Origin of the sequence: Pseudomonas algeriensis (genome assembly GCF_048847255.1) — a bacterium.
Classification (GTDB): domain Bacteria; phylum Pseudomonadota; class Gammaproteobacteria; order Pseudomonadales; family Pseudomonadaceae; genus Aquipseudomonas.
On sequence record NZ_JBKKRK010000021.1, the window covers coordinates 1 to 103,249 of the forward strand.

At 60.1% G+C, this 103,249-nt stretch carries 107 protein-coding genes and 1 tRNA gene; 79 read left to right on the forward strand and 29 right to left on the reverse strand.

What is annotated here, in order from left to right; genetic code table 11:
• The 44 genes from tuf (ACLK1G_RS23150) to bfr form a co-directional block, all read left to right on the forward strand.
• Nucleotides 1-1,113: elongation factor Tu (tuf, locus tag ACLK1G_RS23150; protein ID WP_420767523.1), on the forward strand; the 1,113-nt coding region annotated here is incomplete at its 5' end.
• A 53-nt stretch (nt 1,114-1,166) separates the two neighbouring features.
• Nucleotides 1,167-1,242: transfer RNA gene (locus ACLK1G_RS23155), tRNA-Trp, on the forward strand.
• A 45-nt stretch (nt 1,243-1,287) separates the two neighbouring features.
• Complete coding sequence (gene secE / locus ACLK1G_RS23160) at nt 1,288-1,656, forward strand: preprotein translocase subunit SecE (RefSeq protein WP_024776457.1); 369 nt, start codon at nt 1,288-1,290, stop codon at nt 1,654-1,656.
• A gap of 9 nt (nt 1,657-1,665) precedes the next feature.
• Nucleotides 1,666-2,199, forward strand: a complete 534-nt coding sequence (gene nusG, locus ACLK1G_RS23165) for a transcription termination/antitermination protein NusG (protein ID WP_010443972.1) — start codon at nt 1,666-1,668, stop codon at nt 2,197-2,199.
• Nucleotides 2,200-2,316: 117 nt separating this feature from the next.
• Nucleotides 2,317-2,748 (forward strand): 50S ribosomal protein L11, encoded by a 432-nt coding sequence (rplK, locus tag ACLK1G_RS23170; RefSeq protein WP_003176435.1) that lies wholly within the window; start codon nt 2,317-2,319, stop codon nt 2,746-2,748.
• Complete coding sequence (rplA, locus tag ACLK1G_RS23175; protein WP_030138521.1) at nt 2,748-3,443, forward strand: 50S ribosomal protein L1; 696 nt, start codon at nt 2,748-2,750, stop codon at nt 3,441-3,443. Before rplK ends, rplA begins: the two co-directional genes overlap by 1 nt.
• A gap of 197 nt (nt 3,444-3,640) precedes the next feature.
• Nucleotides 3,641-4,141: a 50S ribosomal protein L10 gene (rplJ, locus tag ACLK1G_RS23180; RefSeq protein ID WP_003206099.1), complete on the forward strand. Its 501-nt coding sequence runs from the start codon at nt 3,641-3,643 to the stop codon at nt 4,139-4,141.
• 78 nt (nt 4,142-4,219) lie between these two features.
• Nucleotides 4,220-4,585 carry a 50S ribosomal protein L7/L12 gene (rplL, locus tag ACLK1G_RS23185; protein ID WP_007970414.1) on the forward strand — a complete coding sequence of 122 codons (366 nt, stop codon included), beginning with the start codon at nt 4,220-4,222 and terminating at the stop codon, nt 4,583-4,585.
• Between the two features lie 220 nt (nt 4,586-4,805).
• Nucleotides 4,806-8,879, forward strand: a complete 4,074-nt coding sequence (gene rpoB / locus ACLK1G_RS23190; protein ID WP_420767524.1) for a DNA-directed RNA polymerase subunit beta — start codon at nt 4,806-4,808, stop codon at nt 8,877-8,879.
• 64 nt (nt 8,880-8,943) lie between these two features.
• Entirely contained in the window at nt 8,944-13,143 is a 4,200-nt protein-coding gene (gene rpoC, locus ACLK1G_RS23195) for a DNA-directed RNA polymerase subunit beta' (RefSeq protein ID WP_420767525.1), read from the forward strand.
• A gap of 216 nt (nt 13,144-13,359) precedes the next feature.
• Nucleotides 13,360-13,731, forward strand: a complete 372-nt coding sequence (gene rpsL / locus ACLK1G_RS23200) for a 30S ribosomal protein S12 (protein ID WP_003186084.1) — start codon at nt 13,360-13,362, stop codon at nt 13,729-13,731.
• A gap of 102 nt (nt 13,732-13,833) precedes the next feature.
• Nucleotides 13,834-14,304 (forward strand): 30S ribosomal protein S7, encoded by a 471-nt coding sequence (rpsG, locus tag ACLK1G_RS23205; RefSeq protein WP_003186074.1) that lies wholly within the window; start codon nt 13,834-13,836, stop codon nt 14,302-14,304.
• A gap of 30 nt (nt 14,305-14,334) precedes the next feature.
• Entirely contained in the window at nt 14,335-16,440 is a 2,106-nt protein-coding gene (gene fusA / locus ACLK1G_RS23210) for an elongation factor G (RefSeq protein WP_264426328.1), read from the forward strand.
• 31 nt (nt 16,441-16,471) lie between these two features.
• On the forward strand, nt 16,472-17,665 hold the full coding sequence (tuf, locus tag ACLK1G_RS23215) for an elongation factor Tu (protein WP_339481469.1): 1,194 nt from the start codon (nt 16,472-16,474) through the stop codon (nt 17,663-17,665).
• A gap of 155 nt (nt 17,666-17,820) precedes the next feature.
• Nucleotides 17,821-18,132: a 30S ribosomal protein S10 gene (gene rpsJ, locus ACLK1G_RS23220; RefSeq protein ID WP_003186070.1), complete on the forward strand. Its 312-nt coding sequence runs from the start codon at nt 17,821-17,823 to the stop codon at nt 18,130-18,132.
• Nucleotides 18,133-18,212: 80 nt separating this feature from the next.
• Nucleotides 18,213-18,848 (forward strand): 50S ribosomal protein L3, encoded by a 636-nt coding sequence (gene rplC, locus ACLK1G_RS23225; protein WP_003186059.1) that lies wholly within the window; start codon nt 18,213-18,215, stop codon nt 18,846-18,848.
• A gap of 12 nt (nt 18,849-18,860) precedes the next feature.
• On the forward strand, nt 18,861-19,463 hold the full coding sequence (gene rplD, locus ACLK1G_RS23230; protein ID WP_003186057.1) for a 50S ribosomal protein L4: 603 nt from the start codon (nt 18,861-18,863) through the stop codon (nt 19,461-19,463).
• Nucleotides 19,460-19,759, forward strand: a complete 300-nt coding sequence (rplW, locus tag ACLK1G_RS23235; protein WP_002555488.1) for a 50S ribosomal protein L23 — start codon at nt 19,460-19,462, stop codon at nt 19,757-19,759. Before rplD ends, rplW begins: the two co-directional genes overlap by 4 nt.
• A gap of 14 nt (nt 19,760-19,773) precedes the next feature.
• Entirely contained in the window at nt 19,774-20,598 is an 825-nt protein-coding gene (gene rplB / locus ACLK1G_RS23240) for a 50S ribosomal protein L2 (RefSeq protein WP_007924198.1), read from the forward strand.
• Nucleotides 20,599-20,614: 16 nt separating this feature from the next.
• Nucleotides 20,615-20,890, forward strand: a complete 276-nt coding sequence (rpsS, locus tag ACLK1G_RS23245) for a 30S ribosomal protein S19 (RefSeq protein ID WP_002555486.1) — start codon at nt 20,615-20,617, stop codon at nt 20,888-20,890.
• 11 nt (nt 20,891-20,901) lie between these two features.
• Nucleotides 20,902-21,234, forward strand: coding sequence for a 50S ribosomal protein L22 (gene rplV / locus ACLK1G_RS23250; protein WP_003103908.1), 333 nt, complete (start codon nt 20,902-20,904; stop codon nt 21,232-21,234).
• A 13-nt stretch (nt 21,235-21,247) separates the two neighbouring features.
• Nucleotides 21,248-21,934, forward strand: coding sequence for a 30S ribosomal protein S3 (rpsC, locus tag ACLK1G_RS23255; protein ID WP_003176422.1), 687 nt, complete (start codon nt 21,248-21,250; stop codon nt 21,932-21,934).
• A 12-nt stretch (nt 21,935-21,946) separates the two neighbouring features.
• Entirely contained in the window at nt 21,947-22,360 is a 414-nt protein-coding gene (gene rplP / locus ACLK1G_RS23260; protein WP_003186052.1) for a 50S ribosomal protein L16, read from the forward strand.
• Nucleotides 22,360-22,551 (forward strand): 50S ribosomal protein L29, encoded by a 192-nt coding sequence (rpmC, locus tag ACLK1G_RS23265; protein WP_002555481.1) that lies wholly within the window; start codon nt 22,360-22,362, stop codon nt 22,549-22,551. Before rplP ends, rpmC begins: the two co-directional genes overlap by 1 nt.
• Nucleotides 22,552-22,553: 2 nt before the next feature.
• Nucleotides 22,554-22,820, forward strand: coding sequence for a 30S ribosomal protein S17 (gene rpsQ / locus ACLK1G_RS23270; RefSeq protein WP_003194644.1), 267 nt, complete (start codon nt 22,554-22,556; stop codon nt 22,818-22,820).
• A 23-nt stretch (nt 22,821-22,843) separates the two neighbouring features.
• On the forward strand, nt 22,844-23,212 hold the full coding sequence (gene rplN / locus ACLK1G_RS23275) for a 50S ribosomal protein L14 (protein ID WP_420767526.1): 369 nt from the start codon (nt 22,844-22,846) through the stop codon (nt 23,210-23,212).
• Between the two features lie 11 nt (nt 23,213-23,223).
• Nucleotides 23,224-23,538, forward strand: a complete 315-nt coding sequence (gene rplX, locus ACLK1G_RS23280) for a 50S ribosomal protein L24 (RefSeq protein WP_003186046.1) — start codon at nt 23,224-23,226, stop codon at nt 23,536-23,538.
• A gap of 20 nt (nt 23,539-23,558) precedes the next feature.
• Nucleotides 23,559-24,098: a 50S ribosomal protein L5 gene (gene rplE / locus ACLK1G_RS23285; RefSeq protein WP_030140492.1), complete on the forward strand. Its 540-nt coding sequence runs from the start codon at nt 23,559-23,561 to the stop codon at nt 24,096-24,098.
• 13 nt (nt 24,099-24,111) lie between these two features.
• Entirely contained in the window at nt 24,112-24,417 is a 306-nt protein-coding gene (gene rpsN / locus ACLK1G_RS23290) for a 30S ribosomal protein S14 (protein WP_003186042.1), read from the forward strand.
• Nucleotides 24,418-24,627: 210 nt separating this feature from the next.
• Entirely contained in the window at nt 24,628-25,020 is a 393-nt protein-coding gene (gene rpsH, locus ACLK1G_RS23295) for a 30S ribosomal protein S8 (RefSeq protein WP_017848802.1), read from the forward strand.
• Between the two features lie 12 nt (nt 25,021-25,032).
• Nucleotides 25,033-25,566: a 50S ribosomal protein L6 gene (rplF, locus tag ACLK1G_RS23300; RefSeq protein WP_003186039.1), complete on the forward strand. Its 534-nt coding sequence runs from the start codon at nt 25,033-25,035 to the stop codon at nt 25,564-25,566.
• A gap of 10 nt (nt 25,567-25,576) precedes the next feature.
• Nucleotides 25,577-25,927: a 50S ribosomal protein L18 gene (gene rplR / locus ACLK1G_RS23305; protein ID WP_003186037.1), complete on the forward strand. Its 351-nt coding sequence runs from the start codon at nt 25,577-25,579 to the stop codon at nt 25,925-25,927.
• Between the two features lie 3 nt (nt 25,928-25,930).
• Nucleotides 25,931-26,431, forward strand: a complete 501-nt coding sequence (rpsE, locus tag ACLK1G_RS23310; protein ID WP_003186035.1) for a 30S ribosomal protein S5 — start codon at nt 25,931-25,933, stop codon at nt 26,429-26,431.
• A 2-nt stretch (nt 26,432-26,433) separates the two neighbouring features.
• Nucleotides 26,434-26,610: a 50S ribosomal protein L30 gene (gene rpmD, locus ACLK1G_RS23315; RefSeq protein ID WP_003176408.1), complete on the forward strand. Its 177-nt coding sequence runs from the start codon at nt 26,434-26,436 to the stop codon at nt 26,608-26,610.
• A 3-nt stretch (nt 26,611-26,613) separates the two neighbouring features.
• On the forward strand, nt 26,614-27,051 hold the full coding sequence (gene rplO / locus ACLK1G_RS23320; protein WP_003186032.1) for a 50S ribosomal protein L15: 438 nt from the start codon (nt 26,614-26,616) through the stop codon (nt 27,049-27,051).
• Entirely contained in the window at nt 27,052-28,380 is a 1,329-nt protein-coding gene (gene secY, locus ACLK1G_RS23325; protein ID WP_018612224.1) for a preprotein translocase subunit SecY, read from the forward strand.
• Nucleotides 28,381-28,410: 30 nt separating this feature from the next.
• Entirely contained in the window at nt 28,411-28,527 is a 117-nt protein-coding gene (rpmJ, locus tag ACLK1G_RS23330; protein WP_002555468.1) for a 50S ribosomal protein L36, read from the forward strand.
• A 130-nt stretch (nt 28,528-28,657) separates the two neighbouring features.
• Entirely contained in the window at nt 28,658-29,014 is a 357-nt protein-coding gene (gene rpsM, locus ACLK1G_RS23335) for a 30S ribosomal protein S13 (protein ID WP_009045849.1), read from the forward strand.
• 30 nt (nt 29,015-29,044) lie between these two features.
• Nucleotides 29,045-29,434, forward strand: a complete 390-nt coding sequence (gene rpsK, locus ACLK1G_RS23340; RefSeq protein WP_002555466.1) for a 30S ribosomal protein S11 — start codon at nt 29,045-29,047, stop codon at nt 29,432-29,434.
• Nucleotides 29,435-29,452: 18 nt separating this feature from the next.
• Nucleotides 29,453-30,073, forward strand: a complete 621-nt coding sequence (gene rpsD, locus ACLK1G_RS23345) for a 30S ribosomal protein S4 (RefSeq protein WP_003176404.1) — start codon at nt 29,453-29,455, stop codon at nt 30,071-30,073.
• 22 nt (nt 30,074-30,095) lie between these two features.
• The gene (locus ACLK1G_RS23350) at nt 30,096-31,097 is read left to right on the forward strand and encodes a DNA-directed RNA polymerase subunit alpha (protein WP_420767527.1); all 1,002 of its coding nucleotides are present in this window, start codon (nt 30,096-30,098) and stop codon (nt 31,095-31,097) included.
• A 42-nt stretch (nt 31,098-31,139) separates the two neighbouring features.
• Nucleotides 31,140-31,526: a 50S ribosomal protein L17 gene (gene rplQ / locus ACLK1G_RS23355; RefSeq protein WP_003176402.1), complete on the forward strand. Its 387-nt coding sequence runs from the start codon at nt 31,140-31,142 to the stop codon at nt 31,524-31,526.
• Between the two features lie 240 nt (nt 31,527-31,766).
• Nucleotides 31,767-33,215 carry a catalase gene (locus tag ACLK1G_RS23360; RefSeq protein WP_420767528.1) on the forward strand — a complete coding sequence of 483 codons (1,449 nt, stop codon included), beginning with the start codon at nt 31,767-31,769 and terminating at the stop codon, nt 33,213-33,215.
• A gap of 158 nt (nt 33,216-33,373) precedes the next feature.
• Nucleotides 33,374-33,838 carry a bacterioferritin gene (gene bfr, locus ACLK1G_RS23365; protein WP_420767529.1) on the forward strand — a complete coding sequence of 155 codons (465 nt, stop codon included), beginning with the start codon at nt 33,374-33,376 and terminating at the stop codon, nt 33,836-33,838.
• Between the two features lie 79 nt (nt 33,839-33,917).
• Here the strand turns inward: bfr and uvrA are convergent, their stop codons facing one another.
• Complete coding sequence (uvrA, locus tag ACLK1G_RS23370; RefSeq protein WP_420767530.1) at nt 33,918-36,752, reverse strand: excinuclease ABC subunit UvrA; 2,835 nt, start codon at nt 36,750-36,752, stop codon at nt 33,918-33,920.
• A 168-nt stretch (nt 36,753-36,920) separates the two neighbouring features.
• Here uvrA and ACLK1G_RS23375 point away from each other — a divergent pair, with 168 nt between their 5' ends.
• Together ACLK1G_RS23375 and ACLK1G_RS23380 are read left to right on the forward strand one after the other, a co-directional pair.
• Nucleotides 36,921-38,318: an MFS transporter gene (locus ACLK1G_RS23375; RefSeq protein WP_420767531.1), complete on the forward strand. Its 1,398-nt coding sequence runs from the start codon at nt 36,921-36,923 to the stop codon at nt 38,316-38,318.
• A 9-nt stretch (nt 38,319-38,327) separates the two neighbouring features.
• Nucleotides 38,328-38,843, forward strand: a complete 516-nt coding sequence (locus tag ACLK1G_RS23380; protein ID WP_024778338.1) for a single-stranded DNA-binding protein — start codon at nt 38,328-38,330, stop codon at nt 38,841-38,843.
• Nucleotides 38,844-38,942: 99 nt separating this feature from the next.
• Here the strand turns inward: ACLK1G_RS23380 and ACLK1G_RS23385 are convergent, their stop codons facing one another.
• Nucleotides 38,943-39,500 (reverse strand): cysteine hydrolase family protein, encoded by a 558-nt coding sequence (locus tag ACLK1G_RS23385; protein WP_420767532.1) that lies wholly within the window; start codon nt 39,498-39,500, stop codon nt 38,943-38,945.
• 98 nt (nt 39,501-39,598) lie between these two features.
• Between ACLK1G_RS23385 and ACLK1G_RS23390 the strand changes: the two genes are divergently transcribed.
• The 3 genes from ACLK1G_RS23390 (at nt 39,599) to ACLK1G_RS23400 (ending at nt 42,642) form a co-directional block, all read left to right on the forward strand.
• A complete protein-coding gene (locus ACLK1G_RS23390) occupies nt 39,599-40,594 on the forward strand; it encodes a GlxA family transcriptional regulator (RefSeq protein WP_420767533.1) in 996 nt (331 codons plus the stop codon).
• A gap of 190 nt (nt 40,595-40,784) precedes the next feature.
• Complete coding sequence (locus ACLK1G_RS23395; RefSeq protein WP_420767534.1) at nt 40,785-41,894, forward strand: DUF3182 family protein; 1,110 nt, start codon at nt 40,785-40,787, stop codon at nt 41,892-41,894.
• On the forward strand, nt 41,884-42,642 hold the full coding sequence (locus ACLK1G_RS23400; RefSeq protein ID WP_305498458.1) for an alpha/beta hydrolase family protein: 759 nt from the start codon (nt 41,884-41,886) through the stop codon (nt 42,640-42,642). Before ACLK1G_RS23395 ends, ACLK1G_RS23400 begins: the two co-directional genes overlap by 11 nt.
• Nucleotides 42,643-42,686: 44 nt before the next feature.
• Here ACLK1G_RS23400 and ACLK1G_RS23405 read toward each other — a convergent pair whose 3' ends face one another.
• The 4 genes from ACLK1G_RS23405 to ACLK1G_RS23420 are packed head-to-tail and all read right to left on the reverse strand — an operon-like array spanning nt 42,687 to nt 46,711.
• On the reverse strand, nt 42,687-43,688 hold the full coding sequence (locus ACLK1G_RS23405) for a lysylphosphatidylglycerol synthase domain-containing protein (protein ID WP_420767535.1): 1,002 nt from the start codon (nt 43,686-43,688) through the stop codon (nt 42,687-42,689).
• Nucleotides 43,675-44,973, reverse strand: a complete 1,299-nt coding sequence (clsB, locus tag ACLK1G_RS23410; protein ID WP_420767536.1) for a cardiolipin synthase ClsB — start codon at nt 44,971-44,973, stop codon at nt 43,675-43,677. Before clsB ends, ACLK1G_RS23405 begins: the two co-directional genes overlap by 14 nt.
• Complete coding sequence (locus ACLK1G_RS23415) at nt 44,970-45,788, reverse strand: endonuclease/exonuclease/phosphatase family protein (RefSeq protein ID WP_420767537.1); 819 nt, start codon at nt 45,786-45,788, stop codon at nt 44,970-44,972. Before ACLK1G_RS23415 ends, clsB begins: the two co-directional genes overlap by 4 nt.
• Entirely contained in the window at nt 45,785-46,711 is a 927-nt protein-coding gene (locus ACLK1G_RS23420; protein WP_420767538.1) for a DUF72 domain-containing protein, read from the reverse strand. The genes ACLK1G_RS23415 and ACLK1G_RS23420 overlap by 4 nt, the downstream gene beginning before the upstream one ends.
• 362 nt (nt 46,712-47,073) lie before the next feature.
• On the opposite strand from ACLK1G_RS23420, the gene ACLK1G_RS23425 reads away from it, so the two are divergent.
• Nucleotides 47,074-49,119 carry a mechanosensitive ion channel family protein gene (locus ACLK1G_RS23425; RefSeq protein ID WP_420767583.1) on the forward strand — a complete coding sequence of 682 codons (2,046 nt, stop codon included), beginning with the start codon at nt 47,074-47,076 and terminating at the stop codon, nt 49,117-49,119.
• A gap of 126 nt (nt 49,120-49,245) precedes the next feature.
• On the opposite strand, the gene ACLK1G_RS23430 is transcribed toward ACLK1G_RS23425, so the two are convergent.
• Complete coding sequence (locus ACLK1G_RS23430) at nt 49,246-53,559, reverse strand: Lhr family helicase (protein WP_420767539.1); 4,314 nt, start codon at nt 53,557-53,559, stop codon at nt 49,246-49,248.
• Nucleotides 53,560-53,898: 339 nt separating this feature from the next.
• Between ACLK1G_RS23430 and ACLK1G_RS23435 the strand changes: the two genes are divergently transcribed.
• Both ACLK1G_RS23435 and ACLK1G_RS23440 read left to right on the forward strand, forming a co-directional pair.
• Entirely contained in the window at nt 53,899-54,783 is an 885-nt protein-coding gene (locus ACLK1G_RS23435) for a sugar nucleotide-binding protein (protein WP_420767540.1), read from the forward strand.
• Nucleotides 54,776-55,705, forward strand: coding sequence for an NAD-dependent epimerase/dehydratase family protein (locus tag ACLK1G_RS23440; protein WP_420767541.1), 930 nt, complete (start codon nt 54,776-54,778; stop codon nt 55,703-55,705). Before ACLK1G_RS23435 ends, ACLK1G_RS23440 begins: the two co-directional genes overlap by 8 nt.
• A 204-nt stretch (nt 55,706-55,909) precedes the next feature.
• On the opposite strand, the gene ACLK1G_RS23445 is transcribed toward ACLK1G_RS23440, so the two are convergent.
• The 5 genes from ACLK1G_RS23445 to ACLK1G_RS23465 form a co-directional block, all read right to left on the reverse strand.
• Nucleotides 55,910-56,608: an OmpW/AlkL family protein gene (locus ACLK1G_RS23445; RefSeq protein ID WP_420767542.1), complete on the reverse strand. Its 699-nt coding sequence runs from the start codon at nt 56,606-56,608 to the stop codon at nt 55,910-55,912.
• Between the two features lie 138 nt (nt 56,609-56,746).
• A complete protein-coding gene (locus ACLK1G_RS23450; protein ID WP_420767543.1) occupies nt 56,747-57,265 on the reverse strand; it encodes a DUF3299 domain-containing protein in 519 nt (172 codons plus the stop codon).
• 11 nt (nt 57,266-57,276) lie between these two features.
• Complete coding sequence (locus ACLK1G_RS23455; protein ID WP_420767544.1) at nt 57,277-58,542, reverse strand: ABC transporter permease; 1,266 nt, start codon at nt 58,540-58,542, stop codon at nt 57,277-57,279.
• A 1-nt stretch (nt 58,543) separates the two neighbouring features.
• Complete coding sequence (locus ACLK1G_RS23460) at nt 58,544-59,254, reverse strand: ABC transporter ATP-binding protein (protein ID WP_420767545.1); 711 nt, start codon at nt 59,252-59,254, stop codon at nt 58,544-58,546.
• A gap of 136 nt (nt 59,255-59,390) precedes the next feature.
• Nucleotides 59,391-59,987 (reverse strand): DUF2796 domain-containing protein, encoded by a 597-nt coding sequence (locus tag ACLK1G_RS23465; RefSeq protein ID WP_420767546.1) that lies wholly within the window; start codon nt 59,985-59,987, stop codon nt 59,391-59,393.
• A gap of 120 nt (nt 59,988-60,107) precedes the next feature.
• Between ACLK1G_RS23465 and ACLK1G_RS23470 the strand changes: the two genes are divergently transcribed.
• Nucleotides 60,108-60,455, forward strand: coding sequence for a hypothetical protein (locus ACLK1G_RS23470; protein ID WP_420767547.1), 348 nt, complete (start codon nt 60,108-60,110; stop codon nt 60,453-60,455).
• Here the strand turns inward: ACLK1G_RS23470 and trxA are convergent.
• From trxA to ACLK1G_RS23485, 3 genes are all read right to left on the reverse strand, one after another.
• Complete coding sequence (gene trxA / locus ACLK1G_RS23475; protein ID WP_420767548.1) at nt 60,449-61,321, reverse strand: thioredoxin; 873 nt, start codon at nt 61,319-61,321, stop codon at nt 60,449-60,451. The two genes, ACLK1G_RS23470 and trxA, sit on opposite strands and share 7 nt — an antisense overlap.
• Nucleotides 61,322-61,508: 187 nt before the next feature.
• A complete protein-coding gene (locus tag ACLK1G_RS23480) occupies nt 61,509-62,168 on the reverse strand; it encodes a class I SAM-dependent methyltransferase (RefSeq protein ID WP_420767549.1) in 660 nt (219 codons plus the stop codon).
• Nucleotides 62,165-62,629: a YbaY family lipoprotein gene (locus tag ACLK1G_RS23485; protein ID WP_420767550.1), complete on the reverse strand. Its 465-nt coding sequence runs from the start codon at nt 62,627-62,629 to the stop codon at nt 62,165-62,167. Before ACLK1G_RS23485 ends, ACLK1G_RS23480 begins: the two co-directional genes overlap by 4 nt.
• Before the next feature lie 128 nt (nt 62,630-62,757).
• Between ACLK1G_RS23485 and nrdR the strand changes: the two genes are divergently transcribed.
• From nrdR to ACLK1G_RS23545, 12 genes are all read left to right on the forward strand, one after another.
• On the forward strand, nt 62,758-63,222 hold the full coding sequence (gene nrdR, locus ACLK1G_RS23490; protein ID WP_013694316.1) for a transcriptional regulator NrdR: 465 nt from the start codon (nt 62,758-62,760) through the stop codon (nt 63,220-63,222).
• Nucleotides 63,219-64,352, forward strand: coding sequence for a bifunctional diaminohydroxyphosphoribosylaminopyrimidine deaminase/5-amino-6-(5-phosphoribosylamino)uracil reductase RibD (ribD, locus tag ACLK1G_RS23495; protein ID WP_420767551.1), 1,134 nt, complete (start codon nt 63,219-63,221; stop codon nt 64,350-64,352). The genes nrdR and ribD overlap by 4 nt, the downstream gene beginning before the upstream one ends.
• 46 nt (nt 64,353-64,398) lie before the next feature.
• Complete coding sequence (locus ACLK1G_RS23500) at nt 64,399-65,061, forward strand: riboflavin synthase (RefSeq protein WP_420767552.1); 663 nt, start codon at nt 64,399-64,401, stop codon at nt 65,059-65,061.
• A gap of 16 nt (nt 65,062-65,077) precedes the next feature.
• Nucleotides 65,078-66,169, forward strand: a complete 1,092-nt coding sequence (gene ribBA, locus ACLK1G_RS23505) for a bifunctional 3,4-dihydroxy-2-butanone-4-phosphate synthase/GTP cyclohydrolase II (RefSeq protein WP_420767553.1) — start codon at nt 65,078-65,080, stop codon at nt 66,167-66,169.
• An 89-nt stretch (nt 66,170-66,258) separates the two neighbouring features.
• Nucleotides 66,259-66,735, forward strand: coding sequence for a 6,7-dimethyl-8-ribityllumazine synthase (gene ribH / locus ACLK1G_RS23510; RefSeq protein ID WP_039594266.1), 477 nt, complete (start codon nt 66,259-66,261; stop codon nt 66,733-66,735).
• Nucleotides 66,732-67,232, forward strand: coding sequence for a transcription antitermination factor NusB (gene nusB, locus ACLK1G_RS23515; protein ID WP_039594265.1), 501 nt, complete (start codon nt 66,732-66,734; stop codon nt 67,230-67,232). The genes ribH and nusB overlap by 4 nt, the downstream gene beginning before the upstream one ends.
• 22 nt (nt 67,233-67,254) lie before the next feature.
• Complete coding sequence (gene thiL, locus ACLK1G_RS23520; protein WP_420767554.1) at nt 67,255-68,220, forward strand: thiamine-phosphate kinase; 966 nt, start codon at nt 67,255-67,257, stop codon at nt 68,218-68,220.
• Complete coding sequence (locus ACLK1G_RS23525) at nt 68,217-68,720, forward strand: phosphatidylglycerophosphatase A family protein (RefSeq protein ID WP_420767555.1); 504 nt, start codon at nt 68,217-68,219, stop codon at nt 68,718-68,720. Before thiL ends, ACLK1G_RS23525 begins: the two co-directional genes overlap by 4 nt.
• Nucleotides 68,721-68,731: 11 nt before the next feature.
• Nucleotides 68,732-69,490: a substrate-binding periplasmic protein gene (locus ACLK1G_RS23530; protein WP_420767556.1), complete on the forward strand. Its 759-nt coding sequence runs from the start codon at nt 68,732-68,734 to the stop codon at nt 69,488-69,490.
• 109 nt (nt 69,491-69,599) lie between these two features.
• Nucleotides 69,600-70,217: a GTP cyclohydrolase II gene (ribA, locus tag ACLK1G_RS23535; protein ID WP_420767557.1), complete on the forward strand. Its 618-nt coding sequence runs from the start codon at nt 69,600-69,602 to the stop codon at nt 70,215-70,217.
• The gene (locus ACLK1G_RS23540; RefSeq protein ID WP_420767558.1) at nt 70,214-70,633 is read left to right on the forward strand and encodes an MFS transporter; all 420 of its coding nucleotides are present in this window, start codon (nt 70,214-70,216) and stop codon (nt 70,631-70,633) included. Before ribA ends, ACLK1G_RS23540 begins: the two co-directional genes overlap by 4 nt.
• Nucleotides 70,633-71,418, forward strand: a complete 786-nt coding sequence (locus ACLK1G_RS23545) for a cobalamin-binding protein (RefSeq protein WP_420767559.1) — start codon at nt 70,633-70,635, stop codon at nt 71,416-71,418. Before ACLK1G_RS23540 ends, ACLK1G_RS23545 begins: the two co-directional genes overlap by 1 nt.
• Nucleotides 71,419-71,556: 138 nt before the next feature.
• Here ACLK1G_RS23545 and ACLK1G_RS23550 read toward each other — a convergent pair whose 3' ends face one another.
• The 4 genes from ACLK1G_RS23550 to ACLK1G_RS23565 form a co-directional block, all read right to left on the reverse strand.
• Complete coding sequence (locus tag ACLK1G_RS23550; RefSeq protein ID WP_420767560.1) at nt 71,557-73,437, reverse strand: TonB-dependent receptor domain-containing protein; 1,881 nt, start codon at nt 73,435-73,437, stop codon at nt 71,557-71,559.
• Between the two features lie 149 nt (nt 73,438-73,586).
• Nucleotides 73,587-75,485: a 1-deoxy-D-xylulose-5-phosphate synthase gene (gene dxs / locus ACLK1G_RS23555; protein ID WP_420767561.1), complete on the reverse strand. Its 1,899-nt coding sequence runs from the start codon at nt 75,483-75,485 to the stop codon at nt 73,587-73,589.
• Nucleotides 75,486-75,598: 113 nt separating this feature from the next.
• Nucleotides 75,599-76,486, reverse strand: coding sequence for a (2E,6E)-farnesyl diphosphate synthase (gene ispA, locus ACLK1G_RS23560; protein ID WP_420767562.1), 888 nt, complete (start codon nt 76,484-76,486; stop codon nt 75,599-75,601).
• Entirely contained in the window at nt 76,483-76,725 is a 243-nt protein-coding gene (locus tag ACLK1G_RS23565) for an exodeoxyribonuclease VII small subunit (protein ID WP_003185917.1), read from the reverse strand. Before ACLK1G_RS23565 ends, ispA begins: the two co-directional genes overlap by 4 nt.
• 469 nt (nt 76,726-77,194) lie before the next feature.
• On the opposite strand from ACLK1G_RS23565, the gene ACLK1G_RS23570 reads away from it, so the two are divergent.
• From ACLK1G_RS23570 to cyoD, 12 genes are all read left to right on the forward strand, one after another.
• Entirely contained in the window at nt 77,195-77,986 is a 792-nt protein-coding gene (locus ACLK1G_RS23570; protein ID WP_420767584.1) for a YfaP family protein, read from the forward strand.
• 36 nt (nt 77,987-78,022) lie between these two features.
• Complete coding sequence (locus tag ACLK1G_RS23575) at nt 78,023-79,732, forward strand: DUF2138 domain-containing protein (protein ID WP_420767563.1); 1,710 nt, start codon at nt 78,023-78,025, stop codon at nt 79,730-79,732.
• Nucleotides 79,717-80,376, forward strand: coding sequence for a DUF1175 domain-containing protein (locus ACLK1G_RS23580; protein ID WP_420767564.1), 660 nt, complete (start codon nt 79,717-79,719; stop codon nt 80,374-80,376). Before ACLK1G_RS23575 ends, ACLK1G_RS23580 begins: the two co-directional genes overlap by 16 nt.
• A complete protein-coding gene (locus tag ACLK1G_RS23585) occupies nt 80,373-84,941 on the forward strand; it encodes an alpha-2-macroglobulin family protein (protein ID WP_420767585.1) in 4,569 nt (1,522 codons plus the stop codon). The genes ACLK1G_RS23580 and ACLK1G_RS23585 overlap by 4 nt, the downstream gene beginning before the upstream one ends.
• A gap of 1 nt (nt 84,942) precedes the next feature.
• A complete protein-coding gene (locus ACLK1G_RS23590; protein ID WP_420767565.1) occupies nt 84,943-86,562 on the forward strand; it encodes a DUF2300 domain-containing protein in 1,620 nt (539 codons plus the stop codon).
• Nucleotides 86,563-86,565: 3 nt separating this feature from the next.
• Nucleotides 86,566-87,396 carry a YfaP family protein gene (locus ACLK1G_RS23595; protein ID WP_420767566.1) on the forward strand — a complete coding sequence of 277 codons (831 nt, stop codon included), beginning with the start codon at nt 86,566-86,568 and terminating at the stop codon, nt 87,394-87,396.
• Between the two features lie 272 nt (nt 87,397-87,668).
• The gene (locus ACLK1G_RS23600) at nt 87,669-88,553 is read left to right on the forward strand and encodes an MBL fold metallo-hydrolase (RefSeq protein ID WP_420767567.1); all 885 of its coding nucleotides are present in this window, start codon (nt 87,669-87,671) and stop codon (nt 88,551-88,553) included.
• 163 nt (nt 88,554-88,716) lie between these two features.
• Nucleotides 88,717-88,959: an HP1242/YdcH family protein gene (locus ACLK1G_RS23605; protein ID WP_420767568.1), complete on the forward strand. Its 243-nt coding sequence runs from the start codon at nt 88,717-88,719 to the stop codon at nt 88,957-88,959.
• Between the two features lie 14 nt (nt 88,960-88,973).
• The gene (cyoA, locus tag ACLK1G_RS23610; RefSeq protein WP_420767569.1) at nt 88,974-89,900 is read left to right on the forward strand and encodes a ubiquinol oxidase subunit II; all 927 of its coding nucleotides are present in this window, start codon (nt 88,974-88,976) and stop codon (nt 89,898-89,900) included.
• Nucleotides 89,901-89,922: 22 nt separating this feature from the next.
• A complete protein-coding gene (gene cyoB, locus ACLK1G_RS23615) occupies nt 89,923-91,896 on the forward strand; it encodes a cytochrome o ubiquinol oxidase subunit I (RefSeq protein ID WP_420767570.1) in 1,974 nt (657 codons plus the stop codon).
• A 2-nt stretch (nt 91,897-91,898) separates the two neighbouring features.
• Nucleotides 91,899-92,513 (forward strand): cytochrome o ubiquinol oxidase subunit III, encoded by a 615-nt coding sequence (cyoC, locus tag ACLK1G_RS23620; RefSeq protein WP_420767571.1) that lies wholly within the window; start codon nt 91,899-91,901, stop codon nt 92,511-92,513.
• Nucleotides 92,513-92,842, forward strand: coding sequence for a cytochrome o ubiquinol oxidase subunit IV (cyoD, locus tag ACLK1G_RS23625; RefSeq protein WP_420767572.1), 330 nt, complete (start codon nt 92,513-92,515; stop codon nt 92,840-92,842). The genes cyoC and cyoD overlap by 1 nt, the downstream gene beginning before the upstream one ends.
• Before the next feature lie 144 nt (nt 92,843-92,986).
• Here the strand turns inward: cyoD and ACLK1G_RS23630 are convergent, their stop codons facing one another.
• The 6 genes from ACLK1G_RS23630 to ACLK1G_RS23655 form a co-directional block, all read right to left on the reverse strand.
• Entirely contained in the window at nt 92,987-93,919 is a 933-nt protein-coding gene (locus ACLK1G_RS23630) for a phosphatidate cytidylyltransferase (RefSeq protein ID WP_039594237.1), read from the reverse strand.
• 1 nt (nt 93,920) lies between these two features.
• On the reverse strand, nt 93,921-94,541 hold the full coding sequence (locus tag ACLK1G_RS23635; protein ID WP_420767573.1) for a lysophospholipid acyltransferase family protein: 621 nt from the start codon (nt 94,539-94,541) through the stop codon (nt 93,921-93,923).
• A 192-nt stretch (nt 94,542-94,733) separates the two neighbouring features.
• Complete coding sequence (locus ACLK1G_RS23640) at nt 94,734-95,198, reverse strand: hypothetical protein (protein ID WP_420767574.1); 465 nt, start codon at nt 95,196-95,198, stop codon at nt 94,734-94,736.
• Nucleotides 95,195-96,532 (reverse strand): phosphatase PAP2/dual specificity phosphatase family protein, encoded by a 1,338-nt coding sequence (locus tag ACLK1G_RS23645; protein ID WP_420767575.1) that lies wholly within the window; start codon nt 96,530-96,532, stop codon nt 95,195-95,197. The genes ACLK1G_RS23640 and ACLK1G_RS23645 overlap by 4 nt, the downstream gene beginning before the upstream one ends.
• Nucleotides 96,532-98,289, reverse strand: a complete 1,758-nt coding sequence (locus ACLK1G_RS23650) for a bifunctional alpha/beta hydrolase/class I SAM-dependent methyltransferase (protein WP_030140425.1) — start codon at nt 98,287-98,289, stop codon at nt 96,532-96,534. Before ACLK1G_RS23650 ends, ACLK1G_RS23645 begins: the two co-directional genes overlap by 1 nt.
• Nucleotides 98,290-98,299: 10 nt before the next feature.
• Nucleotides 98,300-98,923 carry a CDP-alcohol phosphatidyltransferase family protein gene (locus tag ACLK1G_RS23655; protein ID WP_420767576.1) on the reverse strand — a complete coding sequence of 208 codons (624 nt, stop codon included), beginning with the start codon at nt 98,921-98,923 and terminating at the stop codon, nt 98,300-98,302.
• Between the two features lie 156 nt (nt 98,924-99,079).
• Here ACLK1G_RS23655 and ACLK1G_RS23660 point away from each other — a divergent pair, with 156 nt between their 5' ends.
• On the forward strand, nt 99,080-99,538 hold the full coding sequence (locus ACLK1G_RS23660) for a GNAT family N-acetyltransferase (RefSeq protein ID WP_420767577.1): 459 nt from the start codon (nt 99,080-99,082) through the stop codon (nt 99,536-99,538).
• Nucleotides 99,539-99,551: 13 nt separating this feature from the next.
• Here ACLK1G_RS23660 and ACLK1G_RS23665 read toward each other — a convergent pair whose 3' ends face one another.
• Nucleotides 99,552-99,788 carry a hypothetical protein gene (locus ACLK1G_RS23665; protein ID WP_420767578.1) on the reverse strand — a complete coding sequence of 79 codons (237 nt, stop codon included), beginning with the start codon at nt 99,786-99,788 and terminating at the stop codon, nt 99,552-99,554.
• A gap of 529 nt (nt 99,789-100,317) precedes the next feature.
• Between ACLK1G_RS23665 and ACLK1G_RS23670 the strand changes: the two genes are divergently transcribed.
• Nucleotides 100,318-100,677 carry a DUF6124 family protein gene (locus tag ACLK1G_RS23670; RefSeq protein WP_420767579.1) on the forward strand — a complete coding sequence of 120 codons (360 nt, stop codon included), beginning with the start codon at nt 100,318-100,320 and terminating at the stop codon, nt 100,675-100,677.
• A gap of 129 nt (nt 100,678-100,806) precedes the next feature.
• Here the strand turns inward: ACLK1G_RS23670 and ACLK1G_RS23675 are convergent, their stop codons facing one another.
• The 3 genes from ACLK1G_RS23675 to ACLK1G_RS23685 all read right to left on the reverse strand — a co-directional run.
• A complete protein-coding gene (locus ACLK1G_RS23675) occupies nt 100,807-101,430 on the reverse strand; it encodes a hypothetical protein (protein WP_420767580.1) in 624 nt (207 codons plus the stop codon).
• Nucleotides 101,431-101,604: 174 nt separating this feature from the next.
• Complete coding sequence (locus tag ACLK1G_RS23680) at nt 101,605-102,138, reverse strand: CPCC family cysteine-rich protein (protein ID WP_420767581.1); 534 nt, start codon at nt 102,136-102,138, stop codon at nt 101,605-101,607.
• Nucleotides 102,135-103,249 (reverse strand): RHS repeat domain-containing protein (locus ACLK1G_RS23685; RefSeq protein WP_420767582.1); only part of this gene is annotated, 1,115 nt, incomplete at its 5' end. The genes ACLK1G_RS23680 and ACLK1G_RS23685, both read right to left, overlap by 4 nt.

A 103,249-nucleotide genomic window follows, 5' to 3' on the forward strand; every position in this document is an offset into this window, starting at 1 on the left:
CTGACCGCTGCTCTGACCCGTGTCTGCTCCGAAGTTTTCGGTTCGGCCAAGGTTGACTTCGACAAGATCGACAGCGCCCCGGAAGAGAAAGCTCGCGGTATCACCATCAACACCGCTCACGTTGAATACGATTCGTCCGTGCGTCACTACGCACACGTTGACTGCCCAGGTCACGCCGACTACGTAAAAAACATGATCACCGGTGCTGCCCAGATGGACGGCGCGATCCTGGTTTGCTCGGCCGCTGATGGTCCGATGCCACAAACCCGTGAGCATATCCTGCTGTCCCGTCAGGTAGGCGTTCCGTACATCGTTGTCTTCCTGAACAAGGCTGACATGGTTGACGACGCTGAGCTGCTGGAACTGGTTGAGATGGAAGTGCGCGACCTGCTGAGCACTTACGACTTCCCAGGTGATGACACTCCAATCATCATCGGTTCGGCTCTGATGGCTCTGAACGGCCAAGACGACAACGAAATGGGCACCACTGCTGTCAAGAAGCTGGTGGAAACTCTGGACAGCTACATCCCAGAGCCAGAGCGTGCTATCGACAAGCCGTTCCTGATGCCAATCGAAGACGTATTCTCGATCTCCGGTCGCGGTACTGTTGTGACTGGTCGTGTTGAGCGTGGCATCGTCCGTATCCAGGAAGAAGTTGAGATCGTCGGTCTGCGCGACACTCAGAAAACGACCTGCACCGGCGTTGAAATGTTCCGCAAGCTGCTCGACGAAGGTCGTGCTGGCGAGAACTGCGGCGTACTGCTGCGCGGCACCAAGCGTGACGACGTTGAGCGTGGCCAGGTTCTGGTCAAGCCAGGCACCGTCAAGCCGCACACCAAGTTCACCGCAGAAGTCTACGTTCTGAGCAAGGAAGAAGGCGGTCGTCACACTCCGTTCTTCAAAGGCTACCGTCCACAGTTCTACTTCCGTACAACTGACGTGACTGGTAACTGCGAGCTGCCAGAAGGCGTTGAAATGGTAATGCCAGGTGACAACATTCAGATGACTGTCACTCTGATCAAGACCATCGCGATGGAAGACGGCCTGCGTTTCGCTATCCGTGAAGGCGGTCGTACCGTCGGCGCCGGCGTCGTAGCCAAAGTCATCGAGTAAATAGTTGTAATGTCTTTTTCGGGCCGGCATAATGGTCGGCCTGATTTTGTTTTAGGTCAGTAGCTCAATTGGCAGAGCGACGGTCTCCAAAACCGTAGGTTGGGGGTTCGATTCCCTCCTGACCTGCCAGATTCACTCGGTGTGTCTGGCTTTCTTTTCACAGGATCTTCATAGATGACTCCTAAAGCTGAAGCTCAAGGCTCTCGCTTCGATCTGCTCAAGTGGCTAGTGGTAGTCGCTTTGGTGGTTGTTGGCGTTGTTGGCAATCAGTATTTTTCTGCTTCGCCGATCCTGTACCGTGTACTTGCATTGCTTGCCATTGCTGCTGTAGCTGCCTTTGTAGGCCTGCAGACAGCCAAGGGCAAGTCTTTCTTTGTACTCGCTAAGGAAGCTCGCACCGAGATTCGTAAAGTCGTATGGCCGACTCGCCAGGAAACCACGCAGACCACGTTGATCGTTGTGGCTGTTGTTTTGGTGATGGCGTTGCTGCTGTGGGGGCTCGATTCCCTGCTCGGTTGGCTTGTTTCCTTGATTGTTGGCTAAGGGTGTCCCGTGGCTAAGCGTTGGTACGTTGTGCATGCTTACTCGGGTTACGAGAAGCATGTTATGCGCTCGTTGATAGAGCGTGTGAAGCTGGCAGGCATGGAAGATGGCTTTGGCGAGATTCTGGTTCCCACTGAAGAAGTGGTTGAAATGCGTAATGGCCAGAAGCGCAAAAGTGAACGTAAGTTCTTTCCAGGCTATGTGCTGGTACAGATGGATATGAACGAAGGGACTTGGCACTTGGTCAAGGATACCCCTCGGGTGATGGGCTTTATTGGCGGTACCGCCGACAAGCCGGCGCCGATCACAGATAAAGAGGCGGAAGCGATTCTGCGTCGTGTCGCTGATGGTAGCGACAAGCCGAAGCCGAAGACATTGTTTGAGCCAGGTGAGGTTGTACGCGTCACCGACGGTCCATTCGCTGACTTCAATGGCACGGTTGAAGAGGTTAATTACGAAAAGAGCCGGATTCAGGTCGCGGTGCTCATTTTCGGTCGCTCTACTCCGGTAGAGTTGGAGTTCAGTCAGGTCGAAAAGGTCTGATTGGACAGGCATCCCAACCCCGCAGCCCAAGGCTGTGGGGTTTTGTCGTCACTGGGATAAACGCGCAAGCAACCGGGGAGCCTTTCGAGGCGTTCGAACCCGTAATTGGAGTGCCTCATGGCCAAGAAAATTACCGCTTACATCAAGCTGCAAGTGAAGGCCGCTCAGGCTAACCCAAGCCCACCTGTTGGTCCTGCATTGGGTCAGCACGGCGTGAACATCATGGAATTCTGCAAGGCTTTCAACGCCCGTACTCAGGGTCTTGAGCCAGGTCTGCCGACTCCAGTGATCATCACTGTCTACAGCGACCGCAGCTTCACTTTCGAAACAAAAAGCACCCCTGCTTCGGTTCTGCTGAAGAAGGCTGCAGGTTTGACCAGCGGTTCCGCTCGTCCAAACACCGTTAAGGTTGGCACCGTTACCCGTGCTCAGCTGGAAGAAATCGCGAAAACCAAAAACGCGGATCTGACTGCAGCTGATATGGATGCAGCCGTGCGTACTATCGCCGGTTCTGCTCGTAGCATGGGCCTTAACGTGGAGGGTGTGTAATGGCTAAGCTGACCAAGCGTCAAAAGGCTATCGCCGGCAAAATCGAAGCAGGCAAGGCCTACAACTTTGTAGACGCCGCCGCTCTGCTGGCCGAGCTGTCGACTGTCAAGTTCAGCGAGTCGTTCGACGTTGCTGTTAACCTGGGCGTTGACCCACGTAAATCCGACCAGGTCGTACGTAGCGCTACCGTGCTGCCACACGGCACTGGCAAGACTGTTCGTGTTGCCGTGTTCACCCAGGGCCCAGCAGCTGAAGCTGCTCTGGCCGCTGGTGCTGATCGCGTAGGCATGGACGATCTGGCTGCTGAAATGAAAGGCGGCGACCTGAACTATGACGTCGTGATCGCATCCCCGGATGCCATGCGCGTTGTAGGCCAGTTGGGTCAGATCCTCGGTCCACGTGGTCTGATGCCTAACCCTAAAGTCGGCACCGTAACCCCAGACGTAGCCACCGCGGTTAAAAACGCCAAGGCCGGTCAGGTTCGTTATCGCACCGACAAGAACGGCATCATTCACACTTCCGTTGGCAAAATCGGCTTCGACGCCGTCAAGCTGAAGGAAAACGTTGAAGCTCTGATCGCTGATCTGAAGCGCATCAAGCCAGCTTCTTCGAAAGGTATCTACGTCAAGCGCGTTACCCTGAGCACCACTATGGGCCCAGGTCTGATCATCGATCAGAGCTCGCTCGACGCGTAAGACAAAGGTTGGCGCAAGCGATTGCGCCAATCAAATATTGGGGTCCCTGCCTGGCGGGGGCTGTCCAAGACCGTAGGCGACGAAAGTCTTAAACCACAAGCCTACGCAGATGGTGCTCCCGGTTCCTTACCGAATCAGACACCAAAACGACATTCGGTTTCGATCGGATGAAACGGTAACAAGCAGGAGTTAAACCCGTGGCAATTAAACTCGAAGACAAGAAGGCCATCGTCGCTGAAGTCAACGAGGCTGCCAAAGCTGCTCTGTCCGCTGTCGTGGCTGATGCCCGTGGCGTAACAGTAGGCGCTATGACCGGACTCCGTAAAGAGGCTCGTGAAGCTGGCGTTTACGTACGTGTAGTACGTAACACCCTGCTCAAGCGCGCTGTTGCTGACACTGAATACAGTGTCCTCAATGACGTGTTCACCGGCCCGACCTTGATCGCGTTCTCCACCCAACATCCCGGCGCTGCTGCCCGTTTGTTCAAGGAATTCGCCAAAGGTCAGGACAAGTTCGAGATTAAGGCAGCTGCGTTCGAGGGCAAGTTCCTCGCAGCTAACCAGATCGACGTACTGGCAACTCTGCCGACCCGTGACGAAGCAATCTCCCAGCTGATGAGCGTGATTCAAGGCGCTACCAGCAAGTTGGCTCGTACTCTGGCGGCACTGCGCGACCAGAAAGAAGCTGCCGCAGCCTAAGGCTCGACACTCCTTTTCGCGTTTTTTGTTTATTTCGATGGTCGCGTAGGCCGTCCCCCAATCCAGGAATTTAGAGTCATGTCTATCTCTCAAAACGATATCCTCGAAGCCGTTGGCAACATGTCCGTAATGGAAGTTGTTGAGCTGATCAAAGCTTTCGAAGAAAAATTCGGTGTTACCGCTGCCGCTGCTTCCGCTGGTCCAGCTGTTGCCGCTGCCGTTGCTGAAGAGCAAACCGAATTCAACGTCATGCTGACCGAAGCTGGCGAGAAGAAAGTAAACGTGATCAAGGCAGTACGTGAACTGACCGGTCTGGGCCTGAAAGAAGCCAAGGCTGTAGTTGACGGCGCTCCTGCCATGGTTCTGGAAGCTGTTGCCAAAGACGCAGCTGACAAAGCCAAAGCAGCACTGGAAGAAGCAGGCGCTAAAGTCGAGCTGAAGTAAGCATCGACTTTGCGTCTCCAGCCCGAGCGTTAAGCGACAGGCTGATGGCTGGTGGCTCTTGCCACCGGCCTTTTTCCGTTATTGGCAGCCGACTGGGTCGGTGCTGATCGCGAGCTGTAACCACCCGATGTGGTGGCGCAAACCATGGGGTTTGCACGATTTTCTGGCTGCTCCCGTCGGGAGGGGCCAAACAAGCAGGTGACCAAGCTGGGGAACGCTGATGGCTTACTCATATACTGAGAAAAAACGTATCCGCAAGGACTTTAGCAAGTTGCCGGACGTCATGGATGTGCCGTACCTCCTGGCCATCCAGCTGGATTCGTATCGTGAATTCTTGCAAGCGGGAGCGACTAAAGATCAGTTCCGCGACGTGGGCCTGCATGCGGCCTTCAAATCCGTTTTCCCGATCATCAGCTACTCCGGCAATGCTGCGCTGGAGTACGTCGGTTATCGCCTGGGCGAACCGGCATTTGATGTCAAAGAATGCGTATTGCGCGGTGTTACTTACGCCGTACCTTTGCGGGTAAAAGTGCGCCTGATCATTTTCGACAAAGAATCGTCGAATAAAGCGATCAAGGACATCAAAGAGCAAGAAGTCTACATGGGTGAAATCCCCCTGATGACTGAGAACGGTACCTTCGTAATCAATGGTACCGAGCGTGTAATCGTTTCCCAGCTGCACCGTTCCCCGGGCGTGTTCTTCGACCACGACCGTGGTAAGACGCACAGTTCCGGCAAACTGCTCTACTCCGCGCGCATCATTCCTTACCGCGGTTCGTGGCTGGACTTCGAGTTCGACCCGAAAGACTGCGTATTCGTGCGTATTGACCGTCGTCGCAAGCTGCCTGCATCGGTACTGCTGCGCGCGCTCGGCTATACCACCGAAGAAGTGCTGGACGCGTTCTACACCACCAACGTCTTCCATGTGCAAGGTGAGAACCTGAGCCTGGAGTTGGTGCCTCAGCGCCTGCGCGGTGAAATCGCGGTCCTGGATATCCAGGACGACAAGGGCAAGGTTATTGTCGAGCAAGGCCGTCGTATTACTGCTCGCCACATCAACCAGCTGGAAAAAGCCGGTATCAAAGAGCTGCAGGTGCCGATGGACTACGTCCTGGGTCGCACCACCGCCAAGGTCATCGTGCACCCAGCCACCGGCGAGATCATCGCTGAGTGCAATACCGAGCTCACCGTCGAGATCCTGGCGAAGATCGTCAAGGCTCAGGTCGTTCGTATCGAGACCCTGTACACCAACGACATCGACTGCGGTCCGTTCATCTCCGACACGCTGAAGATCGACTCCACTGGCAACCAGCTGGAAGCCTTGGTCGAGATCTATCGCATGATGCGTCCTGGCGAGCCGCCAACCAAGGATGCTGCCGAGACCCTGTTCAACAACCTGTTCTTCAGCCCTGAGCGCTATGACCTCTCCGCGGTCGGCCGGATGAAGTTCAACCGTCGTATCGGTCGTACCGAGATCGAAGGTTCGGGCGTGCTGAACAAGGATGACATCGTTGCGGTGCTCAAGACCCTGGTCGACATCCGTAACGGCAAAGGCATCGTCGATGACATCGACCACCTGGGTAACCGTCGCGTTCGCTGCGTAGGCGAAATGGCCGAAAACCAGTTCCGTGTTGGCCTGGTGCGCGTAGAGCGCGCGGTCAAGGAACGCCTGTCGATGGCTGAAAGCGAAGGCCTGATGCCGCAAGACCTGATCAACGCCAAGCCAGTGGCCGCGGCGGTGAAGGAATTCTTCGGCTCGAGCCAGCTGTCCCAGTTCATGGACCAGAACAACCCGCTGTCCGAGATCACCCACAAGCGTCGTGTTTCCGCACTCGGCCCAGGCGGTCTGACCCGTGAGCGTGCAGGCTTCGAAGTTCGTGACGTACACCCGACTCACTACGGTCGTGTATGCCCGATCGAAACGCCGGAAGGTCCGAACATCGGTCTGATCAACTCTTTGGCCGCCTATGCGCGCACCAACCAGTATGGCTTCCTCGAAAGCCCGTACCGTGTGGTGAAAGACGCCCTGGTCACCGACGAGATCGTGTTCCTGTCTGCCATCGAAGAGGCTGATCACGTGATCGCCCAGGCTTCGGCCACGATGAACGACAAGAAAGTCCTGACCGACGAGCTGGTAGCTGTTCGTCACTTGAACGAGTTCACCGTCAAGGCGCCGGAAGACGTCACCTTGATGGACGTATCGCCGAAGCAGGTAGTGTCGGTTGCAGCGTCGCTGATCCCGTTCCTCGAGCACGACGACGCCAACCGTGCGTTGATGGGTTCGAACATGCAGCGTCAGGCTGTACCGACCCTGCGTGCCGATAAGCCGCTGGTAGGTACTGGCATGGAGCGCAACGTTGCGCGCGACTCCGGCGTTTGCGTCGTGGCTCGTCGTGGCGGTGTGATCGATTCCGTCGACGCCAGCCGTATCGTGGTTCGTGTTGCCGATGACGAAGTAGAGCCGGGCGAAGCCGGTGTCGACATCTACAACCTGACCAAGTACACCCGCTCCAACCAGAACACCTGCATCAACCAGCGTCCGCTGGTAAGCAAAGGTGATCGGGTTCAGCGCAGCGACATCATGGCCGACGGCCCGTCCACCGACATGGGTGAACTGGCGCTGGGTCAGAACATGCGCATCGCGTTCATGGCATGGAACGGCTTCAACTTCGAAGACTCCATCTGCCTGTCCGAGCGTGTGGTCCAGGAAGACCGCTTCACCACGATCCACATCCAGGAACTGACCTGTGTGGCTCGTGACACCAAGCTTGGCCCAGAGGAAATCACTGCGGACATCCCGAACGTGGGTGAAGCTGCACTGAACAAGCTGGACGAAGCCGGTATCGTTTATGTAGGTGCTGAAGTTGGCGCGGGCGACATCCTGGTCGGCAAGGTCACTCCGAAAGGCGAGACCCAACTGACTCCGGAAGAGAAGCTGCTGCGTGCAATCTTCGGTGAAAAAGCCAGCGACGTGAAAGACACCTCCCTGCGCGTGCCTACCGGCACCAAGGGTACCGTCATCGACGTACAGGTCTTCACCCGCGACGGCGTTGAGCGTGACGCTCGCGCACTGTCGATCGAGAAGACTCAGCTCGACGAGATCCGCAAGGACCTGAACGAAGAGTTCCGTATCGTCGAAGGCGCGACTTTCGAACGTCTGCGCTCCGCCCTGGTCGGCCACAAAGCCGAAGGCGGCGCCGGCCTGAAGAAAGGTCAGGAGATTACCGACGAAGTCCTCGACGGTCTTGAGCATGGCCAGTGGTTCAAGCTGCGCATGGCTGAAGATGCTCTGAACGAGCAGCTCGAGAAGGCCCAGGCCTATATCGTTGATCGCCGTCGTCTGCTGGACGACAAGTTCGAAGACAAGAAGCGCAAACTGCAGCAGGGCGATGACCTGGCTCCAGGCGTGCTGAAAATCGTCAAGGTTTACCTGGCAATCCGTCGTCGCATCCAGCCGGGCGACAAGATGGCCGGTCGTCACGGTAACAAGGGTGTGGTCTCCGTGATCATGCCGGTTGAAGACATGCCGCACGATGCCAATGGCACCCCGGTCGATGTGGTTCTCAACCCGTTGGGCGTACCTTCGCGTATGAACGTTGGTCAGATTCTCGAAACTCACCTGGGCCTCGCGGCCAAAGGGTTGGGCGAGAAGATCAACCGCATGATCGAAGAGCAGCGCAAGGTCGCTGACCTGCGTAAGTTCCTGCACGAGATCTACAACGAGATCGGCGGGCGCAACGAAGAGCTGGACACCTTCTCCGACCAGGAAATCCTGGACTTGGCGAAGAACCTGCGCGGCGGCGTTCCAATGGCTACCCCGGTGTTCGACGGTGCCAAGGAAAGCGAAATCAAGGCCATGCTGAAACTGGCGGACCTGCCAGAAAGCGGCCAGATGCAGCTGTTCGATGGTCGTACCGGCAACAAGTTCGAGCGTCCGGTTACCGTTGGCTACATGTACATGCTGAAGCTGAACCACTTGGTAGACGACAAGATGCACGCTCGTTCTACCGGTTCTTACAGCCTGGTTACCCAGCAGCCGCTGGGTGGTAAGGCGCAGTTCGGTGGTCAGCGTTTCGGGGAGATGGAGGTCTGGGCACTGGAAGCATACGGTGCTGCATACACTCTGCAAGAAATGCTCACAGTGAAGTCGGACGATGTGAACGGCCGGACCAAGATGTACAAAAACATCGTGGACGGCGATCACCGTATGGAACCGGGCATGCCCGAGTCCTTCAACGTGTTGATCAAGGAAATTCGTTCCCTCGGCATCGATATCGATCTGGAAACCGAATAACACGTGACGCGAATCGAGAGCGGGGCTGTTTTGCCCGCTCTCTGCTCCGCCAGGAGGAAAGGCCTTGAAAGACCTACTGAATTTGCTGAAAAACCAGGGTCAAGTCGAAGAGTTCGACGCCATCCGTATTGGATTGGCCTCGCCTGAGATGATCCGTTCGTGGTCGTTCGGTGAAGTAAAAAAACCGGAAACCATCAACTACCGTACGTTCAAACCCGAGCGTGATGGTCTGTTCTGCGCCAAGATCTTTGGCCCGGTAAAGGATTACGAGTGCCTGTGCGGTAAGTACAAGCGCTTGAAGCATCGCGGCGTGATCTGCGAGAAGTGCGGCGTTGAAGTCGCGCTGGCAAAAGTTCGTCGTGAGCGCATGGCGCACATCGAACTGGCCTCGCCGGTTGCCCACATCTGGTTCCTGAAATCGCTGCCGTCCCGTATCGGCCTGCTGATGGACATGACCCTGCGTGATATCGAACGCGTTCTCTACTTCGAGAGCTATGTCGTTATCGATCCAGGCATGACCACTCTTGAAAAAGGTCAGCTGCTCAACGACGAACAGTACTTCGAAGCGCTGGAAGAGTTCGGCGACGATTTCGATGCCCGCATGGGTGCCGAAGCTGTCCGCGAACTGCTGCACGCTATCGACCTGGAGCACGAGATTGGTCGTCTGCGTGAAGAGATTCCGCAAACCAACTCCGAAACCAAGATCAAGAAGCTGTCCAAGCGTCTGAAGTTGATGGAAGCCTTCCAGGGTTCCGGCAACCTGCCAGAGTGGATGGTGCTGACCGTTCTGCCGGTACTGCCGCCAGACCTGCGTCCGCTGGTTCCGCTCGATGGCGGTCGTTTCGCGACTTCCGACCTCAACGATCTGTATCGTCGGGTGATCAACCGTAACAACCGCTTGAAGCGCCTGCTCGATCTGTCCGCTCCGGACATCATCGTGCGCAACGAAAAGCGTATGTTGCAGGAAGCGGTGGACGCATTGCTCGACAACGGTCGTCGTGGCCGCGCTATCACCGGTTCGAACAAGCGTCCTCTGAAATCCCTGGCTGACATGATCAAGGGTAAGCAGGGTCGTTTCCGTCAGAACTTGCTCGGTAAGCGTGTTGACTACTCCGGTCGTTCGGTAATTACCGTAGGCCCGACCCTGCGTCTGCACCAGTGCGGCCTGCCAAAGAAAATGGCCCTGGAACTGTTCAAACCGTTCATCTTCGGCAAGCTGGAAATGCGTGGTCTTGCAACCACCATCAAGGCGGCCAAGAAGATGGTCGAGCGCGAGCTGCCAGAGGTCTGGGACGTTCTCGCCGAAGTGATTCGCGAACACCCAGTGCTGCTCAACCGTGCACCGACCCTTCACCGTCTGGGTATCCAGGCGTTTGAACCGGTACTGATCGAAGGTAAGGCTATCCAGCTGCACCCGCTGGTCTGTGCTGCGTACAACGCCGACTTCGACGGCGACCAAATGGCCGTGCACGTACCGCTGACGCTGGAAGCCCAGCTCGAAGCGCGTGCGTTGATGATGTCGACCAACAACATCCTGTCGCCAGCCAACGGTGAGCCAATCATCGTTCCGTCCCAGGACGTTGTATTGGGTCTGTACTACATGACTCGTGAAGCGATCAACGCCAAGGGCGAAGGTCGTGTGTTCGCGGACCTGCAGGAAGTTGACCGTGTGTTCCGTGCCGGCGAAGCCGCACTGCACGCCAAGGTCAAGGTGCGGATCAACGAAACCGTAAACGATCGTGATGGCAACAGCGTGACCAACACTCGTATCGTCGACACCACCGTCGGCCGTGCGCTGCTGTTCCAGGTCGTGCCGAAAGGCTTGTCCTTCGATGTCGTCAACCTGCCGATGAAGAAAAAGGCGATCTCCAAGCTGATCAACCAGTGCTACCGCGTGGTTGGTCTGAAAGAGACCGTGATCTTCGCTGACCAGTTGATGTACACCGGTTTTGCCTATTCGACCATCTCCGGCGTTTCCATCGGTGTTAACGACTTCGTTATCCCTGATGAAAAAGCCCGCATCATCGGTGCAGCCACCGAAGAAGTGAAAGAGATCGAAAGCCAGTACGCGTCCGGCCTGGTAACCCAGGGCGAGAAGTACAACAAGGTGATCGACCTCTGGTCCAAGGCGAACGACGAAGTATCCAAGGCCATGATGGCCAACCTCTCGAAAGAGAAGGTCATCGACCGCCATGGCAAGGAAGTCGACCAGGAATCCTTCAACTCGATGTACATGATGGCCGACTCGGGTGCGCGGGGTTCTGCTGCGCAGATCCGTCAGCTCGCCGGTATGCGTGGCCTGATGGCCAAGCCGGACGGCTCCATCATCGAGACCCCGATTACTGCGAACTTCCGTGAAGGTTTGAGCGTACTCCAGTACTTCATCTCCACTCACGGTGCTCGTAAGGGTCTTGCGGATACCGCGTTGAAAACGGCGAACTCCGGTTACCTGACTCGTCGTCTGGTAGACGTTGCCCAGGATCTGGTCGTGACCGAGATCGATTGCGGCACCGAGCATGGCCTGGTAATGACTCCGCACATTGAAGGCGGTGACGTTGTTGAGCCGCTGGGTGAGCGCGTATTGGGTCGTGTCATCGCCCGTGACGTATTCAAGCCGGGTACCGAGGACGTCATCGTTCCTGCTGGCACCCTGGTTGACGAGAAGTGGGTCGAATTCATCGAGCTCAACAGCATCGACGAAGTGATCGTGCGCTCGCCGATCAGCTGTGAAACCCGCTACGGCATCTGCGCCAAGTGCTACGGTCGCGACCTGGCACGTGGTCACCAGGTGAACATCGGTGAAGCGGTCGGCGTTATTGCTGCCCAGTCCATCGGTGAGCCGGGTACCCAGCTGACCATGCGTACGTTCCACATCGGTGGTGCGGCAAGCCGGACCTCCGCGGCCGACAGCGTTCAGGTGAAGAATGGCGGTACTGTCCGCCTGCACAACCTGAAGCATGTTGAGCGTGTCGACGGTCACCTGGTCGCCGTGTCCCGTTCCGGTGAGTTGGCGATTGCCGACGACTTCGGTCGTGAGCGCGAGCGCTACAAGCTGCCGTACGGTGCCGTGATTTCGGTGAAGGAAGGCGACAAGGTCGACGCTGGTGCCATCGTGGCCAAGTGGGATCCGCACACTCACCCAATCGTCACCGAGATGAAAGGTACCGTGACCTACGTGGGCATGGAAGAAGGCATCACGATCAAGCGTCAGACTGACGAATTGACCGGTATGACCAACATCGAGGTGCTCGACGCAAAAGATCGTCCAGCTGCAGGCAAGGACATCCGTCCGGCCGTGAAGATGGTCGACGACAACGGCAAGGATCTGTTGCTGCCAGGTACTGACGTAATCGCTCAGTACTTCCTGCCGGCCAACGCCCTGGTCGGTGTTGCGGACGGTGCGCGGATCGCGATCGGTGATGTTATCGCTCGTATCCCGCAAGAAACTTCGAAGACCCGCGACATCACCGGTGGTCTGCCGCGTGTTGCCGACTTGTTCGAAGCTCGTCGTCCGAAAGAAGCCTCGATTCTGGCTGAAGTCAGCGGCACCATCGCGTTCGGTAAAGAGACCAAGGGCAAGCGCCGCCTGGTTATCACCCCGAACGACGGTAGCGATCCGTACGAAGAGCTGATTCCTAAGTGGCGTCACCTGAACGTCTTCGAAGGCGAACAGGTAAACCGCGGCGAAGTTATCTCCGACGGTCCGAGCGATCCACACGACATCCTGCGTCTGCTGGGTGTGAGTGCGCTGGCCAAGTACATCGTGAACGAGATCCAGGACGTTTATCGTCTGCAGGGCGTGAAGATCAACGACAAGCACATCGAGACCATCCTGCGTCAGATGCTGCGTAAAGTTGAGATCTCCGAGTCCGGTGATTCCAGCTTCATCAAGGGCGACCAGATGGAACTGACTCACGTACTGGTAGAAAACGAGCGCCTGGCGAACGAGGACAAGTTCCTTGCCAAGTTCACTCGCGTACTGCTGGGTATCACCAAGGCGTCGTTGTCCACCGAATCGTTCATCTCGGCGGCTTCCTTCCAGGAAACCACCCGCGTACTGACCGAAGCGGCGGTAACCGGCAAGCGCGATTACCTGCGCGGCCTGAAAGAAAACGTGGTCGTGGGTCGTCTGATCCCGGCCGGTACCGGTTTGGCCTATCACAGCGAGCGCAAGCGTCGCCGTGATGCAGACAAGCCGTTGCGCGTAAGCGCCAGTGAAGTGGAAGCTGCACTGACCGAAGCACTGAACTCGAGCGGTAACTGAGTTCGGCGTTGATTGAGTGCCTGGCCCTGGTCATCCCGTTCGGCGGATCGAGACAAATTGTCGAGATCTGGCGGGCGGGGAGGTCGGGGCCTTGCCTTGACTGGGGACAAGATCCTCTTTAGACTCTTGATCCCCTAAATTTGGCGGGAATTCGTTCCTGCCATTTTGCTTTTCTTGCAAGACAATAGCGTCGCAAGACAACAGTGGAGCTAGTAGATGGCAACTATCAACCAGCTGGTACGTCAGCCGCGTAAGCGTATCGTCGAGAAATCCGACGTGCCTGCGCTGCAGAACTGCCCGCAACGTCGTGGCGTATGCACCCGTGTGTATACCACCACGCCGAAAAAACCTAACTCGGCACTGCGTAAAGTATGCCGTGTGCGTCTGACCAACGGTTTCGAGGTTTCCTCGTACATCGGTGGTGAAGGCCACAACCTGCAAGAGCACAGCGTGGTACTGATCCGCGGCGGTCGTGTAAAAGACTTGCCAGGTGTTCGTTACCACACCGTTCGCGGTTCTTTGGATACTTCCGGCGTTAAAGGTCGTAACCAGGGTCGTTCGAAGTACGGTACCAAGCGTCCGAAGTAATCGGCCGTTTTGCAGTTTTTCATTTTTATTGAGTCGATAAGAGTAAGGTCGGGCACGCATCTGCTGTCCCGGGCTAACCTGAAGACCGCTTGAGGGCTTATCATGCCAAGACGTCGCGTAGCAGCCAAACGTGAGATTCTGGACGATCCGAAATACGGAAGCCAGATTCTCGCCAAGTTCATGAACCACGTTATGGAAAGCGGCAAGAAAGCCGTTGCCGAGCGTATCGTTTATGGCGCACTGGACAAAGTTAAGGAACGCAAGAACAGCGATCCCCTGGAAATCTTCGAGAAAGCTCTCGACGCCATCGCTCCGCTGGTCGAAGTGAAGTCGCGCCGTGTAGGCGGTGCTACTTACCAGGTTCCGGTCGAAGTTCGTCCTTCCCGTCGTAACGCCCTGGCAATGCGCTGGCTGGTAGACTTCGCCCGCAAGCGCGGCGAGAAGTCCATGGCCCTGCGTTTGGCTGGTGAACTGTTGGACGCTGCTGAAGGTAAAGGTGCTGCAGTTAAGAAGCGTGAAGACGTGCACCGTATGGCTGAAGCCAACAAGGCTTTCTCGCACTACCGCTTCTAATTTTAGCGTCACTCAATTTGCGAGGGCTTTATGGCTCGTACTACACCGATTAACCGCTACCGTAACATCGGTATCGTTGCTCACGTGGATGCTGGTAAAACCACCACCACCGAGCGCGTCCTTTTTTACACCGGCAAAAGTCACAAAATGGGCGAGGTGCATGACGGCGCCGCGACCACAGACTGGATGGTTCAGGAGCAGGAGCGTGGTATTACCATTACTTCTGCTGCTATCACCGCCTTCTGGAAAGGTTCTGAGAAGCAGTACCCGCACGAGCATCGTTTCAACGTTATCGATACCCCGGGCCACGTAGACTTCACCATTGAAGTTGAGCGTTCCCTGCGTGTACTCGACGGCGCGGTCGTTGTGTTCTGTGGCACTTCGGGTGTTGAGCCTCAGTCGGAAACCGTATGGCGTCAGGCCAACAAATACGGCGTTCCACGTCTTGTTTATGTAAACAAGATGGACCGTGCTGGCGCCAACTTCCTGCGCGTGATCGGTCAGATCAAGCAGCGTCTGGGTCACACTCCGGTGCCTATCCAGCTCGCTATCGGTTCGGAAGACAACTTCCAGGGCCAGATCGACCTGATCAACATGCAGGCCGTGTACTGGAATGACTCCGACAAGGGTATGGTCCCTGTTCGCAAGGACATTCCTGCCGAGCTGTTGGAAGAAGCCGAGCAATGGCGCAGCAACATGGTTGAGGCAGCAGCCGAAGCCAGCGAAGAGCTGATGAACAAGTACCTCGAAGGTGAAGAGCTCACCAACGACGAAATCAAGGCCGCTCTGCGTCAGCGTACTATCGCTGGTGAGATCGTTCTGGCTGTTTGCGGTTCTTCCTTCAAGAACAAGGGTGTTCCCCTGGTTCTCGACGCCGTGATCGACTTCCTGCCTGCTCCAACCGACATTCCTGCTATCAAGGGTTCCAACCCTGATAACGAGGAAGAGGAAATGGAGCGTCACGCAAGTGATGACGAGCCGTTCGCGGCCTTGGCATTCAAGATCGCTACCGACCCATTCGTGGGTACCTTGACCTTTGTTCGAGTTTACTCGGGCGTGTTGGCATCCGGCGACGGCGTGATCAACTCGGTGAAAGGCAAGAAAGAGCGCGTGGGTCGTATGGTGCAGATGCACGCAAACGCCCGTGAAGAAATCAAGGAAGTGCGCGCTGGCGACATCGCGGCCTTGATCGGCATGAAGGACGTCACCACTGGCGAGACCTTGTGCAACGCTGACAAGCCAATCATCCTGGTTCGCATGGACTTCCCGGAGCCGGTTATTTCGGTTGCCGTTGAGCCTAAGACCAAGGATGACCAGGAAAAAATGGGTATCGCTCTGGGCAAGCTTGCTCAGGAAGACCCGTCTTTCCGCGTCAAGACTGATGAAGAGACTGGTCAGACGATCATCTCCGGCATGGGCGAGCTGCACCTGGACATCCTGGTTGACCGGATGCGCCGTGAGTTCAACGTCGAAGCCAACATCGGTAAGCCTCAGGTTTCCTATCGTGAGCGCATCACGAAGAGCTGTGAAATCGAAGGCAAGTTCGTTCGCCAGTCCGGCGGTCGTGGCCAGTTCGGTCACTGCTGGATCCGTTTTGCTCCTGCTGACGAAGGTCAGGAAGGTCTGCAATTCCTGAACGAAGTCGTTGGTGGTGTGGTTCCTAAGGAATACATCCCGGCGATCCAGAAAGGTATCGAAGAGCAGATGAAGAACGGCGTTGTTGCCGGCTATCCGCTGATCGGCCTGAAGGCGACTGTGTTCGACGGTTCTTACCACGACGTCGACTCCAACGAGATGGCGTTTAAGGTGGCTGCTTCCATGGCTACCAAGCAACTGGCCCAGAAGGGCGGTGGTGAGTTGCTTGAACCTATCATGGCGGTAGAAGTCGTTACGCCTGAAGACTACATGGGTGATGTCATGGGCGACCTTAACCGTCGTCGTGGCATGATTCTGGGTATGGAAGATACGGTTTCCGGCAAGGTTATCCGCGCCGAGGTTCCGTTGGGTGAGATGTTCGGTTACGCAACCGACGTTCGCTCCATGTCTCAGGGTCGCGCAAGCTACTCTATGGAATTCAAAAAATACAATACAGCTCCGTCGCATATCGTCGAGACTGTTACCAAAAAGCAAGGCTGATCCAGCCCCTTTAAGCTAGGAGTTAATTGTCGTGGCTAAAGAAAAATTTGAACGGAACAAACCGCACGTCAACGTTGGCACCATCGGCCACGTTGACCACGGTAAAACTACCCTGACCGCTGCTCTGACCCGTGTCTGCTCCGAAGTTTTCGGTTCGGCCAAGGTTGACTTCGACAAGATCGACAGCGCCCCGGAAGAGAAAGCTCGCGGTATCACCATCAACACCGCTCACGTTGAATACGATTCGTCCGTGCGTCACTACGCACACGTTGACTGCCCAGGTCACGCCGACTACGTAAAAAACATGATCACCGGTGCTGCCCAGATGGACGGCGCGATCCTGGTTTGCTCGGCCGCTGATGGTCCGATGCCACAAACCCGTGAGCATATCCTGCTGTCCCGTCAGGTAGGCGTTCCGTACATCGTTGTCTTCCTGAACAAGGCTGACATGGTTGACGACGCTGAGCTGCTGGAACTGGTTGAGATGGAAGTGCGCGACCTGCTGAGCACTTACGACTTCCCAGGTGATGACACTCCAATCATCATCGGTTCGGCTCTGATGGCTCTGAACGGCCAAGACGACAACGAAATGGGCACCACTGCTGTCAAGAAGCTGGTGGAAACTCTGGACAGCTACATCCCAGAGCCAGAGCGTGCTATCGACAAGCCGTTCCTGATGCCAATCGAAGACGTATTCTCGATCTCCGGTCGCGGTACTGTTGTGACTGGTCGTGTTGAGCGTGGCATCGTCCGTATCCAGGAAGAAGTTGAGATCGTCGGTCTGCGCGACACTCAGAAAACGACCTGCACCGGCGTTGAAATGTTCCGCAAGCTGCTCGACGAAGGTCGTGCTGGCGAGAACTGCGGCGTACTGCTGCGCGGCACCAAGCGTGACGACGTTGAGCGTGGCCAGGTTCTGGTCAAGCCAGGCACCGTCAAGCCGCACACCAAGTTCACCGCAGAAGTCTACGTTCTGAGCAAGGAAGAAGGCGGTCGTCACACTCCGTTCTTCAAAGGCTACCGTCCACAGTTCTACTTCCGTACAACTGACGTGACTGGTAACTGCGAGCTGCCAGAAGGCGTTGAAATGGTAATGCCGGGTGACAACATTCAGATGACTGTCACTCTGATCAAGACCATCGCGATGGAAGACGGCCTGCGTTTCGCTATCCGTGAAGGCGGTCGTACCGTCGGCGCCGGCGTCGTAGCCAAAGTCATCGAATAAGACTCTTTCAGAGTCGACTCGATGAACAGGAAAGCCCCCGCTTAGCGGGGGCTTTTTTATTAGGTTGACACCTATCAGGGGCGTCTATAGAATTGCGCCTCCTTTTAACGGGCGTATTGCGCCCGGTGGGAATAGCAGCCGGAGTCTGAAATCCAATGCAAAATCAGCAAATCCGTATCAGGTTGAAGGCTTTTGACCATCGCCTGATCGACCAATCCACCCAGGAAATCGTGGAAACCGCGAAACGTACTGGTGCTCAAGTGCGTGGTCCAATTCCACTGCCTACCCGTAAAGAGCGGTTCACCGTTCTGGTCTCCCCGCACGTCAACAAAGACGCGCGTGACCAGTACGAGATCCGTACTCATAAGCGCGTTCTGGACATCGTCCAGCCAACGGATAAAACCGTTGATGCTCTTATGAAGCTTGATCTTGCGGCCGGTGTGGAAGTGCAGATCAGCCTCGGCTAAGACTCGGTCTTAGTCGTGTAACGCTCTGAAATGGGCGGCCATAGCGGGTGAAAGCCCCGTACACTCATGAGGTTTACAACATGACTATTGGTGTAGTCGGTCGTAAATGCGGTATGACCCGTATTTTCACCGAAGAAGGTGTCTCCATTCCGGTCACGGTCATTGAGATCGAGCCGAATCGCGTCACCCAGTTCAAAACTGAAGAGACCGATGGCTATCGTGCAGTGCAAGTCACTGTCGGCGAGCGTCGCGCTTCGCGTGTAACAGCTGCTCAAGCTGGCCACTTCGCCAAGGCGAACGTAGCCGCTGGTCGTACCGTAATGGAATTCCGCCTTGAAGAAGGCGAGTACCAGGCCGGCGATCTGATCAACGCTGAAATCTTCGCTGCTGGTCAACTGGTTGATGTAACCGGTCAGTCCAAAGGTAAAGGCTTCCAGGGTACGATCAAGCGTTGGAACTTCCGCGGGCAAGATAACACCCACGGTAACTCCGTATCCCACCGCGTTCCAGGCTCTATCGGCCAGTGCCAGACTCCTGGTCGTGTATTCAAGGGCAAAAAAATGTCCGGTCATATGGGCGCTGAGCGCGTGACCGTGCAGTCCCTCGAAGTAGTGCGCGTGGACGCTGAACGCAATCTGTTGTTGGTCAAGGGCGCTGTTCCTGGCGCTACTGGCGGCAACTTGGTTGTACGTCCAGCAGCCAAGGCTCGCGGTTAAGGGGAAGCTGACATGCAATTAAATGTAAATGACGCTCAAGCGATCGAAGTTTCCGAACTGACATTTGGCGGCGAATTCAACGAGACGCTGGTTCACCAAGCAGTCGTGGCCTACATGGCCGGCGGCCGTCAAGGTAGCAAGCAGCAAAAGACCCGTTCCGACGTTTCTGGTGGCGGTAAGCGCCCATGGCGTCAGAAAGGTACTGGCCGTGCTCGTGCCGGTACAATCCGTAGCCCAATCTGGCGTGGCGGCGGTACCACTTTCGCAGCTCGTCCTCAGGATCACTCCCAGAAGCTGAACAAGAAGATGTATCGCGCAGCAATGCGTTCCATCCTTGCTGAGCTGGTGCGTACTGATCGTCTGGTCGTGGTTCAGGACTTCGCTGTTGAAGCACCGAAAACCAAAGATCTGCTGAACAAGCTGAATGGCATGGGTCTGACTGACGTCCTGATCGTGTCTGACGCTGTTGATCAGAACCTGTACCTGGCTGCTCGCAACCTGCCACACGTCGACGTTCGTGACGTGCAGGGTTCCGATCCGGTCAGTCTGATCGCATACGACAAGGTGTTGATCACCGTGTCGGCCGTGAAGAAATTCGAGGAGCTGCTGGGATGAACCAGGAACGCGTATTTAAAGTTCTGCTTGGCCCGCACGTTTCCGAGAAGGCTACGGTTCTGGCAGACAAGAAAGGCCAGTTCGTTTTCAAGGTTGCAACCGATGCAACCAAGCTGGAAATCAAGAAGGCCGTCGAAAGCCTGTTCAGCGTCAAAGTAGAGCGCGTTACTACCCTGAATGTTCTGGGTAAGAGCAAGCGCACTGCTCGCGGTCTGGGCAAGCGTAATGACTGGAAGAAGGCAGTTATCTCCCTTCAGCCAGGCCAAGATCTCGATTTCAGCAGCAGTGCTGAGTAAGGAAGGGGTGCATCATGGCAATCGTTAAATGCAAACCGACTTCCCCTGGCCGCCGTTTTGTGGTCAAGGTGGTCAACCAGGAGCTGCATAAAGGCGCTCCTCACGCACCGCTGCTCGAGAAAAAATCGAAGTCTGGTGGTCGTAACAACAATGGCCGTATTACCACTCGTCACGTTGGTGGTGGTCATAAGCAGCATTATCGTCTGGTCGACTTCCGTCGCAACGACAAGGATGGCATCGCTGCCACCGTCGAGCGTATCGAATACGATCCAAACCGTACTGCTCACATCGCTCTGCTGCTGTACGCAGATGGCGAGCGTCGCTACATCATCGCCCCTAAAGGCGTGAGCGCTGGCGACCAGCTGATCGCAGGTGCCTTGGCGCCGATCAAGCCGGGCAACGCTCTGCAACTGCGTAACATTCCAGTTGGTAGCACCGTACACGGCATCGAATTGAAGCCAGGTAAAGGCGCGCAAATCGCTCGTTCCGCTGGTGCTTCGGCTCAGCTGATCGCTCGTGAAGGTGTCTACGTGACCCTGCGTCTGCGTTCTGGTGAGATGCGTAAAGTACTGGCTGAATGCCGTGCGACCTTGGGCGAAGTCTCGAACTCCGAGCACAGCCTGCGTTCGTTGGGTAAAGCTGGTGCCAAGCGCTGGCGTGGCGTTCGCCCAACCGTTCGTGGTGTTGCCATGAACCCGGTTGACCACCCACATGGTGGTGGTGAAGGTCGTACCTCTGGTGGTCGTCATCCGGTATCGCCATGGGGCTTCCCGACTAAGGGCGCGAAGACTCGTGGTAATAAGCGTACCGACAAAATGATCGTCCGTCGTCGCAAGTAAATAGAGGGATACGACAGTGCCACGTTCTCTGAAAAAAGGTCCTTTTATTGATCTTCACCTACTGAAGAAGATCGAAGTGGCGGCGGAAAAGAACGATCGCAAACCAGTTAAGACCTGGTCGCGCCGTTCGATGATCCTGCCACAAATGGTCGGTCTGACCATCGCTGTACACAACGGTCGCCAGCACGTCCCAGTTCTCGTGAACGAAGACATGGTCGGCCACAAACTGGGCGAGTTCGCCGGTACCCGCACATACCGTGGGCACGTGGCTGACAAGAAAGCCAAGCGTTAAGGGGTAAGGAAATGGAAGTAGCCGCTAAGTTGTCGGGCGCTCGAATCTCCGCCCAGAAAGCCCGCTTGGTCGCCGACCAGATCCGCGGGAAGAAGGTGGGCGAAGCGCTCAACCTGTTGGCTTTCAGCAGTAAGAAAGCCGCCGAGATCATGAAAAAAGTGCTGGAGTCGGCCGTAGCCAACGCCGAGCATAACGAAGGCGCAGACGTTGATGACCTGAAGGTCAGCACCGTTTTCGTCAACGAAGGGCGTTCGCTGAAGCGCATCATGCCACGTGCCAAAGGCCGTGCTGATCGCATCGTCAAGCGGTCTTGCCATATCACTGTCAAGGTTGCTGACAAGTAACGGAGTCGAAGAGATGGGTCAGAAAGTACATCCCATTGGCATTCGCCTGGGAATCGTCAAGGAGCACACCTCCGTCTGGTACGCAGACGGTCGGACTTATGCGGACTACTTGTTCGCTGATCTGAAGGTGCGTGAGTATCTCCAAGACAAACTAAAAAGCGCGTCCGTCAGCCGTATCGATATCCATCGTCCGGCTCAGACTGCACGTATCACCATCCACACCGCTCGCCCAGGTATCGTTATCGGGAAGAAAGGTGAAGATGTTGAGAAACTGCGTCAGGACCTGACCAAGCAAATGGGTGTGCCTGTGCACATCAATATCGAAGAGATCCGCAAGCCGGAACTCGACGGTATGCTGGTTGCGCAGAGCGTAGCTCAGCAGCTGGAGCGCCGTGTAATGTTCCGTCGCGCTATGAAGCGCGCTGTACAGAACGCAATGCGCATTGGTGCCAAAGGCATCAAAATCCAAGTGAGCGGTCGTCTCGGCGGTGCTGAAATCGCACGTACTGAATGGTATCGCGAAGGTCGTGTGCCACTGCACACCCTGCGTGCCGACATCGACTATGCCAACTACGAAGCTCACACCACCTACGGTGTGATCGGTGTAAAGGTTTGGATCTTCAAAGGCGAAGTAATTGGTGGTCGCCAAGAAGAACTGAAGCCACAAGCACCAGCGCCTCGTAAAAAAGCTGCTAAGTAAGGGGTACGCCAAATGTTGCAACCAAAGCGTACGAAGTTCCGCAAGCAGATGACCGGTCACAACCGTGGCCTGGCATTGCGCGGTAGCAAAGTCAGCTTCGGCGAGTTCGCGCTGAAGTCTGTTGCTCGTGGTCGTCTCACCGCTCGTCAGATCGAGTCAGCGCGTCGTGCTCTGACCCGTCACGTAAAACGTGGCGGCAAGATCTGGATCCGTGTATTCCCGGACAAGCCTGTCACCAAGAAGCCACTCGAAGTTCGGATGGGTAAAGGTAAGGGTAACGTGGAGTACTGGGTTGCCCAGATTCAGCCAGGCAAAGTCCTGTACGAAATCGAGGGTGTTTCTGAAGAGCTGGCGCGTGAGGCTTTCGCCCTGGCTGCTGCAAAGCTGCCGCTCGCCACCTCCTTTGTTAAACGGACGGTGATGTGATGAAAGCGAATGAACTTCGTGAAAAATCAGCACAGCAGCTGAACGAGCAACTGCTCGGCCTGCTGCGCGACCAGTTCAATCTGCGTATGCAGAAAGCAACTGGCCAGTTGGGGCAGTCTCATCTGCTCTCGCAAGTTAAGCGTGACATCGCTCGCGTGAAAACTGTGCTCAACCAGCAGGCAGGTAAGTAATCATGGCTGAAGCCGAAAAAACTGTCCGTACGCTGACTGGCCGTGTTGTCAGCGACAAGATGGACAAAACCATCACCGTTCTGATCGAGCGTCGCGTTAAGCACCCGATCTACGGTAAATACGTTAAGCGTTCGACTAAGCTGCACGCGCACGACGAAACCAATCAGTGCCACATCGGCGACAAGGTCACTATTCGTGAGACTCGTCCGATGGCCAAGACCAAGTCTTGGGCACTGGTTGATGTTCTCGAACGCGCTGTGGAAGTCTAAGGGCTAGGGGTCGGAGAAATTATATGATTCAGACTCAATCCATGCTCGATGTGGCCGATAACAGCGGCGCTCGCCGTGTTATGTGCATCAAGGTGCTGGGTGGCTCCCATCGTCGTTACGCTGGTATCGGTGACATCATCAAAGTTACCGTCAAGGAAGCAATTCCTCGCGGTAAGGTGAAAAAAGGCCAAGTGATGACTGCTATCGTAGTCCGCACTCGCCACGGTGTTCGTCGTGCTGACGGCTCCATCATCCGCTTTGATGGCAACGCTGCTGTTCTGTTGAACAACAAGCAAGAGCCAATCGGCACCCGTATCTTTGGGCCAGTGACCCGTGAACTTCGTACTGAGAAGTTCATGAAGATCGTCTCGCTCGCCCCAGAAGTGCTGTAAGGAGATCCGACATGCAAAAGATTCGTCGTGACGACGAGATCATCGTGATCGCCGGCAAAGACAAGGGTAAGCGCGGTAAGGTGCTGAAGGTTCTTGCTGACAACCGTCTGGTTGTTGGTGGTCTGAACCTGGTCAAGCGTCATACCAAGCCTAACCCGATGTCGGGCGTACAAGGCGGTATCGTCGAGAAAGAAGCGCCACTGCACGCTTCCAACGTCGCCATCTTCAACGGCGAAACCAACAAGGCTGACCGCGTTGGTTTCAAAGTAGAAGACGGTAAGAAAATTCGTGTCTTCAAGTCGACCCAAAAAGCGGTTGATGCTTGAACACTGCTAGGTAGAAGACCATGGCACGACTAAAAGAGATTTACCGGAAGGAAATCGCACCGAAACTTAAGGAAGAACTTAAGCTTTCGAACGTGATGGAAGTTCCGCGCGTTACCAAAATCACCCTGAACATGGGTCTGGGCGAAGCGATCGGCGACAAAAAAGTCATCGAGCATGCCGTTGCCGACCTGGAAAAGATCACCGGTCAGAAAGTCGTTGTGACTTACGCTCGGAAATCCATCGCTGGCTTTAAAGTCCGTGAAGGTTGGCCGATCGGCGTCAAAGTGACCCTGCGCCGTGAGCGTATGTACGAGTTCCTGGATCGTCTGCTGTCGATCTCCCTGCCTCGGGTTCGCGACTTCCGCGGCCTGAATGCCAAGTCCTTCGATGGTCGTGGCAACTACAGCATGGGCGTGAAAGAGCAGATCATTTTCCCGGAAATCGATTACGACAAGATCGACGCTCTCCGCGGTCTGGACATTACCCTGACCACCACTGCTCGGACGGATGAAGAAGGTCGCGCGCTGCTGCGTGCTTTCAAATTCCCGTTCCGCAACTGATTGGAGTAGGACAATGGCCAAGAAGAGCATGAAGAACCGTGAGCTGAAGCGTCAGCTCACCGTTGCCAAGTACGCCACCAAGCGTGCAGCGCTGAAAGCTATCATCGTTGATCTGAACGCAAGTCCAGAAGCGCGTTGGGAAGCTACCGTAGCACTGCAGAAGCAGCCACGTGACGCCAGCGCCTCGCGCATGCGTAACCGCTGCCGCCTGACTGGTCGTCCGCACGGCGTGTACCGCAAGTTCGGCCTCGGCCGTAACATGCTGCGTCAAGCCGCTATGCGTGGTGACGTTCCAGGTCTGGTCAAAGCCAGCTGGTAAGCACTGTCAATGTCCTGGTGTTCGGGGTCGCGAGATCCTGACCGCCGGTGACCTTGAACTTGAATCAAGCCCCTTTTGGGGCTTGATTCATTTCTGGGGTGTGTCTAGAATACCCGGCTCGCCTGAGCCCGTGTTTTTATTGCGCGGATGCGCTCGGCGACACGTACTAGCCGAAAGGCTAATTTTTTGTGTATTAGGAGCGTCTAGCCCATGAGTATGCAGGACCCGTTAGCGGACATGCTAACTCGTATCCGTAATGCCCAGATGGCTGAAAAGTCCGTCGTAAGCATGCCATCTTCCACGTTGAAGGTAGCTGTTGCCAAAGTCCTGAAGGACGAAGGTTACATTGCGGGTTATCAGATCAGCAGCGAAATCAAGCCTCTGCTGTCCATCGAGCTGAAGTACTTCGAAGGCCGTCCGGTCATCGAGGAAGTGAAGCGCGTTAGCCGTCCTGGCCTGCGTCAGTACAAGTCCGTTGAGGATCTGCCGAAAGTTCGTGGCGGCCTGGGCGTGTCTATCGTCTCCACCAACAAAGGTGTGATGACGGATCGTGCTGCGCGCGCTGCCGGTGTCGGCGGCGAAGTTCTTTGCACTGTGTTCTAAGGGGGGATAAGCATGTCACGCGTCGCTAAGAACCCCGTTAAGCTGCCAGCCGGTGTCGAAGTCAAATTCGCAGGCCAACAGCTTTCGGTGAAGGGTGCCAAGGGCACTCTGCAACTGAACATCCATTCGTCCGTTGAGATCGTTGAAGAAGCTGGTGAGCTGCGTTTCGCTGCTCGCAATGGCGATCAACAGACTCGCGCAATGGCTGGTACCACTCGTGCGTTGGTTAACAACATGGTCCAAGGCGTAAGCCAAGGCTTCGAGCGCAAGCTCCAGCTGGTCGGTGTTGGTTACAAAGCGCAAGCAAAAGGCACAGTGCTGAACCTGGCTCTTGGCTTCTCGCACCCAGTGGATTATGAACTGCCGGAAGGCATCACCGCTGAGACTCCTAGCCAGACCGATATCCTGATCAAGGGCATCGACAAGCAGCTGGTAGGTCAAGTGGCCGCCGAGATCCGCGACTTCCGTCCACCAGAGCCGTACAAAGGCAAAGGTGTGCGCTACGCGGACGAAGTCGTCCGTCGTAAAGAAGCCAAGAAGAAGTAGGGCATAGCAAATGACCGACAAAAAAGTTACTCGACTGCGTCGCGCTCGCAAAGCACGCCTGAAAATGCACGAACTCGAAGTCGTGCGTCTCTGCGTGTTCCGCTCGTCGCAGCACATCTACGCCCAGGTCATTTCGGCCGACGGCAACAAAGTCCTGGCAAGTGCCTCGACTTTGGATAAAGAACTGCGTGATGGCGCCACTGGCAACATCGACGCGGCCACTAAGGTTGGCCAGCTGGTCGCTACGCGTGCTAAAGCCGCTGGCGTCTCGCAGGTGGCTTTCGACCGCTCTGGCTTCAAGTACCACGGCCGCGTCAAGGCGCTGGCTGATGCTGCTCGTGAAGCTGGGCTGGAGTTCTAAGTTATGTCAAATAACGACCAAAAGCGCGACGAAGGCTACATTGAGAAGCTGGTTCAAGTTAACCGCGTAGCCAAAACCGTTAAAGGCGGCCGTATCTTCACTTTCACCGCGTTGACCGTGGTAGGTGATGGTAAGGGCCGTGTTGGCTTCGGCCGTGGCAAGTCGCGTGAAGTGCCTGCTGCGATCCAGAAGGCAATGGAAGCTGCTCGCCGCAACATGATCCAGGTTGATCTGAACGGCACCACCCTGCAGTACGCAATGAAGTCTGCCCATGGCGCTTCGAAGGTGTACATGCAGCCTGCTTCTGAAGGTACCGGTATCATCGCTGGTGGCGCTATGCGTGCTGTCCTCGAAGTTGCTGGCGTTCAGAACGTTCTGGCCAAGTGCTACGGCTCGACTAACCCAGTAAACGTGGTTCACGCCACTTTCAAGGGTTTGAAAGCAATGCAGTCTCCTGAATCCATTGCCGCCAAGCGTGGCAAAAGCGTCAAGGAGATCTTCTGATCATGGCTACCGTAAAAGTTACGCTGATCAAAAGCATGACCGGCCGCATCCCTAACCACAAACTGTGCGTTAAGGGTCTGGGTCTGCGTCGCATCGGTCACACTGTAGAAGTCCAGGATACTCCCGAGAATCGCGGGATGATCAACAAGGCTTACTACATGCTGCGTGTCGAGGGTTAATCGATGAAACTCAATGATCTGAGTCCAGCGCCGGGTTCCCGTCGCGAAAAGCATCGTCCGGGCCGTGGTATCGGTAGTGGTTTGGGCAAGACCGGTGGCCGTGGCCACAAAGGTCAGACCTCCCGCTCCGGTGGCACCATCGCTCCAGGCTTTGAAGGCGGTCAACAGCCGCTGCATCGTCGCCTGCCGAAGTTCGGTTTCGTTTCCCTGAAAGCCATGGACCGCGCTGAAGTGCGTCTGTCCGAGCTGGCCAAAGTGGACGGCGACATCGTCACCGTGCAGTCCCTGAAGGATGCCAACGTGATCAACCAGAACGTACAGCGTGTGAAAATCATGCTGTCGGGCGAAGTTGCTCGTGCTGTCACCATCGGAAAGGGAATCGGCGCCACCAAAGGTGCGCGTGCGGCTATCGAAGCAGCTGGCGGCAAGTTCGAGGAATAAATGGCTAAGCAAGGTGCTCTCTCTGCGCTCGGCAAAGGCGGTATGTCTGAACTCTGGGCTCGTCTGCGTTTTCTGTTCCTGGCGATTATCGTCTACCGAATAGGCGCACACATCCCGGTTCCAGGTATCAACCCGGACCGACTCGCGGACCTGTTTCGACAGAATGAGGGGACCATTCTTAGCTTGTTCAACATGTTTTCCGGCGGCGCGCTGGAGCGGATGAGCATCTTTGCACTGGGGATCATGCCGTACATTTCGGCATCGATCATCATGCAGCTGATGTCCGCTGTCAGTCCGCAGTTGGAGCAGTTGAAGAAGGAAGGTGAAGCTGGCCGTCGCAAGATCAGCCAGTACACCCGCTACCTCACTGTCGTCCTCGCTCTCGTCCAGGCCGTTGGCATGTCCATCGGTCTGGCGGGGCAGGGCGTAGCGTTCACTGGTGACTTTGGCTTCCATTTCGTCGCGGTAACCACTTTTGTGGCGGGCGCGATGTTCATGATGTGGCTGGGTGAGCAGATTACTGAGCGTGGTGTTGGCAACGGTATCTCGATGTTGATCTTCGCAGGTATCGTCGCCGGTCTTCCGAGAGCGATCGGGCAGTCTTTCGAGTCTGCGCGTCAGGGCGATATCAACATCTTTGCTCTGGTTGCCATCGGTTTGCTGGCAGTAGCGATTATCGGTTTCGTGGTGTTCATCGAGCGTGGTCAGCGTCGTATTGCTGTTCACTACGCCAAGCGTCAGCAGGGCCGTAAGGTTTTTGCTGCGCAGACCAGCCACTTGCCGTTGAAGGTGAACATGGCCGGTGTTATCCCGGCCATTTTCGCGAGCAGCATCTTGCTGTTCCCGGCTTCGTTGGGTGCCTGGTTCGGCCAGTCTGAAGGTATGGGCTGGTTGCAGGACATCTCGCAGTCGATCGCTCCTGGTCAGCCGTTGAATATTCTGCTGTTTAGTGCAGGGATTATTTTCTTCTGCTTCTTCTATACGGCGTTGATGTTCAATCCGAAAGACGTAGCGGAAAACCTGAAGAAGTCCGGTGCCTTTATTCCGGGTATCCGTCCTGGTGAGCAGTCTGCGCGCTACATTGATGGCGTTCTGACTCGTTTGACCTTGTTCGGTGCTCTTTACATGACGGCCGTCTGCTTGCTTCCCCAGTTCCTGGTGGTTGCGGCAAACGTTCCGTTCTACCTTGGCGGGACCTCGTTGCTGATCGTGGTCGTGGTTGTGATGGACTTCATGTCCCAAGTACAATCGCACCTCGTTTCGCACCAGTACGAATCCCTGATGAAGAAAGCCAACCTGAAGGGCTACGGCAGCGGCATGTTGCGCTGAGTAGCGTCCATAAGGTTCGAGGAGTTGGTGATGAAAGTTCGTGCATCGGTGAAAAAGCTGTGCCGCAACTGCAAGATTATTCGCCGCGAAGGTGTTGTTCGGGTAATTTGCAGCGCGGAACCGCGTCACAAACAGCGCCAAGGCTGAGTGTGATTGTGCTTTAAGCCCGGCAGCTAGTGCGCTGCCGGGTTGATTATTTGTTATTACAGCGATATTATCTCGCGCCCTATTTCTTGGCTTCCGGGGCGTAGGTAGCTGTCAATTGGAGTCCCACTGAATGGCCCGTATTGCAGGCGTTAACATTCCAGATAACAAGCATACTGTTATCTCGCTGACCTACATCTATGGTGTTGGTCGCACTACTGCACAGAAAATTTGTGCAGAGACTGGGGTCAACCCAGCCGCAAAGATCAAGGATCTGAGCGACGAGCAAATTGAACAGCTGCGTGGCGAAGTGGCGAAGTTCACCACTGAAGGTGACCTGCGTCGCGAAATCAACATGAAAATCAAGCGCTTGATGGACCTCGGTTGCTATCGCGGTCTGCGTCATCGTCGTGGTCTGCCAGTACGCGGTCAGCGTACCAAGACCAACGCGCGTACCCGTAAAGGTCCGCGTAAGCCGATCCGCAAGTAATCGCCCCAGCGAATCGACAGGAATTTAATCATGGCAAAACCTGCTGCTCGTCCTCGTAAAAAAGTTAAAAAGACAGTGGTTGATGGCATCGCCCACATCCATGCTTCTTTTAACAACACCATCGTGACCATTACCGACCGTCAAGGTAACGCTCTTTCCTGGGCTACCTCCGGTGGTTCGGGTTTCCGCGGTTCCCGCAAGTCCACCCCGTTCGCTGCTCAAGTAGCTGCTGAGCGTGCTGGTCAAGCTGCGCTGGAATACGGCCTGAAAAACCTCGACGTCAACGTCAAAGGTCCAGGTCCAGGTCGTGAATCCGCAGTCCGCGCTTTGAACGGCTGTGGCTACAAGATCGCCAGCATCACCGACGTGACGCCAATCCCGCACAACGGGTGCCGTCCGCCGAAGAAGCGCCGCGTGTAATCCAGGAGATTGTAAAGAATGGCTCGTTACATTGGTCCAAAATGCAAACTCGCTCGTCGCGAAGGCACCGATCTCTTCCTGAAGAGCGGCGTGCGCGCGATCGAATCGAAGTGCAACATCGAAGCAGCACCTGGTATCCACGGCCAACGCCGCGGTCGCCAGTCCGACTACGGCACCCAACTGCGTGAAAAGCAGAAGGTCCGTCGTATCTACGGCGTTCTCGAGCGTCAATTCAGCGGCTACTACAAAGAAGCTGCTGGCAAGAAAGGCGCAACCGGCGAAAACCTGTTGCAGCTGCTCGAATGCCGCCTGGACAACGTTGTATACCGTATGGGTTTCGGTTCTACTCGTGCCGAATCCCGTCAGCTGGTATCGCACAAGTCGATCAGCGTTAACGGCCAGACCGTGAACGTTCCGTCCTACCAGGTTCGTGCTGGTGACGTGGTTGCTGTTCGCGAGAAAGCAAAGAACCAACTTCGCATTGTCCAAGCTCTCGATCTGTGTGCCCAACGTGGCCGCGTAGAATGGGTAGAAGTAGACACTGAGAAGAAGTCGGGCGTTTTCAAGAACGTTCCTGCTCGCAGTGATCTGTCCGCCGACATCAACGAAAGCCTGATTGTCGAGCTCTACTCCAAGTAAGGGCTAGAAAATAGGTGCATCCATGCAGATTTCGGTAAATGAGTTCCTGACACCTCGCCATATTGATGTGCAGGTTGTCAGTCCAACCCGCGCCAAGATCACACTCGAGCCTCTCGAGCGTGGTTTCGGCCACACCCTGGGCAACGCGCTGCGCCGCATCCTGTTGTCCTCAATGCCCGGCTGTGCAGTAGTCGAGGCCGAGATTGACGGTGTGCTCCATGAGTACAGCGCCATCGAAGGTGTACAGGAAGACGTGATTGAAATCCTGTTGAACCTTAAAGGTCTGGCTATCAAGCTGCACGGTCGTGACGAAGTTACGCTGACCTTGTCGAAGAAGGGTTCGGGGGTGGTTACCGCTGCCGATATTCAGCTGGATCATGATGTCGAGATCGTTAACCCCGATCACGTAATCGCTAACCTGGCGTCTAACGGCGCCCTGAACATGAAGCTCACCGTAGCTCGTGGTCGTGGTTATGAACCGGCAGACTCGCGTCAGAGCGATGAAGACGAAAGCCGCAGCATTGGTCGCTTGCAGCTTGACTCTTCGTTCAGCCCGGTTCGCCGTATCGCATACGTGGTGGAAAACGCCCGTGTCGAACAGCGTACCAACCTGGACAAGCTGGTTATTGATCTGGAAACCAACGGTACCCTGGATCCTGAAGAGGCAATCCGCCGCGCTGCAACCATTCTGCAACAGCAGTTGGCTGCGTTCGTCGACCTCAAGGGTGACATCGTGCCTGAGGCTATCGAGCAGGAAGACGAGATCGATCCGATCCTGCTTCGCCCGGTTGACGATCTGGAACTGACTGTACGTTCGGCTAACTGCCTTAAGGCGGAAAACATCTACTACATCGGCGACCTGATTCAGCGTACCGAAGTAGAGCTGTTGAAGACTCCGAACCTTGGCAAGAAATCCTTGACTGAAATCAAGGACGTTCTGGCCTCCCGCGGTCTGTCCCTCGGCATGCGCCTCGACAACTGGCCGCCTGCAAGTCTTAAGAAGGACGACAAGGCGACTGCCTGATCGTCGTAATCACCGAACGTTGTGTTTGGTAAGGAATGAACCATGCGTCATCGTAAAAGTGGTCGTCACCTGAGCCGCACCAGCTCGCACCGCAAGGCCATGTTCCAGAACATGGCGGTGTCGCTGTTCGAGCACGAGCTGATCAAAACTACACTGCCGAAAGCCAAAGAACTGCGCCGCGTTGCCGAGCCGCTGATCACTCTGGCCAAGACAGACAGCCTGGCTAACCGCCGCCTGGCCTTCGACCGTACTCGTTCGAAAGCCATCGTTGGTAAGCTCTTCAACGACCTGGGCAAGCGTTACGCTACCCGTGAGGGTGGCTACCTGCGCATCCTCAAGTGCGGTTTCCGCGCTGGCGACAACGCGCCTATGGCGTACGTCGAGTTGGTTGATCGTGCTACTGCTGGCGAAGCTGTAAGCGCCGAGTAAGACGACAGTCTGCAACGAAGAACCGGGCCCAGTGCCCGGTTTTTTGTGCTCGCAAGAAAACAGCTTATTCATACAAGCTTGCTTGGGTCGCAAACGCCACTATATGGCGTTGGGGTTGTTGTTAGATAATTTCTATTGAAGCGCACAATTTAATGAATTTGTGGCGCTCATCTTGTTGATCAATACTCCTCACCAGCCGATTAGCCGGCAGTCCGAAGACCGACCTAGGAAGAATTGAGCATGAGCCAGATCAAAACGCTTACGACCGCTAGCGGCGCCCCCGTCGCCGATAACCAGAACTCTCGCTCCGCAGGTCCTCGTGGCCCGCTGCTGCTCGATGATTTCCACCTGATCGAGAAGCTTGCTCATTTCAACCGCGAAAATATTCCCGAGCGTCGCGTGCACGCTAAAGGGTCGGGCGCATACGGTACGTTTACCGTAACGCGTGACATTACCCAATACACCAGCGCCAAGCTGTTCGAATCGGTCGGTAAGCAGACGCCTACGTTCCTTCGCTTCTCTACCGTGGGCGGCGAGCGCGGTTCTGCGGATACCGAGCGCGATCCTCGAGGCTTCGCCCTTAAGTTCTACACAGAAGAAGGTAACTGGGACATCGTTGGCAACAACACCCCGGTGTTCTTCATCCGCGACCCGCTGAAATTCCCAGACTTCATCCACACCCAGAAACGCTTGCCGCAAAGCAACCTCAAGAGTGCCCAGATGATGTGGGATTTCTGGTCGCATTCCCCAGAGGCGCTGCACCAGGTCACCATTCTGTTTTCCGATCGGGGTATTCCTGACGGCTACCGTCATATGCACGGCTTCGGCAGTCACACCTACAGCCTGATCAATGGCCAAGGCGAACGTCACTGGGTTAAATGGCACTACAAGACCAAGCAAGGCATCAAGAATCTCGCGCCGGCAGAAGCCGCGCGCCTGGCGGGCACCGATCCGGATTACGCCCAGCGTGACCTGTTCAATGCGATTGAGCGCGGTGACTTTCCAAAATGGAGCGTCTGCATCCAAATCATGAGCGAAGCCCAGGCTACAGCCCATTACGAGAATCCGTTCGACGTGACCAAGACCTGGTCGCAGAAGGAATTCCCGCTGATCGAAGTCGGCGAACTCGAGCTGAATCGTAATCCCTTGAACTACTTTGCTGAAGTGGAGCAAGCGGCGTTCGGGCCGAGCAACATGGTGCCGGGCGTGGGTCTTTCGCCTGATCGCATGTTGCAGGGCCGTGTATTCGCCTACGCCGATGCTCACCGCTACCGCGTAGGTACCAACCACCAGCAACTGCCGGTGAATGCTCCGCGCAGCCCGGTCAATACCTACCAGCGCGACGGTTCCATGGCTTTTGGCAGTAACGGCGGCGCAGCGCCAAACTATGAGCCCAACAGTTACGTGGAGGCGCCGAAGCAAGCCCCGCGTTATGCGGAACCGGCACTGGCCCTCAGCGGTGCAGCGGATCGTTATGATCATCGCGAGGACACCGACTACTACAGCCATGCAGGTGCGCTGTTCCGCTTGATGAACGAGGAACAGAAGGCGCTGTTGATCAGCAATATCGCCGGTGCAATGGCAGGCGTGTCGGCTGACGTGATTGATCGCCAACTGCAGCATTTCTTCAAGGCAGACCCTGCTTACGGAGAGGGTATCGCGAAGGCGTTGGGCGTACAGCTTAACTAAGTCTAAACGAGAAGCAGAACCGCCCTCATTTGGGCGGTTTTTGCGTTATTTAGCGCTCTTTTCTTAGATTTTCTTCGCTTTTGTTGCGCTGGGCGAGTGACCTTGCAGTCAGCTTGGTTCAAACTAGAGCCTTTCAAAGCTTGTGGAGATGTAGGGCGATGCAAGGTCACCCAGACGTAATCGATTACCTCAACACGTTGCTGACCGGCGAACTGGCGGCCCGTGATCAATATTTCATCCATTCGCGGATGTACGAGGATTGGGGTTTTACCGAGCTCTACGAACGTATCAACCATGAGATGGAAGAAGAGGCTCAGCACGCCGATGCGCTGATGCGCCGGATCCTGATGCTTGAAGGCACGCCACGCATGCGTCCGGACGACCTGGACATCGGCACTACCGTGCCTGACATGCTCGCTGCCGACTTGCGTTTGGAGTACAAGGTTCGCGCTGCTTTGTGTAAAGGTATCGAGCTGTGCGAGCAGCACAACGACTACGTAACGCGCGAGATCTTACGTGTGCAGCTCAACGACACCGAAGAAGATCACACTTACTGGCTGGAGAAACAGCTGGGCCTGATCAAGCTGATCGGGTTGGAGAATTACCTGCAATCGCAATATTGATCGTAGGCAGGCTCTCTCTGGAAAACGAAAAGCCCCTGGCATCGATGGGATGCCAGGGGCTTTTTCGTGTCCGGGCCAATCAATCCCGGTCACGCTCCAGCAATGGCTTGAGGTAGTGCCCAGTGTGGGACTGCTTCATTTCCGCCACTTGTTCCGGCGTACCCACCGCGATGATCTGTCCGCCCTTGGATCCGCCCTCCGGCCCCAGGTCCACCAGCCAGTCAGCGGTCTTGATCACGTCCAGGTTGTGCTCGATAACCACCACGGTGTTGCCGTGATCGCGAAGGCGGTGGAGCACGTCGAGCAACTGCTGGATATCGGCGAAATGCAGACCGGTGGTCGGCTCGTCGAGGATATACAGGGTCTTGCCGGTATCGCGCTTGGACAGCTCGCGGGATAGCTTCACCCGTTGGGCCTCCCCACCGGACAAGGTCGTCGCCGACTGCCCGAGCTTGATGTACGAAAGGCCTACATCCATCAATGTCTGGAGCTTGCGCGCCAATGCCGGCACCGCGTCGAAGAAGACCCGGGCCTCTTCGATGGTCATCTCCAGGGTTTCGTGGATGTTCTTGCCCTTGTACTTGATCTCCAGTGTTTCCCGGTTGTAGCGCTTGCTCTTGCATACGTCGCACGGCACGTAGATATCGGGCAGGAAGTGCATTTCCACCTTGATCAAGCCATCGCCCTGGCAGGCTTCGCAGCGTCCGCCCTTGACGTTGAACGAGAACCGGCCTGGCCCGTAGCCCCGTGAGCGCGATTCCGGTACGCCGGCGAACAGCTCACGGATCGGTGTGAACAATCCGGTGTATGTCGCGGGGTTGGAACGTGGCGTCCGGCCAATCGGGCTCTGGTCGATGTCAACGACTTTATCGAGATGCTCGAGGCCCTTGATGCTGTCGTGGGCGGCGGCTTCCAGGGTCGTGGCACCGTTCAAGGCCGTGGCGCTCAGCGGGAACAGCGTGTTGTTGATCAACGTCGACTTGCCGGAGCCGGATACGCCGGTGACGCAGGTCAGCAGACCAATGGGAATTTCCAGGTCGACATTGCGCAAGTTGTTGCCGCGGGCGCCCTTGAGGGTCAGCGACAACTTCTTGTTACGCGGCGTACGTTTGGCCGGCACCTTGATCTTCACTCGGCCAGACAGGTACTTGCCGGTCAACGAGTCAGGGTGCGCCATGACCTCGGCCGCCGTCCCTTGGGCGACAATGTGGCCGCCGTGTACGCCCGCGCCGGGACCGATGTCCACTACATAATCGGCCAGGCGGATAGCGTCCTCATCGTGCTCGACCACGATGACTGTGTTGCCAATGTCCCGCAGGTGTTTCAGCGTTCCGAGCAAGCGGTCGTTGTCCCGCTGATGCAGGCCAATGGACGGTTCGTCGAGGATGTACATGACGCCCACCAGGCCGGCGCCGATCTGGCTGGCGAGGCGGATACGCTGGGCCTCGCCACCAGACAGCGTGTCAGCGCTGCGGTCGAGGGTCAGGTAGTCCAGACCTACGTTCACGAGGAACTGCAAGCGCTCGCGGATTTCCTTGAGGATCTTGTCGGCGATTTCGCCCCGACGGCCTGTCAGCTTGAGCCCACCGAAATAATCGGTCGCATCGCCGATCGGCAGGCTGGTCACCGCCGGCAAGGTTTTCTCGCCGACCCACACGTGCCGCGCCTCCCGGCGCAAACGGGTGCCGCGGCAGTCCGGGCAGGGCTGGGTGCTGAGGAACTTGGCCAGTTCCTCACGCACGCTGGCCGACTCGGTCTCGCGGTAGCGCCGCTCCAGGTTGGGCACGATGCCTTCGAACGGGTGGGAGCGCTTGACGATATCGCCACGGTCGTTCAGGTATTTGAAGTCGACGTTTTGCGAGCCGCTGCCTTGCAGGATGAACTTCTGCTGTTCGGCGGGCAGTTCGTTGAAGGGTTTGTCCAGGCTGAACTTATAGTGAGCCGCCAGCGACCCGAGCATCTGGAAGTAGTAGACGTTACGCCTGTCCCAGCCGCGAATCGCGCCCTCGGCCAGGGTCAGTTCGCCATTGACCAAACGCTTGGTGTCGAAGAACTGCTTGACCCCCAGACCGTCGCAGGTCGGGCAAGCGCCGGCCGGGTTGTTGAACGAGAACAGCTTGGGCTCCAGCTCGCTGATGGCGTGGCCGCAGATCGGGCAGGCAAAGCGCGCGGAAAAGATGATCTCTTCGCCGGGTTCGTCGTCCATCGGCGCAACCAACGCTATGCCGTCCGCCAGTTTCAGGGCCGTCTCGAAGGATTCGGCGAGGCGCTGTTGCAGGTCGCCCCGGACCTTGAAACGGTCCACTACCACGTCGATCGAGTGCTTCTTCTGTTTATCCAGCTTCGGCAGTTCGTCCAGCTCGCACAGCTTGCCGTTGACCCGGGCACGTACGAAGCCTTGAGCGCGCAGTTCTTCGAACACCATAAGGTGTTCGCCCTTACGCTCGCGTATGACCGGCGCCAGGAGCATCAACTTGCTGCCTTCGGGTTGGGCCAGCACCAGGTCGACCATCTGGCTGACGGTCTGGGCTTCCAGCGGGATGTCGTGATCGGGGCAGCGGGGCATGCCGACACGCGCATACAGCAGGCGCAGGTAGTCGTAGATCTCGGTAATGGTGCCTACCGTCGACCTCGGGTTGTGGGAGGTCGATTTCTGCTCGATGGAGATCGCCGGCGACAGGCCTTCGATGGTGTCGACGTCGGGTTTTTCCATCATCGACAAGAACTGCCGGGCATACGCCGACAGCGATTCGACATAGCGTCGCTGGCCTTCGGCGTACAAGGTATCGAAGGCCAGGGATGATTTACCGGATCCGGACAGGCCGGTGATGACGATCAGCTTGTCCCGGGGCAGGGTCAGGTCGATGTTCTTCAGGTTGTGGGTACGGGCCCCACGAATCAGGATCTTGTCCAAAGTGGCCTCGCTCGGCGGGCGTCGAAAACGTAGGAGTATACGGGTAAACACTGGATGGATACACACTATCAAGTGTCATACATGAAGACTGCGCGGCAAACGGTCGCCATATACCCCCTCAATCGATGGGACTGGTAGAATCCCCGCCGGTTCACACGAGGTTTTTCCATGCACGATCCCCACAGCGAACGCATGAGTAGCGGCGAGACCCGCGCGGCAAGCGGTCTGGCCCTGGTGTTCGCCTTCCGCATGCTGGGCATGTTCATGGTGTTGCCGGTACTGGCGACCTATGGCATGGACCTGGCGGGCGCGACCCCGGCCCTCATCGGGTTGGCGATCGGCGCCTATGGCCTGACCCAGGCCATTTTCCAGATTCCCTTCGGTATTATTTCCGACCGTATCGGGCGACGTCCCGTCATTTACCTGGGGCTCATCGTGTTTGCCCTCGGCAGTGTGCTGGCGGCGAACGCGGATTCGATCTGGGGCGTGATCGCCGGACGGATCCTGCAAGGGGCGGGGGCGATCTCCGCCGCCGTCATGGCCTTGCTGTCAGACCTGACTCGCGAACAGCATCGGACAAAAGCCATGGCCATGATCGGCATGACGATTGGTCTGTCGTTCGCGGTCGCCATGGTTGTAGGACCGTTGGTGACGCGTGCCTTTGGCTTATCGGGCCTGTTTCTGGCAACCGGTGCCATGGCATTGGTCGGTATCCTCATCGTCGCGGTCTTCGTGCCGCGCTCTACCGGGCCCTTGCAGCACCGCGAATCCGGCGTGGCCCGCCAGGCGCTGGTGCCGACACTCAAACATCCCGACCTGCTGCGCCTGGACCTGGGCATCTTCGTCCTCCACGCCATGCTGATGTCCAGCTTCGTGGCCCTGCCGCTGGCACTTGTGCAAAAGGCCGGCCTGCCCAAGGAGCAGCATTGGTGGGTATACCTGACGGCACTGGTTATTTCGTTCTTCGCCATGGTCCCGTTCATCATCTATGGCGAGAAGCGACGCAAAATGAAACGAGTTTTACTCGGCGCCGTCGTGACCCTCATGCTCACTGAGCTATTCTTCTGGCAGTTCGGCGACAGCCTGCGGGCCCTGGTGATCGGCACCGTGGTTTTCTTTACCGCGTTCAATCTGCTGGAGGCGTCGTTGCCGTCGCTGATCAGCAAGGTTTCACCGGCGGGCGGCAAGGGCACGGCGATGGGGGTGTATTCCACCAGCCAATTCCTCGGTTCGGCGTTGGGCGGGATTCTCGGCGGCTGGCTGTTCCAGCATGGCGGTTTGTCGGTTGTGTTCCTGGGTTGCGCCGCGCTGGCTGCACTTTGGTTGGCCTTTGCTGTTACCATGCGCGAACCTCCGTATGTGACGAGCCTGCGCTTGCCGTTGTCGCCCGAAGCCATTCGCGAAGCAGGCCTGGCCGAGCGCCTCAGGGCCGTCGTTGGAGTAACCGATGCAGTGGTGGTCGCCGACGAGGCGGCCGTATACATCAAACTGGACACCGAATTATTGGATCGTGCGACGCTCGAGCGCCTGGTGAACAACCCGGCCCCGGCAGCGTGCGAAGCCTAGGAGAACGTTATGGCCCGTGGGGTTAACAAAGTCATATTGGTCGGTACTTGCGGCCAGGATCCAGAAGTTCGCTACCTGCCTAACGGCAACGCCGTGACCAACCTGAGCCTGGCGACCAGCGAACAATGGACCGACAAGCAGACCGGCCAGAAGGTCGAGAAGACCGAATGGCACCGCGTGTCGATGTTCGGCAAAGTGGCCGAGATCGCCGGCGAATACCTGCGCAAGGGTTCGCAGGTGTACATCGAAGGCAAGCTGCAGACCCGCGAGTGGGAAAAGGACGGCATCAAGCGCTACACCACTGAAATCGTGGTCGACATGCAAGGCACCATGCAATTGCTTGGTGGCCGTCCGCAAGGCGACCAGCAGCAGGGTGGCAACAACTACCAGCAGTCCGCCCCGCGCCAGCAAGCCCCTCGTCCGCAGTCAGCGCCACAGCCACAACGCGAGCGCCCGGCCCCACAACAGGCCGCGCCGCAGCCGGCACCGGATTTCGACAGCTTCGATGACGATATTCCGTTCTGAGGCAGCTCTGAGCACTCAAGCCCCAAGCTCCAAGCTCCAAGCTGAAACAAAACCGCGCTTCGGTTCCCGAGGCGCGGTTTTTTTCTGCCTGAGAGTTGGTTAGGGCTTTTCGACAGCCAGTAGTTGTTCCGTACTCACCACCTTCGCATAGGCAAACCCCAGCGCCGACATGAACGCGGCATGGACATGGGCAGCAGGGACGACAAGCCCATTGAATTCCAGGTCGCGGCTGGCGCAGGCGTCGTGGACCACCGTCACCTCATAACCCATGTCAGCGGCCGCCCGCGTAATGCCGTCGATGCACATGTGGCTCATGCTACCCACGACCACCAGCCGTTCGATACCGTGATGCTCGAGTGTCGCTTGCAGCTCGGTTTCGCGAAACGCATTGACGAAGTGTTTGAGCACCACGGGTTCGTCGGCGCGGTTGGTTACCTTGGGGTGCAACTGCGCGCCTTCGGAGCCTGGCGTGAAGAAAGGGGCCTGGTCGGAAGTGAATTCGTGGCGGATGTGAATCACCTGGTTTGCGGCCTGGCGAAACGCCTCGATCAACCTGGCGGCGTTATCGGCGGCTGCTTCGGCGCCGGCCAGGGGCCATTTCCCTTGGGGGAAGTAGTCATTCTGGATATCGACTACGATGAGCGCTTGCTTGGACATGGGGTCTTCCTCGTTTAATCAGGATGTGGCGCCAGTATTGGCGTTTGTCCGGGATTCGACGATTGGCCGCAACGACAATAAGCGAGGGAAAACTGACAATGGCGCAGGAAAGGGCATTCGTCGAACTCGGCGTGCTGATCTACCCCGGCGCGCAAATGGCGGCGGTGCACGGTTTGACCGACTTGTTTGCGGTGGCGGATGCCATCGCGGCGGAGCAGGCCAGTGTACAATTGCCACGGCTGCGCGTAAGTCACTGGCAAACGGCGAACGGCGAAGTGCCGTCGCGGGTGTTTGCCAGCGATGCCGGTCCGCACGCGCCCTTGATCGCCTTGTTGATACCGCCCTCTATTGCAGGCTTCAATGAAACTATCGCGACGCCGACACTGATGGATTGGCTACGGACGCAGCACGCAGGCGGCACCGTTTTGGGCGGGGTTTGCGTCGGCTCGATCCTGCTGGCCGAAAGCGGTTTGCTGAATGGGCGCAGCGCGACCACCCATTGGACTTCAGCCACGACCTTCGCGGCGCGTTATCCCAAGATCAAGCTGGACGCCGATAAACCCATTGTGGACGACGGCGATCTGATCACCACCGCCGGGCTCATGGCCTGGGCGGAGCTTGGGCTGCGGCTGGTGGATCGTCTGCTCGGGCCAAGCATCGCCACACGCACCGCGCAGTTCCTGGTGATCGAGCACAGCGACAGCGCGAGCCAGTGCGGCAGCAATTTCGCGCCAATCCTGGGGCATGGCGACGGTGCGATCCTGAAGGTGCAACACTGGCTGCAACGCAGCGGCGCGGTGGATGTTTCCCTTGGCGCGATGGCCGAACAGGCGGGACTGGAAGAGCGCACCTTCCTGCGCAGGTTCCGTGCGGCCACGGGCCTCAAGCCCACCGAATACTGCCAGCACCTGCGAGTTGGCAAGGCTCGGGAAATGCTGGAATTCACCAACGGCACCATCGATCACATCGCCTGGACCGTCGGCTATCAGGACCCTTCTGCCTTTCGAGCGACTTTCAAAAAAATTACCGGCTTAGCGCCGAGTGACTACCGGGCGAAATTTGGCGTGACTCCTCAGAACGCACCCAGAGGCTGACGGGGTTGTGCGCAGCGGTCGTGCAAATTGCCGGACCGCCGCTTGCAGTCGTGCAGAATGAAACAGGCCCCGTGCCACATTATTCGCCCATCCCCCCGTTTCCTCGACCGTTCGTCCCCCGCCGAGCCGTTGGCCTGATCTCTGCAATCCTTATAGCTACGGCTATTGAGCGCAGTTAAAAGGACAACGCATGACGTCGATCCCTCGTGACAAATTAGTGGTGGCGCACTCGGTCAATCCCCAGGCACCCCTGCATGAAGTCGAAACCAATAGGGCTCTGGCCCGCTGGTTGGCGAATATCCTTGGCTTGGAATACGGCGGCAGTTACGACAGCCAGCAACACGCCGAGCGGGATTTGTATCTGTTGCCTACGCAAACTCTGATCGGTCCAGAGGCCGCGTTGCGTCTGGGCGTCAAAGGACCGGACGATCTCTGGGGCGGGTATGTCGATCACGATTTCATCTGCACCAAGGCGATTGCCCATGGTCTGTTGAATAAGGACGCGGTCGCGCCGAAGGGCTGGTCACCGCTGTTCGGCAAGTTGACCCGTGGCGTCGTGCTTGATGGTGTCAGCGTCTTCTCGCTCAAGGATGCGCGCCAGGCCGCCGAGCATTTGCTCTACGCCGGGCCGATTCGCTTCAAGCCAATCCATGCTTGTGCCGGACGGGGTCAGCGGGTTATCCGCAGCATCGCGCAATTCGATGAAATCGTCGCGGCTCCAGACGCTCAGGCGTTATTCAGCGAGGGGATCGTGCTGGAGCAGAACCTCAATGAGGTCAAGACCCAGAGCGTGGGCCAGAGCTTTATCAACGGCAAGGTCCTGAGCTATTGCGGCGTCCAGCACCTGACCCGCGACAACCAAGGCGAAGAGGTCTACGGCGGCTCTGACCTGCTGGTGGCCCAGGGTGGCTACATCGAGTTGCTCGGCCTGGAATTGCCGGACGATGTGCGCGAAGCGGTGCGGCTGGCGCAGGTGTTCGATGACGCTGCCAACCAGGCGTATCCCACGTTCTTTGCTTCGCGGCGCAACTACGACATTGCCCAAGGGACCGACACCGGTGGCCAATTTCGCGGCGGCGTGCTGGAGCAGTCGTGGCGAATGGGCGGCGCCAGCAGCGCGGAGCTCGCGGCATTGCAGGTGTTTGTCGAGGATCCCGCGACCCGCGCGGTTCGGGTGTCCTCGGTTGAGACCTACACCGACCAACCACTGCCGGCCGGCGCTACGGAGGTTTATCGCGGCGCGGCAGAGAATGGTGATTTCCTACTCAAATACGTAACGGTCCAATCCTATGACGGCTAGAAGCGAAACCATCCAGATTGCCATTGACGATGAGCATATGAACGGGACCTTCCTCAGCCCCAAGTCGAAGGTCCCCGGCGTGTTGTTCGTACACGGTTGGGGCGGCAGCCAGGAGCGCGACCTGGAGCGGGCCAAGGGCATCGCCGGCCTGGGCTGTGTCTGCCTAACGTTCGACTTGCGCGGGCATACGGGGGGCGCCGGGATCCCGCTGTCACGGGTCACGCGGGAGGACAATCTGCGGGACCTGCTGGCGGCCTACGACCGATTGCTCGCCCATCCCGCCCTCGATACCTCGGCGATAGCCGTGGTTGGCACCAGCTACGGTGGCTACCTGGCCTCGATCCTGACCTCGCTGCGTCCGGTGCGTTGGCTGGCCTTGCGCGTGCCGGCACTTTATCGCGACGAGCAATGGCACACGCCCAAGCGCGACCTGGATAAAGCCGACCTGCTCGATTATCGCAGCACGCTCGTCCATGCCGACACCAATCGCGCCTTGCACGCGTGCTCGCAGTTCACAGGCGATGTGCTGCTGGTGGAGTCCGAGACCGACGATCATGTGCCCCATGCCACCATCATGAGCTACCGCGCCGCCTGTCAGCAGACCCATTCGCTGACCCACCGGATCATCGACGGCGCCGACCATTCCCTGAGCGACCCCGTGTCACAACAGGCCTACACCTCGATCCTGGTGAGCTGGATCACGGAGATGGTGGTGGGCGAGCGGTTGAGCATCATTCAGGAGCGGTAGACATAAGTGTCCAGGCGGGCCTGTTCGTCGGATCAGGCACCGCATCACTTGACCCCAGGCTTGACCCGCAACGCCTTGGCCTTCGCCTCGATCACCAGGTACATCACCACCGTGATCAACAACGGCAGGATGAAATAGATCGCCCGATAGGCAATCAGCCCCGCAATCAAGCTGCCCCGCGACACCTCATGCTGCAGCAGCGCGACGAACACCGCTTCCAGCACGCCGAGCCCAGCGGGAATGTGAGTGATCACCCCGGCGATACTGCTGATCAGCAACACCCCGAGCACAACCGGGTAATCCAGTTTGCTCGGTAGCAACGTAAAGATCACCGCCGCCATCAGCGACCAGTTCAACGCCCCGAGGGCCAGTTGCAGCACGGCCATGCGCAGGGAAGGCAGGTTGATCTCCATCCCCCGAACCGTCCAGGCGCGGCGTTTTGAAAAGCGGCAGGCCAGCAGGTAGCCGGCGCTTGCCAGCAACAACAGCGCCCCGACGCCTTGCAGTGCATTGCTGCTCAGCTTCCAGCCTGGAGGCATGGTCACCAGGCCGCTGCTGAACACCACGCCGGCCAGGGTCATATAACCGAACCAGTTGGTTGCCAGGCTCAAGCCCAGGATCTTGGCGATGTTGCCTGTGCTCACCCCCAGCCGCGAATAAAGTCGGTAGCGCATGGCGATGCCACCTACCCAGGCGCTGAGGTTGAGATTGAACGCATAACTGATCACCCCCACCGGCAGGATCTGCCGCCACCCAAGTTTCTGCCGGATGTAGGTACGGCCGATCAGATCGAAGCAGGCGTAGGTGACGAAACTGGTGATGGTCAGGGCGGCGGCAATGAAAAGCGTGCGCAGCTTGAAGTCCGCCAGGGTGGTGAAAACCTCGGACCAGTCGATGCGCCGGGCCAATGCGGTGAACAGCACAATCAACAGCAGGAAAAAAGCCAGGGTCAGCGGGCGTTTCCAGCGGCTCCAGCGGGACTTGGGCTTGGCCTGTTCCGGCGCATGGGCATCTCTCGGCGCGGTGTGCGCGTCAGAGTGGTTCATGGGGTTCGCTCCGGACCGCCGTCGGCGGTGAAAAAGGTTTCAGACGTGGTTTATGGGCCGGCAGCCATCCGGCCCAGGCCGGAAAATGACGCAGGAAGTGGAACACCATGAAACCGATAGTCATGCGCCAGAGCAGCCCGCGCGGGGCGTGGTTTTCTGGCATGACGGTGCAGTGATTGCGGCTCAGGTGTTCGAGACGCTCGAACAGCTCGCGGTTGAAGCCGCGGTCGCGGATCAGCACGTTGGCTTCCAGGTTCAGCGACAGGCTCAGCGGGTCGAGGTTGCTCGAACCCACGGTGGCCCAGTCCTCGTCCACCAGGGCGACCTTGCCATGCAGCGGGCGCTCGCAATATTCGTAGATCGTCACGCCGGCCTTGATCAAATGGTCATAAAGCATCCGCGCCGCGAGCTTGGCGATCATCATGTCCGGTTGCCCTTGCAGGATCAGCCGCACCTCGACGCCGCGTCGCGCGGCGTTGCGCAGCTCACGCAGCAACCGATAACCGGGGAAGAAATAGGCGTTGGCGATCACTACCCGGCGCTGGGCGCTGCGCAGCACTTGCAGGTAGACCTCCTCGATGTCGGTCTGATGCTCGTGGTTATCGCGATAAACCAGGCGCACCTGACCGTCATGATCATTGAATGCCAGCTCGGTACGGCGGCTGCGGCGACGTTGCCACCAATACTTGGCCCGGGCCGGACGCCCGGTTTGCAGCAGCGCGAAGTGATGGATATCCACCACCGCCGGGCCTTTGATCTCCACCGAATAATCCTGCTTGGCCTCGGGGCCGAAATCGCCCAGGTGGTCAGCGGAAAAGTTGATCCCGCCGATGAATGCGATCACGCCATCCACTACCACGATCTTGCGGTGCAGGCGGCGGAACCAGTTGGTGCGGATGCCCAGGTGCCGTGGGGCAGGGTCGAACATTTGCAGGCGTACTCCGGCATCGCTCAACGACGCGAGAAACGCAGTGCTCAGCTCACCGCAACCAAAACCGTCGAGGTTGACGGTGATGCGTACGCCGCGCTTGGCCGCGTCCACCAATATGTCCCGCAGTTCGAAGCCGACCTTGTCCTCGAACAGAATGAAAGTCTCCAGGAGAACTTCTTCCTGGGCACGGCGAATCGCCTCGAAGACACGTGGGAAATACTCCTCTCCGTTTTCCAGGAGCGTGACGCGGTTGTTGCCATGCCAGCCATATTCGACGTCGGCCAGCGCCGGGTTGCGCTCTGTGGGCGGTACCTCGACCTTTTCCACCGTCGCCTTGTTCATCGTCGCGCTCATAATTCAATCTCCACCGACAGCGGTGCGTGGTCGGAAAGGTGCGACCAGGGTCGTACATTCAGTACCTGGGCGTGATGGGCCTTGAGGTTGCGCACATAGATCCGGTCCAGGCGCAAAATCGGCAGGCGTGCCGGAAAGCTTCGGGCCGGTTTGCCCCACTGTTCAGCGAACACCTCCCGCAAACCGCAGGGTTCGAGCAGGTCAGTGGCCTTGCCGCGCCAATCGTTGAAATCCCCCGCGACGATCACCGGGGCCTCGGGCGGCAGCTCGCCCAGGCGTTGGCAAAGCAACTTCAATTGTTCTACGCGATGGCCTTCACGCAGCCCCAGGTGGACGCAAATGGCGTGCACGTCCCGTCCACCCTCAGCGTTCGGCAGGCGCAATACGCTGTGCAGCATGCCGCGGCTTTCATGGCCGCTGATGGACACGTCGAGGTTGTCGTGGCGGATGATCTGGAATTTCGACAGCAACGCGTTGCCATGGTCGCCCGCCGGATACACCGCGTTGCGCCCGTAGGCGAACTGCGGCCAGAGGGTGTCGGCGAGGAATTCGTATTGGGGGATGCTCGGCCAGTTGCTGTAGCGCTGGGGATGGTGCTCGTGCGTGCCATGCACTTCTTGCAGGAACACCACGTCGGCGGAAACGCTGCGCACGGCTTCGCGCAGTTCCGGCAGGATGAAACGCCGGTTCAACGCGGTGAAGCCCTTGTGCGTATTGACCGTCAGCACCGTGAATCGATTGACCTGGTCGAGCAAGCGCTGCGCGGCGTCCTGCAACGGCTCGCGGGTGGCTTCGCTGGATTCTGGCGTGCTCATGGCAATACTCCTTCTGCCGGGCGCTCACCGGGAGCGGTGGCGAGGTGCTTGTCCAGGTCGAAGCGCTCCAGCAGGTGGCGCGCGTCGTAGGGCGCGCGGACCTTGATGTCGTTGTCGAAATAGCAGAACACCTCTCGGCTCTTGCGTGCCCGAGGCTTTTTTTTCGGATCGATCAACTGGGCGTCGCTCGGCTGCGTGCCGTGGCTCCAGGCCTCGATCCGGTCGCCCCAACGCTTGAGCGCCTCGTCGGTATAGCCGCTGGCGTACAGCTCTTCGGCACCGTGCAGGCGCAGGTAGACGAAGTCACTGGTCACGTCCTCGCGATAGGGCCATTTTCCGGCGGTATCGGCGACCACCAGGGCGACGTCGTAGCGTTTGAGCAGGGCGACGAAGCGTGGGTCGACGAAGCTTTCATGTCGGATCTCCACCGCGTGGCGCAATGGTCGCTTTTTATCGGTCTCGGTGCTGGCGTGGCCGTCCAGGCGCGACTCGTGCTCGCGTGCCAGCGCGGCGGCGGCGTGGGTGTCGTGGGGCAGCTGCTTGAGGAAGTCCTCGAACAGCTCCGGGTCGAATTTGAAGTTGGGCGGAAACTGCCAGAGGATGGCGCCGAGTTTTTCCTTGAGCTCCAGCACCCCGGAAGCGAAGAAATTCGCCAACGGCTTGTGGATATCCCGCAGGCGTTTGACATGGGTGATGAAGCGCGGCGCCTTGACGCTAAACACAAAGCCTGGCGGCGTCTCGGCGTACCACTGGGCATACCGCTCGGGACGTTGCAGGGCGTAGAACGATCCATTGATTTCGATGCTGTTGACCGCTCGAGAGGCGAATTGCAGTTCCCGTTTCTGCGCCAGCCCCTTGGGGTAGAAGTCGCCCCGCCAAGGCGTGTAGCGCCAACCGGAAATGCCAATGTGGATCGCCGTCATGTATCCCTCCCGTGCCAATGACCTCGTACCGCCTGTGTCTTTTGATGACCGCTGGGCGGGCTGGAAAGTTTCGATGGCCTTACCGACGGAAGGGGCTGAGCAGTTGTGGCGAGGGGATTTATCCCCGCTGGCCTGCGCAGCAGGCCCAATAAGGTCGGGCATGATCAGCCTGAGACACCGAGGGGCTGCTTTTGGGGCCGCTGCGCAGCCCAGCGGGGATAAATCCCCTCGCCACCAGGGTTGTATTGGCCTTCCGAGCGAACTTGCCGGCCCGTTGTTGATCAGTTCCTTACCGATCCTGCGTGAAGGAGCCCTGCGTCTTGTCCCGATTGAGCACTGTGTTGCTGCTTTTCCTGCTGGCCATGACCGGCACCAGCGCCTACGGGACCGCTGCGATCCCCGGCACCTCCAAGCCCGCCGAAGCCCCGGCCGAACCCGAGCCGCTGGTACAGGGGGGCCTTTTGGGGGCCATCAGCTCGAGCATCGACGACGTCCAGGACAAGCTCGACCTTGACCGCAGCCTGGTGGGCGCGTGGCGTCTGCGGGCGGATCGTGCGGCGGACGAGGTGGATCGCCTGGTGGATCAGACGTCCCGCTCGTCGTGGCGTGTGGCGGGGGATTTCCTGTTGCTTTCGGGCGTGTGGCTGGGGACGTTTGCGCTGATATGGAGCAGCGCGCGATTGCTGATGCGCCGTTTGAGTCGGCGCCGCTGGCTGCGCACTCGCCAACGGATGCTGGACCTGCTCGGCTACCTGCTGCCTTACACGTTACCGGCCGTGGCCTGTCTGCCGCTGACCCTCTATGTCAGCCATTTCCTGCAGGTGTCGGTCGGCCGGGCGTTGGCGTTGTGTTTTGCCTACGCCACCAGCAGCGGCATTGTCTCCACATCGGTGCTGCTCTGCGTCATCGTCATGTTCAATGGCGGCCACAAGCGGCGAGCAGTGGCGATCCTTCGTCGTTTCAGCCCGCGGCCGTTGTTCCTGATCGGCTTCCTGGCCGCGCTGAGCGATGCCTTGACCAGCCCGCAGATCGCTCGACAGCTGGGTGGCAACATCACCAGCAGCGTCGCGGTGTTCACCGGCCTGTCGGCTTCGATGATCTTCGGTTGGCTGGTGATCCACATGCGTCGGCCGGTGGCCCATCTGATCCGCAACCGGTCGCTGACCCAGCGCTTGAAGCAACCCGCATTGCAGGAGTCGCTGCGGATCTTTTCCGGCCTTTGGTACTGGCCGATCCTGCTGATGGTGCTGGTGTCGGCGGTGAGCCTGGTCGGTGTCGGCGAGGACAACCAGAAGGCCCTGCGTTGCGCCTTGTTCACCACCATTTTGCTGATCGCGACGGTGTTCCTCAGCACCGTGTTCCAGCACATCTTCAAATCACCCAAAGCCGAGGCCATCCAGCGCCACAGCGCCTACAAAGGGCGACTGTTGAGCCTGTTGCATGGGTTGTTGCGCATCGTCATGGCCGTGGCATTCATTGAGATCCTCGGGCGGATCTGGGGCGTGTCGCTGTTCGAGTTCGCCTCGCGCAATGCCGTGGGGCGGGCGATCAGTGATTCCCTGAGCCGCATTGGCTTGATCTTCCTGGTGACGTGGTTGACGTGGGTAGTGCTCGACACGGCGATTCAGGAAGCACTGAAACCACCGCTCAACAAGCGCGGCGCTCGCCAGCCCAGCACGCGGGTCAAGACCATCCTGCCGCTGTTGCGCAACGCGTCGAAAATAATCCTGGTGGTGATTTGCGCGATCACCACCATGGCCAATCTCGGCATCAACGTCGCGCCATTGCTCGCGGGGGCCGGCGTGGTGGGGCTGGCGATTGGTTTTGGATCGCAACAATTGGTACAGGACGTGATCACCGGGCTGTTCATCATCATCGAGGACACGCTGTCCATTGGCGACTGGGTGGTGCTCAGCTCCGGCCATGCCGGCACCGTCGAAGGCCTGACCATTCGCACCCTGCGCCTGCGCGACGGCAAGGGCTTCGTGCATTCGGTGCCGTTCGGGCAGATCAAGGCCGTGACCAACCAATCCCGGCAATTCGCCTTTGCGTTTTTCTCGGTGCAGTTCACCTACGACACCGACGTGGACCGCGCCATCGAGCTGATCCGCGAAGCCGGCGATTCGATCTCCGAGGACCCATTTCTCAAGTTCAACCTGCAAGGGCCGCTGGATGTATTCGGCGTGGACAAGATGGACCTCAACGGCGTGGTCCTCACCGCACAGTTCCGCACGGTCTCGGGCGGACAATATGCCGTGAGCCGGGCGTTCAACCAGCGGTTGAAAAAGCTTGTGGATAACGAGCCGTCGGTGCACTTCGCGCAGACTTATCCACAGCAGGTGGTGTTGCCGAAGCGCTTGGTTGAGGAGCCGAAGGAGGAAGGTGCTGCCCCTGAGCAAACTCAGTAAGTTGCTCAGTTTTATAGTGATGCTAGTGGCCCCTTCGCGAGCAGGCTCGCTCCCACAGGGTTGGCCATTCACCGTAGATCCAATGTGGGAGCGAGCTTGCTCGCGAAGGGGTCCGGTCAGACACCCTCAACTTTTCTGAATAAGCTTGTTCCTGACCCCAGCCATCCCTTCTGCATCCAACTCCACAAACAGATGCTGCTTGCCCGCAACCACCGCAGCCACCGGCAGCCCGTCCCGATAAACCAGCCGATTACTCGCCAGCGCCGGTACTTTCGCCCCCGGCAGCAACGTGCCAGCGAGGTTCAACGGATCGACCCCGCACACCGCCACCAGGCTGCCATCGGCGGGTCGACGTCTTGCGTCGCGTAGCAGCGCAATGGCTTCAGGCAGGGCGAACTGTTCGCCGGCCAGCCCGCTGACGAAACGCCCGCCCCGAATCTCGCCTCGCGCCTCCAGGCGATGAAACGTGCGCAGCAACTCACGCCAGCTCGGCAGCCAGTCGGCTTCGCGTTCCAGCAAACGCCAGAACACCACGCCATAACGGCGCAGCAGGGTCATGGCGATGTGTTCCAGGGTGTCGGGCGGTGTGGGCGCGGGCCGGTTGCCGGGTTCTGGCGCTGGCGAGCTGCGGCGCAGCAAGGCCCAGCGCCCGGCATCGTCCATGCCACCGACAAACGCCCCGCGCCCGCGCCGGCTGCTGCGGGCCTGGCGTTTGCTGGCGGGGGTGATCAGGGCACGCAGCCCGGCGAAGCTGTCGGCATTCACCAGCCCGGCACCGACCAGTTCCTGCAAGGCGGTTTCCAGTTCGCTGCGCAGCAGGTGGGCCTCGTGCAGCAATTCATCGAAAAACAACGCGCCGTGTTCACTGAGGGCTTGATGGACTTTTTGCGTCTTGAGCGACAGTTCGCTGATCGGTGTCTGCTCGGCGAGGCTGCTCCACAGCGCGACCTTGGCGCGCGGCAGCAACACGATTGGCGTGCTGCGCAGGGCGCTGGCGGACAGTTTCTGGCGGGCGCTCAGGCGCGTCCAGACGAACTTGCCGCTGCGGCACAGCTCGTCAAGCCAGGTCGGCGAATAATCCTTGATCCGCGCCGGCAAAAGGTCGCTGTCCCAGGCCGAGGCGGCGGCCGGGTAGCCTTCGAACTGGCTGATGATCGATGGCAGCACGGCGCTGCCCCGGCCCTGGCTGGACGGCGACAGGTGCTGCCAGTCGAACAGGAACCGCATGAAGTCTTGCAACATTACCGGCTCGATTTCCCGGCGCAAACGCTTGACCGTGTAGCGGTGGATCCGCGCCAGCAGATGCCGTTCGCACCATTCCTCTTGCCCGGTGCCCGGGGTAAAGCGACCGCGCAGCACATAGCCTTGCTGTTCCAGCTGGGCCAGGGCCTGGGTCGCTTGCGCCGGCGACAGCCCGAGCGGGTAGGCGATCGCGGTCAATGGCTGCGGGCCAAAGGCGCTGAGACGCGCGCGCAGCACTTCCACCACGGCCTCGTCGCTGTCCCACGGCGCATCAAACCCCGGCAGCGGTGCCAGCGGCGGCTGCCATTGGGCTTGTGGATAAATTGCTTGCAAGCACGTCAGCCGCTCCAACGGCACCCACAGGCCGCGTTCATCGCTGATTCGCACATGGCTGGCGCGGCCGCGCTCGGCCAGGGTTTGCAGCCCCTCCCGCCACGACGGCTCGGCGCTGGCTTCGCTGTCGGCGATGCAGGCCAGGCTCATCAGCGCTTCGTGGATTTCATCGATACTGGTCGGCGTCGGCCAGGCCTCTTCCCGCACGGCCTGGATGGCATCGGCGTCCAACGCGCCCAGGTCATCGGTGGACTGCGGATCGCTCCAGCGTCGATTGATCACCGCTTGGGTGCGGCGTTCTTCCAGCGGCGCGTCGTCGAGAAAGGTATAGGGCCGGGCGCTGAGGATTTCTGCCGCCAGGGGCGAGGGCGCAGGCAGGTCGCGGCTGACCAGGTGTATCTCGCCCGCCTCCATCCGTCGCAGCAGGGCCAGCCAGCCTTCGCTGTCCATGGCTTCATGGAGGCAATCGTCGAGGGTCTGTTCCACCAGCGGGTGGTCGGGAATCTCACGCTCGCCGGCGAGGTTTTCCAGGCACGCGATCTGGTCAGGAAATACGCTGGCGATCAAATCTTCACTTTTCATGCGCTGGATCTGCGGCGCGACTTTGCGCCCGCCCGCGTAGCGCGGCAACGCCAGGGCCACGCCGGCGTTCCAGCGCCAGCGCACGCCGAACAACGGCGCGTCCAGCACCGCCTGGACCAGGATCTGCTCGGCGCTCTGGCTGTTGAGGTAGCGCCAGACTTCGTCGAGTTCGAAGCTGTGGCTGGTGGACAGCGACAGCACGATGGCGTCCTCGCTGGCGGCGGCCTGCAATTCGAAGTTGAAGGTGCGGCAGAAACGCTTGCGCAGGGCCAGGCCCCAGGCGCGGTTGATGCGACTGCCGAAGGGCGTGTGGATGATCAGTTGGGTTCCGCCGGATTCGTCGAAAAACCGTTCCATCACCAAGGTGTCCTGGGAGGGCAGGGCGCCGAAGGCCAGGCGCGCCGGGGCCAGGTAATCGAGGATCTGTTCGGCGCTGGCGAGGTTCAGGTGCAAGGTGCCGGTCAGCCAGTCGAGGGCCGGTTGCAGGTTGCCCGGCGTGGCGCCGAGCAACTGATCCAGCTGGGCTTGCAGGCGGGCCACGGCCAGGGACAGTTCGGCGCTGCGCCCTGGGGCTTCGCCGAGCCAGAACGGAATGGTGGGCGGTTGGCCCTGGGCGTCCTCGACCCGCACGCGGCCGGTCTCGACGCGAATGATCCGGTACGAGGTATTGCCGAGTTGGAAGACGTCGCCGGCGATGCTCTCGACAGCGAAGTCTTCGTTGACGCTGCCGATGTTCAAGCCCTGCGGTTCGAGCAGCACGCTGTAGTCAGCGTTGTCCGGGATGGTGCCGCCGCTGGTCACGGCCGTCAGCTTGCTACCCCGCCGTCCACGCAAGGTCCGGGTCACGGCATCGCGGTGCAGGTAGGCACTGCGTACGCCTTGCCGGCCATTGAGGCCTTCGGCGAGCATTTGCAACAGGGCCTGGTAATGATCTTTGTCGAGCCCGGCATAGGGCGAGGCGCGGCGGAACATCTCCAGCAACGCCTGCTCATGCCATTCCTGGCAACTGACCTCGGCGACGATCTGCTGGGCCAGGACGTCCAGCGGCGCCTTGGGGATGTGCAGGATGTCCAGCTCGCCACGGCGCACACAATCGAGCAGGGCGGCGCATTCGATCAAGTCGTCGCGCGTGGTAGCGAACAGGCGCCCCTTGGGCGTGCCGCCGACCTGGTGACCGGAGCGGCCGACCCTTTGCAGGAACGCCGAGATCGAACGGGGCGAGGCGATCTGGCAGACCAGGTCGACGTCGCCGATATCGATGCCCAACTCCAGCGACGCCGTGGCGATCAGTACTTGCAGCTCGCCGCGCTTGAGGCGTTGCTCGGCGTCGAGGCGAAACTCCTTCGCCAGGCTGCCGTGGTGGGCCGCCACCGAGTCTTTGCCCAGGCGCTCGCTCAAGTGACGACTCAGGCGTTCGGCCAGCCGCCGGGTGTTGACGAATACCAGTGTGGTTCGGTGCGCCCGGGCCAGCTCGGCGAGGCGGTTGTAGACCAGTTCCCAGACGTCATTGGCCATCACCGCAGAAAGCGGCACCGGCGGCACCTCGATGTCCAGGTCGCGAGGGCGGGCGTGGCCGATGTCGACAATTTCACAGGCGCGTCCTTCACCGACGAGAAACCGTGATACCGCCTCGATGGGCTTTTGCGTGGCGGACAAGCCGATGCGCACCAACGGTTCGGCGCACAGCGCTTGCAGCCGTTCCAGGCTCAAGGCCAGATGGCTGCCGCGCTTGCTGGCGGCGATGGCGTGGATTTCATCGACGATCACCGTGCGGGTGCTGGCAAGCATCTGCCGGCCGGAATCGGAGCCGAGCAGCACATAGAGCGATTCGGGCGTGGTCACGAGGATGTGCGGCGCGGTCTTGCGCATCGCCGAGCGTTCTTTTTGCGGCGTGTCGCCGGTGCGCACGGCGGTGGTGATGGGCAAGGGCGGCAGCCCCATTCGCTGCAATTGCTCGGTGATGCCGGCCAGGGGATTCTGCAGGTTGATCTGGATGTCGTTGCTCAAGGCCTTGAGCGGCGAGACGTAGACCACGAGTGTCTCGTCCGGCAGCCCGCCTTGCTCCAGGCCACGATGTACCAAGTCATCCAGGACCGCGAGAAATGCAGTAAGGGTCTTGCCCGAACCCGTGGGCGCGGCGACCAGCACCGAGCGGCGCTGGCCGATCAACGGCCACGCCCGGGCCTGGGCGGCCGTGACGGCCGGGAATGTCTGGCTGAACCAGGCGCGAACGGCGGGATGAAAGCCTGCCATGGCGTGGTCGGCTGCAAGGGGCAGATTCATGGGGGCAGTTTAGGCGGGTGGGGTGGGGAGGATGCAAGTGGCGAGGGGATTTATCCCCGCTGGACTGCGCAGCAGTCCCTTTAATTAACACCTGGGTGGGTCAGGCTCGCCTCATTTGCTTGGTTGGGGCTGCTGCGCAGCCCAGCGGGGCGGTGCGACGTTTCGCTAAATCCCCTCGCCACAAGAGCTCGGCAACCGCCTTGGAAGACGGCAAACCCGGCGATCTACACATTACGGATGACGGTTGCGCACTAAACCCGCAAAATGCAACGATTCCGGCGACGCCCTCGGGCGTTGTCGACCAAATTCTTGTGCCAACAGACTGGGCCTGCTGACTTTATGCGAATGCGCCTTATGTTACTGGGCGGCGGAAATGCCCTTGGGCAGGCGCTGATTCGCCTCGGTGCGGAAGAAGACATCGGTTTTCTCGCCCCCCGCCCCCCCGAAGACGGCTGGGATGCCGCGAGCCTCACGCAGTTGCTCGACGACACCCGGCCGGACGCCTTGATCAACCTGGCGTACTACTTCGACTGGTTCCAGGCCGAAACCGTCAGCGAGCAACGCCTGGCCAGCCAAGAGCGGGCGGTCGAGCGCCTGGCCGAACTGTGCCAGCATCACAACATTGTCTTGCTGCAACCGTCGAGCTATCGCGTGTTCGACGGCTCCCGCGCCACCGCCTACAGCGAAAAGGATGAACCGGTGCCCCTGGGCCTGCGTGGCCAGGCGTTGTGGCGCATCGAGCAAAGCGTGCGCGCCACTTGCCCGCAACATGTTCTGCTGCGTTTTGGCTGGCTGCTGGACGACAGCGCCGACGGCATCCTCGGCCGTTTCCTGGCCCGGGCCGAGCAGCCTGAAGAGCTGTTGCTGGCCGACGACCGTCGGGGTAACCCCACGCCGGTGGACGATGCCGCGCGGGTGATCATCTCGGTGCTCAAGCAACTCGATTGCGCGGCGCCGCTGTGGGGCACCTATCATTACGCCGGGCATGAGGCGACCACGCCGCTGGCTTTGGGCCAGGCGATCCTCACCGAAGCCCGCGCCCTGCACCCGCTGGCCATCGAGTCGCCGACGCCCCAGGCCCACGCCGCAAGGCCGGACGCGGCGGAAGAACCGCAGCACGCGGTATTGGCCTGCAAGAAAATTCTGCACACCTTCGGGATCAAGCCCCGCGCCTGGCGCGCCGCACTCCCGGCCCTACTGGATAGGTTCTATCGCCATGGCTGAAGGCCCAGTTCTCATCACCGGCGGCGCGGGTTTCATTGGTTCGCACCTGACCGACGCCTTGCTTGCCAAAGGGCATTCGGTGCGCATTCTCGATGACCTGTCCACTGGCAAGCGCAGCAACCTGCCGCTGGATAACCCGGCTCTGGAGCTGATCGAGGGTGATGTCGCCGACGCCGCGCTGGTCGCCCGGGCCGTGGCCGGTTGCAGCGCCGTGGCGCATCTGGCCGCCGTGGCCTCGGTGCAAGCCTCGGTGGACGACCCGGTGCGCACGCACCAGAGCAATTTCATCGGCACCCTGAACGTCTGCGAAGCCATGCGCCAGGCCGGAGTGAAGCGGGTGCTGTTCGCCTCCAGCGCCGCGGTCTACGGCAACAATGGCGAAGGCCAGTCCATCGACGAAGAGACGCCCAAGGCGCCGTTGACGCCTTATGCGGCAGACAAACTGGCCAGCGAATTCTATTTCGACTTCTATCGTCGCCAGCATGAACTGGAGCCGGTGGTGTTCCGCTTCTTCAACATCTATGGTCCGCGCCAGGATCCATCCTCGCCGTATTCAGGCGTCATCAGTATCTTCAGCGAACGGGCGCAGAAAGGCCTGCCGATCACCGTGTTCGGCGACGGCGAGCAGACTCGGGATTTCGTCTATGTTGAGGATCTGGTGGACGTGCTGGTCCAGGCCATCGAAAAACCTGAGGTGGAGGTCGGCGCGGTGAATGTCGGCTGGAACCAGGCCACGACCTTGAAGCAGATGCTCCAGGCCCTGGCCGTGGTGGTGGGCGATTTACCTACGATTAGCCATGGCCCGGCGCGCTCCGGCGATATCCGCCATTCGCGGGCAAACAATGCTCGTTTACTGGAGCGTTTCAACGTCCCGAAGCAGACGCCGATGAGCGTGGGGCTGGCGCGGTTGTTGGGGCGCTGAGTTTCGCAGCCGAAAAAAAGGCGCCTTTCGGGGCGCCTTTTTTGTGAGTCATGCATCGCTTTTGTGGCAAATGAAACCTGTGGCGAGGGAGCTTGCTCCCGCTCGAGCGCGAAGCGGTCGCAAATTCGTCGGGCCTGCTTCGCAGTCCAGCGGGAGCAAGCTCCCTCGCCACGGGGTGTGTAGGCATGTCAATGTCGTGTGGGGTCAGAACTTGTAACCCAACCCAACCATGTAGACGAACGGGTCCACATCGACGTCCACTTTGGCCCGGGTACCGCCGGCCACGGCGTTGTTGTCGACATAGGCCGTGGTGTCGATGTCGATGTAGCGGATCTGGCCGTTGATCATGATGTTGTCTGTCAGCATGTAGTCGGCACCGACTTGCCACGCCATGCCCCAGCTGTTTTTCGCGCGAAAGTTGCTGAATCCATTGGCGCTGGCTTCGCTGCCGACGTGTTCGTCATAGATCCAGGTGTAGTTGATGCCGGCGCCGACATAGGGTTGGAATGCCGACTTGGCGTCGAGCGGGTAGTAGACCAGGCTCAGGGTCGGCGGCAGGTGCTTGAGGGTGCCGAGCTTGTTGTTGGCGGCGCCGAGTGCGGTGCCCTTGAGTTTCACGTCGTGCTCGAATGGCGAGGCCGCCAGCAATTCGATTCCCCAGTTGTTGGTGAGCATGTAGGCGAAGTTCAGGCCCAACTGTGTGTCGCTGCTCAGGGTCGCCTTACCGCCCAGGTCGGCGCCGGCCAGCGGGCCACGGTCGACCTTGACGCTGGAGCTGTCGGCGTCCGGGTTGACCGTGATCGCGCCGGCGCGAACGATGATGTCGCCGGCGGTATGGGCTTGGGCAAACGGCGCAGCGAGGGCTAGCGCGATGAGGGAGGCGCTGAGCAGAGACTTGTGCATGGGGGCTCCAGAAGGCATCGAAAATTGATGTCCCATGGTACGGAGCCGTCTGGTCCGGTCTTTTGACTCAGCTCAATGAAAATGTGATGAAGCCCATCGCGAGCAAGCTATCGCAAAAACAACGCATCACTGCGGGGCTCACTCCGGCAGTTCATAGACATAAATCTTCTGCGCCTCCATCTGATACCCGGCATCGGCCAGTTCACTGGTGGACGGTTTGACCTGCATCGGCCCTTCGACCCAGTACGGCTGGTACAGCTCGTCGAGCTTGACCCCGACTTCGCTTTTCACATGCACGATCTGGTTCGACGGCGGGGGCGGCACGTGGATGCAGGCGCCGAAATACGGCACCAGCAGGAAATCGGTGGTGCGGCCTTCCTCGCTGACTTCCAGCGGCACGATATAACCGGGCAAGCGGATCTGCTGGCCATCGAGGGCCTTGACCACCGGGGCATTGGGCAGGTCCTGCTTGGCCGCCGGGGCGGATTCGGCGGCCAAGGCATCGCTCATCTTCGACAGGTCGTGCAGGGGCGTCATGTTCGGCACTTCCGGCGGCGCATCCGGTGGGATCATCTCCGACCAGGCCAGGTCCCTCGGCTCGGCCGCCCACAGCGGCAGGGAAACCATCATCAACAGCGCAAGCAGGGCGCGGGGCATTTTCAACGTCCTCATAAACGGATCGACAGGCCATCGGCCAACGATTGGCGATAGGCGCGCCAGGCCGGCACGCTGCCCATCAGCAGGGCGGCGACCAGAATGCCAGCCAGCAACGTCCATTCATACTCGCTCGGCCAGCCCAATGGCAGGTACAAACCGTAGGCCGACTGCACATAACCCTGGGCGGCGGCGATGCCGATGTACAACAAGGCCAGCCCGGCGGTGACCCCGGCCAATGCCAGGGCGAAGGCTTCGAGTACCAGCAGGCTCGCGATATGCCAGGGCCGCGCGCCGACCGAACGCAGGATCGCCATCTCCCGGCGCCGCTCGTTGAGGCTGGTGAGAATCGCCGTGAGCATGCCGATCAAGCCAGTCAGCACGACGAACAGCGAGATCACGAACAAGGCTTTTTCCGCCGTGCCCATCAGGCTCCACAGTTCTTGCAGCGCCACGCCCGGCAGGATCGCCAGCAGCGGTTCGCCACGAAACTCATTGATCTCGCGTTGCAAGGCGAAGGTGGAAATCTTGCTGTTGAGGCCAAGCATGAACGCGGTAATCGCTTTCGGCGTGAGGTCCATGTTGCGGGCCTGGTCGGCGCTGATGCGCCCATTGCCCTGGGCCGGCACGCCATTTTTCCAATCGATATGGATGGCCTCCATGCCGCCGAGGCTGATGTGCAGCGTGCGATCCACCGGCGTGCCAGTGCGCTTGAGAATCCCCACCACGGTAAAGGGTTTGTCGTCGTGCTTGACCAGGCTGATCGCCGCCACGCCGTGGGCCAGCACCAGCTTTTCCCCGAGTTTGTAATGCAGCGCCTCGGCCACTTCCGCGCCGAGCACCACTTCGAATGGGTCGGTGGCGAACGCGCGGCCATCGGCCAACGCCAGGTGTTGCCGGCGGCCGTACTGGTAATGCTCGAAGTAGGCCTCGGTGGTGCCCATCACCCGGTAACCGCGATGGGAGTCGCCAAGGGACATGGGGATCGCCCACTTCACTTTCGGGTTGTTGGCGAACTGCTCGAAGCTGTCCCAGCGGATGTTGTTGGTGGCGTTGCCGATGCGAAACACCGAGTACAGCAACAGATTCACGGAGCCGGAGCGGGCACCGACGATCAGGTCGGTGCCGCTGATGGTGCTGGCGAAGCTGGCCCGCGCCTCGGTGCGGACTCGCTCCACCGCGAGCAACAGGCACACCGAGAGGGCAATGGTAAAAGCGGTAAGGATCGCGGTGAAGCGACGGTTCGCCAGGCTGGCCATGGCTAGACGGAGCAAATACATCTCAGACCTCGAGTGGCTTGGCGGCGCGATTCAGATCGGCCAGCGAGAGGTGACGGTCGAACAGCGGCGCCAGGCTCTGGTCGTGACTGACGAACAACAGGCTCGACCCGGCTTCGCGGCATTCGGCGAACAGCAGACGCAGGAAGTTTTCCCGGGCGTCGTAGTCCAGGGCTGAGGTCGGTTCGTCGGCGATCACCAGTTCCGGTTGACCGATCAGGGCCCGAGCGGCGGCGACCCGTTGTTGTTGGCCGATGGACAGCGAGTCGGCCCGGCGCTCCAGCAGGTTCGTATCGTTCAGCCCCAGGTGGGCCAACAATGTGGCGGCGGCTTGATCGACACTCCCGTGGCGCTGGATGGCCCGTTGCGCGCGCAATTTCGAGAAATGGCAAGGCAGTTCGACGTTCTCGCGCACCGAGAGAAACGGCAGCAGGTTGAACTGCTGGAAGATGTAGCCGGTGTGGTCCACGCGAAAGCGGTCGCGGCTGCCCGCGCCCAATTCGGTGAGCTCCTGGCCAAGCAGGCGGATGCTGCCGCGATCCGGCGTTTGCACACCGCCCAACAGCCCCAGCAAGGTGGTCTTGCCGCTGCCGCTCGGCCCCTTGAGGAACAAGGTTTCGCCGGCATCCAGGCGAAACGCCGGGATGTCCAGCAGTAGCGGATGCCCGGGCCAGCTGAAGCCCAGGTCGGACAGTTCGATGAGTGCTTGGGTCATATCGCCGGTTTTTCAGGTTAACAGGACTTCCTGTGGGAGCGAGCCTGCTCGCGAATGCGGTGAGTCAGTCAACATCGTTTTGGATGTGCCGGCGCCTTCGCGAGCAGGCTCGCTCCCACATGGTTTTTGTGGTGAATCAGAATTTCAGGGCTGGCGCCTTGGCCGTCACTTCCACGCCTTGCTGGCCGCTCGGGCTGATCAGTTGTACCTGAATTTTCTGCGTGGCCGGAAAGGTTTTGAACAGTGTCGCCAGATCCAGGTTCTTCAAGGCGCCAGGGGCCGTGCAAGTGAATTGATAGTCGGCATGGATCTCGCTGTGTTCGCCATGGTGCCCGTCGCCATCTGCCTCTTCGTCGTGGTCTTCGTGGTCCGGCTCATCACCGAACAACGGGCTTTCCAATTCCTGCTGGGCCACGGTGCACTTGGCGGCGGCCGGCAGGTTGAACAACGCCAGGGGTTTATCCAGCTGCGCCCGCACGGCGGCGACCTTGGCTTTGTCGGCATCGCTGCTGGCGGCGTGTTCGAAGCCCACCAGGTTCATCGCCGGGCTTTCCAATTCCAATTCCAGGGTCTGGCCATCCAGGGCCGCATTCAACCGGGCGACGCCGTGCTCATGGGCGCCCAGGCTGCCGTGCTCGTGATCATGCTCATGATCGTGGTCATGCTCCACCGCCGCGTGAGCGACAGCCAATGGCAGCAGGGCGAATGGCAGGGCAAGAAGCAAACGACGCATGACGAATCTCCAGAAAGGTTATGTAATCTTATAACGATAGTGCGAGGAGTTTGACCATCTGCTTGGCGTCGCGCAAGGCCCATGGGAGCATGGGCAGATGAAATCTTCAGGAGCACGCTGATGTTGCGGATACGCGGGACGGTCGGTGATTGGCCGGTGGACTTGACGATAGAGATGGATGAAGGCGACTGGGCGCAGCTCGGCGCGCGGTTGCAAGTGGCCAAGTCCGAAGGCGCGGCGGCGGCGCCCGCCAAATCGACAAGCCAAGACGACACCCAGTGGCAGATCGCCCGGGAGTTGTTGCGCAAGGCCGGGCAACTGAGCGGCCCGGACTTGCTCGAACAGCTTGAGGGCCTGACCGGCAGCGCCTCGTCAGGCAAGCGCTTGCTGGTGCGCCTGCGCCACAGCGCCGAGGTCAAGGTGCTGAGCGGCGGGGATACGCCGCTCTATAGCTGGATCGGTCAGTAAAGCGCGGCGAACAGCTTGCGACGGTAGGTCGTCACCAGCGGGTGATCGTTGCCCAGCAGTTCGAACACTTGCAGCAAGGTTTTATGGGGCAGGCCTTCGCTGTAGCTGCGATTGCGGATGAACAACTTGAGCAGCGCCTCGAGCGCTGGCTCGTACTGCTGGCGCGCCAGTTGCTGGATCGCCAGTTGATACACCGCCTCGTCGTCCTGGGGGTCTTTCGCCAGCCGCGCCTTGAGGTCGGCGGCGTCCGGCAGATCCTTGGCCAGGCCGAGAAACTGGATCTGCGCCTTGGCGCCGGCCAGTGCGGCCTTGTGTTCATCGCTTTTCACTGCGTCGAGCACTGTTTGCGCCTCGCCCAGCTCGCCGCGCTCGGTCAGGCAACGTGCGTAAAGGATCAGCGCCTTGGCGTTGGTGTTGTCTTCGCCCAGCAACACGGTGAGCACGGCTTCGGCATCGGCGAAGCGGCCCTCATCGAACAGCGCCTGGGCCTGTTCGAAAGGGTCGGCTGCGGCTGGAGGCGGCATCTGCACATGGGGTTCGAGCATCGCCCGCACCGCCGATTCCGGTTGAGCCCCGGCAAAGCCGTCCACCGGCTGGCCGTCCTTGAACAGCACCACGGTCGGCAGGCTGCGAATGCCGAAGCGGGCGACGATGTCTTGCTCGACGTCGCAGTTGACCTTGGCCAGCAGCAGTTCGCCCCGATAGCTCTCGGCGATACCTTGCAACATGGGCATCAGTGCCTTGCAGGGCGCACACCACTCGGCCCAGAAATCCACCAGCACCGGTTTGTGAAAAGAGTTGGCGATCACCGACTGGTCGAAATCGGCCGTGGTGGCGTCGAAGATGTAAGACGTGTCCTGGGTCATGGGGAATCTCGTAGAACGCTTGAATGGGGCAACTATACGGCTTGGTGGGGGGTGGCTGAAAGCGGGGGCTTGCGGCGCCTGATAGACCGCTATCGCGAGCAGGCTCGCTCCCACCGTGTTTTATGCTGCCTGCATTTTTCATGAACTGAACAAAGTTCTATGTGGGAGCGAGCCTGCTCGCGATGCTTTAAGACAAGCGCCGCGCGTGGTACAGGCTCACATGCCGAAACTCCTCCGGCTCAGCCAGGTCCGGCAAGGTCATGGCCTCGAGCATTTCGATGCGTCGGTACAGCGGATGCTGGAAGTCCCGCACCCGGGAATCCGCCACCAGTGCCTCGCGGCCACGGCTGAGGAACTGGTCCAGCAGCGGCAGGTTCGCCCGGTCGTAGAGCACGTCGGCGACGAGGATCAGATCGAAGCGATCGGCCTCGGCGAAAAAATCCGTCGAATAACCCAACGTCACGCCGTTAAGCACTGCATTGGCCTGGCACGCGGCAAGCGCCAGCGGATCCAGGTCGCAGGCCACCACTTCCAGCGCCCCGGCCTTGACCGCCGCAATGCCCGCCACGCCGGAGCCGGCACCGAAATCCAGCACTCGCTTGCCCTCGACCCATTGTGGCTGTTCGGCCAGATAGCGCGCCATCGCCAGGCCGCTGGCCCAGCAGAAGCTCCAATACGGCGGCTCGTGGAGGATGCGCCGGGTTTCTTCCGGGCTGAAGGCTCGGTCCATGTTGTCGCCGTCGATCAACCACAGCTTCAAGTCTGTGTCCGGCAGCGCACAGGCCACCAAACGTGCATCGCCAAGTAACTCGTCCAGCGCTTGTTGCAGGTCCTGCGGTGGCCTCATGGCGCTTTGACGAATTGCAGGACGCCCAGCGCCTGGGTGGTCGGTTGGCTGATGCGTTGCTCCGGCAGGTGCAGGATCAACTGGCCCGACTGGCTGGCCCGGCCGCGCAGTTCCACGCGGGCGCCAACGGGGAAGGCTTCGGGGTTGAAGCGCAGGCGGAAGGGCAGTGCCTGGTTGGTGCCGATCAGGCTGGAACTGGCGAGCAGTTGCTGCGGGCGATCCTTGTCATCGATCACCAGCAGCGCCAGTTCCACCTCGGCCCCTGCCGGCACGCCTTGCAAGGTACCGCTCAGTTCTCGCTGATGCGCCGGCAGCGGCCCAAGCTCGGTGGCTTGGCGGGCCTTTTCCTGAGCCTGTTTAGGCGCGGGCGCCGGGGCTGGCGCGGCGGGTTTCGGGGCGTCGCTGCTGCACGCCATCAGCAGGCTGAAGAGACTGAGCAGAACAATGGATCGTAGCGGCATGGGTGGCTCCAGCAAGGTGAATTCGATGGATCTGGCGTTAAGCCCGTCTGTATACCGTAAACCCTATGGCTTGTCTTGCCAGTGGGATGCGCTACCATGGCCCTCCCTTTTTTTGTTGCCTGCCCACCATGCACTGTCCCTTCTGCGGTGCCAACGACACCAAAGTCATCGACTCGCGACTGGTCGCCGAGGGCGAACAGGTCCGCCGCCGCCGCGAATGCCTGGCCTGCGGCGAACGTTTCACGACGTTCGAGACCGCTGAACTGGTGTTGCCGCGCCTGATCAAGACCGACGGCAGTCGCCAGCCGTTCGATGAAGAAAAACTGCGCGCCGGCATGCAGCGCGCCCTGGAAAAACGCCCGGTAAGCGTCGAACGCCTGGAAGCCGCGCTGGTGCACATCAAGCACAAGCTGCGGGCGACCGGCGAGCGCGAGGTCAAATCCCTGGTGGTCGGCGAGCTGGTGATGGCCGAGCTGCAGAAGCTCGATGAAGTGGCCTACATCCGTTTCGCCTCGGTGTACCGGCGTTTCCAGGACCTCAATGAGTTCCGCGAGGAAATCGACCGCCTGGCCCGCGAGCCGGTGAAAGAATGACCAGCCCGGCGCAACAAGCCGTCCTCGACGCCCATTACATGGCCCGCGCCCTGGAATTGGCGCGACGCGGTCACTACACGACCCATCCCAACCCTCGGGTGGGTTGCGTGATCGTGCGGGACGGCGAAGTCGTCGGCGAAGGCTGGCACATCCGCGCTGGCGAACCCCATGCCGAAGTCCATGCCCTGCGCGCCGCCGGTGAAAATGCCCGGGGCGCCACGGCCTACGTGACCCTCGAACCGTGCAGCCACCATGGGCGCACACCGCCCTGTGCCGATGCGTTGGTCACCGCCGGGGTGGCGCGGGTGGTGGCCGCGATGCAAGACCCGAACCCGGAAGTCGCCGGCCGCGGCCTGCAGCGGCTGGCCCAGGCCGGCATCGCCACAGAAAGCGGCGTGCTGGAAGGCGAAGCGCGCAAGCTCAATGAAGGTTTCCTCAAGCGCATGGAATATGGCCTGCCGTTCGTGCGGGTCAAGCTCGCCATGAGCCTTGATGGGCGCACCGCCATGGAGAGTGGCGAGAGCCAGTGGATCACCGGCCCCGCCGCGCGCTCGGCGGTACAACGCCTGCGGGCCCAGGCCAGCGTGGTGCTGACCGGCGCCGATACGGTGCTGGCGGACAACGCCCGGCTGACCGTGCGTGCCGACGAGCTCGGGCTGGACGCCGAGCAGACCGCGCTGGCCATGAGCCGTCCGCCGCTGCGGGTGCTGGTGGACGGCCGCTTGCGAGTGCCGCTGGATGCGCCGTTTTTCAGGGCGGGCCCGGCGCTCGTCGCTACCTGCATGGCGGTGGAAGAACAGTACGCCAACGGCCCCGAATGCATGATCGTGGCGGGTGACGACGGTCAGGTCGATCTGCGCCGCCTGTTGGCGGAGTTGGCGGCCCGAGGCGTCAACGAAGTGTTGGTGGAAGCCGGCCCGCGCCTGGCGGGAGCCTTTGCCCGTCAGGGCCTGGTGGACGAGTTCCAGATTTTCATCGCCGGCAAGTTTCTGGGCTCCTCGGCGCGACCGCTGCTGGACTGGCCGCTGGCGCAGATGAAGGACGCCGCGCCGCTGAAAATCACCGAAATCCGCGCCGTGGGCGATGACTGGCGAGTCATCGCCGTTCCCGTTTCATCGGCCAGCGTATAATTCCCGGCTTTCGCTCAAGCGGCGGCCCGTTCTCGAGGAGGACTCCATGTTTACCGGCATCATCGAATCCATCGGCAGTATCCGCGCACTCACCCCCAAGGGCGGAGATGTGCGGGTGCATGTCGAAACCGGCAAGCTCGACCTGAGCGACGTCAAGTTGGGCGACAGCATCGCCGTGAACGGCGTCTGCCTGACTGCCGTCGAGCTGCCCGGCAATGGCTTCCTGGCTGACGTCAGCCGCGAAACCCTCGACTGTACCGCGATGAACGATCTCAAGAGTGGCAGCCCGGTCAACCTGGAAAAAGCCCTGACGCCGACCACGCGCCTCGGCGGGCACCTGGTCAGCGGCCACGTCGACGGTGTCGGCGAAGTGGTCTCGCGTACCGATAACGCCCGGGCCGTGGAGTTTCGTATCCGGGCCCCGAAAGAGCTGGCCAAGTACATCGCCCATAAAGGCTCGATCACCGTCGATGGCACCAGCCTGACGGTCAACGCGGTGGACGGCGCTGAGTTCATGCTGACGATCATCCCCCATACCCTGAGCGAAACCATCATGGCCTCGTACCGGCCTGGTCGTCGGGTCAACCTGGAGGTCGACCTGCTGGCCCGCTATCTGGAGCGTCTGCTGCTGGGCGACAAGGCCGCGGAGCCAGCAGCCGGCAATATCACTGAAAGCTTTCTGGCCGCTAACGGCTACCTCAAATCCTGACCCAAGGGGGTGCCGCGTGGCGCTCAATAGCATCGAAGAACTGGTTGAAGACATCCGCCAAGGCAAGATGGTCATCCTCATGGATGACGAAGACCGCGAGAACGAAGGCGACCTGATCATGGCCGCCGAATGCTGCAAGGCCGAACACATCAACTTCATGGCCAAGCACGCCCGTGGCCTGATCTGCATGCCGATGACCCGCGAACGCTGCGAGCTGCTGAAGTTGCCGCTGATGGCGCCGCGCAATGGCTCGGGCTTCGGCACCAAGTTCACCGTGTCCATCGAGGCCGCCGAGGGCGTGACCACCGGTATCTCCGCCGCTGACCGCGCGCGCACCGTACAAGCCGCCGCGGCCGCCGACGCCAAGGCCGAAGACATCGTCAGCCCCGGCCACATCTTCCCGTTGATGGCCCAGGCCGGCGGCACCCTGGCTCGCGCCGGCCATACCGAGGCGGCGTGCGACCTGGCGCGCATGGCCGGCTTCGAGCCCGCCGGCGTCATCTGCGAAGTGATGAACGACGACGGCACCATGTCCCGTCGCGCCGAGCTGGAAGCGTTCGCCGCCGAGCACAACATCAAGATCGGCACCATCGCCGACCTGATTCACTACCGTATGATCCACGAGCGTACCGTTCAGCGGATTTCCGAGCAGCCGCTGGACAGCGAACTGGGCCAGTTCAACCTGGTGACCTACCGCGACTCGGTGGAAGGCGACGTGCACATGGCGCTGACCCTGGGCACTGTTTGTGCTGAAGAGCCGACCCTGGTCCGCGTGCATAACATGGACCCTCTGCGCGACCTGCTGATGGTCAAGCAACCGGGCCGCTGGAGCCTGCGCGCGGCCATGGCCGCCGTGGCCGAGGCGGGCAGCGGCGTGGTGCTGTTGCTGGGACATCCACTCGATGGTGACGTGCTGTTGGCCCACATCCGTGAGACCACCGAGCAGCAACCGGTGAAAAAACCGACCACCTACAGCATTGTCGGTGCCGGTTCGCAGATCCTGCGCGACCTGGGCGTGCGCAAGATGCGTCTGATGAGCGCGCCGATGAAATTTAATGCGATATCCGGTTTCGACCTGGAAGTTGTAGAATACGTGCCCTCCGAATAATGGCCCGGGATTTCCCGCCCTGTATTCGTGGCTAATATCACTGAGGAGCGCGTATCGAACGTGCTCCGGCTCTTTAAGAGATCTGACGAATGACCCTGAAGACCATCGAAGGTACCTTCATCGCCCCCAAGGGCCGCTACGCGCTGGTAGTCGGCCGTTTCAACAGCTTTGTGGTTGAAAGCCTGGTCGACGGCGCGGTGGATGCGCTGGTTCGCCATGGCGTGAGCGAAGGCGACATCACCATCATCCGTGCGCCTGGCGCCTTCGAAATCCCGCTGGTTGCGCAGAAAGTCGCCCAAAAGGGCGAATTTGCGGCAATCATCGCCCTCGGTGCGGTCATTCGTGGCGGTACTCCGCACTTCGAATACGTGGCCGGCGAATGCACCAAGGGCCTGGCCCAGGTGTCCATGGAGTTCGGCGTGCCGGTCGCTTTCGGCGTGCTGACCGTTGATTCCATCGAGCAAGCCATCGAACGTTCCGGCACCAAGGCCGGTAACAAAGGTGCCGAAGCTGCCTTATCCGCCCTGGAAATGGTCAGCCTGCTGGCGCAGTTGGAGGCCAAGTGATTAGCGACGAGAGCGATCGTTTCAACCCGCGCGATCCAAAGCCTGCGGACGCCGGCAAGCCTTCGAAAAGCGTCAAGCGCCGCGAAGCCCGTCAGCTCGCGACCCAGGCCCTGTATCAGTGGCACATGGCCAAGCAATCGCTGAACGAGATCGAAGCGCAGTTTCGCGTCGATAACGATTTCAGTGATGTCGATGGTGCGTACTTCCGCGAGATCCTGCACGGCGTCCCCGCCCACAAGACTGAAATCGACAACGCCCTGGCACCTTGCCTGGACCTGACCATCGATGAGCTGGACCCAGTCGAGCTCGCGGTGTTGCGCTTGTCCACCTGGGAACTGATGCAGCGCGTCGACGTGCCGTACCGCGTGGTGATCAACGAAGGGATCGAGCTGGCGAAAGTCTTCGGTTCCACCGACGGCCACAAGTTCGTCAACGGTGTGCTCGACAAGCTCGCCCCGCGCCTGCGTGAAGCCGAAGTGAAGGCGTTCAAGCGCTGATTGGCGTTTGTGACGACTGACTATGGGTGAATTCGAGCTGATCCGTAACTACTTCGCCGCTGCGCCATGCGCGCAGGGCGGCGAGGGCGTTGCGCTGGGGATCGGCGACGACTGCGCCTTGCTGGCCGTCCCTCCCGGCGAACAGCTGGCGGTTTCCACCGACACGCTGGTCGCCGGTGTGCATTTCCCGGATCCTTGCGATCCGTTCCTGCTCGGCCAGCGCTCGCTGGCCGTGGCGGTCAGTGACTTGGCCGCCATGGGCGCGAGCCCTTTCGCCTTTACCCTTGCCCTGACCTTGCCGATGGTTGCCGCCGATTGGCTGCAAGCCTATGCCCAGGGTTTGAGTCAGATGGCCCGGGCATGCGGCGTGGCGTTGGTGGGCGGCGATACCACGCGGGGGCCCCTGAGCCTGACCCTGACCGTGTTCGGCCGCGTCCCGTCCAGCCAGGCCTTGACCCGCGGCGGCGCGCAGCCCGGCGATCTGCTGTGTGTCGGCGGTGAGCTGGGCAATGCCGCCGGCGCGTTGCCGCTGGTCCTCGGCCAGCGCAGCGCTGAGCCTGCAGTCGCCGAGCCATTGCTGGGCCATTACTGGGCGCCGCGACCGCAGATCGACCTCGGCCTGGCACTGCGGGGCAAAGCCAGCGCGGCGATGGACATTTCCGACGGCCTGTTGGCCGACTGTGGGCATATCGCGCTGGCGTCCGGCGTGGCGTTGACGGTTGAACGTGACCGGCTTCCGCTGTCCAATGCACTTCTGGCGCTGCTCGGCCCGTCAGGCGCGCAACACGCCGCCCTGAGTGGTGGGGACGACTATGTATTGCTGTTCACCCTGCCGTCGGTCCGATTGTCGGCACTTCTGGCCGAAGGCTGGCCGATCCATGTGGTCGGCAGTGTCACGCAGGGGCAGGGCGTCATGCTGGTTGACGACCTTGGGCGCGACATCACCCCGCAAACACGGGGCTATCAACATTTTGGGGAGACACCGTGACAGATCATCCCAACCAGGTACCGGCCGAATTCGTTCCGCCTTCGGTCTGGCGCAATCCCTGGCATTTCCTGGCGTTCGGCTTCGGTTCGGGTACCTTGCCCAAGGCGCCGGGCACCTGGGGCTCGCTGGTTGCGCTACCCTTTATACCGTTGTGGCAGATGTTGCCGGATTGGGGCTACTGGCTGATGCTGGGCATCACCATGCTGTTCGGCTTCTGGCTGTGCGGCAAAGTGGCGGATGACCTGCGGGTACACGACCACGAAGGCATCGTCTGGGACGAAATGGTCGGCATGTGGATCACCTTGTGGCTGGTGCCTGAAGGTTGGCAATGGCTGTTGGCCGGTTTCCTGGTGTTCCGCTTCTTCGATATCCTCAAGCCATGGCCGATCCGCTGGATCGACCGGAAGGTACACGGGGGTGTCGGCATCATGCTCGACGACGTGTTGGCCGGCGTTTTTGCCTGGCTTGCAATGCAAGGGTTGGTGTGGTGTTTCACCTGAGGGAACGAGGCATGGGCGTAAGCCGCGCACTTTTGCTGTTGCTGTGTATCGGAGCGTTGTTCGGCGTTCGGGTGGCCGAGTCGGCGCCGCTGCCCGGCAAGATTCGCGCCGCCAGTGAAGAGTGGGCCGATTACACACAGGCCGATGGGCAGGGCATGGGGTGGGAGCTTTTGCGCGCGGTATTCGAGCCCGAAGGCGTCAAGCTGGAAACCCGTAGCGTGCCCTACACGCGCTCGATCGGGTTGGTGCAGCGCGGCGAGGTCGATGTGCAGGTCGGCGCCTATCGGAATGAGTCCGCAGGAGTGCTTTACCCAAAGTGGCACTACGATGTTGATCATATCTATGCCCTCGGACTGGCCTCCAAGCCGTCCCCAACGTTAGCCACCATCGGCAACTATCGACTGGTGTGGATGCGCGGCTACGAGTACGACAACTACCTGCCCAACGTACGACGTTTCAACGAAATTCATCGCGCCGTGGGAATCCTGCCGATGCTGGCCCATGACCGTGCCGATTTCTATATCGATGCTTCCATGGAGATCGAGGAGGTGCTCGCCAAGGCCGACGATCCCCAGCAATTCAAAATGTCGCCGCTGATCAATCTACCGCTGTACCTGGGCTTCGCCGACAACGAAAACGGTCGCGTGCTGCGTGCGCTGTTCGACCGACGCATGGAAGTGTTAGTGAAGAGCGGTGAGCTGAAACCGATTTTCGAGCGTTGGAATCAACCCTATCCCTTCGACGAGCACGGCAAACCACCGAAGTTGTGATCAAACTTTTCGATGGTTATGCGTGATAATTCAGCCTAAGCGCCCATCGGATCGTGCTGTTACAATGCCCGCCTCTGCGAATCTCCAGTACTAGATCAGGAGCACACCGGTGCCTGTCGTTTTTGTTGCCGCTTCCAAGCTGCCAACGCCTTTTGCTCAATTCACCATGCATGGTTTTCTCGATGAAGCCACCGGTCGCGAGCACGTCGTGCTGAGCCTGGGTGATTTCGCCGACGGCGCTCCGGTACTCGGTCGCCTGCACTCCGAATGCCTGACGGGCGATGCGTTGTTCAGCCAGCGCTGTGATTGCGGCTCGCAGCTTGAAGCCGCGCTGCAAGCCATCGCCCGTGAAGGTCGCGGCGTGCTGCTGTATTTGCGCCAGGAAGGGCGCGGCATTGGCCTGTTGAACAAGATCCGTGCCTATGAATTGCAAGACGGCGGGGCCGACACCGTGGAAGCCAACGAGCGCCTCGGCTTCGCCGCCGATTTGCGCGATTACAGCATCTGCCTGCCGATGCTGGAACACCTGGGCGTCAAGGCCTTGCGGTTGATGACCAACAACCCGCGCAAGGTCAAGGCACTGACCGACATGGGTATCGCGGTGGCTGAACGCGTGCCGCTGCACACCGGCCACAACCCTCACAACAAGCTCTACCTGGCGACCAAAGCCAGCAAACTCGACCACATGATGGGCAACGAGCACCAGGGCGAGGTCGACCGGGCGTGACGCGCGGCCAGGTTCGGCGGCGGCTGGCCGTCAGTTGGTGGCAGTACCTGGCGCTGGCCTTGCTGCCATTATTTGTGATCAACACGGTATTTGGTCAGGGCGAGGCGATCCTGCCGGTGCTGGCGATGCCGCTGTTCATCGCGGGCGTGGCGTCGATGTTTGTCAGCCTGCGGTTTTTCGGCGGCTATAAAAACGCATTGATCGCCACGCAAAAATCCCTCGATACGCCTGAAGAACCCGAGGCCTGGATCACCCTGGCAGCCCGGCGTCGCGCAGCTTTCCTGGTGGCAGGCCTGCCGGCCTGGATTGGCGCGTTGGCGGTATTCGTCGGCCTCGAAGCGGTGCCGCTGATGCTGTTGGCGTTATCCACCGCCGTGCTGTTCTACCTGTATCGCATCCCGCGTCAGCTCGGTTGATGCGTCTCTGGCTGGCGGTCCTCCTGCTGGCCGCCAGCGCCTCGACGATGGCGGCTTCGCGCGTTGTCAGCCTGGCGCCCTCGCTTTCTGAAATAGTCGTTGAGTTGGACTCCGCTGACCTGCTGGTGGGTGTGTTGGACGGTGGTGAACGTCCGCCGGCCCTCAAAGAGCTGCCTTCCGTTGGGCGTTACGGCCAACTGGATATGGAGCGGCTGCTCAGCCTCAAGCCTGATCTGCTCCTGCTTTGGCCAGGCAGCGTGGGCCCGGCCCAGCGCCAGCAGCTCAAGGCGTTGGGCATCCCGATCTACGTCGCCGAGCCCCACGATCTCGATCAACTCATTACGCAAATTCAAGATATAGCCACCCAACTCGGCCGCCCGGAGCGGGGCGTGCAGCGAGCGGCGCAACTGCGCCAGCGCCTGGAGGCGCTACGCCAACGCTACCGACGGGAGAGGCCTGTGCCGGTGTTCTATCAGGTCTGGGACCGGCCGCTGTATACCGTCGGCGGTGGGCAGATCATCAGTGACGCCTTGGCGATATGCGGCGCGCGCAATGTGTTCGCCGACCTGAGCGTACCGGCGCCGCAAGTGAGTGTGGAATCGGTACTCCAGCGCCAGCCGCAGATGATCCTCGCCACGGATCAGGCACAGCTCGATGCCTGGAAAGCCTGGCCGGTGGCGCAGGGGCGACTTTTGCTGGTGGATGACAAAGGGCTGGAGCGGCCCAGCGGGCAGATGATCGAGGCGACAGCGCGGCTGTGCGGGTTGATTGCGCCCGACCGGTAGACCGCGGTGCCTTCAATAGCGAGCAAGCTCGCTCCCACAAGGATTCGTAGCGCCGCTGATTTTGGATTCACATCGAATCAATTTGTGGGGAGCGAGCCTGCTCGCGATGGGGGCGGACCAGGCACAACAGATTCTGGATCAAAATTCCGGGGTCCAGGTCACCCCAAACAACCACGCCCGACCCTCCTCCCGATACCCGTGCTGCAACCCCTCATGGCTATACAGCGCCCGGCTGTAACCTTTGTCCAACAGGTTATCCACCTTCATCTCCAACTTCACTTCCCGGCTCAGCGCCCAACTGCCGCGCAACCCGAGCAGGGCATAGCCGCTCAGGGCATTGCGGTTGTTTTCGTCGTCATAGCTGCTGCTCACCGCTTGCCAGGTGGCGCCGAAACCCAGGCGATCGAATTGTCGGTCCAGGTCCAGGCTCAACGTGCGACGAGCGCGGCGGGCCAGGGTGTGGCCGCTGTCACGGTCCCGTGGGTCGATGAAGGCCAGGCCCAGGTTGCCCTGCCAACCGAACAATTCCTGCCGCAAGGCCGCTTCGAAACCATTGATCCGCGCCGACGCAACGTTCTGCGGGCGTGAGCCGCTGCCGAAGATGATCGCGTCCTCCAGGTCCGTGCGGTACAGCGAAGCCTCCAGGCGGGCGCTGTCGCTCAGTTGGCTGCGCCATTGCGCTTCGTAGCTCTTGGCCGTTTCGGGTTTCAGGTCTGGGTTGCTGAAGTCCGGGTAATACAAGTCGTTGAATGTGGGGGCGCGAAAGCTTTCGCTGTAGGTCAGCAATACGTCGTTGTCTGAGTTCACTGGCAAGGTGAAGGTGCCGCTCCAACTGTTCTGGCCACCAAATTGCTGGTTCTGGTCGCGGCGCAGGCCCAACTCTGTCGAGAAGGTTTCGGCCTGGTAGCGATGCTGGATAAACGCCGCGCGGTTCCAGCGGCTGTCTTCCTCGAACGGCGTGCTGCTGTTGACCCGGTCCTGATACCAGTCGCCGCCCACGATCAGGCTGTTGCGCTCGTCCAGTGTCACGTCGTTCTGCCAATTCACCGAATCGCGGTAGGTGTTGAAGACTTCGCGAACATCACTGAGCTTGTCGAACGTTTTCTCACGGTTCTCGCTGTGGCTCAGTTCGAGGCGGGACGTCCAGGCGTCGTTGATCCGAGCGTCCGCGTAACTGCTGAAACTGCTTACCGCAAACTCGCTGTACGGCTGCTGGGGCAAGGACTCGAAGGTGCTGGGGTCGAGGCGGCCGAACGGGTTGTCGTATTCACTTTTTCCACGGTTATCCAGCAGGTTCAGGCCGAGCTCCAGATCGTCGCTGGCGGCATGGCTCAAGCTCAGGCTGAAGGACCGGTTGCGGTTGGCGTCGGCGTCTCGGTCGCTGGCGTAGGACTCGTGGGTCCGATTGCTTCCTGCGGTTTCGTCCAGGCTGGCGCCGAGGTTGAAACGCGTCTGCTCGTCGCCTCCGGACATGCCCACGCTGCGCTCCCAGGTCTGGTGGCTGCCAATACCCAGGTGCAGGCGTGGTCGCAGCCCTTGATCGTTGCCGCGCCGTGTGAAGATCTGGATCACCCCGCCCACCGCATCGGCGCCGTAGATCACCGAGCGCGAGCCACGCAACACTTCTACCCGCTCGATCTGGTTGATATTCAGGCGTTGCAGGTTGCTGTCGCCAGAGGTGGCGTTGCCGATGCGCTGGCCGTCCACCAACACCAGGCTCTGGGCCGACTTGGTGCCGCGGATGTAAATCCCCGGCAGGCTGCCGCGCCCGCCCAATGGCGCCACTTGCACGCCCGGCACGCGGCTGAGCAAGTCGGTGACACTGGCCGGTTGAAGGCGGTCGATGTCGTCACGGGTGAATACCGTGTTGGCGGCGCTGCTGTCGTTGCGGGCCTCTACCTGGCGGTTGGCGCTGATGAGGATGTCGGGCAGCTTGAGGGCTTGGTCGCGTTCGAAGGTATTGGCCAGCAGGTCGGGGGTGGGGAGCAGGGCGAGGGCGAGGGCGAGGCGGCGTTTCATCGGTGTTCCATGATTTCGTGGTCCACACAGAAACCAATGTGGGAGCGAGCCTGCTCGCGATAGCGGTAGGTCAGTCAGCACGGCATCGACTGGTCTACCGCTATCGCGAGCAGGCTCGCTCCCACAGGGGGGCCGTGTGGTCTGAAGAGTTACAGGCCCAACAGCTGCAACCGCAGTCGCACCGCCGCTTCGATCCCCGCCTCGTCCAGCCCGCATTCGGCCAGCATTTGCGCAGGCTTGGCGTGTTCGACGTAGAGATCCGGCAGCCCAAGGTGCAGTACCGACTTGAGGATGTTTTCCCGCGCCAGGAATTCGCTGACCGCCGCGCCGGCACCACCCATGATGGCGTTTTCCTCGATGGTCACGAGCAGTTCGTGGCTGTCGGCCATCTCGCGCACCAGGTCTCCGTCGAGGGGTTTGACAAAGCGCATGTCCACCAGGGTGGCATCAAGCTTTTCGGCGACTTTCAAAGCTTCGGCCAACTGCACGCCAAACACCAACAGGGCCGCTTGCTTGCCTCGACGGCGGATCACGCCCTTGCCGATCTCGATGGGCTCAAGGTCAGCCTCGATCGTCGCGTTCGGGCCGGTGCCGCGAGGGTAGCGCACTGCCGCCGGGCCATTGAACAAGTGGCCGGTGGTGAGCATCTTGCGCAGTTCGTTTTCATCGCTCGGCGTCATCACCAACATGCCGGGGATGCAGCGCAGGTAGGACAAGTCGAAGCTGCCGGCGTGGGTCGGGCCGTCTTCGCCCACCAGCCCGGCGCGGTCGATGGCGAACAGCACATCGAGGTTCTGCACAGCCACGTCGTGGACGAGTTGGTCATAGCCGCGCTGAAGGAAAGTCGAATAGATTGCCACCACCGGCTTGGCGCCTTCGCAGGCCATGCCGGCCGCAAGGGTCACGGCATGTTGTTCGGCAATCGCTACGTCGAAATAACGCTGCGGGTAGCGTTCGCTGAACGCTACCAGGTCGGAGCCTTCCTTCATCGCCGGGGTAATGCCCACCAGCCGCGGGTCGGCGGCGGCCATGTCGCACAGCCATTGGCCGAACACGCCGGAATACTTCGGCCCACCGGTCTTTTTCGGCGCGGCGGCCGGGGCATCCAGGGGTTCAAGCTTGGTGATGGCGTGGTAACCGATCGGGTCGACTTCCGCCGGGGCGAAGCCTTTGCCTTTCTTGGTGACCACGTGCAGGAACTGCGGGCCCTTGAGATCGCGCATGTTGCGCAGGGTGGCGATCAGCGTGGGCAGGTCATGGCCGTCGATGGGGCCGATGTAGTTCCAGCCCAGCTCCTCGAACAGCGTGCCGGGCACCAGCATGCCCTTGGCATATTCTTCGGTGCGCCGGGCGATTTCCCAGGCGCCCGGCAGGCGCGACAGGACCTTCTTGCTGCCTTCGCGCATGCTGGCGTAGGTGCGGCTCGAGAGGATCTTCGCCAGGTAATTGGACAATCCGCCAACGTTGCGCGAGATCGACATGTCATTGTCGTTCAGTATCACCAGCATGTTGGCGTTGACCTCCGGCGCATGGTTCAGCGCCTCGAAGGCCATGCCTGCGGTCAGTGCACCGTCGCCGATCACGGCAATCGCCTTGCGCTCGCTGTTTTGCAGGCGGGCGGCAATCGCCATGCCCAGGGCGGCGCTGATGGAGGTGCTGGAGTGACCGACGCCAAAGGTGTCGTATTCGCTCTCGGAGCGGCGCGGAAAGGCGGCGACACCGTCCTTCTGGCGCAACGTGCCCATGCGGTCGCGACGACCGGTGAGGATCTTGTGCGGATACGCCTGGTGCCCGACGTCCCACACCAACCGGTCGTCCGGGGTGTCGAAGACGTAGTGCAACGCGATGGTCAGCTCGATGACGCCCAGGCCCGCGCCGAAGTGCCCACCGGTCTGGCCGACCGTGTAGAGCAGTTCCAGGCGCAACTCATCGGCCAGGGTCTCCAGCTCGGCTTCACCCAGTCGACGCAGGCCGTCCGGCGTGTTGGCGCGGTCCAGCAGGGGCGTGGTCGGGCGTGTGCGGGGGATCTCTTGAAACGTCGTGGGCATCAGGCGAATCGTTATAGGTATAGAAAGAGGCGGCAGTTTACCTTATGCATCGCAAGCTGCCCACGCGTCGGCCGGAACTTGGCCGATACGCACTTAAATGGGTTGACCGTGGATCAGCTGCGTCGTTCGACGATATAACGCGCCAGATCGCGCAACGGTTCGGCCGCCGCGTCAAAGGGTCGCAGCGCGGCCAGGGCCTGGTCGCGCAGTTCCAGGGCGTAGGCCTTGGCTGCATCCAGGCCGAGCAAAGCCGGATAGGTCGGCTTGTCGCGCGCAATGTCGGCACCCTGGCGCTTGCCCAGGGTCTGGGTATCGCTTTCGACGTCGAGGATATCGTCCTGAACCTGGAACGCCAGGCCGATGGCCCGGGCGTAGGTCTGCAAGGCTTGCAGTTGTTCCGGCGTGGCCCGGCCGCTGGCCAGGGCGCCGAGCCGGACGCTGGCCTCGATCAGAGCGCCGGTCTTGTGCCGGTGCATGTATTCCAGCGCGCTCTGATCCAGCTTCAGGCCCACCGAACCCAAGTCGATGGCCTGGCCGCCCACCATGCCGGCCGGGCCCGCCGCCAACGCCAGGGCGCTGACCATGTCCAGGCGAACCTGCGCCGGGCATTCGCTCAGGGTCGGGTCCAGCAGGGCGCTGAAAGCGAGGCTCTGCAAACCGTCGCCCGCAAGAATTGCGCAGGCTTCGTCGAATTTCTTGTGGGTTGTCGGCTGGCCGCGACGCAGGTCGTCGTCGTCCATGGCGGGCAGGTCGTCATGCACCAGGGAATAGGCATGGATCAGCTCGACCGCGCAGGCCGCGCCGTTGGCCTGCTCGGCCACGCCGCCAAGGGCTTCGCACGCGGCATAGGCCAGCAGCGGGCGCACGCGCTTGCCGCCGTTCATCACGCTGTAGCGCATGGCTTCGTACAGGCGCGCCAGTTCCGGGCTCGGGGCGCTGAACAGGGTCTCCAGTGCAGCATTGACCCGGGCCTGACTGCTGGCCTGATAAGCGCCGATCATTCAGGCTGTTCCGCGTCGAAAGGTTCTTCGGTCAGCTCGCCGTCGCGTTCGAGCAGCAATTGTACCTTCTGTTCGGCCTGGGCCAGCGCTGCCTGGCAGTCGCGAGTCAAGCCGATACCTTGCTCGAAAGCAGTCAGCGAGTCTTCCAGCGACAGTTCGCCGTTCTCCAGGCGTTCGACCAGCGTCTGCAGGTCGGCCAGAGATTGTTCGAAATCCAATGCAGCTTTTTTGCGGGCCATGGCGGCTATTCCGGTTGACTGTTAAACCGGCGCGACACTAGCAGACATGGGGTGCTCGGGCAAATCAGGGCGGGGTAATGCGGGCTATGATCCAGTGCTTTTGTGGCGAGGGAGCTTGCTCCCGCTCGAGCGCGCAGCGGTCGCAAACTGGATCAACCCGGCGGGTTTGGGGCTGCTGCGCAGCCCAGCGGGAGCAAGCTCCCTCGCCACGGGATTTCGTCAGAAGTGACGTCGGGTTTCGTATTCGGCTCATTTCGTGAGCCGAATAAATTCCCTATTCGGCTCACATCAGCTTCGATACGTGATTTCCCACACAGAATCGCGCGTCCCCCGATTGTGAAAAATCCGTCAAATGGCTACTCTTCGCGCCATCTACGGCCCTCTTGCGACGGGGCCTTCAGACGAAACCCGAACAATGACAAGCAGCGCCGAGGAAGGGCGCCGGGTTGCGTCGTGCATGGCAGGAGGCATAGTGCGTTTTCTTTCATTGTTGATCGTGCTGCTCGGCGCGCCGCTGGCGTGGGCCGGGCCTTCGGCAGAAATGTCGGAGCCGGTCGGCGGCTGGCGTTACCACGGCTTGCTCGATCGCACGCAAAACCCGCAAGTCGCCTACCCCACGCCACCGATCGATCGGGGCGTGCAGCGCAACCGCACGATGATCGAAGGCCGGATCAAGGACATGGGCACGGCGCGCCAGCCCCATAGCCTGTCGGTCAACGGCAACCCGCTGAATCTCTACACCGATGACGAGGGGCGTTTCGCCCGGCCGTACGCGTTTGGCGCCGGCTCCAACAGCGTCGAGGTGCGCAGCTCCGAAGGCCAGTCCCTCAAGCGCGTGCAATTCTATGAAGCCAACAACTTGCGCACTCCGGCGCAAATCCGCGTGGTGCTGGGCTGGGACGATCCGAAAGCCGAACTCGACCTGCATATCGTCACACCCGACGGCCAACATGCTTTTTTCGGCCGGCCGGCCCTGACCAACGGCGGCGGCCTCGACCCGGACGGCGTCGACGGCCCCGGCCCCGAGATGTTCACCATGACCGCACCCATGCACGGCACTTACCTGGTGTACGTGAACTATTGGGGCAACTACGGCAGCGGCGGTTACAACTTCGACGAAGCCAGCAACCAGAACGAGGTAATCACCTCGCAGATCAACCTGGTGCTCAACGAAAACACCGTCGATGAAAAACGCGAAACCTTTGTCGTGCCCCTGCGCGCCATTGGCGATCTGCTGCTGGTCAAGACGTTCAACTACTAAGTACTCCGCTCCACGGATGAATAGGCCCTTGTGAATATGAGCGACAACACTGCTTCCCCGACCACGCCGACACCTGTCGCCAAACCTGGGCGCCGTTGGCCGGCGATTCTGATCGGGCTGTGCCTGGTGGCCGGCGCTGCCGCCGGGTTGGGCTGGTTCATGACCAAGCCCAAGGCCCCGCCCATGGCGCTGGCGTTGGAAAAACTCGGCGTGAGTCGTCCCGACGGCTTGATCGAGGCGCATTCCCTGAGCCAGTTGCCCAAGGACCTGTTAACGGTGCCGTTTCTCAAGGCCACGCTCACCGAGGATTTTGTCTTCTATTACGAAGCCCACGCTGACCGTCTCGGCCTGATCGGCAGCCTGCGCCGGATCATCTACGAGCATGACCTCAAGCTGCAGGACAGCCTGATCGAGCAGCTTTTCGACCAGCCGGCGGACGTGGCCTTGTGGCGCGGGGCGGACGGTCGTCTCAAGGATTTCCTGCTGGTGATGGATCGCGGCGGGTTGGCCAAGGTCCTGGAACCGCTGGCGAAAGTCGCCCTGGATGACACCCAGTTGAGCAAGCTCGGCGACCTGAAGGTGAGCGGCGATGAGGTCGCGCTCTATGAACTGAGCTATAACGCCAGCAAATCCCTGGTTTTCGCCTCCCACGGCGACAAACTCGTCGTGCTCTCCAACCCGAGCAAGCTGTACGACCAAGGCCATGGCCCTACCGATGAAGCCGGCATGGTTTCGACCCAGGCCTTAGAAGCCCTGCTGGCGGGGGAAAAACTCTTCCCCGAAGCATTCGGCCTGGCGGCCAAGGCACCCGAGGTCAAGCAGCGCATCTCGGTCAACGCCAGTGTGCTTGCCATGGGCTACCAGCGTTTCATCCCGAACTTCGCCGGCTTGCGCTTCGACATGGACGACAAGGGCTGGCACAGCTTTTTGGCCATGGACGAACTGGAAAACCAGCCGGACTTCGATTTCAAGCCGATCTGGCAAGCCATGCCCATGGGCGCCAGCGCCTGCGTAGCGTTGCCCCTGGCCGCCGAGCAGCAGAAACCGTTGCTGGTGAAACTGGGCGCCGAGGAAAAAGCCGCCCAGGCCATGGTTGATCATGTGGCGGGCGCGGCGGGCCTGTGCTGGTACGCCGATTCTCGCCTGTACACGCCATTGCTGGTAGCGAGCCTGAACGAAGACGATGGCAAGCTCGACGCCGATTTGGGCAACCTGTTTGGTTCGATGGTGGGGGCGTATGAAAACAACGTCGCTGAACACGCGTTCCCGGTGGTGGAGAAACAACAAGGTTCGACGCACCAATGGCAACGCCAGGTCAGCACCAACTTCGGCCCTTACGCGGCCAAGGAGGCGGAGCAGCCTGAAGCGATCACCGGCAAGGCGTTCATGCGCGTGAGCCTGGCGCGCCACGGTTCGACGTTGCTGTTCTCCCTTGATGACAAGCTGGTCGACAAAGCCCTCGGTACCCTCGACAAGCGCTTCCCGCCCATGGCCGACGTGGTGCCCAAGGACTTGCTTATGCCGGTCTACTTCGGCCCGGATTCCATGGCGCAACTGATGCAACGCGAAACCCTCGACAGCCTGCCTCAAGACATGGAGCCGGTGTTCTACAACGCCGCGCAAACCTATCTGATCCCTAAACTGCGCACCCTCGGCGGCTACGGCAAATACGCTCTGACATTGCCTGAAGGCAGCGAGCCGGACGGTCGCTGGCAGTGGTTGCCGCTGGAATGGAAAGCGCTGTGACGGGATTGATCCGCAACCGCGCATGGGCGTTGCTGCTGGCTTTGCTGCTCGGCGGGCCGGCGCTTGCCGTCGAGGCGCCGGCGCTGGATGCACAGCAATCCCAGGTCTTTCGCGCCTGGTTCGTGCGCATCGCCCAGGAACAGCTGACCAAAGGCCCGAGCCCGCGCTGGTACCAGCAGGACTGCGCCGGACTGGTGCGTTTCGCGGCCAACGAAGCGCTCAAGGTCCACGATGAAAAATGGCTGCGCAGCAATGGCTTGTCCAATCGCTACCTGCCGCCGGAACTGCCCCTCAGCGATGCGCAACGGCGTCTCGCCCAGCAATGGCAACAGGGCGGCGGCAAGATCGGGCCCTACGTCAATGCGATCAAGCTGATCCAGTTCAACAGCCGCCTGGTGGGCCGGGATGTCACCCAGGCCCGCCCCGGCGACCTGATGTTCTTCGATCAGGGCGACGATCAACACTTGATGATCTGGATGGGCCGCTACATCGCCTATCACACCGGCACCACCACCCCAACCGACAACGGCATGCGCTCCGCAAGCCTGCAACAACTCATGAACTGGAAGGACACCCGATGGATACCCGACGCAGCCAACCCCAACTTCATCGGCGTCTATCGACTCAACTTTCTCACCCAATGACCGGTGCCCGCATGCTGCGCTTGTGTTCGAAACTGCCCCTGCTGTTTGCTCTGTTGTTGGCGCCCCTCGTGAATGCCGAAGACACCGTGGAGCCCAGTGGCTATACGCCGGTGTCCGGTGAAAGCTTTTTCCTGCTGGCCGACAGCAGCTTCGCCAGCGACGAGCAGGCGATGGTCCGCCTCGAAGCCCCGGGGCGTGATTACCGACGGTTTCGCATGGAGCCCTACGGCGGTGCTGATATCCGGGTCTATCGGATCGAAAAGCCGTTGGAGTTCCTCAAGCGCCAAAAGAACCTGCACCGGGTGGTCAGCGACGGCCAGTTCAAGGGTGAAGGCCTGTCCAACACCCTCGCGTACCTGTGGGACAACTGGTACCGAAAATCCCGTCGCGTGATGCAGCGGGCGTTCTCCTACGAATCCCGCCAGCAGGTTACCGAAGAGGTGCCGGAGCTGAAGATCGGCAACGCCCTGATCGCGCCGACGCCATACGATGCGCCGGCACAATTCGCCTTGATCCCCGGTTTGCCGGTGGTCAGCCAGTTCCGCTATCCGCTGTGGCAGGCCAAGCCGATCCAGCCGCCAGCCGGCGTCAACCTGGCCGGTTCGTCCAGCGAGTTCGTCAGCGTCGCGCCGGGTAACGTCTACGTGCCGTTGGGGCAGTTGAAACCGGGCCTGTACCTGGTGGAAGCGCTGATTGGCAAATACCGCGCGACCACCATGGTTTTCGTGTCCAACACCGTGGCCGTAAGCAAGATCGCCGGTGACGAATTGCTGGTCTGGGCCGCGCGCAAGCATGAAGGGCGCTCGGTACCCAAGGTCAATGTGCTGTGGACCGACGGCCTGGGCGTGATGAGCAGCGGTGCCACTGATGAAGACGGCCTGGTGCGTCTCAAGCACGTCAGCCCGGAGCGTTCGTTTGTCATCGGTGAAGACGAAGAGGGCGGAGTATTCGTCTCGGAAAACTTTTACTACGACAGCGAAATCTACGACACCAAGCTCTACGCTTTCACCGACCGGCCGCTGTACCGGCCAGGAGATTGGGTGTCGCTGAAAATCGTCGGTCGCGAGTTCAAGAACGCCCGCGACTCGGTGCAACCAGCGGCCGCCGACGTCAACGTCAGCGTGCTCGATGCCACCGGCACGGCGTTGCAAACCCTGGCCCTGAAGCTCGATTCCAAGGCCGGTACACAAGGTCGTTTCCAACTGCCGGAAAATGCCGTGGCCGGTGGTTATGAATTGCGCTTTAGCTACAAGGACCAGCTCTACAGCAGCGCCTTCCGCGTGGCCGAATACATCAAGCCGCATTTCGAGATCGCGCTGAACCTGGCCAAGCAGGATTACCGCACCGGTGAGCCGGTCAAGGGCAATCTGGTGCTGCTGTACCCGGACGGCAAGCCAGTGGCGAACGCCAAGGTCAGCCTGAGCCTGCGGGCCCAGCAGTTGTCGATGGTGGATAACGAGCTGCAATACCTTGGGCAATTCCCGGTCGAGCTGACCAGCAGCGAAGTGACCACCGATGACAAGGGCAACGCCACGCTCGATTTGCCGGCCGCCGACAAACCGAGCCGCTACACGCTCACGGTGTTCGCCAGTGATGGCGCGGCGTATCGGGTCAAGACCACCAAGGAAATCCTCATCGACCGTGGCGCGGCGAATTTCCGCCTGGGCGCGCCTCGACGTTTCAGCGCAGCCGGCGAGAAAGTCGCGTTCAGCTACGCCAACGAAGGGGGCAGCGAACAAAGCAAGGCCGTGACACCGGGCAGCTACGCCTGGGTGCGTCTGGAAGACCAGACCACCGGCGAAGGCAAGCTCGCCGCCAACGACAAGGGCTTCAGCCTGACCTTCGACCGTCCCGGCACCTACAACCTCACGCTCAAGGACGACCATGGCCGGGCCATCGGCGCGACCAGCCATGCGGTGACGGGCGAAGGCATCAAGGCCGTGCCGGGCACGGTCGAAATCGTCCTCGATAAAGCCGAGTACAAGACGGGTGACGAAGCCCTGGCGCTGATCACCTTCCCGGAGCCGGTCAGCGACGCGCTATTGTCACTGGAGCGGGACAAGGTCGAGGCCACCGCGATGCTCTCCAAGGGCGCCGACTGGCTGAAGATGGAAAAACTCAGCGATACCCAGTACCGCGCACGCATCGCCGTGAAGGATCATTTCGCGCCGAACCTGACCTTCTCCGTGCTGTACACCAAGGGCGGCCAGTACAGCTTCCAGAACGCAGGCATCAAGGTCGTTGCGCCGCAGATCGACGTAGCGATCACCACCGACAAAGCGACCTATCGCCCCGGCGACACGGTGACCGTCGACCTGGGCACCCAGTTCGCAGGCAAGGCGATCCCGGCGCACCTGACCGTCAGCGTTGTCGATGAGATGGTCTACGCGCTGCAACCGGAAGTCGCGCCAACCATCGACCAATTCTTCTATCACCCGCGCCGCAACAACGTGCGCACCAGCGCCAGCCTGTCGTTCATCAGCTACGACGTGGCACTGCCGGGCAGCCCCGGCGCGCCGGGCAAGGCCAACCGCAGCGAGCGCGGGGTCAAGGTGCTGGAGCGGCCGCGTCGCGAAGATGTCGACACCGCAGCCTGGCAACCGGAGCTGGTCACTGACGCCAGCGGCAAGGCGCGCTTCACCTTCAAGATGCCTGACTCCTTGACCCGCTGGCGCATCACCGCCAAGGCAATCGCGGACGACGGCCAGGTCGGTCAGAAGAAGCAATTCATCGCGTCGGAAAAACCGCTGTACCTGAAGTGGAGCGGCCCGACCCGCTTCCGCACGGGCGACAAGCCGCAATTGGGCCTGTTCGCTTTCAGCCAGTCCGAGAAACCTTTGAAAGCCGAGCTGCTGATCCGCTACGCCGGCGCCGAACAGCGCGTGGTGGCGGAACTGAAAAATGGCATCAACTACGTAGCGTTGCCGGCCCTGGAACTGAGCAGCGGCGACTTGAGCGTCCAGTTGCAGTTGAACGGTGAGACCCAGGACGCCCTGGCCATGCACCTCAATGCCATCGGCAACGGTTGGCAAGTCACCCAGAGCCAGCGCCTCGATGTGGCCGGCGGCGACACACCACTGAACCTGCCGGCCGACGCCAGCGATATCCGCCTGCGCCTGGACGATAGCCCGCAAGCGCTGTTCCGTTCGGCCCTGGACGAATTGCTGAGCTACCCGTACGGCGGCGTCGAGCAGACGGCCAGCCGTCTGTTGCCATTGAGCATCGCGTATCCAACCCTGGCGTCGAACCCGCAGATCCGCGACCGCTTGCGGTTGATCATGCAGAACAGCCGCTTGCGCCTGGTGCAGATGGCCGGGCCGTCGGCGAGCTTCACCTGGTGGGGCCAGGACGGCGAGCCGGATGCATTCCTCACCGCTTATGCCTATTACGCCGACTGGCACGCCAGCAAGGCTTTGGACCTGAACCTGCCGGCGGAACACTGGCAGCGGGTGCTGGAGGTCTATGCCAAGCAGGCCGCTGACACGCCGCTGTTGCAGCGGGCGTTGATCCTGTCGTTCGCCAAGCAGATGCAACTGCCGGTGAATACCTTGCTCAGCGGGCTGATGGACGACCTGGCGAAAGCCAGTGAAGACAGCACCGAGAGCGTGCTGGACAGCGGTGAAGACAGCCTGGTCATGTACGCGCCGGATTCGGCCCTCGGCCTGGCCAGCGCCCGGGTGCTGACCGCATCCCTCGCCAAGCAGGCGAAGGTGCCGTTGCCCGCAGCGTTCAGCCGTCAGGCCGAGGCCGCGCAACAGCAGTTGGAGCTGAGCTCGCAGCCGTTCGTGGAAGCACTGCTGCTGTCGTTGCAGGGCTTCGATCAGGCCCGCGCCAGTGCATTGCTGGAGCGCGTGCTGCCGCAGCAATCCACCTTGGAACGCGCGTTGGCCCTGACCTGGCTGCAACGCAGCATCGAACAGGCCGCGCCGGCCGTGGCATTGACGCCGGGCGAAGGTTGGAAAGCCCAGCAAGGCGCCACGGGTGAAACCTATTGGCAATGGCAGGGCGCGCAGTTGCCGACCTTGCTGACGCTCAGCGGCGCCCAGGAGCGTCCGTTGCAAGCGGCATTGAGCTTCCAGAGTCAGCAAGCGCCCGTCGCGCCGATGGCGGTGTCCATCACCCGTCGCCTGTCGCGCCTGGTGCCGGGCGACGAGGCTTTCACGTTCAAGCTTGAAGCCGTGGGCAACAAGCCGTTGTCCAGCGACGCCCTCTACCTGGATGAAGTGATCATCAACAGCAAGGCCGCGACACCGCTGCGCTACGGCATGCTCGAAGTGCCGTTGCCACCGGGCGCCGATGTGGAGCGCACCACGTGGGGCATCCAGTTGATGGGCAAGGCCGACAGCGAGCCAACTTCCCTGGAAAAGGCGCGCTTCGAGCCGGGCCAGATGGCCTACGCGGTACCGGTCGATGCCCTCAGTGGCGAGTTGCGCCTGCGACATTTGGTGCGCTTCTCCCAGAAGGGTCAGTTCACCTTGCCGCCGGTGCGTTTCACCCAGGTCTATGCGCCACAGAACCAGGCGCGGGAACAGAAACCGGCGCTGGGTCAGGTGACGGTCAACTGACATGCGCAGGGCTTGGGGCTGGTGGTGGTTGTGCCTGATTCCTGCGCTGACGACAGCGCAGGAGGAGCCGTTGCGCCTGGCCTTCGACGGTCAACTGTTGCGGGTGAGCCAGACCCAGGTGCTGGATCGCCAGCCGTTGACCAATTCGTTGCAGGCACCGTTGGGCAGTTTGTGGAAACTCTTCGTCTACGCCTGGCTGGTGGACACCGATGCTCGCGAGCCGGTTTACGAATGCCGCGGCGAATCGAAGGACGAGGTCTATTGCTGCAACGCTGGGCAGAGCATCGGCCGCGATCAGGCGCTGGTGAAGTCCTGTGGTTTGTATTTCGAACCCCAGCGACTCGGGATTTCCGCGCCGCGATGGCGTGATTACTGGCAGGCGCGCCAGGCGCCGAAATGGTTGTTGGACCTGCCGACCTTGCAGCCGCAAACCCAGGTGCCGGTGGCCGAACTGCTCAAGGCGCTGGCGATGCTACCGGCTCAGGAGCAGGCCCGTCGGGTATTGCTCGACGTGGTGCTCGGCGCGGCGGATGGTCGGTTGGTCGGCCAGTTGGGCGCTCGCCTGCGGGTCAAGACCTGGAGTTGGTTGGGCGACCAGGGGCCCTCGTCGCGCCAAGGCGGTTTCGCCGGTTGGCTGGCTGATGGCACCCCGGTGTGGGCCGGTGGCCGCGGCACCAGTCAGCAGGTCCTGAAGAAATACGGCGATGGCTTGGCCACGGCGCTGCCGTCCCGCTGGCCTGTGGACACCGGACGCTGCGTGGAAGTCGACCTGTTTGCCCGTTACCCGTTGCAACGGGTGATGGCTGGCGAGCGACCCGCCACGCCGGGCCAGTTGCGCGGCGACTACCGCGTCGAGTTCACCAACGGTAACCAGCTGGATATCCACAGCGACGGCGAACTGTTCCTGCTGCCGGGCAAACTGGTGGCGCGACTGGACCGGGAAGAGTACGTCGCCCGGGTCCTGCAACGCGAAGCCAAGGCCGAACCCGCCGAAGCGGCCAAAGCCCTGGCCGTGGCGATTCGCACCTACCTGCTGCAAAACGCCCAGCGCAACGGCGATTGCCTGAGCATCGACGACAGCAGCCATCGCCAGCGCGTCGCGCCACGTCCGGCGGCGCCTGAAACCCGGGCCATTGCCGCTTGGACCAGCGACCTGGTCCTGGCTGGCACCGACGTCACTTATCACTCCGATCAACCCGGCCCGGACAAACTATCCTGGGCCCAAGCCGTCGAACAAGCCCACGACGGCCAGCGATACGACGCGATCCTGCTGCATGCCTATCCGCGCGCGAGCCTCAGCCGTTGGGACAATCCGGTGGCATCCTGCCAAGCATTGCCCGCCGCTCAGGAATGGTTGCTGAAGCAGCGTCGGGGCTGGCGTCAACGCTTGGAAAGCGAAGTGGGCTACAACGAAATCAGTTCCTTCGCGGTGTGCCGCGTCGCCTTCGGCCGGCCGTATGTGGACCGCGAGCGCCAGCGCATCTACGTGCGCGGCGTGCTGTCGCTGCAAGACCGCCTCGACCTGACCCATGAATATCTGCACCTGGCCTTTGAAGCTCACCCCAACGGCCAGGACGAAACCTATATCGAAGGGCTCGCCCGTCACCTCTTGCTGGAATAGACCATGACACTCCGTTATCCACAGGTCTTGCTGTTGCTTTGCGGCCTCGCTGCGTTGCCATCGGCCATGGCCGCCGACCCGATAAAGCTAGAAACCCCAGTCGGCGGCTGGCGCAGCGGCGCGCCGGGCGGCGAGGGCGAAAGCTTCGGCCAGACCGTCAACTACCCGGCCTCGTCCGTCAACACGCCCCAGGGCCAGGCGAACACGGCGCGCATCAGCGGTCAGATCAAAGGCACGCCGAAGAGCAATGAGCCAGGCCAACTCATCGTCAACGGTGTGAGCCTGCCGTTGAAGGTTGATGAGGAAGGCCGCTTCGATCGGCCGTTCTCGTTCCCCAACGGCAGCAACAGCGTGGAAGTGCGCAGCGCCGATGGCCAGCAGCGCCACCGCACGCAATTCCTCAATACCAGCGGCGGCGCGACCCCGGCCAAGCTGCGGGTATTGCTGACCTGGGACAGCGATGGTACCGACCTGGACCTGCACCTGGTTACGCCCGACGGCGCCCACATCTGGTACGGCGACCGCGCCGTCGCCAACGGCGCCGCCCTCGACGTCGACGTCACCACCGGCTACGGCCCGGAAATCTTCGCCATGCCCGCGCCGATCAAAGGCCAATACCTGGTGTATGTGAACTACTACGGCGGCGGTTATCGCAGTGACGAGGATGAAGAAGGCGATGGCGAACAAGTCGAACAGGCGCAACAGGCCCTGACCACGGCGAAAGTCACCGTCATCACCGAAGAAGGCACGCCGAGCGAGAAGATGGAAACCTTCGTGGTGCCCATGCGGGCGGTGGGGGAGCTGACGTTGGTGAAGAGCTTCAGCTACCCATAAACCTGTGGGCTGTGATCCCTGTGGTGAGGGAGCGCTCAAACACCAAAATACCTGTGGGAGCGAGCCTGCTCGCGAAGACGAGGGCACATTCAACATCAATGCAAGCTGACCCAGCGCTTTCGCGAGCAGACTCGCTCCCACCCAATCTGTGGTTTGGCCAGGCATGGGCACCGCCTGTCGCCTTTGCGGAATTGAGCCTGTCGCCTTCCTGTCGATTTCTTAGAGTCCGGAAATAACCAGAAATCGACGCGCCATTCGTGCAGGAGGCCTCCATGCATATCCACCACCTCAACTGCGGTTGCATGTGCCCGGTGGGCGGAAAGCTGTTCGACGGTTACAGCCGGGGGCTGACGGCGTGCCTGGTGTGTCATTGCCTGTTGATTGAAACCGACACCAACGGTCTGATACTGGTGGACACCGGTTTCGGCCAGCGCGATGTGCAGACGCCCGAGCGTCTGAGTCGATTTTTCCGCGCGTTCAACAACATCAAGTTCGAGCATCGCCTCACTGCATTGGAGCAAGTGCGGCGCCTGGGCTTCGATGCCAACGACGTGCGGCACATTCTTGTTACCCATCTGGATTTCGACCACGCCGGCGGGCTGCAGGATTTTCCCCAGGCCCGGGTTCACGTCATGCGCGACGAAATGGCGGCGGCCCGCACCGCCGACACTTGGATCAGTCGACGCCGGTTCCAGGCGCGTCAGTGGCAGGGCGTCGATAACTGGGAGTTTTATGCTCCGGATGGCGACACCTGGTTCGGATTCGACTCGGTGCGCGCATTAATCGGCGCGGAAGAAGAGGACATTTTCCTGGTGCCGCTCCAAGGCCACACGGCCGGGCACGCGGGCATTGCCGTGCGCACGTCCGACGGCTGGTTGCTGCACGCCGGCGATGCCTATTTTTTTCACGATGAAGTCCATCAAGCCGAGCGTCGCTGTCCGCCGGGGCTGAAGTTTTATCAATACATGATGGACACCTATCGTTCGGCGCGGATGCGCAATCAGCAACGGCTGCGGGAGCTGGCACGGGTCCAGGATGGGCACGTGGAAATTTTCTGCAGTCACGATGCCAAGGAATGGGAGCGGGCCGTCCAGCAGCACCCAGTCCGTGTCGATTCCAATGCAATGCCGTCGGCCACCGGCAAACAATCTTCCTGACCCGATCCAAGTCAAAACGACTCTTCCCTTTGCCCACGTCTCGTGGGCTTTTTTTTGTTCACGATGCCGTTCGTCACCGTTTCCAGATGTTTCTTTCAACTTAGCCGAAGGGGCCAATTCTAAAAATCGTGTACCCCAACAACACCGTTAAAAGGAGAAGGCCATGCCTGCTTCTCATGATCTTTATCAGGATTTGAATTGCAGCAAAGAGGCGGTTCAACAACGTCGTCAGCAGGATCCGGAACTTGATCGCCTGCTCGATGAATACACGGATTTGGATAACCAAGTGCTAGCGGCCGAATCGATTTCGGCGGGCAATGTCGAGGGTGACGATATCCGTAAGCTCAAGGAACAGCGCCTGTCGATCAAAGACAAGATCGCGCAGCAACTGGCAAACACTCAATAAGCGAAGCGTAAGACATGCGAACTCGACTGCCTTGTTACTTATCAAGGTTGTTGCTGGTCGGCGGGATGCTGTTGCTCGGCGGTTGCGACATGGTGTTGTTCAATCCCAAGGGACAGGTCGGCGTTGATCAACGCAACTTGATCATTCTCTCGACGCTGTTGATGTTGCTGGTGGTGGTGCCGGTCATCGTCATGGCGTTCGTCTTTTCGGTGAAGTACCGCGCTTCCAACACAAAGGCGAAATACACGCCGGAGTGGGCGCATTCGCGAAAGATCGAAACGGTGGTCTGGGGTGTCCCGCTGGTGATCATCATCATTCTGGGCGTGGTCACCTGGAAGTCCACCCATGCGCTGGACCCTTACCGGCCGCTGGATTCGGACGTGAAGCCGCTGGTGGTGCAGGTCATCGCGGCGGATTGGAAGTGGGTCTTCATCTATCCGGAACTGGGGATCGCTACGGTCAACGAGTTGGCGATGCCGCTGGACACACCGGTGAACTTTCGCGTGACGTCCGACGGTGCCATGACCTCGTTTTTCATACCGGCACTGGGCGGGCAGATCTACGCCATGGCCGGCATGCAGACCCAACTGCACCTGATTGCCAACGAGGCCGGGGAATACCGGGGCATCGCCGCCAACTACAACGGCCCGGGTTTTTCCGACATGCACTTCCGAACCCTGGCCACCGATGCGGCGGGCTTCGACAAGTGGGTCGCCGACGTCCGCGCAGGGCAAGGGCGGTTGGACAAGGACAGTTACGCCCGACTCGCCCGACCCACGGTCAAGCACCCGGTGGAGCACTACGCCTCGGTCCAGCCGGACTTGTTCCAGAGCATCATCGATAAGTACGAAGGCATGAACCGATCCCGTGAGGTCGAGCATCGCATGGAGCACATGCAAGGCAGCATCGAATCACCCGTCGGGGCCCCGCAAGGGCAGTAACAAGATCCTGGAGTAGAACAGCATGTTTGGAAAACTCAACCTTGAGGCGATCCCGACGGATGAGCCCATCATCATGTGGACCCTCGCGGTGGTGGGGCTGGTCGCCTTGGCGGGCATCGGCGCCATCACCTACCGCCGCAAATGGACGTACCTGTGGAAAGAGTGGTTCACCTCGGTCGATCACAAGCGCATCGGCGTGATGTACATCGTCGTCGGCCTGGTGATGCTGCTGCGCGGGTTTTCCGACGCGATCATGATGCGCACGCAGCAGGCGATGGCGTCCGACGGTTCGCCCGGTTATCTGCCACCGGAACACTACGACCAGATCTTCACCGCCCATGGCGTGATCATGATTTTCTTCATGGCGATGCCGTTGGTGGTGGGGTTGATGAACATCGTCGTGCCCTTGCAGATCGGAGCCCGGGACGTGGCGTTCCCGTTCCTCAACGCGTTGAGCTTCTGGCTATTCGTGGCCGGCGCGATGCTGGTGAACATTTCCCTGGCGGTCGGTGAGTTCGCCCGCACCGGTTGGGTCGCTTATCCGCCGTTGTCGGGGCTTTCCTACAGCCCCGGGGTCGGGGTGGACTATTACATCTGGTCATTACAGATATCCGGGGTCGGAACGTTGCTCACCGGGGTGAATTTCTTCGTCACGATCCTGAAAATGCGTACACCGGGTATGACGCTTTTCCGCATGCCGGTGTTCACCTGGACGGTGCTCTGCACAGCGGTGTTGATTCTTGCATCGTTCCCGATTCTTACCGCGACGCTGTTCATGCTCAGCCTCGACCGCTACCTGGACATGCACTTTTTCACCAACGAGCTGGGCGGCAACCCGATGATGTACGTCAACCTCATCTGGGCCTGGGGCCACCCGGAGGTGTACATCCTGATCCTGCCGGCGTTCGGCATCTTTTCCGAGGTGGCGTCCACCTTCAGCCGCAAGCGCCTGTTCGGCTATCACTCGCTGGTGTGGGCGACAATCGTTATCACCATCCTGTCGTTCATCGTCTGGGTGCACCACTTCTTCACGATGGGCTCGGGGGCGAACGTCAACGCCTTCTTCGGCATCATGACCATGATCATCGCCGTGCCTACGGGAGTGAAGATTTTCACCTGGCTGTTCACCATGTACCGCGGGCGAGTTCGCTTTGAAACGCCGATGCTGTGGACGGTGGGCTTCATCGTCACGTTCAGCATCGGTGGCATGACCGGCGTGCTGCTGGCGGTGCCCGGGGCTGATTTCCTGCTGCACAACAGCCTGTTCCTGATCGCCCACTTCCATAACGTGATCATCGGTGGCGCCGTGTTTGGCTACCTGTGCGGCCTGACCTATTGGTTTCCCAAGGCATTCGGCTTCAAGCTCCATGACGGCCTTGGACGGGCGGCGTTCTGGTGCTGGATTGTCGGCTTCTACTTCGCCTTCATGCCGTCCTACTTCCTGGGCTTCATGGGCATGACGCGGCGTTTGAACCACTTTGATGTTCCGCAGTGGCGGCCCTGGCTGGAGCTGGAGTTGATCGGTGTCGGCATCATCCTGTGCGGCGTGGTCTGCCAGATCTTGCAGTTCTACTTCAGCATCCGCCACCGCCACCAGAACCGCGACCTGACGGGCGACCCATGGGACGGTCGCACGCTGGAGTGGTCCACGGCGTCACCGCCGCCGTTCTATAACTTCGCCCAGCAACCGGTGGTGGAGGGCATCGACGCCTATTGGGGCATTAAGGAGCGTGGGCAGAAAACTGCCATCGAAGCCGACTTCCAAGCCATCCACATGCCGCGAAACACCGCCATGGGGCTGGTCATCAGCCTGTTCAGCCTGATCATGTGCTTTGCCCTGGTGTGGCATATCTGGTGGCTGGCCATTGTCGGGTTGGTCGCGACCATCGGCGGCGTGATCTGGCGCAGCGCCGATGACGACATCGATTACTACGTGCCCGCCGAGGAGGTGGCGCGCATCGAAAATCAACGCATCAAGATGTTGGCGGAGGCTTGATCATGTCCAATCTCGTTCAACCCAACGCCACCGCGCCGGAATCCGAACACGGGCACTCGGACGCCAGCTCCATGACCCTGTTCGGGTTCTGGATCTACCTGATGACCGACTGCATCTTGTTCGCAACGCTGTTTGCGACCTATGCGGTACTGGGGCAAAGCGTCGCCGGTGGCCCTGGCGCCGCCGACATTTTCGAACTGCCCTACGTCCTTACGGAAACTTTCATCCTGCTGTTCAGCAGCATCACCTACGGTTTCGCCATGCTCGCGCTGAGCGCTGGCCAGAAGCAAAAGGTGCTGGCCTGGCTCGGCGTGACGTTCCTCCTCGGCCTTGCGTTTATCGGCATGGAAATCCATGAGTTCCAGAAACTCATCGCCGAAGGCTATGGCCCGAACCGCAGCGCCTTTCTCACGGGCTTCTTCACCCTGGTGGGCACTCACGGCCTGCACGTCGCCACCGGCCTGTTGTGGATGGCTGTCGTTATGTTCCAGGTTCAACGCAAAGGCCTGACCACCGTCAACGCGACCCGCATGGGCTGCCTGAGCCTGTTCTGGCACTTCCTCGACGTTGTGTGGATTTGTGTGTTTACCGTGGTCTATCTGTTTGGAGTGATGTAATGAGCAGTCATCAGAGCAGCGTCGATGCCAGCCATGGCAGCGCAAAATCCTACCTCACCGGGTTCGTGCTGTCGGTCATCCTCACCGTCATCCCCTTCGCCCTGGTGATGTATCCCACATTGCCCAAGCCCGTGACGGCCGGGATCGTGGCGATATTCGCGGTGATCCAGATCGTCGTCCACCTGGTGTATTTCCTGCACCTGAACTTCTCACCGCAGCAACGCTGGAACCTGACGGCGCTGGCGTTCTCAGCGGTGGTGATTGCGCTGCTGGTGGGGCTGTCGCTGTGGATCATGTACAGCGTGCATCACAATATGTTGGCGCATTGAATGTGCACCACTGACCGCTTTTGTGGCGAGGGAGCTTGCTCCCGCTGGGGCGCGGAGCGGCCCTAAGATCTGGGGGCTGCTGCGCAGCCCAGCGGGGGCCACCGCCCCACCCCCACGGAACCGGGGCCCCACGGCAGGGGTATCTCAAGTCCACCAATACCGAACCAGATGAAAGAAGATCGGCGCGGCGAAGCACACCGAGTCCAAGCGGTCGAGCATGCCGCCGTGGCCTTCGATCATGTGGCCCCAATCCTTCACGCCCCGGTCGCGCTTGATGGCCGACATGACGATGCCGCCGGCAAACCCAAGCAGGTTGATCAGCAAAGCGATAAGGAATGACTGCCAGGGGTTGAACGGCGTGATCCACCACAGCGCGCCGCCGATCAGCGAGGCCAGGAAAATGCCGCCGACAAAACCTTCCACGGTCTTCGACGGCGACAGGTTCGGCGCGATCTTATGCTTGCCGAACAGCTTGCCGCAGACGTACTGCAACACATCCGAGAGCTGCACCACGATCACCAGGTAGGCGATCAGCAACAGGTTGCGCCCTTCAAAACCTGCAATGTCCAAGGTCAGCAGGGCGGGCACGAAGGAAATGCAGAACACCGCGATCATCAACCCCCACTGCACTTTCGACGCGCGTTCGAGGAAGTGCGTGCTGTCGCCGCCCAGCGACGCGAGGATCGGCAACAGCAGGAACACGTACACCGGAATGAAGATCGAGAACAGTCCGTACCAGTCGTAGTAGATCAGCAGGTATTGCAGCGGCAGTGCCAGGTAAAACGCCGCCACGAGGGCAGGATAGTCACTGCGCCGGGTCGGCGTCAGGGTCAGGAATTCGCGCAACGCATAGAACGACACGGCGTAGAACAGCAGGATCACCGCCGCGTTGCCGAGCCAGAACGCGATGCCGATCACCAGCACCATGATCCACCAGGCGTTGATCCGCGCGTTGAGGTTCTCGATGACCGAGTTCGGCGCGCCTTTGGTCCGCAGCTTGAGAATGAAACCGATCAACGAAGCCAGCAGCAGAATCGCGCCGATCCCGCCAAACAACATCAAGGTATATCGATCCATGTCAGACGTGCTCCGGGGCCAGTGCCAGCAGCGCGGCACGGCTGCGTTCTAGAAATTGCTCTTTGCTTTCGCCTTCCTCGATGCACAGCGGCGCGCCGAAGCTGGTGGTGCACAGCAGCGGCAAGGGCAGCACGCGGCCCTTGGGCATGACGCGGTTGAGGTTGGCGATCCACACCGGGATTACCTCCACCTCCGGGTGGCTTTTCATCAAGTGGTAGATCCCGCTCTTGAACGGCAGCAGGCCTTCGTCCGGGTTGCGCGTGCCCTCGGGGAAGATGATCAACGAGTCGCCGTTTTCCAGCGCGTCGAGCATCGGCTGCAATGGATTGTAGGCAGGGTCCTTGCGCTCGCGATCCACCAGCACGCCATTGAACACCCGGTTGATGATGTAGCGGCGCACCGGGCTGGTTTGCCAGTAATCGGCCCCGGCAACCGGGCGGGTGAGCTTGCGTAGCGCCGGTGGCAGCGAGGCCCAGAGCAACACGAAATCACCGTGGCTGCTGTGGTTGGCGAAATAGATCCGCTGTACCGGCGTCGGCGCGCAGCCGAGCCACAGGCTGCGAGCGCCGGTGACCATCCGCGCGGCGGAGGTGATGAGATTGGCGACCACGGGTTCGAACATGAGGATTCCTTGTCCTGAGAAACATGAGTAATCACTGTGGCGAGGGGATTTATCCCCGTTGGGCTGCGAAGCGGCCCTAAAACAGCTAGCTCAATTTTGCTGGCACACCGAGTTGCCTGGTTCGGGGGCTGCTTCGCAGCCCAGCGGGGATAAATCCCCTCGCCACAAAGGCGTTCATCTCCAATTAATTGCTTAAACACCCAGACCCGAATAAACCAGCCAGGGACTCGCCAGGACGAAGCTCACCGTCAACAAAGCTTGCGTAAACACCAGCCAGGCTTGGCGGCGAAGCAGGCGCATCGAGCCGTGGCTGCGCTCGGGCCACGACCGCCCGCCACGCTCGGCCGGTTGCAGGCCGAGATTGGCGAGGGCCTCGTCCAATGCTTGGGTGCGTTCGGTCAGTGGCTTGCCGGCATCCGCGACGATTTGAAACAGATCGGCATCAAAGGCCACGCGAAACGCCAGATATTTTTCCTGCATGCCGAGGACGAACACGCCGAAGCTCAGCAACAGCAGCCACGGATCGACGCTGCCCACCAGCCATTGGCCCAGGCCGATCAGCGCCGCCAACAGGGTCAGGCCGGTAGAAAGCTGATCCAGCGAATGACCCCGGCGCAACAAGCTCGCCACGGTGTGCAGTTCGATGTCACTGCTCATGACCATTCCCCGAACCCTGCGGATATTTGCCCCAACGCCTGGCGATGGGCCGGGTGCAGGACGACACGCGGGCGCACACGCTGGATCTGCGCAATGGCTGCGTCGACGCTGGCAGCACGGCCAGTGCTTAGCAACCACGCCGCCACGGCGGTGGCGCTGCGCGAATAACCCAAGGCGCAGCAGACCAGCACCGGCCCGTGTTGGCGCAGGTGCTCGATTTTCTGCGCGGCCTCCAGGCATTGCTCGGTGGTCGGTGCGGTCAGGTCGAGCACAGGCAAGGTGCGATAAGCGATTGCCGTGCTGTCCATGGACAACTCGGCGCACAGGTCGAGCACCCCGTTGAACGGGCTGTCCTTCAGCGCTGTCGACGTAGGAATCCGCCCGAGCCAGACGTCATCCATGATCTGGTCAGGTTGCGGGTGCTTGCGCGTCCACAGGCGGGAATTGATCCACGCCGCCATCAGATAAGGCGCCAGCAACCAGCGCACCGCCGGGCTCAGCCGGCCGTCTTCACGTTTCTGGAACCCGCTCGCGCCGAACACCAGATAATTCAGTGCCACCATGAGCAGCGCCACCGCCGGCCATATCAGCCAGAGCCACGCGCCACCGAAGGCAAACGCCGGGATGAACACCGCCGCCGCGCCCAAGCCATAACGCATGGCCAAGCGTCGACGGGCTGGATCGGTCGCCAGGCGCGCACTCAACAGCGGACTTGGCCGGTCCAGCGGCCACAACCAGACACACAACCACCCGGCCAGCGCGCCGGTCGGCACGTCGACGAAATGGTGTTGGTAAGTGGTCAGCACCGACACGCCGATCAACGCGAACCAACCGTGCATCAGCCAACGCCAGACGCCTTGCAGGTGGCGCTCATAACAGACCCAGAGCACCACCAGCAGCGCGATGTGCAGCGACGGCGCCTGGTTGAACGGCTTATCGAAGCCGGCCAGTACGTCGAACATCCAGCCGAACACCCCGTCCATTTCCGGCCGAGGGAAGGTAAAAGTCAGCGGCCAGAGGAGGAAGCAGCTGACGGCAATTCCTTGGGCCGTGAGCAGGCGCAAGGCGTGGCGCTTGAGTTCGTCGCGGCTGTTGGGCAACAGCAGTGATAGGCCGTATAACAGGTCAATCGACCAGTACGGCACGATCGTCCAGGCCATGAACGGCATGTGGCTTTCCCAGCCGAACACCAGGCTGCCGACGTCGTCACGCTGGGCCGTGACCCAGGTGGCGAAGCCGTACGTGGTGAAGAACAGAGGCGCCAGCAACAGCAGCCACAGCACCGCCGGTTTCAGCAGCGCGGGTTCGCGGACCGGAGCGATGACGGCGCTCATTACTGGACCCGCTGCGCCAGCGACACGCTGAAAATGCCCCACTCATCGACACGCAGGGTGATCTTGCGAAAGCCCGCCGCCTCGACCAACTGATCCATTTCCGCCTGGGTGCGCCGACGCATCACCCAGGCCTGGCCGGCGCGGTGGCTGGTCAGGGCGCGGGCGATCAGTTCCAGTTGCGGGTGCCACGGCTGACCGGTGTAGACCAGGAAACCGCCGGGCTCCACCGCTTCGGCCAGGCCCGCGAGGGAGCCGCCGACCATCTGGTTATCGGCGAACAATTCGTACAGGCCGGACACCACGGCGAGGGTCGGCTTGGGCTCCAGCGCCGCCAGGTCCTGGCGGTCGAAGGCATCGCCCTTGACGAATCGGGCGATGTCGCCCAAGCCCTTCTCGACGATCAGCGCACTGCCGTCGCGCACGTTGATGTCGCTGTAGTCGCGCAGCAGGATCGACTCCGGCAACGGGCTGACGCCTTGCAGCGCTTCCAGAATGTAGCGGCCATGACCGGCGGCGATGTCGACGATGCGCACCTCGCGGTCCTGGGCGCGCAACTCGGCCATCGCCAGGCGCAGCAACTCCTCGACGTGCACCTTGCGCTGGCGAATACCGCGCCAACCGATGGAGTTCAGGTAGTTCTGGTCGATCATCTTGCCCAGCGCCGACGTGCCGGTGGGGCGGTTGCGGTAGACGTAGTCCAGGGTGCTGCCAGAGTCGAAACCGGTGTCGAAGCCCAGTTTCACGCCGGCAGACAGCTTGCTGCCAAAGCGCATGCTGGCGCGGGTCATGCGCCAGTAAAGATCACGCAGCGAGTTGTGCGGCAGCGGCGTCGCCAGGGTTTCGGCTTCGGCGCAGGTCACGCCGAGGCGATCGGCGTCCAGCAGGGAAGGGCGCTCCAGCGGGCGGGCAAAATTCTGCAGGATGAAACGACGAGCGCTGGCGATGGCTGGCGCACGGTTCTTCTCGCCGAGGGTGTCGTGGAAGAAGCCCGGCAGGATGTGTTTTTCCTTGTGCAGACTGCCCAGCCGCTCGAAGAACTGCTCCTGGGGTTTGCGATGCACCACGAAGTCGGAACCGGAGATCAACAGCTGCGTCGGTACCTGGATCGCCTGGGCATCGGCTACAACCCGGTCGGCCGCTTCGTACAGGCCCAGCAGCACGTTCACCGAAATGGCCTTGGTGATCAACGGATCGCTGTCGTAGGACGCCACCCGCTCCGGGTCATGGCTGAGGAACTTGGCCTTGACGTAGCTGTTGACGAAGAAGTTGCCACGGAACTTGCGCATCAGCGCCAGGCCCGGACGGGCGAACGGTACGTAGAGCTTGACCTTGAAGGCTGGCGACGCCAGCACCAGCGAGCGAATGCGCGGCGCGTAGTCGTGGACCCAGGTAGACGCGATCACCGCGCCGACGCTTTGCGCGACCACGGCGATGTTCTGTTCGTCGATCTGGTGCGTGGCGCCGATGTGATCGCAAAAAGTCTGCACGTCACGGGCGCTGGTAGCAAAGCTAGGGCTGTCGCCGCGCTCGCCCGGCGACTGGCCGTGGCCACGTGCGTCCCAGGCGAAAAATTCGAACCCGGGCAGATCCAGCTCATCCACAAGGTGCGCGATGCGCCCCGAGTGTTCATGACCGCGGTGAAACAACAACACAGCCTGACGGGGTTCACCCGCCGTGGCCTCGACAGCCGGCCAGTGCCGGTAGAACAACTCCACGCCGTCGTGGGTGGTGAACGTCAGTTCCTGGGCTTCACGCATTGCAATTTCCTTATGCTGAGGGAGCGTTTTCCGACACCTGGCTCAGGCCATGGCGGACCCGGTTGACCAAGGTATAAACCAGCAGGGCGGCAACCACCGCCATCACACCATCAACCCACAGCGCCCCGAGCCAACCCAGGGCAATACCGGTCGCCAGCACGCCAAACACAAACGCGCGGTCACTCTTGCCCATCGGCCCGTCATAGCGCCGCGAAGCCCCGACCATCGCGCCCAGCACGCCAGCGTATTCGCTGAACAACGCCAACAGCGTGACCAACAACACGAGCAACAGGCTGGTATCGGGAAACAGGGCAAAAGGCAGGATCAAGGCCGCGTCGGCGATGATATCGCATAGCTCATTGAGGTAGGCGCCCAGATTCGATTGCTGGCCGAACTCCCGCGCAAGCATGCCATCCACCGCATTCAACGCCATGCGCAGGAACATCCACACCGGCACCAGGACGAAAACCCACGGATGGCTGGCGAACCATGCAATCACCGCCCCCACCAGCACGGAAACGAAGCCGGCGAGCAAGGTCACCTGGTTGGCGGTGATGCCTTTGTCGTAAAGGCGTTGTACGGTGGGACGAAGCAGGTTTTGGAAGGCAGGCTTGAGCTGATAAATGGAAGGCATGTGAAATGAGATCTCGGCCGGATTCGGGGCTGGGCTTGTTCAGCTGCGAGATTACGATAGGTTGAGGCCTTGCAGGTGGGTATTTGCTGGGAATGAGCGCGGGTAGGCATCTGCGCCGTATACGCGGTGGAAAAAGACTACAGAAGGATGGTTAAGATGCTGCAGGTGGATTGGCTCCTCAACCACATGGATAAATGCAACCTGATGGCCGAATGGCTGTATCGAGAATTTACCTATGAATTCGCCCACCAATCATTGGGCCACTGGCAGGAGGAATTCTCGGCAGGCCAGCGCGATGGCCGCTGGAAATGCCTGATCGCCATGGAACATGACCAACTGCTGGGCGGTGCCTCGCTGGCACATGACGACCTGCCCGACCACCCCGAGCTCGGCCCGTGGTTGGCCTGCGTATTCGTCCACCCGGATGCCCGACGCAGGGGGTTGGCCGCGCAATTGATCGAGGGCATCTGCAACCATGGCAAAGAAGCAGGTTTTACGACGTTGTTCCTGCACACCCACAGTGAACGGGATTACTACGCCAAGCTTGGTTGGGAAGTGCTGGAGCGCTTCGAGGCTTGGGGCAAGGAGCAGTGGCTGATGGTGCGGTGTTTGTAATGTCGATTGAGCGCTAGCCTCCAGCCCGCAGCGGGCCACCTACCGGGACGTACTCGACCGGCGCTTCCTCGGGCAGGGGTTTTATTGGGTCTTCTGCGTAGCCGTAGCCTTCTTCCTTCAGATTGATCGAGTGCACGCTGTGCTCACGGGCGGTGCTGTCGGTGAGCTTGGTGAATAGGCGGTGATCGGCGGGCAAGGTGAAGCGGTCGCCGGGGTGGAGTTGGGCGAAGGTGAGGGTTGGGTTGTTCATGGCGGCGGGGCTCCGTCTTGGGTTGGTCTCTTTAAAATTGAGCGGGGCCGCTGGGATTGGGTTCCGTTTTTCTGTTCTTTGGTTCAATGGCCGGTTCGAAGCGCGGCTCTGGCCTTTAGGTGGTCCCTTGTGGGAGCGAGCCTGCTCGCGAAGGCGGTGTGTCAGCTGAAAGTGACCCAACTGACCTGACGCCATCTCCACAATCCGCATGTTAGACAGCTTGCCGACACCGCCTTGCGCCTTTGCCTACAACTACGCCAGAATCCGCCAGCTTGTGCGCCTGGGGCCATGTCGGTAGCTTGAATTCCGTCACTGCTCATCAGTGATCGGGTTTAGCAGCTCGTGGTGAAACAGGTTGTGCAAGGCGTCATCCAGTCAGGAGTTCTTCATCCTGCACTTGATGGTGGCTGTGCGCAGGGCGTCCCCGGACGCGCCGGTTTCTTGTTTCCCCGGTCTGCTAACCTGCGTACGGCTGCCTCCCTCGTTTAGCAGCGAGTGGGTGATAGCTCCAAAAACAGGAAGCAAGATAATGGCAAAAGTTACTCCCAATCCTCCAAACGCAGACGAGCACGTCTCCCGCGCCCAGTCCGCTCGCAACAAGAAAATCGACGACGCTGCTACGCGGGCGTTGGATTACTACCTGAAGCCCAAGTCTAAGGGAGAAACGTCTGACAAGACTGACTCCATTTTTCGTATTGATCCTGATGTCGATTCTGAGTGTTTGCTTGCGAATCTGAGTGAGAACTTGGCTTCGGCTAATGCAATGATCAGCGATTTGGCGTTTGATCTGGATGGGTCAAGGCGACATGTTGCGTTGGGGATTTTGCAGGTGATTGAGGTGAGTGAATTGTTGGCGAATCGGGCGTTGGATATTGTTGAGGTGAGGTAGAGCGTAAGAGACTATCTTTGGAATAAAAAGGTCTTGCTTCGCAAGGCCTTTTTACGTCCATCTCATACCTGTTAAGGAATATAAAGTAGGCGCTCGCTTGCAGTATAGATAAAGGCAGTCAATATAAATTTAGAAGCTAAGTTGTAAAAATTCCCATCTGGTCAGATAAAGGATGCGTGGAAAATACCACCAAAAAAAATAGGTTTTTATTATGATCCAGAGTACTAGTCCGAATCCTAATGACGCAATCCATACGCAATTGGGTATGGTTATGTTGGAATTTTGTGATCCCTCCGGGTCATTTTCCAGATGGTTTATTGCTGTTTGTGCTTTTAATAAGCAGTAAAAATTTAAAATGGCCGCTACTAGCGGGAATAAATATTGTGCGCCGGCACCATAGGGTGCCAGGAAGGGATAAATCGTTAAGGTACACGAAAATACCAGTCCGCTTGCGAGTAGTCGTGGGCTCCATTTATATGGTTTTTCGTGCTTTTTTAGCTGTTGTTCAATTTTTATGAACAAGGCGTGTATAAAAAATAATCCCAGCACAGTGCGGATCAGAGGGAGGGCTAATGTGTTGGTTGCGGCTTGGTATGTTTTCCAGTTCTTGTATACCCAATAAAAAAGATAGAGCTCGAACGTGAGCCAGTACATCACGGTTAATTTGTTTGTGGAGACTATGTAGAAGCTTGGTTTTGTTCCGGTAAGCGTTGGCTGCAAAGTGCCTGGTTTTTCTTTTGCGTGGATGGTCATATCATGGCGCTTTTATTTAATCGATTTTTTTGGTACTGCATGGATCGGCGCTTAGTCGGTAGAGCGCTTCTTCGGCATCGATGCAGATAATTTGTGATATTTCGCTCCTGTCTGAGGGTTAAGCGTGACAGTGCGCCGTACTTCATCTTATTTTTCCTTAGTTTGGCCGCTCTTCTAGGAAGCTCTAATCCATTTGTTTAAAGGCAGGTTTTCAGATTTTTTGCCAAACTCTTTCTTTGCATCACTGAGAGTCATCTGGTTCGGATGGCTATAAGATTCAGGCACGGTTGTGCCGTCGTCTTCCCATTTGCATAAATCGCATATTTCATAATTTGAGATCGTTGAAAGGGTGCGATGCTCGCAGCACGGGCACACGCTCAGAAACTCAACGTCACCCTCAATTTCGTAAGTATTATATCCAAGCTCGATTAGCTGGTCGGTCAGGTATTCATTTGTTATCCCTTTATAGCTTGATGCTAGTCCAGCTAGTATTAACTCGTCGGCTAAAGAGCGCTCGATGTCTTTTGGTGGTTCTTCGTGGTTTAGAATTAACTGTTGTAGTTTTGTCGATAGACTGGAGAAAGTGGTGTCGTACTCGTCAAGTGTCCACCAATTTAGTAAGAATGATTCTAGGTCTTCAGGTGAGAGTAATTTTAAGGAGTGTTCCGTTAAGGTTTCTATCGCTGCCACTCGCGTAATTTTTTTCACTTGATAAGACCTTTTGCTAAATCTATGGCTGATTGAAATGCATCATTACTTCTTCCGTCATCCCTGTAAAACGTTCGGATTTCCCTTGATTTTAGATGGCCGACAAAAATTCTTCCTGTGGCAGGGTCGTGTTTGATAACGAAGTTCCCTGCGTTGACTTCATTAAAATCGCCCGTTTCCTTGGAGAAGTCTTTGGCTTGTTTTAGATACTCCGTCTGCGATATATCGCCGAATTCTTTCTGTTCGATTACATGTTTCTGGTAGTGAGGTTGAAGCTTTCCAGATGAGAATCCTTTCCAATTTACCGATCTCGCCGTGGGAGGGGTTACATCACCTTCATCTACTCGTACCTTTTTTTCCGGTGTGTCAGCACCTGGAACAGGTGAGCATTTATCCGCTCCCGGACAACCCTCCAACCCCAACGGATCCACCCACCCCGTCGGGTTCAGGGTGTACCGGTACCCATTCAACCCACCCGCCAGCTTGCTCGGATCCAGCGTCAAATACCGCCCCGTCTCCGGATTGTAGTACCGGTGCCGGTTGTAATGCAGGCCGCTTTCCCGGTCGTGGTATTGCCCCTGAAAGCGCAGCGGTTGTTCCAGTCGTTTGCCGTCGCCGTGGCGCAGTTCGGTGAGTTTGCCGTAGCCGTTGTAGCGCGCGGCCCAGACGACTTCGCCTTGGTGGCTGGTCAGTTCCTGAGGGGTGCCGAGGTGGTCGAGGTGGTAGTAGAACGGCGTGGCTTTTTCCGGGCCTGCGCCTTCCAGCAGGGCCAGGGGGCGGAAGGTGCCGGGCTCATAGACGTAGCTCTGGTAGTGACGGTCGCTGCTTTCAGCGATGACCTGGTCGCCCTGCCAGATGAATTCCGTGGTGAGGCCGTCCACGGTCTTTTCGATCCGTCGGCCGAAGGCGTCGTAGCGGTAGGAGGTTTCGCTGCCGTCGGGGGTGGTGACGCCGATGAGCCGATGTTGGCTGTCGTAGCGGTATTGCGTGACGAGGCACTGGGCATGGCCGCGGCGTTCGCGGACCAGGTTGCCGTAGGCGTCGTAGTCATAGTGACGATCGCCCTCCATCAGTAGACGGTTGCCCTTGAGGGTGGTCGGGCCGGGACGGT

Bases quoted from the DNA above. Each gene is read 5' to 3' on its own strand.
- secE (WP_024776457.1), top strand. From the start codon at position 1,288: ATGACTCCTAAAGCTGAAGCTCAAGGCTCTCGCTTCGATCTGCTCAAG.
- rplK (WP_003176435.1), top strand. From the start codon at position 2,317: ATGGCCAAGAAAATTACCGCTTACATCAAGCTGCAAGTGAAGGCCGCT.
- rplA (WP_030138521.1), top strand. From the start codon at position 2,748: ATGGCTAAGCTGACCAAGCGTCAAAAGGCTATCGCCGGCAAAATCGAA.
- rplL (WP_007970414.1), top strand. From the start codon at position 4,220: ATGTCTATCTCTCAAAACGATATCCTCGAAGCCGTTGGCAACATGTCC.
- rpoB (WP_420767524.1), top strand. From the start codon at position 4,806: ATGGCTTACTCATATACTGAGAAAAAACGTATCCGCAAGGACTTTAGC.
- rpsL (WP_003186084.1), top strand. From the start codon at position 13,360: ATGGCAACTATCAACCAGCTGGTACGTCAGCCGCGTAAGCGTATCGTC.
- rpsG (WP_003186074.1), top strand. From the start codon at position 13,834: ATGCCAAGACGTCGCGTAGCAGCCAAACGTGAGATTCTGGACGATCCG.
- fusA (WP_264426328.1), top strand. From the start codon at position 14,335: ATGGCTCGTACTACACCGATTAACCGCTACCGTAACATCGGTATCGTT.
- rpsJ (WP_003186070.1), top strand. From the start codon at position 17,821: ATGCAAAATCAGCAAATCCGTATCAGGTTGAAGGCTTTTGACCATCGC.
- rplC (WP_003186059.1), top strand. From the start codon at position 18,213: ATGACTATTGGTGTAGTCGGTCGTAAATGCGGTATGACCCGTATTTTC.
- rplD (WP_003186057.1), top strand. From the start codon at position 18,861: ATGCAATTAAATGTAAATGACGCTCAAGCGATCGAAGTTTCCGAACTG.
- rplW (WP_002555488.1), top strand. From the start codon at position 19,460: ATGAACCAGGAACGCGTATTTAAAGTTCTGCTTGGCCCGCACGTTTCC.
- rplB (WP_007924198.1), top strand. From the start codon at position 19,774: ATGGCAATCGTTAAATGCAAACCGACTTCCCCTGGCCGCCGTTTTGTG.
- rplV (WP_003103908.1), top strand. From the start codon at position 20,902: ATGGAAGTAGCCGCTAAGTTGTCGGGCGCTCGAATCTCCGCCCAGAAA.
- rpsC (WP_003176422.1), top strand. From the start codon at position 21,248: ATGGGTCAGAAAGTACATCCCATTGGCATTCGCCTGGGAATCGTCAAG.
- rplP (WP_003186052.1), top strand. From the start codon at position 21,947: ATGTTGCAACCAAAGCGTACGAAGTTCCGCAAGCAGATGACCGGTCAC.
- rpmC (WP_002555481.1), top strand. From the start codon at position 22,360: ATGAAAGCGAATGAACTTCGTGAAAAATCAGCACAGCAGCTGAACGAG.
- rpsQ (WP_003194644.1), top strand. From the start codon at position 22,554: ATGGCTGAAGCCGAAAAAACTGTCCGTACGCTGACTGGCCGTGTTGTC.
- rplN (WP_420767526.1), top strand. From the start codon at position 22,844: ATGATTCAGACTCAATCCATGCTCGATGTGGCCGATAACAGCGGCGCT.
- rplX (WP_003186046.1), top strand. From the start codon at position 23,224: ATGCAAAAGATTCGTCGTGACGACGAGATCATCGTGATCGCCGGCAAA.
- rplE (WP_030140492.1), top strand. From the start codon at position 23,559: ATGGCACGACTAAAAGAGATTTACCGGAAGGAAATCGCACCGAAACTT.
- rpsN (WP_003186042.1), top strand. From the start codon at position 24,112: ATGGCCAAGAAGAGCATGAAGAACCGTGAGCTGAAGCGTCAGCTCACC.
- rpsH (WP_017848802.1), top strand. From the start codon at position 24,628: ATGAGTATGCAGGACCCGTTAGCGGACATGCTAACTCGTATCCGTAAT.
- rplF (WP_003186039.1), top strand. From the start codon at position 25,033: ATGTCACGCGTCGCTAAGAACCCCGTTAAGCTGCCAGCCGGTGTCGAA.
- rplR (WP_003186037.1), top strand. From the start codon at position 25,577: ATGACCGACAAAAAAGTTACTCGACTGCGTCGCGCTCGCAAAGCACGC.
- rpsE (WP_003186035.1), top strand. From the start codon at position 25,931: ATGTCAAATAACGACCAAAAGCGCGACGAAGGCTACATTGAGAAGCTG.
- rpmD (WP_003176408.1), top strand. From the start codon at position 26,434: ATGGCTACCGTAAAAGTTACGCTGATCAAAAGCATGACCGGCCGCATC.
- rplO (WP_003186032.1), top strand. From the start codon at position 26,614: ATGAAACTCAATGATCTGAGTCCAGCGCCGGGTTCCCGTCGCGAAAAG.
- secY (WP_018612224.1), top strand. From the start codon at position 27,052: ATGGCTAAGCAAGGTGCTCTCTCTGCGCTCGGCAAAGGCGGTATGTCT.
- rpmJ (WP_002555468.1), top strand. From the start codon at position 28,411: ATGAAAGTTCGTGCATCGGTGAAAAAGCTGTGCCGCAACTGCAAGATT.
- rpsM (WP_009045849.1), top strand. From the start codon at position 28,658: ATGGCCCGTATTGCAGGCGTTAACATTCCAGATAACAAGCATACTGTT.
- rpsK (WP_002555466.1), top strand. From the start codon at position 29,045: ATGGCAAAACCTGCTGCTCGTCCTCGTAAAAAAGTTAAAAAGACAGTG.
- rpsD (WP_003176404.1), top strand. From the start codon at position 29,453: ATGGCTCGTTACATTGGTCCAAAATGCAAACTCGCTCGTCGCGAAGGC.
- ACLK1G_RS23350 (WP_420767527.1), top strand. From the start codon at position 30,096: ATGCAGATTTCGGTAAATGAGTTCCTGACACCTCGCCATATTGATGTG.
- rplQ (WP_003176402.1), top strand. From the start codon at position 31,140: ATGCGTCATCGTAAAAGTGGTCGTCACCTGAGCCGCACCAGCTCGCAC.
- ACLK1G_RS23360 (WP_420767528.1), top strand. From the start codon at position 31,767: ATGAGCCAGATCAAAACGCTTACGACCGCTAGCGGCGCCCCCGTCGCC.
- bfr (WP_420767529.1), top strand. From the start codon at position 33,374: ATGCAAGGTCACCCAGACGTAATCGATTACCTCAACACGTTGCTGACC.
- ACLK1G_RS23375 (WP_420767531.1), top strand. From the start codon at position 36,921: ATGCACGATCCCCACAGCGAACGCATGAGTAGCGGCGAGACCCGCGCG.
- ACLK1G_RS23380 (WP_024778338.1), top strand. From the start codon at position 38,328: ATGGCCCGTGGGGTTAACAAAGTCATATTGGTCGGTACTTGCGGCCAG.
- ACLK1G_RS23385 (WP_420767532.1), bottom strand. From the start codon at position 39,500: ATGTCCAAGCAAGCGCTCATCGTAGTCGATATCCAGAATGACTACTTC.
- ACLK1G_RS23390 (WP_420767533.1), top strand. From the start codon at position 39,599: ATGGCGCAGGAAAGGGCATTCGTCGAACTCGGCGTGCTGATCTACCCC.
- ACLK1G_RS23395 (WP_420767534.1), top strand. From the start codon at position 40,785: ATGACGTCGATCCCTCGTGACAAATTAGTGGTGGCGCACTCGGTCAAT.
- ACLK1G_RS23400 (WP_305498458.1), top strand. From the start codon at position 41,884: ATGACGGCTAGAAGCGAAACCATCCAGATTGCCATTGACGATGAGCAT.
- ACLK1G_RS23405 (WP_420767535.1), bottom strand. From the start codon at position 43,688: ATGAACCACTCTGACGCGCACACCGCGCCGAGAGATGCCCATGCGCCG.
- clsB (WP_420767536.1), bottom strand. From the start codon at position 44,973: ATGAGCGCGACGATGAACAAGGCGACGGTGGAAAAGGTCGAGGTACCG.
- ACLK1G_RS23415 (WP_420767537.1), bottom strand. From the start codon at position 45,788: ATGAGCACGCCAGAATCCAGCGAAGCCACCCGCGAGCCGTTGCAGGAC.
- ACLK1G_RS23420 (WP_420767538.1), bottom strand. From the start codon at position 46,711: ATGACGGCGATCCACATTGGCATTTCCGGTTGGCGCTACACGCCTTGG.
- ACLK1G_RS23425 (WP_420767583.1), top strand. From the start codon at position 47,074: ATGACCGGCACCAGCGCCTACGGGACCGCTGCGATCCCCGGCACCTCC.
- ACLK1G_RS23430 (WP_420767539.1), bottom strand. From the start codon at position 53,559: ATGAATCTGCCCCTTGCAGCCGACCACGCCATGGCAGGCTTTCATCCC.
- ACLK1G_RS23435 (WP_420767540.1), top strand. From the start codon at position 53,899: ATGCGAATGCGCCTTATGTTACTGGGCGGCGGAAATGCCCTTGGGCAG.
- ACLK1G_RS23440 (WP_420767541.1), top strand. From the start codon at position 54,776: ATGGCTGAAGGCCCAGTTCTCATCACCGGCGGCGCGGGTTTCATTGGT.
- ACLK1G_RS23445 (WP_420767542.1), bottom strand. From the start codon at position 56,608: ATGCACAAGTCTCTGCTCAGCGCCTCCCTCATCGCGCTAGCCCTCGCT.
- ACLK1G_RS23450 (WP_420767543.1), bottom strand. From the start codon at position 57,265: ATGCCCCGCGCCCTGCTTGCGCTGTTGATGATGGTTTCCCTGCCGCTG.
- ACLK1G_RS23455 (WP_420767544.1), bottom strand. From the start codon at position 58,542: ATGTATTTGCTCCGTCTAGCCATGGCCAGCCTGGCGAACCGTCGCTTC.
- ACLK1G_RS23460 (WP_420767545.1), bottom strand. From the start codon at position 59,254: ATGACCCAAGCACTCATCGAACTGTCCGACCTGGGCTTCAGCTGGCCC.
- ACLK1G_RS23465 (WP_420767546.1), bottom strand. From the start codon at position 59,987: ATGCGTCGTTTGCTTCTTGCCCTGCCATTCGCCCTGCTGCCATTGGCT.
- ACLK1G_RS23470 (WP_420767547.1), top strand. From the start codon at position 60,108: ATGTTGCGGATACGCGGGACGGTCGGTGATTGGCCGGTGGACTTGACG.
- trxA (WP_420767548.1), bottom strand. From the start codon at position 61,321: ATGACCCAGGACACGTCTTACATCTTCGACGCCACCACGGCCGATTTC.
- ACLK1G_RS23480 (WP_420767549.1), bottom strand. From the start codon at position 62,168: ATGAGGCCACCGCAGGACCTGCAACAAGCGCTGGACGAGTTACTTGGC.
- ACLK1G_RS23485 (WP_420767550.1), bottom strand. From the start codon at position 62,629: ATGCCGCTACGATCCATTGTTCTGCTCAGTCTCTTCAGCCTGCTGATG.
- nrdR (WP_013694316.1), top strand. From the start codon at position 62,758: ATGCACTGTCCCTTCTGCGGTGCCAACGACACCAAAGTCATCGACTCG.
- ribD (WP_420767551.1), top strand. From the start codon at position 63,219: ATGACCAGCCCGGCGCAACAAGCCGTCCTCGACGCCCATTACATGGCC.
- ACLK1G_RS23500 (WP_420767552.1), top strand. From the start codon at position 64,399: ATGTTTACCGGCATCATCGAATCCATCGGCAGTATCCGCGCACTCACC.
- ribH (WP_039594266.1), top strand. From the start codon at position 66,259: ATGACCCTGAAGACCATCGAAGGTACCTTCATCGCCCCCAAGGGCCGC.
- thiL (WP_420767554.1), top strand. From the start codon at position 67,255: ATGGGTGAATTCGAGCTGATCCGTAACTACTTCGCCGCTGCGCCATGC.
- ACLK1G_RS23530 (WP_420767556.1), top strand. From the start codon at position 68,732: ATGGGCGTAAGCCGCGCACTTTTGCTGTTGCTGTGTATCGGAGCGTTG.
- ACLK1G_RS23545 (WP_420767559.1), top strand. From the start codon at position 70,633: ATGCGTCTCTGGCTGGCGGTCCTCCTGCTGGCCGCCAGCGCCTCGACG.
- ACLK1G_RS23550 (WP_420767560.1), bottom strand. From the start codon at position 73,437: ATGAAACGCCGCCTCGCCCTCGCCCTCGCCCTGCTCCCCACCCCCGAC.
- dxs (WP_420767561.1), bottom strand. From the start codon at position 75,485: ATGCCCACGACGTTTCAAGAGATCCCCCGCACACGCCCGACCACGCCC.
- ispA (WP_420767562.1), bottom strand. From the start codon at position 76,486: ATGATCGGCGCTTATCAGGCCAGCAGTCAGGCCCGGGTCAATGCTGCA.
- ACLK1G_RS23565 (WP_003185917.1), bottom strand. From the start codon at position 76,725: ATGGCCCGCAAAAAAGCTGCATTGGATTTCGAACAATCTCTGGCCGAC.
- ACLK1G_RS23575 (WP_420767563.1), top strand. From the start codon at position 78,023: ATGAGCGACAACACTGCTTCCCCGACCACGCCGACACCTGTCGCCAAA.
- ACLK1G_RS23580 (WP_420767564.1), top strand. From the start codon at position 79,717: ATGGAAAGCGCTGTGACGGGATTGATCCGCAACCGCGCATGGGCGTTG.
- ACLK1G_RS23585 (WP_420767585.1), top strand. From the start codon at position 80,373: ATGACCGGTGCCCGCATGCTGCGCTTGTGTTCGAAACTGCCCCTGCTG.
- ACLK1G_RS23590 (WP_420767565.1), top strand. From the start codon at position 84,943: ATGCGCAGGGCTTGGGGCTGGTGGTGGTTGTGCCTGATTCCTGCGCTG.
- ACLK1G_RS23595 (WP_420767566.1), top strand. From the start codon at position 86,566: ATGACACTCCGTTATCCACAGGTCTTGCTGTTGCTTTGCGGCCTCGCT.
- ACLK1G_RS23600 (WP_420767567.1), top strand. From the start codon at position 87,669: ATGCATATCCACCACCTCAACTGCGGTTGCATGTGCCCGGTGGGCGGA.
- ACLK1G_RS23605 (WP_420767568.1), top strand. From the start codon at position 88,717: ATGCCTGCTTCTCATGATCTTTATCAGGATTTGAATTGCAGCAAAGAG.
- cyoA (WP_420767569.1), top strand. From the start codon at position 88,974: ATGCGAACTCGACTGCCTTGTTACTTATCAAGGTTGTTGCTGGTCGGC.
- cyoB (WP_420767570.1), top strand. From the start codon at position 89,923: ATGTTTGGAAAACTCAACCTTGAGGCGATCCCGACGGATGAGCCCATC.
- cyoC (WP_420767571.1), top strand. From the start codon at position 91,899: ATGTCCAATCTCGTTCAACCCAACGCCACCGCGCCGGAATCCGAACAC.
- cyoD (WP_420767572.1), top strand. From the start codon at position 92,513: ATGAGCAGTCATCAGAGCAGCGTCGATGCCAGCCATGGCAGCGCAAAA.
- ACLK1G_RS23630 (WP_039594237.1), bottom strand. From the start codon at position 93,919: ATGGATCGATATACCTTGATGTTGTTTGGCGGGATCGGCGCGATTCTG.
- ACLK1G_RS23635 (WP_420767573.1), bottom strand. From the start codon at position 94,541: ATGTTCGAACCCGTGGTCGCCAATCTCATCACCTCCGCCGCGCGGATG.
- ACLK1G_RS23640 (WP_420767574.1), bottom strand. From the start codon at position 95,198: ATGAGCAGTGACATCGAACTGCACACCGTGGCGAGCTTGTTGCGCCGG.
- ACLK1G_RS23645 (WP_420767575.1), bottom strand. From the start codon at position 96,532: ATGAGCGCCGTCATCGCTCCGGTCCGCGAACCCGCGCTGCTGAAACCG.
- ACLK1G_RS23650 (WP_030140425.1), bottom strand. From the start codon at position 98,289: ATGCGTGAAGCCCAGGAACTGACGTTCACCACCCACGACGGCGTGGAG.
- ACLK1G_RS23655 (WP_420767576.1), bottom strand. From the start codon at position 98,923: ATGCCTTCCATTTATCAGCTCAAGCCTGCCTTCCAAAACCTGCTTCGT.
- ACLK1G_RS23660 (WP_420767577.1), top strand. From the start codon at position 99,080: ATGCTGCAGGTGGATTGGCTCCTCAACCACATGGATAAATGCAACCTG.
- ACLK1G_RS23665 (WP_420767578.1), bottom strand. From the start codon at position 99,788: ATGAACAACCCAACCCTCACCTTCGCCCAACTCCACCCCGGCGACCGC.
- ACLK1G_RS23670 (WP_420767579.1), top strand. From the start codon at position 100,318: ATGGCAAAAGTTACTCCCAATCCTCCAAACGCAGACGAGCACGTCTCC.
- ACLK1G_RS23675 (WP_420767580.1), bottom strand. From the start codon at position 101,430: ATGACCATCCACGCAAAAGAAAAACCAGGCACTTTGCAGCCAACGCTT.